Consider the following 114854-nt stretch of genomic DNA (forward strand, 5'->3'; position numbering starts at 1 on the left):
CATCATCATCATGACAGCCACGATCACGATCATCATCACGGTCATGACCACGAGGTTTGTTCGGATTGCGGGCATCGGCACGGTCCTACAGCGGAAGAAGTGGCGCAGATTGGGAATTGGAAAGAGGCTGCCCTGCTGATTGCGGGCATTGCTGCGCGTCCCTGCACTGGTGCGCTATTTGTGTTGATCCTGACGTGGCAGATGGGCATCGCGATGGTCGGAATCGCCGGTGCTTTTGCAATGGCACTGGGCACGGCGACAGTGACAACACTGGTCGGCTGGACCTCATTTGGTTTGCGCGGCGGGTTGCTGGCCTCGGCCTCGGCCACCCGCTTTGCGCAGGTTCTGGCGCCGACGATCGAACTCGTCGCGGGTCTGGTGATCGCCGTTATTGCCAGCGGGCTACTTCTACGCGCGCTTTAGCCGAATACCGGCTGAGGATATCCAACCCGCGCCAGATACAGACCTTGCGGCGGACAAACTGGCCCGCAGGCGGCGCGGTTCTGGGCCGCAAGCGCGTCTTGCACATCCTCAGGTGTCCAAGCGCCTGCGCCGACCCTTTCTAAAGTGCCAACAAAGCTGCGCACCTGATTGTGCAGAAAAGAGCGGGCGCGAACGTGGAAATGCACCTCTGGGCCCGAGAACCCGTCGGTTTGTTCCACCCGCAATTCATCCAGTGTTTTGACCGGGCTGGCCGCCTGACAGATCGAGGACCGGAACGTGGTAAAATCATGCCGCCCAATCAGCGTATCCGCACCGGCCTGCATCGCCGCCACGTCCAGTTGGTGATTGATCTGCCAGACCTGCCCAGCATCATGTGTGGCTGGCGCACGACGCATCAGGATACGGAACAGGTACTGCCGTTCGACCGCCGAAAAACGGGCGTGCCAGTCGTCATCGACCTGCGTCGCCTGCACAATCGCCACAGGGTGGGGTTTAAGGTGGTAATTCAATGCTTCGGACAGACGGAACGGATCCCAATCCTTGATCAGGTCACAATGGGCGACCTGTCCCAGTGCGTGAACGCCTGCATCGGTGCGGCCGGCAGCTGCGATGGTATGCGCGCCGGGTTGGATGCGCGACAGGGCCTCTTCGATCGCCCCTTGCACGGATGGCTGATCCTTTTGCCGCTGCCATCCGGCAAACGGCTCTCCTTGGTATTCAACTTTCAACGCGTATCTTGGCATGGGCCGCTGGTAGCGCGACGCGCCGCCACGGGCAAGAGCGGGAAAGCGCTGGCATGTCCGGCGGTGGCTACCTATCTTGAGCGAAACAATAAAAGCGGGGCGACGGTTTGGTCATCTCTTCCCTGGCAGATAGTGTGGTGCGCGGCGTCGAGTCCGTGGGCGATACCGTGTCAGAAGCCTTTTTTGAACCAGTGATCCGGCTGGGCGTGACCGGTTTGGCGCGGTCCGGCAAAACGGTATTCATCACATCACTGGTGGCAAACCTGCTGGACCGTGGGCGAATGCCCGGATTGGTAGCGCAGCAAGAGGGGCGGATCAATGCGGTTTACCTGCAGCCGCAGCCCGACGACACCGTACCTCGGTTCGATTATGAAAACCACCTTGCGGCGTTGACCGGGCCTCAGCCACACTGGCCAGACAGCACCCGCGCCGTGTCCGAGTTGCGCCTGTCCTTCAAAGCACGTCCGTCCGGGCTTTTGTCAGGATTGCAGGGGCCTCGCACTGTGCATCTGGATATTGTCGACTATCCGGGCGAATGGCTGCTGGATCTGGCTTTGTTGGACAAAACCTATGAGGCTTGGTCGGCAGAGACGCTCGAACGCATTACCACGCGTCCACAGGCTGCCACGTTTCTCACTCAGGCTAAAGCTGCCCATCCGGCGGACACGCATGACGAACCCACCGCTCAGGCGCTTGCGAAAGCGTTTGAAGAGTATCTGAACGCGGCTCGCGATGCGGGGTTCTATGATTGCACACCGGGGCGTTTTTTGTTGCCCGGTGACCTGGCTGGTTCCCCGGTGTTGACATTCGCGCCGCTGTCGGTTGATGGACCTGCGCCCCGGCGCAGCCTGCACCGCGAAATGGCGAGGCGGTTCGAGGCGTATAAGTCGCAGGTCGTTAAGCCGTTCTTTCGGGATCACTTTGCGCGGATCGACCGGCAGGTCGTTCTGGTGGATGCGCTGGGCGCGATTCATAAGGGTCCGCAAGCGGTCGAAGATATGCGCCGCGCGATGGCAGATATTCTGTCCGCATTCCGCCCGGGCCGAAACGCATGGCTAAGCCGTTTGCTGCTTGGAAAACGGGTCGAGCGTATTCTGTTTGCCGCCACCAAGGCCGACCACTTGCACCACCAACAACATCAACGTCTGACCCATATCATGGAGGCGCTAATCCGTGACGCCCGCGACAGGGCCAGCTTTGCCGGGGCGGACACGACGGCCTTATCGATGGCCTCATTGCGCGCGACAACCGAGGAAATGCGTTTGCATGATGGGCTAGAATTGCCCTGCGTTCGAGGAACGTTGATGGATGGCAAACAGGCGGCGTTTTACCCGGGCGAATTGCCGGATGACCCTTTGAAACTGTTGGGGGCGGCGCGCAATGGGGCCGAAGGTTGGCTTGACGCCGAATACGGCTTTATGTCCTTCGCACCTGCCAAACTGACCCTGCGCCCCGGAGATGGGCCGCCGCATATTAGGCTGGATCGCGCAGCGCAGTTTCTGATCGGAGATCGCCTGTGATCGCAACTCTGCGCCCGGCTCGCAGCACCGATGCCGGTGCGACCGGAGAGATTCTGCACGGTTTCGCGCGCGAAAACGACTGGATGCCAGAGCTACACACTCAGGCCGAGACCATCGCTTTCTGTGGCCGTATGATAGATCAGAATTGGGTCACCGTGGCTGAACTGGACACCCGCGTGGTGGGTTTTCTGGCTTTGAACGGGACAGAAATCCATTCCTTGTACCTGAAAGCCTCTGCCCGACGGCAAGGCATCGGACGACACCTGCTGGACCATGCCAAATCTCGGCGCACGCAGCTTTCGCTGTTCGCGTTTCAAGCCAATCTGCCCGCGCGGCGGTTCTACGAACATAACGGTTTTGTCGAAGTTGCGCGTAGCGATGGGGCCGATAACGATGAAAACCTGCCAGACATTAAATATGTCTGGATACGAGAGGGGGCAGAAAATGGCTAAAGGTCCCGTGCTGATCGACCTCGAAGCGGACGAGCCCACCGTGGACGTGGGGCAGGCGCCGCCGGTGCCTGAGATCGGGCAACCTCAAGGGCAGGCGGTGCAGGGCGTGGTCCGGCTTGCAGCTCGCAGGCCCTCGCGGCTGGCGCGTTGGTTCTGGGGGCTGGCCTTAGCTGCTGTTGGCGCAGTTGTGTCCATCGCGGCGTGGGACTTTGTGAATGGGCTTTTGCTGCGTGCGCCGGTTTTGGGTTGGGTCGTGACGGGGCTTTTTGCAGCGCTGGTGTTGGTCGCCCTGATCATCGCGCTGCGTGAATTGGCGGCGATCGCGCGTTTGTCTCGTGTTGACGGGATTAGGCAAGCGGCGGACACAGCGCTGGCCGAGGATGATCTGGCACAGGCACGCGCGGTTACGACCAAGCTTATTGCTTTTTACAAGGGTCGGGATGAAACCAAATGGGGTCGTGACAAGCTGACCGAACGTATGGGGGAACAGTTCGACGCCTCTGGGCTGCTGACCTTGGCCGAAGATGAATTGCTTGCCCCATTGGACGCCGCCGCCAGCCGCGAGGTCGAAGCGGCCGCCCGTCAGGTGGCCACTGTTACGGCCCTGGTGCCTTTGGCGTTGGCAGATGTCGCCACGGCTTTGGCTGCGTCGCTTCGGATGATCCGGCGCGTTGCTGAAATATATGGCGGTCGCGCCGGGTTTCTGGGGAGTTGGCGGCTGACCCGTGCGGTTTTTGTTCATCTGGTCGCAACCGGAGCAGTCGCGGTTGGCGATGACCTGCTGGAGCCCGTTTTGGGCGGCTCGGTTCTTAGCAAACTGTCCAGAAGATTCGGCGAAGGCCTTGTCAATGGGGCCCTTAGTGCCCGTGTCGGTGTGGCCGCGATGGAGGTGTGTCGACCTTTGCCCTTCTCTGATCGTCACAAACCCTCGACAAGGGGCATGATCAAGCGGGCCTTGGCGGGGTTGTTTTCCAAAACTTGACCTGCCGCAAGGTGCTGACGTCCACTGGATGGCATACCAGACCCGGAGCCAGCCATGACCGAGCACGGACACAGCCAGCAAGAAATAGCCCAACGTATCAACGCACCACCCGGCCGCGGCGTGCTGCGCGACGTCGTTTATGGGGGCATCGACGGATCAGTGACCACCTTTGCGATCGTGGCCGGGGTTGCTGGGGCCGGTCTGTCGCCGTTCATTATCGTTGCCTTGGGGCTGGCCAATGTTTTGGCAGATGGCTTTTCGATGGCGGCAGGCAATTACTCGGGCACCAAAGCCGAGTTGGACAACATTCGCCGCATCCGCGCGATCGAAGAGCGCCACATCCACCTCTACCCGGATGGTGAGCGCGACGAGGTCCGGGAAATCTTGTCGCAGAAGGGCCTGTCGGGGCGCGTTCTGGATGAGGCAACCGATGCGATCACCGCCAATCACGACAACTGGATCAACCTGATGATCGAGGGCGAATATGGTCTGGGCAGTGTGGACCCGCACCCGATGAAGGCCGCGATGGCGACGTTTCTGGCCTTTCTGGTCGCGGGCATGATCCCGCTTTTGCCGTTTCTGGCTGGAATGGAGCGGGCCTTTGTCATTTCTGCGTGGATGACGATGGGGGTTTTCTTTGCCATCGGTGCGCTCAAAAGCCGCTGGTCGCTGGCCCCTTGGTGGCGCTCGGGTGGCGAGACCTTGTTGATTGGCGGCGCTGCGGCATCAATCGCCTATCTGGTTGGATCGCTGTTTCATCCCTGACGGCTAGAATTGTCGCAGGCGGCACAGTCCCCATGGCGGATATGCCTCAGAAGGCTAGGGTGAAGGCATCAACGTGGTGGCGAGGTGTGCTCTGACACTCACTGGTAAAAATATCCTTGTTCTGGGCGCTTACGGCTTCATAGGCGCGGCGGTGGTCCGTGCCTTGCAAGGGCAGGGCGCGCAGATCACGGGGCTTGTTCGTAAGCCTGTGCAAGGGGCGTTACTACTGAACGGAATTAAGCTGGTTCAGGGCGATTTGCGCCGCTTTACGCACCCGCAGGATTGGGAGGGCGCACTCACTGGCATCGACTGCGTTGTGAACTGCGCAGGCGCATTGCAGGACGGCCCCTTGGATGATCTTGCGGCGGTGCATCATCACGCCATTGCGGCGCTGGGTCAGGCCTGCGCACAGCGGGGTGTTTCAGTCGTTCAGATATCGGCCATCGGGGCGACGCCCAATGCGGACACCGAGTTCATGCGCACCAAGGCCGCTGGTGATGCAGCGCTTGAACACAGCGGTGCGGACCTGTGGATTTTGCGCCCCGGACTGGTTATCGGGCAATCAGACTACGGTGGAACGGCATTGCTGCGGATGCTGGCAGCGGTTCCGCTGGTGCAACCGATTGCTTATCCCGCGACACCGGTGCAGTGCGTCGGGATGGAGGATTTGTGCCATGCCGTGGTTGCCTGCTGTGCCCATGAGGTACCGCAAGGCGCCTATGATCTGGTCGAGGACCAAACCCAGTCGCTAGAGGGTGTGCTGGCCGCCACGCGCCATTGGCTGGGTTTTCCGGCGGCCCGTTTTCGGCTTGTCATGCCCCCGGTCTTGACCAAGGCAGTTGCACGCTGTGCTGACGCGCTGGGCCACCTCGGGTGGCGCTCGCCTCTGCGCAGCACGGCGATGACGGTCATGGCTTCGGGCGTTGTGGGTGATCCAGCGCCTTATCGCACGGCGACAGGGCGGTCGCTCAGGTCGTTGCCCGAGATATACGGGTCAATGACCAGCGCGAGAGAACACCGGCTGACCGCGCGCATGTCCCTGCTGGCCCCGCTTGTCATCGCCGTACTGAGTCTCTTCTGGGTCCTGTCCGGCCTTTTCGGATTGGTCGGGCTGTCCGGGGCCGCCAGTGTTCTGACCGACGCCGGATGGGCGCGTGCCGGTGCCGTCAGCTCTGTTTTGTTCTGGTCTTTTGTCGATATCGCTTTGGGGCTGGCCGTTCTCTATCGTCCCTGGACCGGGCGCGTGTGTCTGGCGCAAGTTGCGGTGGCGGCGTTCTATGTTCTGGCGGCAACGGTCGTGACACCGGGCCTGTGGCTGGACCCGTTGGGCCCGCTGGTCAAAGTGCTGCCCGCGATGGTCCTGTCACTGGTTGCCTGGCCCATGGTGCAAAGCCGATGATGAATCCAGACCTGATCCTGCGATGGCTGCACGTCATCGGTGCAAGCGTTCTGCTGGGCACCGGCGCCGGGATCGCGTTTTTCATGCTGATGGCGCATCGGTCCGGCGACGCGCGGTTTATTGCGCAAACTGCCCGTGTGGTCATTCTGGCTGACCTGCTGTTCACGATGACCGCCGTAATCGTCCAACCCGTGACCGGGGCTCTGCTGGCTTGGCAGCTGGGTTGGTCTCTTGCCGAGGGGTGGATCGTGCTGTCGCTGGTGCTTTACGGCGTGACGGGCGTGTTCTGGCTGCCCGTGGTGTGGATACAGGTGCGCCTGCGGGATCTGGCACAGACGGCTGCTGCACAGGATGCACCACTGCCTGATACCTATCACCGCTTGTTCCGCATCTGGTTTCTATGCGGCATCCCGGCCTTTCTTTCGGTGCTGAGCATCCTCTGGCTGATGATCGCGCGCCCTGCAATCGAGCTGTTTTGAACCGCGCCATTCGCCGCAGGGGGCGGAAGCTCTGGACCATCCGCCATGGGCGTCTTATAAGCGCGGCCATGTATGACCGGATGGCCATCATTATTCGAATTATATCCCCGGCGCTCTGACATCCTGAGACGCCGGGCAAAGGTGTTTGAGACCTCGCACCGACCGCTTCGATCCACACGACCAGATCATCCAAAGGACGCCCCCAATGTGCGCCGAAACACCCGACTACAAAGACACGCTGAACCTGCCCAAAACCGATTTCCCCATGCGCGCCGGCCTGCCCAAGCGCGAACCCGCATGGCTGGAGCGTTGGGAAACCATCGGCGTCTATGACCGCCTGCGCGAGAAGGAAGGCCGCACGCCCTTTACTCTGCATGATGGGCCTCCGTACGCGAACGGTCACCTGCATATCGGCCACGCGCTGAACAAGACCATCAAGGACATGATCGTGCGCAGCCATCAGATGATGGGCCACGACGCGCGCTATGTGCCCGGCTGGGACTGCCACGGCCTGCCGATCGAATGGAAGATCGAGGAACAGTATCGCAAGAAGGGCAAGAACAAGGACGAGGTGAACATCGTCGACTTCCGTCAGGAGTGCCGCAAGTTCGCCGAGGGCTGGATCGACATCCAGCGTGAGGAGTTCAAGCGTCTTGGTATCACCGGCAACTGGCCCGATCCCTATATCACCATGGACTACCACGCCGAGGCCGTGATCGCCGATGAGTTCATGACTTTCCTGATGAACGGCACACTCTATCAGGGGTCCAAGCCCGTGATGTGGTCGCCCATTGAAAAGACCGCTCTGGCCGAGGCTGAGGTTGAATATCACGACAAGGAAAGCTTCACCATCTGGGTGAAGTTCAAGGTCGTGAATGCGGGTGATCTGGATGACGCGTTTGTCGTGATCTGGACGACGACGCCGTGGACCATGCCGTCGAACAAGGCGGTCGTGTACGGCAAGGACATCTCGTATGGCCTTTACGAAGTCACTGGCGCGCCCGAGGAATGCTGGGCCAATGTGGGTGACAAGTTCCTGCTGGCCGACAATCTGGCTGCTGATGTGCTGGGCCGTGCCCGTTTGAACGACGACCAGTGGACCCGCGTCCGCGACGTGACCACGGATGAGTTGGAGGGCGTGCAACTGACTCACCCGCTGGCCGGGGCCGAGGGCGGCAATGGCGAATGGGACGACATCCGCGATTTCCGCGCCGCTGACTTCGTGACCGACACCGAAGGCACCGGCTTTGTTCACTGTGCGCCCTCGCACGGGATGGAGGAATTCGAACTCTACCGCGATCTGGGGATGCTGGAACAAGTTATCACTTATAACGTGATGGACGATGGCTCTTTCCGTGCTGACCTGCCGTTCTTTGGCGGCAAGTACATCCTGTCCCGCAAGGGTGGTGAGGGTGACGCCAACAAAGCCGTCATCGACAAGCTGGCCGAGGTCGGCGGGCTGCTGGCGCGCGGCAAGATCAAGCACAGCTATCCGCATTCGTGGCGCTCAAAGGCTCCGATCATTTACCGCAACACGCCGCAGTGGTTTGCGTCCGTTGATCGCAAGCTGGACGACGGCATGGGCGAGATGGGCGACACCATCCGTGAACGCGCCCTGCGCTCGATTGATGAACTGGTGAAATGGACCCCGCAGACGGGCCGCAACCGCCTGTATTCGATGATCGAGGCGCGCCCGGACTGGGTTCTGTCGCGTCAGCGCGCCTGGGGTGTTCCTCTGACGTGTTTCACCAAGAAAGGCGCTTTGCCCACCGATGCGGATTACCTGCTGCGCAATGCCGATCTGAACGCGCGCATCAAGGCGGCGTTCGAGAAGGATGGCGCAGACGTTTGGTACACCGAGGGCTTCAAGGAAAAGATCCTCGACGGCATCGCCAACCCGGATGACTACGATCAGGTGTTCGACGTGCTGGATGTGTGGTTTGACTCGGGTTCGACCCACGCCTTTGTTCTGCGCGACCGTGAAGACGGGACCGAGGACGGCATCGCGGACGTTTACATGGAAGGCACCGACCAGCACCGCGGGTGGTTCCATTCGTCCATGCTGCAGGCTTGTGGCACCAAGGGCCGTGCGCCCTATCGCAACGTGGTGACTCATGGCTTTACGCTGGATGCCAAGGGCAACAAGATGTCCAAATCGCTGGGCAATACCATCGTGCCGGAAGAGGTCATCAAGCAATACGGTGCCGATATCCTGCGTCTTTGGGTGGCTCAGACCGATTACACCGCCGACCAGCGGATCGGGCCGGAAATCCTGAAGGGCACCGCCGACAGCTATCGCCGTCTGCGCAACACGATGCGGTTCATGCTGGGATCGCTGGCGGATTTCACCGAAGCCGACCGGGTTGAACCGCAAGACATGCCGCGTCTGGAGCGCTGGGTGCTGAGCCGTCTGGCCGATCTGGATGAACAGGTGCGCAAAGGCTATGCCGCCTTCGATTTCCAAGGTGTGTTCAGCGCCGTGTTCACTTTTGCCACGGTCGATTTGTCCTCGTTCTATTTCGACGTGCGCAAGGACGCGCTCTACTGTGACGGCGACAACCTGCGCCGCCGCGCCGCGCGCACTGTGCTGGATATCCTCTTCCACCGCCTGACCACATGGCTGGCCCCGGTTCTGGTCTTCACCATGGAAGAGGTCTGGCTGGAGCGGTTCCCCGGCGACGATAGCTCCGTTCATCTGGTGGATTTCCCGGACACGCCCGCCGACTGGCGTCATGCCGAGCTTGAGGCCGCCATGGCCAAGGTGCGCCGCGTGCGCCGTGCGGTCACCGCCGCGCTGGAGGTTCAGCGTCAGGAAAAGGTCATCGGGTCCAGCCTTGAGGCCGCTCCGATTGTGTATGTCGAGGATCAGGAAACCCGCGATCTGCTGGCCACCTTCGACGTGGACGATATGTGCATCACCTCGGGCCTGACCGTCACCGGCGACCCAGCTCCGGCCGAGGCTTTCCGTGTGCCCGAGATCGAGGGCGTTGCAGTGGTGTTCGAAAAGGCCGAGGGCGCGAAATGTCAGCGCTGCTGGAAAATCCTGCCGGATGTGGGGCGTCATGCGCATGACGGTGTCTGCGGGCGCTGTGACGAGGCCCTGGCGTAACGTCCGGGTTCGGAGTTTTGCGAGGCTCTGCCTCGCGCTCCGGGATATTTTTGGACAGATGAAGGGGCGGATCGCTCTGATTGGGGTTGCGGGTGTGGCGAAACATCTGCAACCCTTTTTCTATGCCGATGATTGCCGTTGATACTCAGTTTGGCCGCCTTGGGGTTGAGGAAACCGATGGGGCGCTGACGCGTCTGGTTTGGGACGGGGTGGATGACGGGCCGGTCACGCCTTTGTTGCGTGAGGCTGCGGCGCAATTGCGGGCCTATGACCGGGGGCAGTTGGACCGGTTTGATCTGCCATACCACATCGCAGGATCGAAGTTTCAGCGTCAGGTTTGCGACCTGATGTTTGCCATTCCGCTGGGTGAAACGCGGACCTATGGCGAGATCGCCAAAGAACTGGGCCAGCCGCCGCAACCCATAGGACAAGCCTGCGGGGCCAATCCAATTCCCGTTATCATCCCGTGCCATCGGGTGTTGGCGGCAAACGGGCTGGGCGGGTTCTCGGGCGAGGGCGGTGTGGAGACCAAGGTCGCCTTACTGCGACACGAACGGGCGGCGGGTTTGCTGATCTGAGGAATGGATTTCTGTTGCAATCCCGTTGCTTGAAGCTCAATTTATCTCATATTGAGAACTCAAGGGATCAAAGATCATGACTGCTCATACAGACCCTGCCGCTCGTAAGAAGGCCATTATTGACCGCCTGATGTCTTTGGAAGAACAGGAACTGGCAACCGCTCAGGCCCATTACGATGCGTTCATGAAAGAGTCGCAGCTGGATGATCGCGAAGGACATGACAAGGACGACATTGCGGCCTCTCGGGAAAGTGCGGATCTGGCGGCGGCGTTTGATGCGCCGGTTCACGCGCATCACGCCAAGATCGACGTGATCGAAAATACCGATTTCAGTGTGACCGATACGGTCAAGCCCGGCGCAGTGGTCAAGTTCAACAACCGGCGCTTTGTGGTCTGCGTCTCGACCACGCGGTTCGAGGTGGATGGCAAGACCTATATGGGCATCTCAACCCAAAGTCCGATTTTTCTGGCCATGTCGGGGCTGCAAGAGGGCGGCGTGTTCACTCATAACGGCACCGAGTTCGAGGTGCAGGAAGTTCTTTAACTCTTGCGCTGGGGGATCACCTGCTGGGCGATCCCTGCAAACACCAGATAGAGGCTGGTGATCACGAGCCCCCAGTGTGCCCAGCTTTCGGGGTGGAAATCGACCCAGGCGGCCCAGCCTGCGAAGAAGGTCCAGGCAAGCGCCATCGGCAGGGTCAAATTGCGCCAGCGCTCGGTGCGGACGGGGTGGACGAATTTCAGCGGTAGGAACATCGCCAGCGACAGCAGCGAGACCAGCAGCAGGATCACCCAGAAATTCGGCTCGAGCGCGAAGATCACGATGACGAACATGTTCCAGCAGCCGGGAAAGCCTGAGAACGAGTTATCCTTGGTTTTCATCCGCGTATCCGCGAAATACATGGCGCTGGCAAAGGTGATGACGATGATGGCGAACCAGCCGGTCCATCCATCCATTAGCCCTGACTTGAACAGGGCAAATGCGGGAATGAACACATAGGTCAGATAGTCGATGATCAGATCCAGCAGAACACCATCGAATTCAGGGGCATTATGCTTGACGTGGTAATGCCGCGCCAAAGGGCCGTCGATTCCATCCACGATGAAAGACACAACCAGCCACAGATACATCAGGCTCCACTTTTCCTCGACGGCGGCCAGCATGGCGAGCATGGCAAAAACTGCACCGGTTGCAGTGAAAAGATGAACGGATAGAGCTTTGAATCTGAGTGTCATTCGCGTGTCATGTACGAAGCGTGCCCAAGATGCAAAGCAAAAAGCCGGGACATGCGAAAATGCACTACGTCACGCCTTGGGATGGGTACGGTCGTACACCTCCATCAGACGGGTTGTGTCGACGGCGGTATAGGCCTGTGTGGTTGAAAGTGAGGCATGACCCAGCAATTCTTGTATCGCACGCAGGTCCCCTCCAGCAGACAAAAGGTGGGTCGCAAAGCTGTGCCGCATGGCGTGCGGGGTCGCCGTGGCCGGTAGCCCAAGTTGCTGCCGGGCTTTTGCCATAACCGCCTGAATGGCGCGAGGGTTCAGCGCGCCACCTCGCACGCCGCGAAAAAGAGGTTTGTCTTTGGCCAGCGGATGCGGGCACAAGGTCGTGTAACGATCGACGGCCGCCCGTGCGGCAGGCAAGACCGGCACGATCCGTTCTTTTTTGCCTTTGCCGACGATTCGCAGCGATTGGGGTAGAGGAGCGTCGGCACCAGTCAGGGAAAGGGCTTCGGAAATCCGTAGGCCGCAGCCATAAAGCAAGGTGACTACGGCCGTATCGCGGGCCGAAATCCATTCGCTGGTCGATTGCAGCTCGACAGTTTCTATCAAGGCACGGGCGGCGTCTTCGGCCACGGGGCGGGGTAGCTTTTGGGTGAATTTGGGGGCACGCGTTGACAAAACGGCTGTCGGCTCGAACCCTTCCCGTTCCGCCAGCCAGCGATAAAAGGTTTTGACTGCAGATAGCTTGCGCGCCAAGGACCTTGCGCCGACGCCGGAACTGCGCTGATCGGCCATCCAGGCGCGCATGTCGGATACTGTAATTCGCGCCAAAGCGGCCAGCCCCTGGCGTTCGCTGTGGTGCAAAGTCATGAACGACAAGAATTCGGCCACGTCGCTGCGATAGGCAGCCTGCGTATTTTCCGAGCGCCCGGACAGGGCCACAAGTCCCTCAAGCCAATGCTGCAACGCGTCGCGGCAGGCCGGAGAGATCAGGCTCATGACAGCCAGTTGCGCATGGAACGTTCGAACACGCCGGCGAAAAAGGTCAGCAGATCTGTTCCCAGTTGCGGAGTGAAATGGTTGGGATCCTTCGCGCTCATGATAATCATGCCCGGCAGGCGACCCTCGCCAAGATCCAGTCTCATGCACGCTTCAGACCGCAGGTGGTCGGCTTGCTCGCCGAATATGCGGTGGGTGGGATGAATGACTTCACGCAACACAACCTCACGTGCGGGGCCGCTGCGGTCGAATGTCAGGTAGTTATCGACAAAACCGGGTTCAACAACCGCCAGTGCGCCGCCCAGTTTCTCGATAGCCGGGTCTTGCTGCAGGGCAGTGGTTTCCAGCACCAGAGTGATGCGATCAACGCGCAATATCTCGGCCACATCCGTACCGAGCGTGCGCAGGAAATCTTCGAACCCTGTGGGATCCAGCAGGCGCAAGATTGCGCGGTGGACCTGATTGGTGCCTGCAAGGTTTTCGTAGGCGGCGGCGATCACCGAACGGTGCGTGTCTTCAAGCCGATCCAGTCGTGCTTCGAGACGTTGCATGGCAATGCCACGCAGGTCGATGATGTTGTCTCCGCGCGCTTGTTCATTGGCGGCGACGAGGGCCTGCATCAGGTCCTTGTCGTCGAGAACTGCGTCAGGCTCGGCCAGAATCGCCTCGCGGAGAGTGTCCTTGAGTTTGGTATTGCTGCTCATGTCCCGTCCGGTCTTTTTTATGTTTTGTCGCCTTATAACACGGCTGGACCGATTTGCCTTGGGAAAAGTGAGCCTTCGATGGGATTTCCCGCTGTTTACGATGCGGGGGGCTCCCGCCAGCAGAGCCACGATCAAAGATCGAGACTGTGCTGTTGGGCCGGGCGCGGCACCTGACGGCACCGCGCAGCAGTGTCAGGGATCAGAGGATTTTCTGACCGGTCTTGGCCCAGTCTGCCAGGAAGGTTTCAAGCCCCTTGTCGGTCAGCGGGTGATCGGCCAGTTTCTTGATCACGGCAGGCGGGGCGGTGATCACGTCGGCACCGATGCGGGCACTGTCGGTCACGTGGTTCACGGTGCGGATGGATGCGGCCAGAATTTCGGTCTCGAACCCGTAATTGTCATAGATCTGACGGATATCGGCGATCAGGTCCATGCCGTCGAGGTTGATATCGTCCAGACGGCCGATGAAGGGCGAGATGAAGGTTGCGCCCGCTTTGGCGGCCAGCAGGGCCTGATTGGCCGAGAAGCAGAGCGTCACGTTGACCATCTGGCCTTCGTCAGACAGGGTTTTACAGGTTTTCAGCCCTGCCCATGTCAGCGGCACTTTCACAGCGATATTCGGCGCGATCTGGGCCAACTTGCGGCCTTCGGCGATCATGTCGTCGGCCTCGGTGGCGACAACTTCGGCTGAGACGGGGCCGTCGACCAGTTCACAGATCTCTTTGGTCACTTCCAGAATATCGCGGCCCGATTTCAGGATCAGCGAAGGGTTGGTGGTCACGCCGTCTACCATGCCCAGATCGTTCAGTTCGGCGATGGCGTCGATCTCGGCTGTGTCTACGAAGAATTTCATGAGGGCAGTCCTTTGATGGGTTGGCCTTGGTCGCGGATGGCTTTACCTCAAAGAGACCCATGCTGAAACCCCTGACAAGGATATGCGGTGAGCACTCAGGAGTATTTCGACCACGGTGAACTGGTGGCGGTGCTGACCGCGCAACCGCTGGACCGGACGCTGGATTACAAAGCGCCCGAGGGCGGGTGTTTTCTGGGCGCGTTTGTCGAGGTTCCGCTGGGCCCGCGCAAGGTTCTGGGCGTGGTCTGGGGGCCGGGGCAGGGCGGTTTTGATCTGGCCAAGGCGCGCTCGGTGATCCGGGTGCTTGAGGTCGCGCCAATGCGCGAAGAGATGCGGTTGTTTCTGGGGAAAGTGGCCGATTACACGCTGACGCCGATGCCTGCGATGCTGCGTCTGGCAACCCGCGCGCCGGGATTGGGCGATCCGCCGTCAATGCGCAAAGTCTATCGCCTGGGGGATGCCGAACCCGACCGCATGACCGACGCGCGCACCCGCGTGCTTGAGGTGCTGCGCGACTACGGCGGGCTGGCGTTCACGTTGAAGGAACTGGCCGAGCAGGCGGGGGTGACGTCCTCGGTCGTCAAGGGCTTGGTCAAGCAAGGCGCGGTGCGCGAGGAAGACAGCCCGCGTGATCTGCCCTATCCCCGGCTGGACCCGGACTTGCCAGGCAAGACGCTGACCGGGGATCAGGCCGACGCTGTGGCGCGCTTGCAGGCCGGGCAACGGACCGGCGACTATGGCACGACATTGCTGAAGGGCGTCACCGGCTCGGGCAAGACCGAGGTTTATCTTGAGGCCGTCGCCGAAGCCTTGCGCATGGGGCGGCAGGCGTTGGTTTTGCTGCCCGAGATCGCGCTGACCGCCGAATTCCTGACACGGGTTGAGGCGCGGTTTGGTGCGCGCCCGGCGGAATGGCACTCGGGCGCCACCATGACCGAGCGCCGCCGGGTCTGGCGTATGGTCGGGCAGGGTGAGGCGCAGTTGGTTGTCGGCGCGCGCTCGGCGCTGTTCCTGCCGTTCCGTGATCTGGGGCTGGTGGTGGTCGATGAGGAGCACGACACCTCGTACAAGCAGGAAGACGGGGTGCATTACAGCGCCCGGGATATGGCGGTGCTGCGGGCCTCAATCTGCGGGGCGCGGGTGGTTCTGGCCAGCGCGACGCCCTCGCTGGAAAGCTGGGCCAATGCCGAGGCTGGCAAGTATGAGCGGCTGGACCTGACCTCGCGCTTTGGGGCGGCGGTTCTGCCCGAAATGAAGCCCATCGACATGCGGGCCGAACAGATGCAGCCGGGGACGTGGATATCGCCGTCACTGCGGCAGGCGGTGCGGCAACGGATCGAACGCGGGGAACAGTCACTGCTGTTCATCAACCGCCGCGGCTATGCGCCGGTGACGCTGTGCCGGGCGTGCGGCGAGCAGATTGCATGTGACCATTGTGATGCGCGGATGGTGGAGCACCGGTTTCTCAAACGCCTGATGTGCCATCAATGCGGCGAGACAAAGCCGATGCCCGACACGTGTCCCTCGTGCAAGGTCGAGGGCAAATTGGCCCCGGTCGGGCCGGGTATCGAACGGCTGGCCGAAGAGGCCGAGGCCACATTCCCCGAGGCCAAGATCGCGATGCTCAGTTCCGATCTGTTCGGCTCGGCCCGCGCTTTGAAGGCTAAGATCGAAGAGATCGCCGAGGGCGACGCGGATATCGTCATCGGCACGCAACTGGTGGCTAAGGGGCACAACTTTCCCAAACTGACGCTGGTGGGGGTGATTGATGCCGACCTCTCGCTGCATGGGGCTGACCTGCGGGCGGCGGAGCGGACGTTTCAACTGATGCGGCAAGTCGCGGGGCGCGCAGGGCGGGCCGATAAGCCGGGTCAGGCGCTGTTGCAGACGTTTCAGCCTGAACACCCGGTGATCCGCGCCATTCTGTCAGGCGATGAAGAAGGGTTCTGGAAGGCCGAGGCCGCCGGGCGTCAGGCCGCTGGCGTCCCGCCCTATGGGCGCATGGCCGGGATCGTGTTGTCCGGCCCCGAGGTTGGTCCGGTGTTCGACATCGGCAACGCGATGGCGCGCAACGATGCGCCGCTACGCGCCATAGATGCCCAAGTCTTCGGACCTGCGCCCGCGCCCATCGCACGGATCCGCGGGCGGCATCGCGTGCGCCTGCTGGTCAAAGCCCCCAAAGGCGCGCCGATTCAGGATGCCATCGCGCGCTGGATTGCGCCCCTGCGTCTGAAGGGCGATATCCGCCTGACCGTCGATATCGACCCGCAGAGTTTTTACTGACCTCTGCACCGGTGCAGACCGCCTGTGCGTCTGCCCCCTCGCCAAACCGAAAAAATGAGCGTAGAGCGGTGTCATGCTGAAACCCATGCCGCTCTCTGACGCGCAGAGCCTCCCGTTCTGGCGCCGTCCCATAACGCTCTTGTTCATGATGGCGTTGATGATGCCCATTGCGTTCAACGCATGGAGCGCGCTGCTGAACAATTTCGTTATCGAAGTGGCAAATTTCGACGGAGCGGATATTGGTCTGCTGCACACCGTTCGCGAAATTCCGGGCTTTCTGGCCGTTGGTGTGATTGCGGTGATCATCTTTATCCGCGAGCAAGTGCTGGCGATGATCTCGCTGATGATGCTGGGGGTCGCGACGGCGATCACGGCGTGGTTCCCCAGCCTCGGCGGGCTGTTGTTTGTGACCTTGTTCAGCTCGATCGGGTTTCACTATTACGAGACGGTAAACCAGTCGCTGCAGCTGCAATGGTTGCCCAAGGATCGCGCGCCGCAGGTGCTCGGCTGGCTGGTGGCGATGGGCTCAGCGGCGACAGCAGTGGTTTACGGTTTGATCGTACTGACATGGGACCGGTTCGATCTGTCCTATAACCTTGTCTTCATGGCGGCGGGCGGCGTGACGGCCCTGTTGGCGCTGTTCTGCCTGCTGGCCTATCCGCAATTCGAAGCGCCCACGCCGCAGACCAAAAAGCTGATCCTGCGCAAACGCTATTGGCTGTATTACGCGCTGCAATTCATGGCAGGTGCGCGGCGGCAGATCTTTGTCGTCTTCGCAGGCTTCATGATGGTCGAGAAATTCGGGTTCGAGGTGCATGAGCTAACGAGCCTCTATCTGATCAATCTGGTGATCAACATGGCCGCCGCCCCGATGCTGGGCAAAGCCGTATCCGTGTTCGGCGAGCGCCGTACGCTGATCTTTGAATATGCGGGTCTGGCCATCGTTTTCGCGGCCTATGGCGGCATCTATTGGTTTGGCTGGGGCGTGGTGCTGGCAGCGATCCTGTATGTGATTGACCATGTGCTGTTCGCGCTGGCATTGGCGCTGAAAACCTATTTCCAGAAAATAGCCGATCCGGCGGATATTGCACCCACGGCGGCCGTAGCCTTTACCATCAACCACATCGCCGCCGTGTTCCTGCCGGCGTTGCTTGGGCTGCTGTGGGTGGTCTCTCCGGGGGCCGTGTTTGCGCTGGCGGCGGCGATGGCGCTGATCTCGTTGGCGCTGTCCCTGCTGATCCCGCGCCACCCCGAGCCGGGCAATGAAACCATCCTGTCAAAATACGCCCCGGCCCCTGCGGAATAAGCCAGCGCTTGACCTTGCCTGCCCGGCGGCCTAGGCGCAGTGGAAACCCAAACAGGAGGCCCCCATGCCCACATTCACTGCGCTGACCACTCTGACGGGCAAGAAAGCTGCCGAAGGCTTGGGCGAAGCAATGGAGCGTCTGGAGCCCGAGCCCACCGGCGTTGGTGTGTTCGAGGTCGAGGACGGCTCGGGCCTTTGGGAAGTTGGCGGCTATTTCACCGAAACCCCGGATGAAACCGCGCTGGCCGTTCTGGCCGCCGCATTCGAGGCCAAGCCCTTTGTTGTCTCGGAACTGCCCGAAACCGATTGGGTCGCCCATGTGCGCCGCGAGCTGGCCCCGGTCGAGGCCGGGCGCTTCTTTGTCTACGGCAGCCACGACGCCGACAAACTGCCCGAAGGCCGCATTCCCCTGCTGATCGAGGCCGCGATGGCTTTTGGCACCGGGCATCACGGCACAACGCTGGGGTGCCTCAAGGCGCTGGATCATCTGCTGAACGATGGGTTCGAGGCGACGAAGGTGGCCGATATCGGCTGCGGCACCGCTGTTCTGGCCATGGCCGCAGCGCGGGTCTGGCAGGGCGATATCATCGCCAGCGATATTGATCAGGTGGCCGTCGATGTGGCCGAGGCGAACCTGAAAGCCAATGGCATGGCCGGACAGGTGGAATGCGTCGAGGCGGCAGGGTTCGACCATCCCGACCTGAAAGCGCATGCACCCTACGATCTGATTTTTGCCAACATCCTGAAAGGCCCTTTAGTCGCGTTGGCACCCGAGATCGGGGCGAATCTTAAAGCAGGCGGATACGCGATTCTATCCGGAATCCTGAACGAACAGGCCGATGATGTGGTGTTTGTTTATTCTCAAAACGGGTTCAATCTTACCCAAAGGGCCGAGATTGGCGAGTGGACGACGCTAATCTTAAGCAAACAGGGCTAAATTAGGGCCATTTACAGGAGTTTTATGGATTCCCGCCACTTTTTTGGCGCAATCTCTTTCTACCGTTCAAGCATGGATATCGGGGGCGGTTATTGGAGGCTGCCATGACTGGAAAACAACTGGAATTTGATCAGCGCATTCATCGCCTGAACAAAAAGCACGCCAAGCTTAGCCGGGGTTATCGCGCAACTATGCGCAAAGATGGCCTTGTGGTGATGAGGCCGCAGCGTGTGCAGTCTGCTGTGCCTGTCAAAGTTCTGCTGATGGCTTTTGTGGGCTTTATCGCGTTCAAAACTTTCTTGCTCACAAGTTTGGGGGCAGGTGGGTATCAGTATCGCGTGGACAGCCTTGCCGAAGGGACCGAGGTCGAAAAGGCCGGTGCTTGGATCATGCAGATCGACCCGCTTTCTTCGTTTCTCTCAACTCAGGTCGCCAAATATTTGCCCTGAGTTTCGTCTGCTCTGACGAAAAACGCCGCGCATAGATGAATGCGCGGCGTTCGTCTTTGCCCCCGAGGGAGAAAGGGGCTTGTGAGTGGTGGGGGTGTGCTAATCCCTACCGGCGGCCTTCTGCTACGACGTCGATGTCGCCCCGGCACAGACCGATATCTTCCAGTTCGCGATCTGTCAGACCGCTCAGCGCATTACGGGTCATGCGGGCGTCATTCCATTCGATAACGGCGTTTACGGCCGATGCGAAAATTCCGCCGATACGGCCAGCAGGGCCGAATGAGCCAGTGGTGGCGTGGGTGGTATCCAGTGCAGCCATATCCTGTTTCCTTCTGGTTAGAGTTCCATGAGTGTCATTCGATTTGACGGGCATTTAGGGGTGTCGTTCTGACACTGCAAGTGATGAAAACGCATGTGTCCTATGCGTTTTTTGCAAGTCTCGGAATTTGTGAAAACCCTTTAATATTATGGCCATTTTACGGTCATAAAACATGTCGAAAACAGGCTTTCCGCTGTCGTAAATTGACTGATTTGTCGGTGGCGAAACAGGTCTGTCGTTTTTAGCCCGCCCGTCAATTCGCTTGGAAAATGTTCACGCTTCGTGCTAACCCGTAAGAAAGATCACAAAAACCCGAGCAGGCTGGGGCACAACATGCGAATTTTGGGCATTGATCCGGGGCTACGAACCCTGGGATGGGGCGTCATCGAATCGCATGGCAGCCGCCTGAGCCATGTGGCCAACGGGCTGTGCAAATCGGATGGGGATGATTTGGGCGAGCGGCTGTTGTCGCTGCACAACCAGATTGTCGAGGTGATCGCCGAACACGCACCCGATCAAGCCGCGATCGAGCAGACTTTCGTGAACAAGGACGGTGCGGGCACGCTGAAACTGGGCCAGGCGCGCGGGGTTGCCCTGCTTACTTTGGCGCAGGCGGGGTTGCCGGTAGGGGAATACGCGCCGAACCGGGTCAAGAAAACGGTGGTAGGTGTCGGGCACGCCGAGAAAGAGCAGGTCTTGCACATGGTAAAGCTGCAGCTGCCCGGGTGTCAGCCCAAAGGCGCGGATGCGGCAGATGCGCTGGCGATTGCGATCTGTCATTCCTATTACGGCTCGGCGCCACAGGCGCGGATGAAAGAGGTGCGGGCATGATTGGCAAACTCACAGGCCGGCTGGATTATCGCGCGGCGGATCACGTCCTGATCGACGTGCGGGGGGTTGGGTACATCGTCTATTGCTCGGACCGGACCATGGCGGCCTTGCCGAGCGTGGGTGAGGCGGTCTCGATCTATACGGACATGGTCGTGCGGGAAGACCTGATGCAATTGTATGGGTTCTTGTCTCTGGTCGAGAAGGAATGGCATCGCCTGCTGTGTTCGGTGCAGGGGGTGGGGGCCAAAGTGTCTTTGGCGATCCTGTCGGCGCTGGGCCCGGATGGCGTCAGCCGGGCGATTGCGCTGGGTGACTGGGGCGCGGTCAAGGCGGCCAAGGGTGTGGGGCCGAAAACGGCGCAGCGCATTGTTCTGGACCTGAAAGACAAAGCGCCGGGCGTCATGGCCATGGGCGGCACCGTGACCGAAGCGATGGATGGTCCTGCGCTGGACGCCGTCGAACTGGTTGAGTCCGCGCCTGCGCCGAAACGGGCGGCGAATCCGGCCTCGGGCAATGCGGCCGCGTCAGCTGGGGCTTTGTCGGCGCTGTCCAATCTGGGGTACGGCCCGTCCGAGGCGGCCTCGGCCGTGGCCGAAGCGGCCGCCAGCCTGCCGGATGCGGGCGAGGCCGAGTTGATCCGGGCGGCGTTGAAACTGCTGGCTCCGAAAGGCTGAATGAATGACTGACGCGGATCCCACCCTGCGCCCGGACCCTCTGCCCGAGGATAACGATCGCGCCCTGCGCCCTCAGGGATTGGATGAATTCATCGGTCAGGCCGAAGCACGCGCCAACCTGCGCATCTTCATCCAATCGGCGCGTCAGCGGGGCGAAGCGATGGACCATACGCTGTTCCATGGTCCTCCGGGCCTTGGCAAGACAACGCTGGCGCAGATCATGGCGCGCGAGCTGGGGGTGAATTTCCGCATGACCTCTGGCCCCGTGCTGGCCAAGGCGGGTGATCTGGCGGCGATCCTGACCAATCTGGAATCACGCGACGTTCTATTTATCGACGAAATCCACCGCCTGAATCCCGCCGTCGAAGAGGTTCTGTACCCGGCGATGGAGGATTTTGAGCTGGATCTGGTGATCGGCGAAGGCCCCGCCGCGCGCACCGTTCGGATTGAGTTGCAACCCTTTACTCTGGTCGGAGCGACCACGCGAATGGGTCTGCTGACCACGCCCTTGCGTGACCGCTTTGGCATCCCGACAAGGCTGCAATTCTACACGGTCGATGAACTGCACGAGATCGTCACCCGTAATGCTCGCAAGCTGGGTGCGCCCGCTGACGACGCAGGCGCGCGTGAAATCGCGCGCCGGTCGCGCGGCACGCCGCGCATCGCGGGGCGGCTGCTGCGTCGGGTGGTGGATTTCGCCATCGTCGAAGGCGACGGGCGGATCACGCAGGAACTGGCCGATGGCGCGCTGACACGTTTGGGCGTGGACAATCTGGGGCTGGACGGTGCAGACCGGCGCTATCTGAAGCTGATTGCCGAAAATTACGCTGGGGGACCGGTGGGGATCGAAACGCTCTCGGCGGCGCTGTCGGAAAGTCGGGACTCGCTGGAAGAGGTGATCGAGCCCTATTTGCTGCAACAAGGCCTGATCCAGCGCACACCGCGCGGGCGGATGCTGGCGCAAAAGGCGTGGACGCATTTGGGTATGGCCGCGCCCAAGGGGCAAAGCGATCTGTTTGGTTGAAGCCTGAGACCAGAACTTTTATGGGTGCGCCATGGCAGCCACCCAGTGTCGAGGATTGCGTGTGACCCCTGAAGACATACAAACCCTGTTCACCCGCGAAAGCGGAGAGTTCCTGTTCGCCCGCTGGGGACGCCCAATCGTCCCGATCGTTTTTGGGGTGCAGGACGATACGCTCGCCACCGTCAAAGGCGCGTTTGAGGCGGTTGTAACCTTGGCCGGGCACAAGATGGCAGAAACCGACCCCGAGTTGGGCGCAAACTGCATGGTCTTCTTTTTCCGCGACTGGAAGGAGTTGCTGGAGGTTCCCGATCTGGACCGCCTCGTCCCCGACCTTGCGCCTTTAGTGGATCGACTGGTCGCGGCAGATGCCAATCAATACCGCGTTTTCCGGTTCGAAGAGGATGGTGCAATTCGGGCGGCGTTTGTCTTTCTTCGCATGGACGATGAGCTGTCGAAAGTTCCGGCTGAAACCCTGGCGCTTAGCCAGGTGGTGCAGACAATATTGCTTTGGTCTGACACCGCTTTTCGGGCGCAATCACCGTTGGCTGTGGCCGGTGAAACAACAGTGTTGCGCCCCGATGTCGCCGCGTTGATCCGGGCCGCTTACGACCCCGTGTTGCCAGGGGCAACGCAGGATTCTGCACATGCTTTACGATTGTTCGCGCGTCTGCAGGCAGGCCACTAGGTCGAACCTCAGGGGATTTTGCTGTGGAATGCTGACAGCAATGCGGTCTCGTCGGTGAAAAAGGCTTCCTCTCCGACCAGATCGGTGACGCCGTACCTGTCCAGTTCCGCGCGCACCTTTGGTGAGACAAGTAAGAAAACTAAACGAATGCCCTGTGCGTCCAGCATCCGGTACATGTCGCGCAACGTGAAACCGGCGGAGTAGTCCACGTCATCTACGGCCGATGCTTCAAGGCAGAACCAGCGTATATCGTTTTGTGGGTCCGACGTGATCGCCCGGATCTCATCTGCAAGCCGCTGCGTGTTTGCATAATACAGGCTGTGGGAAAAACGATAGATCACCAGTCCGGGGTCAAATTGGTTGGGTGGCGCGATGGATTTGGCGCGCCAGCCTTCGCCAGTTTTATTGCGCACGATCACGGTGTTTCTGGGGTGATAGCCGCGTCGCGTATGGTCGATCAGGGATAGGGCCATCGCCAGAATGATCCCTTGTTCGACTCCAACCAGCACAACAACTGCGGCGGTTGCCACTGCGATCCAGAATTCGGACCGCGCCTGGCGATAGATCGCGATCAGACCCTTTACGTCGATCAGTTTAAGTCCGATCAGAAACACGATGGCAGACAGGGCGGCGTTAGGCAGATACGCCAGTGGACCTGTCAGGAACAGAATGACAATAAGCACGATCAGCACGGTGGTCAGCTGCGCAATCTGACTGCGCCCACCCGCGCTGGCGACCATTTCGGTTTTTGTGGGGCTACCGTTAACCACAAAAGTCCCGCTGAACGCAGCGCCAATATTGGCCAGACTCAACCCGATCAAATCAGTGTTTTCGTTGAAGCGCTCATCATACCGGGCAGCGTACGCGCGCGAGGTTGCTGCGCTTTGTGCCAGGATGACAACAAAGATCGAAATGGCCGTCGGCAGCAATTGTTTGAACAGGTTCCAGCTCCAGCCGACGTTTGGAATGGACAGGGATGGCAAACCGCTGGGGACAGGGCCAAGCACTGCAATTCCTGATGCGCTGAGTTGGAACGCCCAACTGCACAGGATGACGCCGATAATGGCGATCAAAGGCCCCGGAATTTTGTTCGACAAGCGTTTGCAGCCGAAGACGATGACTAAAACAGCAGCGGACACCAGTAGCGTACCGGAACTGATCTGATCAATCTGTTGCGCGGTATCTGCCAGCTTTGCGATTGTGCCATGTCCGGAAGTCTCGATCCCCAATAAGCCGGGAAGTTCACCGCACGCGACCTGGATACCGACGCCGGTAAGGAACCCAACAAGCACCGTTCTGGACAAGAAATCCGCAAGAAAACCTAAGCCGATAACTCGGGCAACTATCAGCAATACCCCGGCCATCAACGCCAGGAGGGAGGCAAGGGCCAGATATTCGTTGGATCCCGAAACCGCCATGCCCGCCAGCGCTGAAGCTGTAATTGCCGCCGTCGCTGAATCTGCGCCCACCACCAAATGCCGCGAAGATCCGAAGATTGCGAACAGTGCCATTGGGATGAGGATAGTGTACAGGCCCGTCACGACCGGAGTGCCTGCGATTTTGGTGTATCCCATCACCTCAGGGATCGCGAGGCAGGCAAAAGTCAGGCCCGCCAGAATCTCGGTTGGCAGTCTGGACAGGTTCAGCGGCAGAATGCCCTGAAAAATCGGTAGCGCCCTGTTTTCTCGGCCTTTACCTGCCACGTTGCCCCCTATGCGATGTCGGTTTCCTGAGTGAAAGTGTATCGGGAGGAGCGTTGGAATACGAGCGTCTGTACCTGATCACGAAAATTAACAGGTCTAGGGGATTGCAGGTGGCACGGCGGACATGCATCTGTTTGGAATAGGGGATGCCCCGTTTGTTCAGAAGTCCTTATGTGGCCGGAATTCAGATCATGACCCAAGATTTAGACGCGTTGAAAAAGCACATTTTCCCAATCCGGGTTTATTATGAAGACACCGATATGGGCGGCGTGGTCTACCACGCGAACTATCTGAAATACATTGAACGTGCCCGGTCGGACTATGTACGCAATATTGGTAACGACCAGAACGCGATGCGGGATGCTGGCATTGTCTGGGTCGTGCGTAAAATCGAAGCTGAATACCTGGCCACAGCTAAATTCGATGATGAGCTGCAGATCGAAACCTGGATCACGGCGCTTTCGGGTGCCAGATTAACGATGGCACAGCGCGTGACGCGAGGGGAAACCGAAGTATTCACTGCCTCGGTCACGGCAGTTTGTATGAATGGACAGGGCAAACCGGTGCGTCTTCCGGCAGAGATTCGCGCATTGATGTAACAATTTCGGCCGCCCGGGTGGTTCTGTTGGCTTTTCATATCCAACTGCGTTAGCGTTTATCAAAACAAGGCCAAAGAAACGGCCGTCAGGCAAAAACTAAAGAGCAGGTTCATGGAAGCTGAAACGCTGGCGCTGGCGCAGGAGATCGACTTCTCCATGTGGGGGCTGTATGCCCGCGCGACCTTTATCGTCAAATTGGTGATGCTGATGCTGATCGGTGCGTCGGTTTGGTCTTGGGGGATTATCATTCAGAAAATCATTAACTATCGGGCCGCCCGGCGTGAGGCGCAGGTGTTTGATGAGGCGTTCTGGTCCGGAAACCCCCTGGATGAGTTGTTCGAACAGATCGGCACACAGCCTGACGGCAGTTCGGAAAAGATTTTCGCTGCGGGCATGATCGAATGGCGTCGCTCGCACCGTACGGATGGCGGGTTGATCGCCGGGGCAACGGCCCGGATCGACCGGTCGATGGATGTGGCCATCGCGAAAGAGGCTGAGACGCTGCAAAAGGGTCTGCCTGTCTTGGCAACGGTAGGTTCGACCGCACCCTTTATCGGCCTGTTCGGCACGGTTTGGGGCATCATGAACGCCTTTATCGAGATCGCTGAGCAGCAAAACACCAACCTGGCGGTTGTGGCCCCCGGTATCGCCGAGGCTTTGCTGGCGACCGGTCTGGGCTTGTTAGCCGCGATCCCGGCGGTGATTTTCTACAACAAACTCAGCGCGGATAGTGATCGGATCGTGGGCGGTTACGAGGCGTTTGCCGACGAGTTCGCCACCATCCTGTCGCGCCAGTTGGACAGCTAAGATGGGTGCGGCGGTTCAGCAAAGCTCGGGCGGGAATGGGCGCAGACGCGGACGGCGTCGCGGTCGTGCGCAGCCCATGGCCGAGATTAACGTGACCCCGTTTGTGGACGTCATGCTGGTGCTGCTGATCATCTTCATGGTGGCCGCACCTTTGTTGACGGTCGGGGTGCCGGTGGATCTGCCCAAGACGGCGGCAAGCGCATTGCCCGGTGACAATGAGGAACCCTTGACCGTGACGCTGACCGCTGATGGTCAGGTGCAGATTCAGACGACAGATGTTCAGCGTGAAGAATTGATTGGCAGGTTGCGCGCCATCGCGTCCGAGCGCAGCAGTGACCGCGTGTTCTTGCGGGCGGATGGCTCGATCCCTTATGCGCAGGTGATGCAGGTAATGGGTGCGTTGAATGCGGGCGGGTTTTCCAATGTCGGGCTTGTGACTGACACCGGCGGTCCGACGCTTGACGAAGGTGGAGAGTGAGGCGGCACGGTGGATACCGGCACCAAGATCTCGGCTATTGCCCATGTCAGTCTGATCGGATGGGCCTTGTTCGGCGGTACGTTCCGGTCCGAACCCTTGCCTATGGCCGTACAGGATGTCTCTGTGATTTCGGCTGAGCAATTTGCGGCAATGACCGCCCAACGGGACGCGCCCGAAGTGGCCACCCCGGCCGCGTTGCCGCAACCCGAAGCCCCGGTTGAAGATGCAACGCCCCCCGCACAGGTCGAAGAAGAGCAGCCGGTGCCAGAGGTATCGGAACCGACTGAGCCGGAGCCTGATACGGTTCCCGAAGCGGTTGAGCCACCACCTGAACCAGTTGTGATAGAACAACCCCCGACGCTTGAACCTCCCGAGCCGGACGTAGTTGCCTTGCCTGTGCCGCCGGGGCCCGAAGCACAGCCGCGCCCTGCGGACAGGGTTGCGCCCGAGCCCGTCGCGCCGCCTCCGCCCGAGGCCGCTCCGGATGATATCGAAACACCCGCTGTGTCTTTGGACGAAGGCGCCGAGGTTCAACAGGAACAGCAGGATCAAACCGCCCCCAAAGAGGCGACATATGAAATCGTGACCGAGGCCGAGGAAGCCAAGGAATACGCCCCGCGCAGCTCTCCGCGTCCGCAGGTTCGGCCAAACCGACCGACCCCTCCGGCGCAGCCCGAGGTGGCGGAAGCGCCTGAAGCCGAGTCCGAGACACCTGTGCCGCAGACTGCGGATGAAAGCGCCATCGAAGATGCGTTGGCCGAGGCGCTCGGGCAGGGCACAGAACCCTCTGGCCCGCCGCTGACCAGTGGTGAGAAAGATGCAATGCGTTTGGCAGTGTCCAAGTGCTGGAATGTAGGGTCGCTATCGACCGACGCGTTGCAGACTGTGGTCGTCGTCGGGTTTTCACTCACGCCGGATGGCAATGTGGTAGGCGGCAGCTTGCGGCTGATCGAGAGTTCCGGCGGATCTTCCGGCGCTTCAAGACAGGCCTACGAAGCCGCCCGGCGTGCAATCTTGCGCTGTGGAGCCAGAGGATATGACCTGCCTGCTGACAAGTATGAGCATTGGCAGGATATTGAGATTACATTCAATCCCGAGAGGATGCGGATCAAATGATAAGATTTCTGACCAGCCTGTTGCTTGGCCTGACGCTTTTGACAGCGCCGGTATATGCCCAGAACGGACCGCTGCGCTTGGAACTGGATCAGGGGATCATTGAGCCCTTGCCCTTCGCGGTGCCCAGTTTCGTGCCCGACGGTCCCGCTGCGGCTCAGTACGCGCAGGATATCACGCGAGTTGTCGCAGCGGACCTCACCGGTACCGGGCTGTTCCGCGAAATCTCGTCTGATGCCTTTATCAGCCGGGTCAGCAGCTTTGAGGCTCCGCTGCAATTTGCCGATTGGAAGGCCATCAATGCCGAGGCACTTGTGACCGGGGCAGTGAATGTCTCGGGCAATCGGCTGACGGTCCGCTTCCGGGTCTGGGACGTGTTTTCCGGGCAGGAGCTTGGCAACGGTTTGCAGTTCGCAGGCACTACGGATGGCTGGCGGCGCATGGCGCATAAGGTGGCCGATCAGGTCTATAGTCGCGTGACGGGTGAGGGCGGTTATTTCGACAGCCGCGTGGCCTTCGTGTCGGAAAGTGGCCCCAAGGATCAGCGCCTGAAACGTCTGGCGATCATGGATTACGACGGTGCGAATGTGCAGTACTTGACCGACAGTGCCGCCATCGTGCTGGCCCCGCGCTTTTCTCCGACGGGGGATCGGTTGCTCTATACCAGCTATGAGACCGGCCAGCCGCGTATCTATGTGCTGGACGTGGACCGCGTCCGCCGTAGCGAGTTGAGCACGCCCGGCGGCACCATGAGCTTTTCGCCCCGCTTCTCGCCGGATGGACGCTCGATCGTCTATTCGTCGATTCAAGGAGGGAATACCGATCTTTGGAAGATGGATCTGGCCTCGGGGCAAAGCACTCGTCTGACCAACACGCCAGCGATTGAGACCGCGCCCAGCTATTCGCCAGATGGCTCGCAGATTGTGTTCGAAAGCGACCGCTCGGGCACGCCGCAACTGTATATCATGCCCGCCAATGGCGGCGAGGCGACGCGGATCAGTTTTGGTGCAGGGCGCTATGGCACGCCGGTTTGGTCGCCGCGCGGGGATCTGATCGCCTTTACAAAGCAAAACAAGGGCCGGTTCCATATCGGCGTCATGCGGACGAACGGCGATGAGGAACGCCTGTTGACCTCGTCCTTCCTGGATGAAGGGCCAACCTGGTCGCCCAATGGTCGGGTGATCATGTTCACCCGTGAGACCCAAGGCGCAAGCGGTCGGGCGACGCTTTATTCGGTGGATATCTCGGGCCGAAACCTGCGCCCGGTGCGCACACCTGATGGCGGCAGCGATCCGTCCTGGGGGCCGCTGCAGAATTGATCGCGGGGGCGGTCGGAAAAGTTCACAAGAAACCCGCGCTGTGCTACACAGGCGGCAATAAACAGATAAAACAACGAGGCACTTGAAATGAACGTATTGGGCAAAGTGGTAGCAGTAGGCGCGCTTGGCATTCTGGCTGCCTGTACCAGCAACGATCCATCCGATCTGGGCGGAGGCTTTGGCAACGGGGCAAATGGCGGTGGACTGGCGGCAGGATCGCCCAGCGATCCGCGCTCACCGGCTTATTTCCAGCAGACCGTCGGCGACCGGGTTCTGTTTGCGGTCAATGATTCGAACCTGTCGCCGCAGGCGCAGACCGTTCTGCAAGGTCAGGCGGACTGGCTTCTGGCGAACCCGGATTTCGTGGCAACCATCGAGGGCCACGCAGACGAACAGGGCACCCGCGAATACAACCTTGCACTGGGCGCACGTCGGGCCAATGAAGCTCGCGAATACCTGATCTCGCGCGGGGTGGCGGGCAACCGTCTGACCACGGTCAGCTATGGCAAGGAACGCCCGATCGAGATTTGCAGCACCGAGGAATGCTATTCCAAGAACCGCCGTGCGGTTACTGTGCTGACCGGGTCAACACTGGGGTAAGGCGATGAAAGTTGCAGGATGGGTTCTGGCGGCGGTTCTGGCGACCGCCGGGGTGGCACAAGCACAGGATCAGCAGACCCTGGCCGATATCCGGCAGGAGCTGACCGTGTTGCATGTGGAAATCCAGCGTCTGAAGCGCGAGTTTTCGACGACGGGCTCTCCGGCGCCGAACCTGTCCGGCAGTTCCATTCTTGAACGTGTCGGTGCGATTGAGGCCGAGTTGCAGCGCCTGACCCGTCAGACCGAGCAGTTGAACCAGCGGGTGCAGAATATCGTCACCGATGGCACCAACCGCATTGGTGACCTAGAGTTCCGTCTGGTCGAACTGGAAGGTGGTGACCTGAGCGCGCTAGGAGAGACCTCGACCTTGGGCGGTGAAACCGAGATTGCTGCCGCAGCCCCGACCTCGCCCAGTGCACCGGCCACAATTGATCAGGGAGAGCTGGCAATCGGCGAACGGGCGGATTTTGATGCTGCGGCGCAAGCATTGGCTGAAGGTAATTTCCAAGCAGCGGCCGACCAATTTGCCAATTTTGACGTCTCTTACCCGGGTAGCCCGTTGGCGCCCGAAGCCAATCTGAAACGCGGGCAAGCGCTTGAGGGCCTCGGCGACACGCGCGAAGCTGCGCGTGCCTTCCTGGCTAGCTTTACCGGCGACTCCGAGGGCGCATTTGCACCCGAAGCGTTGTTTGAACTTGGCTCGGCCCTTGGGCGTCTTGGGCAGCGGGATCAGGCATGCATCACGCTTGGGGAAGTCGGAGTGCGGTTTCCCACCTCTCCTGCAGCGACTAGCGCAACGCAGGAAATGACCTCGCTGGGCTGTTCTTGAGCGCACTTGCCGACAGGTTACGATCCGAGCTTCGTGCCGGGCTGCCTGAACGGTTGCCTTCTCGATTAGGTGTTGCCGTATCGGGCGGAGGCGACTCGGTCGCCTTGTTGCATCTGATGAATGATCTCGCTCATGACGAAGGTATTGAACTGCGTGCGGCGACGGTAAACCACCATCTGCGCGCGGAAGCGGCGACCGAGGCGCTGTGGGTTTCGGACCACGCACAGTCTGTGGGTTTGTCGCATGACATTCTGGAGTGGCACGGTTGGAAAAACTCGGGAAACCTTCAGGATCAGGCGCGTCGCGCACGGTACGATTTGCTGGCGGACTGGGCGCGGCGAAACCAGATCGGTGCGGTTGCTTTGGGTCATACTGCAGATGATCAGGCCGAGACCTTTCTTATGCGTTTGGGTCGCGCGGCAGGTGTGACCGGTCTGTCCGGTATGTCGACTGTTCGCGATCGTGACGGGTTCGTCCTGTTGCGCCCGATGCTGAAGATCACCCGACAAACCCTGCGGGAATACCTGACCGAGATCGGGGTCGAGTGGATCGAAGACCCTTCGAATCAGGATCGCCGGTTTGATCGTGTCAAAGCCCGTGATGGGTTGGTCGGACTTGGTGAAATCGGTATAACGGTCGAGTCTTTGGCACGGGTTGCTGATAATCTTGCACAAGCCCGTGATGCCTTGGATCACTTTACGCAGGAATCCGCTGCCAAGGTGTTGGTTCCGGGGTCCGGTGATGTCTGTTTGGATCGCGAGGGCTTTGATGCTCTGCCCCAGGAGATTAGGCGTCGCTTGTTGATTGGCTGCATCCGATGGATTGCGGGCGGTGACTACCCGCCGCGCCAATCAGCGGTAGATGTCGCCCTGCATGCGATCAAACAGGGAAATGGGGCCACATTAGGGGGCTGCGCGCTTGTCGCAAAGGGGCAGAAAACATGGATTTGTCGAGAGCTAAGCGCGATTTCGGGCGAAACATGCGGCTCGGACCAGATTTGGGATAAACGCTGGATTCTGTCCGGCCCCTCCGGAAGCGATTTGCAAATAAAACCACTTGGTGAAGAGGGCATCGCGCAGGTTTCAGGTTGGCGTGATCTTGGAAAACCACGTGCGGCTTTAGTCGCCTCACCCGCAATTTGGAACAAAGATGTGTTAATTTCGGCCCCATTGGCCGGTTTTTGCAACGGATGGCGCGCAGAAATCGTGTCGAAATGGCCCGACTTTCACTCTTCGTTTTTATCGCATTGAACCTGCTTGAATCCTCTCTATTTTAAGAAGCAACCCGGCGGACATGCATCCGCCGAAATCTTTTGGGAGATTTTCCTTGGGCAACGCTCGTAACATCGCCTTCTGGGTCGTTCTGTTTTTGCTGATCCTTGCACTGTTCAATTTGTTCAGCGGACCGGGTGGAACGCTTCAGAGCAATGAAAGAACCTATTCCGATTTCGTGGCCGCCGCGCAGAGCGGTGAAGTCAAAAACGTTACGCTGGATGGTGAACAGATTCGCTATACCACGCAAAGCGGCGCGAATTATGTGACCATCAAGCCAGCTGACGCCGAAGTCACAAAACTGCTGATCGATGAAAACATCCCTGTGCAGGCGGTCAAACAGCAGCAGTCGGGTTTCCAGTCCTTCCTGATCACTCTGCTGCCGTTCCTGCTGTTGATCGGCGTCTGGGTCTATTTCATGAACCGGATGCAAGGCGGCGGCAAAGGCGGCGCGATGGGCTTTGGCAAGTCCAAGGCCAAGATGCTGACCGAAAAGCATGGCCGCGTGACCTTTGACGACGTCGCTGGTATCGACGAGGCCAAGGAAGAGCTGGAAGAGATCGTTGAATTCCTGCGCAACCCGCAGAAGTTCAGCCGTCTGGGTGGTAAGATCCCTAAGGGCGCACTGCTGGTCGGCCCTCCGGGTACTGGTAAAACGCTGCTGGCTCGTGCGATTGCGGGCGAGGCAGGCGTGCCCTTCTTCACCATCTCAGGCTCGGACTTTGTCGAGATGTTCGTGGGTGTTGGTGCATCCCGTGTGCGCGACATGTTCGAACAGGCCAAGAAAAACGCGCCCTGTATCGTGTTTATCGACGAGATTGACGCCGTGGGCCGTCATCGTGGTGCCGGTTATGGCGGCGGCAATGACGAGCGCGAACAAACCCTCAACCAGTTGCTGGTCGAGATGGACGGGTTCGAGGCCAATGAAGGCGTGATCATTCTGGCGGCTACCAACCGTAAGGATGTGCTGGACCCCGCGCTGTTGCGTCCGGGCCGCTTTGATCGGAACGTGACCGTTGGCAACCCTGACATCAAAGGTCGTGAGAAGATCCTGGGCGTTCACGCGCGCAAGACCCCCTTGGGCCCCGATGTCGATCTGCGCATTATCGCGCGCGGGACGCCGGGGTTTTCGGGTGCTGATCTGGCGAACCTCGTGAACGAGGCCGCGTTGATGGCCGCGCGTGTAGGCCGCCGCTTTGTCACCATGGAAGATTTCGAGAACGCCAAGGACAAGGTGATGATGGGGGCCGAGCGTCGCAGCATGGTGCTGACGCAGGATCAGAAGGAAAAGACGGCGTATCACGAATCCGGTCACGCTGTGGTTGGTCTGGAACTGCCGCTCTGCGATCCGGTCTATAAGGCGACGATCATTCCGCGCGGTGGTGCGCTGGGTATGGTGGTCTCGCTGCCGGAAATGGATCGCCTGAATTATCACCGCGATGAATGCGAGCAAAAGCTGGCCATGACTATGGCCGGTAAGGCTGCTGAGGTCATCAAGTATGGTGAAGATCACGTCTCGAACGGTCCTGCCGGCGACATCATGCAGGCCAGTCAATTGGCGCGCGCGATGGTGATGCGCTGGGGCATGTCGGACAAGGTTGGCAATATCGACTATGCCGAAGCGCATGAGGGCTATCAGGGTAACACCGCTGGCTTCTCGGTCTCGGCCCATACCAAAGAGCTGATCGAGGAAGAGGTAAAGCGCCTGATCCAGCAAGGGTATGAGCGCGCTCACCAAATCCTGACCGACAAGAACGAGGAATGGGAACGTCTGGCCCAAGGCCTGCTGGAGTATGAGACCCTCACCGGCGATGAGATCAAGCGCGTCATGAACGGTGACAAGCCAACCGAAGATGATGACGAAAGTGACAAGCCGGACGAAGGCAGCGCACCCAGTGTGACGGCTATCCCAAAGACCAAGGTCAAAAAATCTCCACCCGATGGCGGGATGGAGCCGGAACCGACGGCATAATTCAAAAACCCGGGCTAAGACCCGGGTTTTTCTTTTCTTTCCCGTGCGCCTGCATTCTAGTGGCGACTGGAGCAGAGCGAAGGAGAGAAGCCATGCCGGTCTTACGCAAAACGGAATTCACGGCCGAAGTTGTCTGGCTTGGTCAGGTGCCGGCTGGGGCTTCCATCAGGGCCGAGGCCGCGGCCTCATTGTCTCTTGGGTTCGCGGGGGTTGCAGGAGAACGACACGAGGGGGAAAACCGCGCGTCCTGTGTGCGCATGACAAACATCTATCCGAAGGGCACGGAAATCCGAAATGTACGGCAGCTCTCGGTGTTGTCCCAAGAGGAAATGCAGGAAACTGCGACCGAGATGGGGTTGGACACGCTCGATCCGTCCTATCTTGGGGTCAGTATCCTGTTGAAGGGCATCCCTGACTTCACCCATGTGCCCCCTTCATCGCGCCTGCAAGGGCCGGATGGAGTAACGATCACGATCGACATGGAGAACCGCCCCTGTGTGATACCGGGACGCGAGGTCGAAGCCGATCTGCCCGGTCACGGTGCCGCTTTCAAGCCTGCCGCGCAGGGACGGCGCGGTGTGACGGCTTGGGTCGAACGCCCCGGTGTTCTGAGCTTGGGTGATTCCCTGACGTTGTTTGTTCCCGATCAGCGCGCTTGGGCACCTTAAGACACAGGCTTTCCGATGCGAAACGATCAAAGTTACGTGACGCCACCCTGTAAGTGACGCTACGCCGTTTCAAGACATGATTATGTCGGAATCCACATCTATCGCCACGGTACACGACGGTATGGGTTGACCAGCGCCGACGCCCTGCGTCGGTTTTGCACGGCATTCAATCAGGGACCCTGCCCAATGAGCTACAAATCCGACATCGAAATCGCCCGCGAAGCGAATAAGAAGCCGATTCAGGAAATCGGTGCCAAGATTGGCATCGAATCCGGCGATCTGCTGCCTTACGGCCATGACAAGGCCAAGGTCAGCCAGGACTTCATCAACTCGGTTCAAGACCGCGAAGACGGCAAGCTGATCCTTGTCACCGCGATCAACCCGACCCCTGCGGGTGAAGGCAAGACCACCACCACCGTGGGTCTGGGCGACGGTCTGAACCGTATCGGCAAGAACGCGATGATCTGTATCCGCGAAGCCTCGCTGGGCCCGAACTTCGGCATGAAGGGCGGCGCTGCAGGTGGCGGTTACGCACAGGTTGTTCCGATGGAGGAAATGAACCTGCACTTCACCGGCGACTTCCATGCCATCACCTCGGCCCACTCGCTGTTGTCGGCGATGATCGACAACCACATCTATTGGGGCAACGAGTGCGACATCGACATCCGTCGCGTTGCATGGCGTCGTGTGGTCGACATGAACGACCGCGCGCTGCGTCAGATCACCGCCTCGCTGGGCGGCGTGTCGAACGGCTTCCCGCGTGAAGCAGGCTTTGACATCACCGTGGCATCGGAAGTCATGGCGATCCTGTGCCTGGCCAACGACCTGAAAGACCTTGAAAAACGTCTGGGTGACATTATCGTTGCTTACCGCCGCGACAAGACCCCGGTCTACTGCCGCGACATCAAGGCCGAAGGCGCAATGACCGTTCTGCTGAAAGACGCAATGCAGCCGAACCTGGTGCAGACACTGGAAAACAACCCGGCCTTCGTCCATGGCGGCCCCTTCGCGAACATCGCGCACGGCTGTAACTCGGTCATCGCGACCAAGACCGCGCTGAAAGTGGCGGACTATGTCGTCACCGAAGCAGGTTTTGGGGCCGACCTGGGCGCCGAGAAATTCATGAACATCAAGTGCCGCAAGGCGGGCATCGCTCCGTCGGCAGTGGTGTTGGTTGCCACCGTGCGCGCGATGAAGATGAACGGCGGCGTGGCCAAGGCTGATCTGGGTGCTGAAAACGTCGACGCGGTTCAGTCGGGCTGTGCCAATCTGGGTCGTCACATCGAGAACGTGAAGTCCTTTGGCGTGCCTGTTGTCGTCGCGATCAACCACTTTGTCACCGACACCGATGCCGAAGTTGATGCGGTCAAGAAATACTGCGCCGATCACGGAGTCGAAGCGGTTCTGTCGCGTCACTGGGAGCTTGGGTCCGAGGGGTCGGCCCCGCTGGCCGAGAAGGTTGTCGAAATCGTCGAAGGTGGCACCGCGAACTTCGCGCCGATCTACCCTGACGAGATGCCGCTGTTCGAGAAGATCGAAACCATCGCCAAGCGCATCTACCGCGCCGATGAGGTTCTGGCCGACAACAAAATCCGTAACCAGCTGCGCGAGTGGGAAGACGCGGGCTATGGTAACCTGCCGGTCTGCATGGCGAAAACCCAGTACTCGTTCTCGACCGATCCGACCCTGCGCGGCGCGCCCACCGGCCACTCGGTTCCGGTGCGTGAGGTCCGCCTGTCCGCAGGTGCCGGCTTCATCGTGGTTGTCTGCGGTGAGATCATGACCATGCCCGGTCTGCCCCGCAAACCGGCCGCGGAAACCATCTGCCTTAACGACGCAGGCGAGATCGAGGGCTTGTTCTAAGCCCGCAAATAAGACATCTCGTGGTCCGGGGATATCCCCCCGGGCCATGAGGAGACGAACATGCCCACTTTGACACCTCCGCAGGACTGTCATTCAATGCAGGAACTGCGGGTCCAGATCGACAAGCTGGACCGCCAACTGATCGAGATGTTGGTGATGCGTGCGGGATATATCGACCGCGCCTCGCAGTTGAAACCGGCCGAGGGGCTGCCCGCCCGCATCCCGGACCGTGTCGAGGAAGTGGTGCAGCGCGTGCGCGCAAGTTCGGACGATCTGGGTATGGACCCGGACCTGGCTGAACAGCTGTGGCGCATATTGATTGATTGGTCGATCGCACGCGAGGAACGTGTGCTCGGCACCGACTGATCGGGCGTTTCAGGCGCCTGATCCGTTTTTGATAGAAGGGATGACAGGATGGTAGCCGAGGTTATCGACGGTAAAGCTTTTGCGGCGAAAGTGCGCGCGCAGGTGGCGGATCAGGTTGCAAAGCTGAAAGAGCAAAGTGGTATCACGCCCGGTCTGGCCGTAGTTCTGGTTGGTGAAGACCCGGCCAGCCAGGTCTATGTGCGCTCGAAAGGCAAACAGACCGTCGAGGTCGGCATGAACTCGTACGAGCATAAGCTGGATGCCGAGACCTCGGAAGAAGACCTGCTGGCGCTGATCGACAAGCTGAACAACGACCCGGCCGTGCACGGTATTCTGGTGCAGCTGCCGCTGCCCAAGCATCTGAACGAAGATCTGGTGATCAACTCGATCGACCCGGCCAAGGATGTTGATGGCTTCCACATCTCGAACGTGGGTCTGCTGGGCACCGGCCAGAAGTCGATGGTGCCTTGCACCCCGCTGGGCTGCCTGATGATGCTGCGTGACTACCACGGGTCGCTGTCGGGGATGGACGCGGTGGTTATTGGCCGTTCGAATATCGTGGGCAAGCCGATGGCGCAGCTGCTGCTGGGTGACAGCTGTACCGTGACCATCGCGCATTCGCGCACCAAGGACTTGCCAGACGTTGTGCGCCGGGCCGACATCGTCGTCGCCGCCGTTGGCCGCCCCGAAATGGTGCCGGGCGACTGGATCAAAGAAGGCGCAACGGTAATCGACGTAGGCATCAACCGGATCGAGCGTGACGGCAAGAACAAGCTGGTCGGTGACGTGGACTATGCCAGCGCGGCCGAGCGCGCAGGCGCGATCACGCCGGTTCCGGGTGGTGTGGGTCCGATGACCATCGCCTGCCTGCTGGCCAACACCCTGACCGCCTGCTGCCGTGCAAACAGCCTGCCGGAACCTGAAGGGCTGACGGTCTAGCGCGTACGATCCGCGCGAACCAAAGAATACGACGGGCCGGGAGTGGAAACACTTACCGGCCCGATTGTTTCACGGAACAATCAACGAAACTTAATCTAGCAGGGTTTGAATATGGCGAGAACGATGATAAACCTATGATCTCAGCGAGTTAGACGTTTCAGTGTCATGCCCGACTGGAAACAGGAGAGAGTATCTGAGCTGTCATGCCGAATAAACTAAGCTCATTGTTTGCCGAGTTTACGATGCGCCGGGTGGTTGCCGGTGCGATTTTCCTGCCCTTAATGGCCATTGCATTTCAACCGTTCCAGAATATGGATCTGAGCTTTTCCTTGCGCCTGATATTTTGGACCGGGGTCACAGCCTTGGCTTTGGGGGTGACATGGGCGGCGCGACAACTGCTGAAGAAATGGTTCGCTGAAACCTCTTTCACGGGGTGGGATCTTGCTTTTACGTTTGTTGCTTTTGCGCTGTTCGTTCCTTCGCTGTGGTTGATGACATTGCTCGTCTTCTCGGCTGGTGGGCAGCAGGCACCAGACGTTCTGTCAGTGGTATCTTACGGAGCTTTGTTTACGACCGGGTTGTTGATCATCCGGCGGGCTCCGGTTCAGCCTCCTACGGATCATGACATCAACCGTTTTGCGCCACGACTTTACAGACGATTGCCGCAAGAGTTCACGGGGCAGGTTCTGCGTCTGGCAGTCCGGGATCATTCCGTTGACGTCGTCACCACCGAGGGACTTTTCACCATCCGATCAAGGTTTACCGATGCCATTGCCGAGATGGAGCCCGAGCGTGGGCATTGCACCCACCGCTCGCACTGGGTGGTCGACGCTGCTGTGACCGGGATTGAAAAGAGCCATGGAAAAACTTTTCTACGCCTGACAAATGGCGAACTGGTCCCAGTCAGTCGCAAGTACAAACCCATACTTGAAAAAGACGGCGTGATCTAAACGCCTCAGCGAGGCATCGGGATCATCTGCGGGGATTGGCCCGTTAGAATAGCCATAGCGCGGTCGCTCATTAGTCCTTTTAGCGCTTCGTCAGAGCTGTATAGACCGCCGGTGTATGTACCATACGCGGGCAACAGTAGGCGCGTTTCGTCGACCAGAAACGCAGCACGCGTGATTGTTCGTCCGCGCAGTCGGAACCGTACTTTGGGATGGTAGTGACCTGAAACCTCTGCTTGACCGTCCGGTAGGGCTATGTGCCGGAACACAAGCGATCGCAGCTTGTGCTCAGCCAGATGGGTGCCGCCCAATTCGACCGGGCCGGGGTCGTGGTTGCCTTCGATCCAAATCCAGGACCGACCGGCTTGCAACGCCGCGATTTGCAGCTTTTCCCGATTTCCAAGGGCCGAGGCCGCATCCAGATCGTCAAAGCTGTCACCAAGGCAAATCACTGTGGTTGCTTTGGTGTATTCCACATCGTTTGCTAACCGTACCAGCGTGTCCAGCGTGTCGTAGGGCGGTAGTGAAGCGCCTCCTCGCCGTGCGATGCGTTCTGCCTTTCCCAGATGCAAGTCCGACACGCATAGAAGGCTTTCTTCCGGCCACCACAAAGCCCCGGATCCAAGTGCGCGCAGGTCATGGCCAGCGAAGGAAAACGACAATTCGTTCATGATACGTTCTTTGCTTGTTTACGCGCCCGAGGCAAGTGATTCCAAGCCCGCCTCTTGCAGCAAACGCGCGCTCTCTTCGGCCAGCAGGCGCTCTTCGGCTGATCCTTTGACTGGGACCTTTCCAACCTCAAGAAACAGAGGTGCCGCAAGGGGCGACACCCGGTTCAGCCGTTTCAAGTCGATCTGGTCGCCGATACGCGCAATCATGGCTTCGATCCGTCCGAAGTCGACCAGACCCCGCATGGCTTCTTCACGGGTAATTTGCATCAGCAGGTGATCGGGGTCGTATTTCAGCAATGTGTCGTACAAAATATCTGAAGAAAACGTTGCCTGACGACCGTTTTTGCGTTGTCCGCCTGTGTTGCGCTCGATTAGCCCGGCAATGGTGGCCGAGGCGCGGAAGGTCCGCTTCATCACCGCGTTCCCGGCCAACCAAGTCTCAAGCCCATTGCGTAGTGCCTCTAGTTGAAACAGTGGGCGGGGGTCCGTTACGGCATCCAACCCCCAAATCAACGTTGCGTAGTCGGTCGCGACAAAGCCCAAGGGGGCAAGGCCGGTTTCTTCCATCCGTTTCGTCAGCAACAAGCCCAGTGTTTGCTGCGCGTTGCGACCCGCAAAACCGTAGACGCACAGATGTTCGCGCCCATTATCGGGAAAGCTTTCGATTAGCAGCCTGTCGCGGTTGGGCAGGCGCGAGACCTGCCGCTGGAGCGTCAGCCATTCGGCCGTATGCGCGGGCAGTTGCGGCCAATTGGGTTGCGCGAACATGCGCAGAATACGATCGCTCAACTGGGTTGAGGTGGCAAATTTGGTGCCCGAGAAGGTGGCGATCTTGGGCTTTTTGTCTGCGCGGCGGCTGACCTCGACCGTCATCTCGCGCAGCCCTTCATAGCGCACGATCTGACCGCCGATCAGGAAGGTGTCGCCGGGGGTGAGCGAGGCGGCAAAGGCCTCTTCAACCTCGCCCAGAGGTTTGCCGCCCCGGCTGCGTTTCAGGCGCACTTTCAGCGTGTCTGTGTCCTGAATCGTGCCAAGGTTCATGCGGATACGCTGTGCGGCACGGGGGTCACGCAGTTGCCATAGACCGTCAGGGCGCTGTTGCAGCCGCTGCCAGCGGTCATAGGCGCGCAGGGCGTAGCCGCCGGTGGCGCAAAACTCCAGACAATCATCGAACTGCATGCGGCTGAGATCGGCAAAAGGCCCGGCGGTTGTCATTTCGGAATAGAGCTTATCCGCATCAAACGGCCCCGCCGCCGCCGCGATCAGGATATGTTGGCACAGCACGTCACGGGGGCCTGCGCCGCGTGGCTCTCCGTCCAGATCATGCGCGCGAGCGGCCTCAAGCGCGGCGACGCATTCTACCACCTCGAACCGGTTGGCCGGCACCAGCAGGGCCTTGGAGGGCGCGTTGTAACGGTGATTGGCTCGCCCGATCCGCTGGACCAGCCGTTTGACGTTCTTCGGTGCGCCGATCTGGATCACAAGGTCGACGTCGCCCCAGTCGATGCCCAGATCAAGACTGCCGGTGCAGACGATGGCGCGCAGATCGCCGCGCACCATGGCGGCCTCGACCCGTTCGCGCTGTTGCCGATCCAGGCTGCCGTGATGGATACCGATGGGCAACGCATCGTCATTGGCCAGCCAGAGATTGTGAAAGAAAATCTCGGCTTGCGCGCGGGTGTTGTGAAAGATCAGCGTGGTATTGTGCTGTTTGATCTGCTCCAGCACAGCGGGGATGGCATATGCGGCACCGCCCCCGGCCCAAGGCGGCAGCTCCTGCGTTTCCAGCATCCGAATGTCGGGGTCCGGATCTGGATCGGCCTGCACGATCTGGCAGGGGTCGGGATGGCGTGCCAGAAAGCGCGCGATGGCCTGCGGGTCTTCGACCGTGGCCGACAGACCCACCCGGCGCAGATCAGGGCACAATGATTGCAAACGCGCAAGCGCCAGCATCAACTGATCACCGCGCTTGCTTTCGGCCAGCGCGTGAATTTCGTCGATGATCACCCGCTGCACCCCCGCAAACATGCGTGGTGCGTCCTCATACGAGGTCAGCAGAGCAAGGCTCTCCGGCGTCGTCAGCAGGATATGCGGCGGGTCCACCCGCTGCCGTTTCTTCTGCGTGGCCGAGGTGTCGCCAGTGCGGTCCTCGATCCGGATGGGCAGGCCCATTTCGTCAGCAGGGCCGCGCAGGTTGCGGCGGATATCGGCAGCCAGCGCTTTCAGGGGCGAGACATAAATCGTGTGCAGACCGCTATGCGCGCCATCGGCCAGCTGCGCCAGAGTCGGCAGAAATCCGGCCATGGTCTTACCCCCACCCGTCGGCGCAATCAGCAGCGTCGCCGGATCGGCAGCCCGGTCGAACATCTGTTGCTGATGAGGGTGGATCGACCAACCTTTGGCGGTGAACCAGTCGGTGATCCGGGCGGGAATCTGCGTCATGGGCGCAGACTACCTGCCCGGCATCGAAATGACAGTGGCTTAGTGAACGATCTTTTCTTCGCGCACGAACATGTTGGCCCAGGCGCGGTCGATCAGGTCGGGGCTCATCTGATAGGGGATGCCCTCGAATTCGCAGATCGAGATCATCTGGTCGATCAGGAAGATCGGCTGATAGTTCGCATAGATATTGTTGATGGTCGGATACTTGACCTTCAGCAGATGCACCAGCGCGGCCTCATCCAGAGGCATCCCGCGTTTGCGCGCCACCATGGCAAAGATTTTCAGGAAGTTTTCCTGGTTCGGGCCGTCGATCTTGATCTTGAAGAAAATCCGGCGCAGGGCCGCTTGGTCGAAGATCTCATTCGGGTGGAAGTTGGTCGAGAAGATCACCAGCGTGTCAAAAGGCACCTCGAACTTTTCACCCGATTGCAGGCCAAGGATGTCTTTGCTTTCTTCCAGTGGAACAATCCAGCGGTTGATCAGCGCTTGCGGAGGCTCGGCCTGGCGCCCAAGGTCGTCCACGATAAAGATGCCGCCCGTGGATTTCAGCTGCAGCGGGGCCTGATAGGTCCGCGCGGTGGGGTTGTAGACCAAGTCCAGCATGCTGAGCGACAGTTCACCCCCGGTCACAACGGTGGGGCGCTCGCATTGTACATAGCGTGAATCGAACCGTTTGCGGCGGCGAAGGCTGTTGGGGTCGTCGGCCTCTTGTTCGATGGCTGTATGAACGATCGGATCATAAACTGTAATCACCTGACCGGCATACTCAATTGCACGCGGGACATAGACATTGTCGCCAAGCGCGTCACGAATACCGTTTGAGATGGACGACTTACCGTTGCCCGGAGGACCATACATCAGAATCGAACGGCCTGCGCTTACCGCAGGTCCAAGGTGATCCAAAAGACTGTCGGGCAGAACCAGATGCCCCATTGCCCCGGTTAGCTGGTCGCGGGTGACCTGAATGTTTCGGATGGATTGGCGTTTGACCTGTTCGCGGTAGACATCCAGTGGAACCGGCATGGCACCGAAATATTCCGACTGGCTGAGCGCGTCCAATGCACGGGCTTTACCTGCATCTGTCAGCTGATAGCCCATCTCGTTGCCACTGTTGGCGTTCAGGGTACCTGTCGCCTCGATCAGTTTCTGTTCGCGCGAGATATCGATCAGTTCTTGGGTCACCGAGCCCGGCAGGCAGATCGCTTCCGCCACTTCCGAGACCGTATCAACGTTCTTGCGAAAAATGGTTTTCAACAAAATGTCCCGCATCATCACGATGGGCAATTGCATTTCGCCCAAGCCTTTTGGGGCAGGGGGGGCCATTACCGAGGTCGTCTGCATATTCATGAGGGGTGCTCATCCATCCAGTATTCACGCCATTGGCCCACTCGGGCCGCTTGCGAAAAATCTGGTCCCGCTTTGTGGCATCACCAAGGCGGGGACAAGGCGGAGTAATGATAGTTTACGAGCCGTAAACAGTCCCAAGGATCAGGTAGATGGCGAGGCTGCCGCCAAGTGCAAATCCCATGGGAAACTGTTTGTCGCGGGACCAACTTTCCCAATTAGGTGCGATAGCGCGCAAAGCAGTGTTTTTGGCCAGCCTGTGCGTTACAAACGCAGCAAGCGTTGTGGACATCAGAATGAACAACATCGTCACATAGTCACCGCCCCAAACGAACGCGGAGGCAGCCGCAATGAATTTGGCGTCGCCTGCTCCCATGACCCCGGCGGCGTTGGCAAGAATGCCTATTACTAAAGCGACGAGAATGTGCAGCAACTGCCAAAGGTAGGGCGGAAGCGTTACCGCAAAGGGGCCGATCCAGCCTTCTGACCATTCGGTTCCCCAAGGCGGAACAACGATCAGGCCCACAATGACAAAGACCATGGCCAAAGCAACGACAGCGTGGTTCTTGATCAACATGTCGCGCATATCGGTGAACGCGACATAGAAGCAGATCGGCAGAACGAAAGGCAAAAACCACCCTGCCGCGGCTGCCGGAATTTGCATCAATTTAGGCTTCCTCGAGCGCGCGCAACGAGCGGACGGCTTCTTCGAAATGCTGCGGATGCGTTGCGATTGCTTCGCGGAACAGGTTCTTGGCGGTTGTTACATCGCCCTGTTTGACTGCGGAAATGCCCATAGTATTCAACAGCATAGCCCGTTCGACCTGAGTCAGCGGCACGACCGGCATGCTGTAATTACCCTGCGCCGCGCGCGCAAGAACGAGGTTGTTTTTGGCTGTGAACAGAGACTTGTCCTGTCGAATGGCTTCAGCGAACAAGCGCTCGGCTTCTTCATATTGACCGCGTGTCAGTTTGGAATAGCCCCAGTTGTTCATCACGCCGCCAGGCCGCGTGGTCAGGCCAATCGCCGTTTCATAGAATTGATCCGCCCGTTTCCAATCCTGGTTTGAGTCGGCGACAACAGCCTCCAACCGATACCTTTTGAAGGTCTCGAAAGTCGGCGGAACGGAATCCAGTACTTTTTTCGCCTCGGTCCAGTTTCCTGCGCGAACCAGTGCGTCGGCGTATTCGACCCGATCAACACTGGCCGAGCCCTTCATGGTGGTCACTTTTTTCCAGGCGGCTGCTGCCTCGGTGGTGCGCTTTGCCCGTGCCAGTGAAATCGCCAGCCCTCTTTGCAGGTCTATGCGACCGGGATTTTTGGCTGCAGCACCCTGAAAATAGGTGACGGCCTCGTTTGGATCGGCAGCCGTTAGCAACACTTCGTTCAGGTTGGTTTCGTCGATGACGTTCACTTCCTGAAACGTCTTTTCGACTTTTTCTTCTTCGGTCTCTTTCGCGCAGGCAGATAGGATCAACCCAAATGTCAGCACTGCCGGAATCAAGAATTGTTGGCGCATTTTGCGTCCCTTACTGCTCTTGCCTGTTTTCCCGGAGCTTCCGAAGCTTGAATTGCCCGTCGCCTTGTTGCTCCAGCGTGTATTCTTGTTCTTCGATCTCAGTATTATCAGAATTTTCCATTTTTGCGAGTGCTAAGCGCAGATTGTCCCGAATTGCGTCACTTTCGCCATTGTCTAACGCAAAAGCCCGTCGAAACACCTGAGCCGCCTCTGGATACTCGCCTTTCTCCATCAGAATGACGCCCAGATTGTTCCATGCAACCGGCCAGTCGGGTTCCTCGGAAACGGCGCGACGCAGCAGAGTTTCGGCGGGCTTCAACTGGCGTAATCCCAGGTTGGCAGTACCCATGGCAGCCATGATTTCGGCGGTCATGCCCTGGTTCAGCGCGGCGCGGGCAAAGGAATCCAATGCCAAGTCATATTCACCGGCCCGCAGCAGTCGGTTCCCGACCACCAAAGGATCTTGACCTTGGCCTTGTGGATCAATGCCCGGAGCATCCAAATCACCAGGCAGGGTTTCTGTGCAAGAGGCCACCATAGCAAATACCATGGCGGCCCCGATCACGTGGCGAATCCTAGGCCGGACACACCTGAGTGTTGAAATCATAAGGCTATCAGCCCCCTGGATTACCGCCTGCAAACTCTGCGATACCTTTTGCCGAAGGTCCAACCAGAATGACCAGCAACGGCGGCACCGTCAGCATCATTGTGGCAAGTGTCATTTTCGTTGGCAACTTGTTAGCAGCTTCTTCTGCACGCATCACGCGTTTGTCACGCATTTCGCCGGCATAAACACGCAGGGCTTCGGCAATCGAAGTACCGAATGTGGCCGATTGGATCATAACGGTCACAAATGAACTGACGTCCTGAACGCCGCAACGTGTTCCGAAATCCCGAAGAACAGTGTCCTTGTCCTTACCAGCTTTCATTTCGTGGGCTACAACCTCGAATTCCTGCGCAATGTCAGGATAGGAAGCCTTCATCTCAGCCGCGACGCGCACGATAGCCTGATCCAAAGACTGGCCTGCCTCAACACAGACAAGCATCAGGTCAAGGGTATCAGGAAAACCGGCAACGATAGCTTCTTCGCGCTCTGCCACACGGCGCGTGATCCAATACCGTGGAAGGAAGTATAAGGCGATGGCGGGGAAACCAATGCGGATCGCCATCTGTTGGCCGGTAAATTCGTTGTCGCCAGCCAAGACGGTTACCAACATCACTCCGATTAGAATACCAATCATCCCCAATGCGAACTGAGCGAAATGAAAGAACCGTACTGCGTCCTTGGAATGATACCCCGCCTGCCGCAGTTTGAGCTGCATTGCTGACAGTTCTTCCTGGTTTTGCGGCTCCAGAAACGTAGAAAACTTTTCAAGCTGTTCGTTACGACCGGCGTTGCGAAGGCGATCCTGCTTGCCTTTTTTCGTTTTTTTCGGAGCGGCTGTCGAACGCTGCAGCTTTTTCAGCGGATCTTCTGGTTGGTTCATCATCAAAGGAACCGCGACCAGGATCATGATCAGGCCGAGGACACCGACGACGATAAGTGGACCGAACTGCCCAAGATTTTCAGTCAGTAAGGTGTTGATTTGGGTCAAAATTTCCATGGTGCTGCCCTCAGACCTTAATGTTTGTCAAAATGCGCATGACGATAAGGTTCAACGTCAGCATGATGCCGACAAAGAAGCAGGCCGGAATGAACCACGGATGGTCAATCACCTCGTCATAATAACCGGGGTCTTTTACAAGGATGAAGACAAGGCAGAAGACAGGGAAACCGGACAGGAACTTGCCCGACCATTTGGCCTCGGCGGTGATGGCTTTGACCCTGCGAAACAGGCGGAAACGTGCGCGGATCACCTGCGCCAGACCGGCGAGAATTTCTGCAAGGTTACCACCGGATTGCTGTTGAATACCGACCGCAACAGACAAAAAGCGAAGGTCCTGCATGTCCAGCCGCTGCGCCAGGTCTTTCAGCGCTTCGCCGACGTCACGGCCATAGGCGCACTCATCTGCGATGACGCCAAACTCGGTTGCCAGGGGATCTTGGACTTCATTTGCAACAATCTGGATCGAGGATACAAACGGATTGCCCACCCGCAAAGAACGAACCATCAGCTCTACTGCGTCGGGCAGTTGTTCCTCTAGCAAAGCCATCCTTTTCGAAGCTTTATGATTGACCCAAGCATAGACGCCACCGACACCGATAGCGATCGAGATGGCTATCCTCAGAAATGTTGCAGTGGCGGTGCCGATGCTGAGCCCGACAAAGGCGAAAGCAGAAACCAGCACCATTATCATGATCAATTGGCGCGGCGAGAACGCAATCGCAGCCTTCTGCGCCTTATCCGCGAGCAGTGAATAAAGCGGGATGGACTGCGTTTGCATGTGCTGCTGCATCTCTTTTCGCAGCTGCTCAAGCACTTGTTCTCGACCGACGCCTTTGTCCAACATGTCCAAACGCCGGTTTACGCGGCTGTTCAGACTGATGGATTTGCCGAATGCGACCAGATAAATACCTTCGACCAGAGCCAGAACGGCGACGAAGATCACGACATATATGAGAGCCTCAATAGGCAGTTGCATCTCAGGTTCTCCTTACATCGTAGTTGGATCATAGATGGCGGCGGGCAGGTCAAAGCCCCACAACCGGAAGCGTTCGGAATAGTGGCTGCGCACGCCGGTGGCCGTGAAATGGCCTATAATCTTGTTGTCGGGCGTAAGGCCAACACGCTGAAACCTAAAGATTTCCTGCATTGAGATAACATCACCTTCCATGCCCGTGATCTCGGTGATCGAGGTCATTCGGCGTGAACCATCCTGCAGACGGCTGGCCTGTACAATCAGGTTCACAGCGCTTGAGATCTGGCTGCGGACCGCCTTGATCGGCATTTCGATACCGGCCATTGCGATCATGTTTTCCAATCGCGAAATGCCATCACGGGCCGAGTTGGCGTGGATTGTCGTCATCGAACCATCGTGGCCGGTGTTCATGGCCTGCAACATGTCGATCACCTCGGCGCCACGCGTCTCACCCACGATGATGCGGTCGGGACGCATACGCAGGGCGTTCTTCAGACAGTCGCGCGGGCTGACTTCGCCCTTGCCTTCCACATTTGGTGGGCGGCTTTCCATCCGGCCCACATGGGTCTGTTGCAACTGAAGTTCCGCCGTATCCTCGATGGTCAGGATGCGTTCGGCATCGTCGATAAAGCTGGACAGAGCATTCAGCGTGGTCGTTTTACCAGAACCCGTACCGCCCGAAACGATCACGTTCAGGCGTGTCGACACCGCAGCTTGCAAATAGGCGGCCATTTCTTCGGTGAACGCACCAAAATTGACCAAGTCGTCGATGCCCAGTTTGTCTTTTTTGAACTTACGAATGGACACCAACGAGCCATCAACCGCAATCGGCGGCACCATGGCGTTGAAACGCGACCCATCTGCCAAGCGGGCGTCAACATAAGGGTTGGATTCATCAACGCGACGACCCACAGCGGAAACGATCTTGTCGATGATCCGCATCAGGTGCTTTTCGTCCTTGAAGGTGATGTCGCTGATTTCCAGCTTACCGGCACGTTCCACAAAAATCTGCTGCGGACCGTTCACCAGGATATCGTTGACCGTGTCGTCTTGCAGTAAGGTCTCTAGCGGGCCAAGACCCGTGACCTCGTCATACAGCTCCTTGTTCAGTTGGAAGCGATCGTCTCGATTCAGAACAATGTTCTTGGTCTCAAGAACTTCGCTGGCAATCGCACTGATTTCGGCGCGCAGGTCAGACTCGGTTGCGTTTTCAAGGGCTGCAAGATTCAGGTTCTCAAGCAGTTCCTGGTGCAATTCAATCTTGATTGCACCCAAACGTTCCTTGCGCTTGCGCTCACGGTCGGATGCCGTTGGTTCGGCGGCCTTTTTCTTTGCAGGCTTGCGGATTACCGCATTTTCTGTAGACGCCTGTTGTGCAACAGGTGACGGCGTTTTTGCCTTAACCTCAGCCTGTACCGGCTGCGCTTCTGGCTGTTTCTTATATCTTGAAAACACGACGTTTCCCCTTTCGGACCTGTCTTACGCGGCTTCCGCGTCGCTGCTGCCAAGGCTGTGGAGCGATTTTGCCAGCTTTGCGATTTCACGGCGCAGCGGGTTTTTGGCGGCTGAACTTGCCAGCGGTAAACCATGGTCACCACTTTGCATGACGGGTTTTCCCCCGTCCGGCAGCTGCAGGTCGATGGATATTCCAAGGCTTTCGCCCATCCGCTTGACGCGGCTTTTCCCATTCAGATCGGTAAACTTCGGAGCTCGGTTCAACGCGAAACGCAGTTTGTTGAACGGTAGCTCTTCCGCTTGAAGAGCGCGCTTCAGACGCAGGGCATTTTGTGCCGAGCGCATGTCGAGTTCGATGACTGCAAAATACACATGGGCCGCTTGCAGGATGGTCTCGGACCATTGCACCAAGGTCGACGGCATGTCGACAATCACATAGTCAAAATGCTTGCGCGCGGTGTCGATAACACGCTGGATATCTTCCGGAGTGATCAGATCCAACGGCACCATGTCAGACGGCGCGGTCAGCACCTCCATCTTGTCCTCGTAGGACTGCAGCGCCTGAGAGAACATGTCGTCATCCATGGACGCCGTGTCAGACAGCATTTCGAACACTGTTTCTCGGCGTGGCAGATCCAGGTAAGTCGAGACCGTACCAAACTGTAGATCCAGGTCGATCAGGCATACCTTGGGAGAAGCCTTGTCGGACGTGGTCGCAAGTTCCCAAGCCAGGTTCACGGCCATGGTGGTCGATCCGACTCCACCAGCCAATCCGTGAACCACAAACAAGGCACCTTCCTTTGATGCCCCTTGGGGCAGAGATACGGCCGTTTCCTGCGTAACAACCGCGGGATCAGGTTTGTTCATACGCGCAATGGCTTCCTGCAACTCACCTTCCGGAAGTGGGTAGGGGACGAATTCGTCAGCGCCTTTCCGCAAGAGTTGGTGCAACGCTGCAGGAGTCACGTCCTCGGCGATCAGGACCACTTTGATCCTCTTTTCCTTCGCGCGAGAGATGATTTCACCCATCATGGTCAGGTCATCTTCGTCCTCACCATCAATAGCTAGGGCCACGAATTCTAAACTTTCGGCTTCAGGTTGGCCGAAAAACGCAAGAGCTTCTGCGAATCCCAGATCGCCCCAACGCTCACCCAGTGCCGCTTCCATATCTTCAATCAGCAGATCAAAGTTCTGGACGTCACGACTGATCGTGCAGGCCAGAATGGCGTTGTTGTCTTCGTTTGTCGTGGCGTTCGTCATTAACAAAATCCTCGTCCAGAGGGCAGCAAACCGCGACGAACCGTTCAGGTTTGCCTCGGCGAGCTGATGCCCGGTTGCGGCTTTTTCTGCCGCACTACACCCAATTGTTGAGAATTTGGCTTGGAACTTAGGCGAGAATGGGGCGCAAAAGAACCAATTGTTGGGAATTGGGCGACGATGTCGCCCAATTCGCGTTATTATTGTTCAGATGCCTCAGCAGCATCCGCATCTTGAATCGAGCTTTCGGTTGTCGCGCTCTCAACGTATTCGCGGTAGATGACTTCCGCGTACTTGCCGTCAAGCAACTGAGGTTTGCGATCTACAAAGCCAGACACTTCTGTAATCGTACGGCGGTTGCGGCGATCCCTGTTCGGCGTATCGATCAGAGGCTGCGTTTTGCCAAAGGAAACAACAGCTTCTAGCCGCGACCGCGAAATACCCTGCCGCGTCAGGAACGCGACCGCTGCATTGGCGCGACGCTGGCCCAGGCTTTGGTTGTACGACTGAGAGCCGACTCGGTCCGTGTGGCCGTACACGCGGAAGCGCGCTTCGGGGAACTGCTTGATCCAATCGGCTTGCCGTAACAGTACACGCTGTGCGTTTGCATCAAGCTGTGCGCTGTCGAACGCAAAGTTGATCTGCGTTGGCACTTCCGCCGCGAACCTGCGACCCAGGATCTGAGCATAGGTGAGTTCACCTGTCAGAACCTGCTGGTTGTTCAGAGTTGCGTTTCCGAAGGCACCTTGGTCGACTTCATATCCGGCCTCACGCGTACAAGCGGCGACAGCGACCGAAAGACCCAGTGCTATAATCCACTTCTGCATTGGTCCTATCCTCCTAATCATTCCAGGATGTAGCCGTATGAGCTACCAAAGTCCTGCTTGGCGACTTCAGATGCACCACCCGAGCCAACACGCTCGGTACGCGCGGTTTTGCCATTGATGAACAGATCAAACTCGCTAGGAGGTTTCACCCGGTCCGTCGGCAGAGCCAGCGCTTCACCACGTGTGGGCGAAACCAGATGGGCGGTCACGATCACAACAAGCTCGGTTTGCTGACGCTGATACTCGGCGCTGCGGAACAACGCACCCAGCACCGGAACATCTCCGAGCCACGGAACCTGGTTGTTCAGGTCAGTAAAGTCATCCTGAATAAGACCAGCAATCGCAAAGCTTTCACCATCCCGCAGCTCAACTGTGGTTCTGGTTCGGCGAGTGATGAAGGATGGTACGTTGTTCCCCGCAATCGTGAAGTCCGAGCTGTTGTCGATGGCCGACACTGACGTACCCATTTCCAGGTTGATCAAGTCGCCGTCCACAACGCGCGGAACAAACAGGATCTGAACACCAAATGCGCGGTATTCAATTGCGATGTTGCCGTCATCCGCGGGAACCGGGATCGGAACTTCGCCACCAGCAAGGAATTCTGCTTCCTGACCCGACAGCGCGGACAGGTTCGGTTCCGCAAGGCTACGCGCCAAACCTTTGGCTTCGAGCGCCTCCAGCAACAAGCGAACCTGTGTGGAGCCTGCGCCAAACCCGAACAGAATCGCACCTGTGTTGGTTTGTTGCAGAGGAATGTTATTATTCAACGCGTTAGCCAAAGCACCGGCAGAGTTAAGTGTGTTGAAACCCCCGGTTACGTCGCTTCCAGCAAAGCCCAGCGACGCCGTCAGGCTTTTTGCCACTGATCGGCTCATTTCGGCAAAGCGCACTTTCAGCATAACTTGCTGGACGCCGCCGACTGACATCAGGTTGGAAACACGCTCGGGCGCGTAGCGCTCGGCCAGTTCCAATGCCCGCGCCAGTTTAGCTGAGCTAGAGATGGTGCCCGACAGTACAATACCATCATTTGCGGTCCGCACTTCGATCGGCTCATTCGGCAGGATCTGCCGCAGCCGCTCTTTGAATTCGGATACATCCGGGGAAACCCGAACGCGCACGTTTGCCAGCAAATTGCCAGCACCGTCGAACAATGTCAGAGTGGTCAGACCGGGCGCCTTGCCCAATACATAAATGGTACGGTCCGAAAGCGACGAAATATCAGCGATTCCCGCGTTGGCAATGCTGAGTTCGGCAAACGGTTCCTCACTCTCAACAACAATTGCGCGGTTCATCGGGACGTCGAGCGTTTCCGCTGTGCCCTTCTTTACCACACGAAGATTTTGAGCCCAGGCGGCATCGCCGATGGAACTCACTACAAGCGTCAACCCCAGAAGGGTTGCGCTAATCCAAGAATGTATTTTCATGTGACCTGCCTCTCCGATCACGCCTCGTTTTAGGGCTAATGCCTTATGTGCAATAACACTGCGTCAATTGCTAATTTATTGCAATAATCAATGGTTTCTGGAATTTTCCTTATGTGGACAATTCGCAACAACCAAAATGAAACAAGCCGCGCTGGGTGCGCGGCTTGTGCCAGTAAATCCCTGATTTAACGTTAGTTTGTGCAGGGAATTTGACTCTGAACTATTTCTGCACCACGCCGGATATTTGTGTAGCACTTGCGCTCTTCCACCTTTGCCTCGACAGGCGCGGCTTCCTTGATTCCCAATAGCTTCCGCTGATCAACCTCAATCGCGCTGGCGACCGTTTCGTCCTGAACACCCACCAAGGCCAGAGACATCCGTCCGGTGTTTTGTGCCTGCGCCAGAGACGCAATCTGTTCAGGCGTTGCGGCCACGGTCACCGTACGCGCGATGCTTGCGCCCGTCAGATCAGACCCTGCCGTTTGGTCGACGGCAATCAGTTCGACGTTGGTTTGGATCAGACGCGTAATTTCACCACCTTCACCCGTAAGGGCCCCTGAAACTGAACCTGTCCAATAAACATCGACATTGTCACCTGGCCGCAAAAAGCCGGATACTCCTGATGCAACATCGACTCTGATAGCAAAGGCCCGCATTCCCTTTTGAAGGCGCGAGGTCAATCCAGCAGATTCTCCGGGTTTGGTGACCTTGACTTCCAGCAGAGCCTCATTTTTCTCCATGGCTCTCAGAATATACCTGTCGCCTTTTGCGTCTTCGGGAAACAATGTGGCCAAGTCCTGGAAGGTACCTTCTGGAAGTGCGTCTTCAGGCCATTTGACAAGTCGGACATCCTCTTGAACCAGGCGCTCTCCGTATTTCAACGCGCGGTTCGATACAAAAACGTCCACAGTGGCGATGTTGGTGGCATTTGCCATCGCGTCTTGCGCGGCTTTTTTCTCTCGTTCAAGCTGGGCTTGAGTTTGTGCGATGTAGTCTTGCGCCAGATAAACAGCGCCACCGGCCAAAGCGACCCCGACAATCAGGACAAGTCCAAATACTGCGCGCATTTGCGTACCCTCGTATTTTTCTGTTTTGGTTTTGCTGCCGTCATGCGCAGCTAATCTCAATCACAGCTATCGACGAATTGTGTCGAAAAGGGGGACAATCTTTGATTTTTTTTTCGTCCAAGCCAAATCACGGATTTGGTCACCGACTGATGAGTCAGTAGCTGATATTGAATTCAGGTTGATGAACTTCCATCGAAGAAAGCGCAGTTCCTGTTTCCGAATCAACGTGTTGAATCGGATCTGAAAGGTTCAGAAAAATGATTGATCCAAAACCAACCAAGCCGGCCGTTAGAACCACCCAATCAACGGTAACGGCCCCATCTTCGTGTGCAGCAAAGTTTGCAAGTCTGTGCATCATGAGAGACCTAACATATAAAGAATGTTTATAAAAAAAGGGCCACGCTCTGAAACCGTGGCCCCCTTCAAGTACGTTAAGTACTAAACTTAGCTTGCCGGCGCGATGGTGGTCACCGGAGTCGAAACTTGAGTACCCGACAGCGCGCCTTCGACGGTGTCTGCCAGCTGGTTGGTACCTTCACCAACCTGGGTGTAAGCAACTGCTGCCAGGCCAACGATGGCTGCGGTCAGAACAACCCAGTCAACTGTTACTGCGCCGTCTTCGTCTTTGCGGAAGTTCTTGATGAACTTGATCATGTTACGTCCCTCCTAAAGGATCAAAAAAGTCAATTAAACCTTGGCGTCTTTCAGAGCTTTCTCTCTCAGTCCGCTCTCGACCGTCTCGGTATGGCATTATGTTTGACGGTCAGGCGTGGCAGGAATTGGGCCAAATCACATTTTTTTCCGCGGAAGTTTAACTTTTTCGCAGGAGTTTGGGTAACGCATTGAAAATAAATAAATAAAAAAACGAAAAACGTGTGTCGACCTCACTGCTCCGATGTAATTTTACGGCAAATGAGGCGAAAATGCCCCAATTCACGTTGTTTTTATGGCTTTGAACGCAGAATCTTGGTTCAAATCAGTCAAAAGATAAAATCTATGAGGCGGGCGAAATGAATCTGCGGGACGCAATACTCTGCGCCGGTGCGGTGGCGATGCTGTTAACGGGGCCGGGCTCTGTTGTTGCTCAGACAATTGAACCACGCGGCGTCTATAAAAGGGTGAAGCCGCCGAAACCTGGGTCGCGGCCCAAGATCACCGTGCAGATATCGCCAGAGGAACACGCAGCCCGACCTTCGGCGCCCAGCACTGGTGCGGACCTGCAAGAATCCGAGATTATTACACGTACACGAGTCGCGCCGCCGAGTTTGCCGGGCGGGGCCGACAAACCCGCCGGGTCCTATACGGCTTTTTGGGAAGAAGTGTCGCCCGCGCTAGAGCAAGCCGGCGCAGGACGTCTTGATCAAGCGATACAGGCATTGGCGGCCGTCAACGTGTCCTCTCCGCGATTGCAGACTTTGCAGAACATCGCTCAGCAGCAAGGGGTCGATATCCTGCGTTCGACAGTTGGTACGAACGTTTCGCCTGCGCTGGTGTTGGCCGTGATATCGGTTGAGTCTGCTGGCCGGGCTGACGCGGTCAGCCACGCGGGTGCTCAGGGGTTGATGCAATTGATGCCAGCAACGGCAAGGCGGTTTGGCGTTGAGGACAGCTTCCATCCCGGTCAGAACATCTCGGGCGGGGTGAAGTATTTAAACTGGTTGATGGAAGAGTTCGGAAACGACCCGATCCTTGTATTGGCTGGTTACAATGCAGGTGAAGGGGCCGTGCGCAAACATGGCGGCGTACCGCCCTATAAAGAGACTCGCGATTACGTGCCCAAAGTACTTGCTGCGTTTCAGGTCGCGCGGGCTTTGTGTCTGACCCCTCCGCAGCTCATCTCGGACGGGTGCGTTTTCCAAACGGCAAACTAAAAAAGGCCCACGCAGGTTGGTGGGCCTTCTTTGGTTCAGGCGACGATTGTCGCTTCAGTCGCAGCGCGCATCTCGTCTTCGCTGACGCCATCGGCCAGTTCGACGATCCGCAGGCCGCCTTCAACCACGTCCAACACGCCCAGATTGGTGATGATGCGATCGACCACACCCTGACCGGTCAGGGGCAGGGTGCATTCTTTCAGCACTTTCGAGTCGCCGTGTTTGTTGGTGTGATCCATAACGATGATCACGCGGCCTACGCCAGCCACCAGATCCATCGCGCCGCCCATGCCTTTGACCAGCTTGCCGGGGATCATCCAGTTGGCCAGATCGCCTTTCTCGTCCACCTCCATCGCGCCCAGAATGGCCGCTGCGATCTTGCCGCCGCGGATCATGGCGAATGAGGTCGCACTGTCGAAATAAGCGGTGCGGGACAGTTCGGTGATCGTCTGCTTACCCGCATTGATCAGGTCGGGGTCTTCCTCGCCTTCAAAAGGGAAGGGGCCCATGCCCAGCATCCCGTTCTCGGATTGCAGGGTAATGTCCTTGTCACCCACATAGTTTGCCACCAGCGTCGGGATACCGATGCCGAGGTTCACATACATGCCGTCTTCCAGCTCGTCCGCCGCGCGGGCGGCCATCTGATTACGATCCCAAGGCATTATGCGTCCTCCTTCTTGCGGGTGGTGCGCTGTTCGATGCGCTTTTCGTGGCTGCCCTGAATGATGCGGTGCACATAGATGCCGGGCAGGTGGATGCTGTCGGGGTCCAACGACCCGGTGGGCACGATCTCTTCGACTTCGACCACACAGACTTTGCCACAGGTGGCCGCTGGCACGTTGAAATTACGCGCTGTCTTGCGGAACACCAGATTGCCGGTTTCGTCCGCCTTCCACGCTTTGACGATGGCGAGGTCGGCGAAAATGCCTTCCTCCATGATATAAGTCTCGCCGTTGAAGTCCTTATGCTCTTTGCCCTCGGCGATCACGGTGCCTACGCCTGTCTTGGTGTAGAAACCGGGAATACCTGCGCCACCTGCGCGCATCCGCTCGGCCAGTGTGCCCTGCGGGTTGAACTCCAGCTCCAACTCGCCATTCAGGTACTGACGCATGAACTCGGCGTTTTCGCCGACATACGAGCTGATCATCTTCTTGACCTGACGGGTCTGCAGCAGAATGCCGATACCGAAATCGTCGACGCCCGCATTGTTCGAGGCAAAGGTCAGGTTCTGAGCACCCGAGTCCTTGATCGCCTCAAGCAGCAGTTCGGGAATACCGCACAGGCCAAACCCGCCCGCCGCGATCAACATGCCATCCGAGATCACTCCGTCGAGCGCCTCAGAGGCATTGGCATAGATTTTCTTCATGGAAAACTCCCCCAATGACATGGTGTTGGGCGAGTTGTGCCGCCACGTCACGGGGAAGTCAATGAAACCAAGGGGGTGGTGGTATTTCTACCTATTCCGCCTTGTTGGCCGTCTTTTTGGCAGCTGCGGTTTTCTTTGGCGCGGCTTTTTTCTTGGGGGCAGCCTTCTTTTTGGTGCCTTTCTTGGCCGCGCGTTCGTTGACCAGTTCGATGGCCATTTCCTGCGTCACGTCTTCGGGCTTGATGTCCTTGGGAATGGTCGCGTTGACCTTTTCCCATTTTACATACGGCCCGTACCGCCCGTCCAGCACCTGCATTGCGCCCCCATCGGGGTGATCGCCCAGCTCTTTCAGCGGCTTGGCCGCCGCCCGCCGTCCACGCCCCGGATTGGCGCGCTTTTCGGCCAGCATTTCGACCGCGCGGTTCATGCCGATTTCAAAGACGTCATTGGGGTCTTTGACATTGACGTAGACGGGCTTCGCCTCTTCCGGCATCTGGTGCATGATATACGGCCCGAACCGCCCGAAATTCGAGCTGATCATGCCGCCCTCGGGGTGTTCACCGATCTGGCGGGGCAGGGACAGCAGGGTCAGGGCCTTGTCCAGATCCATGTCGTCCTTGCTCCACCCACGGGGCAGAGAGGCGCGCGGCGGCTTCTTGTTCTCGGGCGTGGGTTCGCCACGCTGCACATAAGGCCCGAACCGACCGGATTTCAGCCAGATCTCATCGCCCGCATCTTCGCCCAGCAGACGTTCGTCGCCTTCGGCCCCTTCGCCCGCGATGGGGCGGGTATAGGTGCATTCGGGGTAGTTGCCACAGCCCACAAACCCGCCGGTGCGCGAGGTTTTCAAGTGCAATTGCCCCACACCGCATTTCGGGCAGACGCGCGGGTCTGACCCGTCTTCGCGTGGGGGGTACAACTGAGGCGCAAGCGCCTCGTCCAGCTTGTCCAGCACTTCGGAAATCCGCAGCTCGGACGTCTCACCAATCGCGGCTGAGAAATCGCGCCAGAATTTGCCCAGCAGGTCTTTGTAATCGCGGTCGCCGGCGCTCACATCGTCCAGCTCGCCTTCCAGATTGGCGGTGAACTCATAGCCCACATACTGACGGAAGAAATTGAGCAAAAAGATCGTAACAATCCGGCCTTTTTCCTCGGGAATCAGCCGGTTCTTGTCCTTGCGCACATATTCGCGGTCCTGAATCGTGGTCACGATGCTGGCATAAGTGGACGGGCGCCCGATCCCCAGCTCTTCCATCCGTTTGACCAGAGTGGCCTCGGTATAGCGTGGCGGCGGTTGGGTGTGGTGCTGCAGGGCCAGAACGGCCTCATTCTCGGACAGCACCGCCGGTTTGTCGTCACTGGTGGCCTTGACGAATTGATCCTTGAGCGAGGTTTTGGCGAACCGCGCCGGATCGCCCTGCATAATCTGCGGCAGGCGCTTGTCGTCGTCATCGGCCACGTCATCGCGGCCTTCCTCATAGACGCGCATGAACCCGTCGAACATCACGACCTGACCGGTGGCACGCAGGCCGACCTGACCGTCATCGCTGCCGATCTCGACCGTGGTGCGTTCAAGCCGTGCGGCGGCCATCTGACAGGCAATGGTGCGTTTCCAGATCAGATCATAAAGCTTGCGCTGATCCTCATCCGTGACCTTCAGGTCGCTGGCATCGCAGGTCATATCCGTGGGGCGGATACATTCGTGCGCTTCCTGCGCGTTCTTAGCCTTATTCTTGTAGATACGTGGGCTGTCCGGCACGTATTCCGCGCCATAGCGGTCCGAAATCGTGTCGCGGGTCGCGGCCACGGCCTCGGGTGCCATGTCGATGCCGTCGGTCCGCATATAAGTAATGTAGCCCGCCTCATACAGGCGCTGTGCCACCTGCATTGCGTGGCGCGCGCCCATGCCGAACTTGCGGCTGGCCTCTTGCTGCAGGGTCGATGTCATGAACGGCGCGCTGGGGTTGCGCGCCGCTGGTTTCGCCTCGACCGAGGTCACGCTGAGCGCGCGGCTGGTGATCGCCTGAACGGCCAGTTCGGCCTGCGTGGCGTTCTTCAGGTCATGCTTGTCCAGCTTGTTTCCGGCCAGAGTAACCAGACGCGCCTCATAAGTTTGGCCGCGTGGGGTTTCGAACAGCGCTTTGACTGACCAGTATTCGACCGGTTTGAACGCCTCAATCTCCATCTCGCGCTCGACGATCAGGCGCAGGCAGACAGATTGCACGCGGCCGGCCGATTTCGCGCCGGGCAGTTTACGCCACAGGACGGGGGACAGGTTGAAGCCCACCAGATAATCCAGCGCGCGGCGGGCCAGATAAGCCTCGACCAGAGGCATATCGACCTGACGCGGGTTCTGCATCGCTTCGGTCACGGCGTCCTTGGTGATGGCGTTGAAGGTCACGCGACTGACCGGCGTGTCCTTCTTGATCGAACGGCGCTTGGTCAGCGCTTCTTGCAGGTGCCAGCTGATCGCCTCGCCCTCGCGATCGGGGTCAGTGGCGAGGATCAGGGCGTTGTCTTCTTTCAGCGCGTCGGCGATGGCTTTGACATGCTTGCGGCTGTCGTTGCCGACCTCCCATTTCATCTCGAATTCATGTTCGGGATCGACGGATCCATCCTTGGGTGGAAGGTCGCGCACATGGCCATAAGACGCCAGAACCGTGTAGTCGGGGCCAAGATATTTATTGATCGTTTTGGCCTTGGCAGGGGATTCTACAACAACTACAGGCATTTAAGGTGAAACCTCGCTCGACGGATTATGCGCCTTCTATGATGGTGCAAAATGTGGAGGGCAAGAGCGAATTGTCAATGCGTTCCTTGAGGCATAGGAATTTAGCGGGAATTTCAAATTGATACGCACAGAATAACGGTACGTCCGGCAGGTCAGGCCGAGAGGGACAACAACCCGCCGGGTTGTCTTTGTATGCGTCCATCCAACTCCAGATCGACAAGCGCGGGGCCGATCTCTCCCGCCGTCGCGGCGATATCGCGGATAAGTTGATCTTCGGCCATGGGCGAGGGGCCAAGGCATGTTAGAATCGCCTCGTGCAACGCTGCAACCGTCGTGGGGGTTGTCGATTGAACAGGCGGTTCTTTGGGTTGGTGGTCGGAAAGAAGATCGCGTTTTGGCAGAGCTTCTATCACATCCTCAGCCGATCGCACCAAAGTTGCGCCATCACGGATCAACAGGTTGCAACCGCCCGCGCGGGCATCAAACGGGTGGCCGGGGACGGCCAGAACCTCGCGCCCCTGATCCAGTGCGTCGCGCGCGGTGATCAGGCTGCCGGATTTTGCGGCGGCTTCGACCACCACAACCGCTTGCGCGAGACCCGAGATGATCCGGTTGCGACGCGGAAAATGCCGGGCTTGCGGTGTCACGCCCATGGGCTGCTCCGATACACGCAACCCGGATTCGGCGATTTTATGGGCGAGATCAGTATTCTCGGCGGGATAGATCACATCGACGCCACCGGCCATAACAGCAACAGTACCTGTATCCAAAGTGGCCATGTGCGCTGCAGTGTCGATCCCGCGTGCCAAGCCAGATACGATGACATGTCCCTGTTTGCCCAGATCGGTCGCCAACCCGCGCGCCATCCGCGCGCCCAGTGACGAACAGTTGCGCGCCCCTACCATGGCAATCGAGGGGCGGTGCAAGATCGACACGTCGCCAATTGCCCACAGCATCGGCGGGGCGTCATTGAGATCGTTCAAAGCGTCAGGAAAATCAGCGGACCCAAGGCACAAAAGCTGCGCTTTGGCAGCTTTTGCGGCCTTGAGTTCCGCCTCAATCACGCCGGGCGGGCACGTTTCATACCCTTCAATACCGGCAGCGCGTGCCATTTCCGGCAGCGCGGCCAGCGCATTCTGCGCTGAGCCATGTTCCCGCAGCAGCCGACGAAACGTCGCCGGACCAACCTTGCGAGAGCGCAACAGACGAAGCCAGGAAAACCGATCCTCTTCCGTGGTGGGTGGGAGTGTGGGGTGATAGGAAGAAAGCTGCTCTTCGGTCATCCGTTGCTCCGCCTGATTGCAGAACTGGTTTACGACTGCAGGAGTTAACAGCTTCTGAATCGCTTCAAATTTTCCCAATATTTTTTCGAATTGAGTCGTGAAGATGCTATAGTGCTATGAAAAGAATGGGAAAATTTCGAGGCGCTGCGCGAAAAACCAAAGTGTTTCTGGAGCCGATAGGCGGCCATCGGGGCGCAGTGTTAACCCTCCACCCCGAAAAAACCGTTTTGATTCTGACCTATGCCGCTGATCCGCCGACCGTTAGCCCATCCATCAAAACGGTCGGCTGGCCCACGCCCACCGGCACCCATTGCCCATCCTTGCCGCATGTACCCATGCCGGGGTCCAATTCCATATCATTGCCCAACCCTCGAATGCGGTTCAGCGCGGATGGTCCATCCCCGATCAGGGTTGCGCCCTTTACCGGCGCTCCGATTTTGCCGTTTTCCACCCGATACGCCTCGGTGCAGGAAAACACGAATTTACCATTGGTGATGTCGACCTGACCACCACCAAAACCGACGGCCCAGATGCCGTCTTTGATTTCGGCCACCAGTGATGCAGGGTCGGCATTTCCGCCCAGCATCACAGTATTGGTCATACGTGGCATGGGTTTATGTGCATAGCTTTGGCGGCGGCCATTGCCGGTTGGCGAAACCCCCATCAGGCGCGCGTTCTGGCGGTCTTGCATGTAGCCGGTCAGGACGCCGTCCTCGATGAGGACGGTACGCGAACTGGGCGTGCCCTCATCATCAACCGAGATCGAGCCGCGCCGATCCACCATCGTGCCGTCATCCACAACCGTGACCCCTTTTGAGGCGATTTGCTGCCCCATCAGCCCGGCAAAAGCCGAGCTGCCCTTGCGGTTGAAATCGCCCTCTAGTCCATGGCCGATCGCCTCGTGTAACAGGATGCCTGGCCAGCCAGGGCCGAGCGCGACTTCCATTACACCTGCCGGGGCAGGGACGGCGTCCAGATTGACCAATGCGATCCGCAGCGCTTCGCGTGCTTTGTCCTGCCAGTCGGCGGGGTCTATCAGACCGTCCAGGCCCACGCGACCTCCTCCGCCCGCCGAGCCGCTTTCGCGCCGTCCGTTCTGTTCCACGATGACCGAGACATTCAGACGGGTCATAGGGCGCACGTCCCGAACGATCACGCCGTCGGGGCGTAGAATCTCGACTTCCTGTACTGACGCGGCGATAGTGGCGCTGACCTGTACGACCCGCGTGTCCAAATCACGGGAAAAAGCATCAATCTCGCGCAGCGTTTCGATCTTGACCGGAAAGCTGGCGGATTCGATCGGGTCTTCGTCCGTATAAAGCCGGGTGTTGGTGGCCCGAGGCGCATCGGCCAGGGTGCCGCCGCCATCGCCAACCGCCAGGCGCGCCGTTTCTGCGGCCCGTTTCAACGCACCAATCGAGACATCAGTCGAATGGGCGTAACCGGCCACTTCACCCTGCACGGCGCGCAGGCCGAATCCTTCGGAGGCGTCGTAGGATGCCGTTTTCAAACGCCCGTCGTCAAAGACCAGCGACTCGGATTTCCTGCGTTCGACAAACAATTCTCCGTCCTCGGCGCCGGCAGTGGCAGAGCGCAAAACCGCAAGCGCTTCGTCGTGTGGTAAAGCGCTTTCAAATGGTCGAAACGGGTCGTTGGGCATGGGTTGGGACCTTTCGGGTTTGATCCAGATCAAAAATAGCGTCTGTTTGACGCAAGCATTTTGCTTTATCTACCCACCGGAATATGGTTTTTAACGCGGCTAAAGACAACGGGAGAGGTGCGACTGATTCACACCTTTTCGCCAGGGACGCAAAGATCAAACGATCAGGACAGAATATGAAGAATGCTTTGATGCTTTCGGGCTTTATGACAGCCCTATCCAGCCTGCCCGCCATGGCTCAGGAGCTTGAGATTATTGGCAAACCGGTCGCAGGCGGTGTTGGCTTCCAGCCCGCTGTGACGGATTTGGCAACAGGAATCCAAAGGCTGGACGGGATGATTCTGGTGATCATCACCGCAATCTGTATTTTTGTTGCGGGCCTGCTGGTTTACTGCATCGTGCGCTACAATCAACGTGCCAACCCGACTCCGGCGCGGTTCTCGCATTATACTCCGGTCGAGATCGCCTGGACGCTTGGCCCGATCCTGATTCTTGTTTTCATCGGTGCGTTTTCACTGCCGGTTCTGTTCAAACAACAGGAAATTCCCGAAGGCGATGTGGTCATCAAGGTCGTAGGTAACCAGTGGTACTGGACCTATGAGTATGTCGATCACGACTTCGCCTTCGACAGCTACCTGTTGGGCCATCCTGCGACACTGGATGAAGGTGCGCGCCCAGCTGATGCTGACGTGACGCCGTTCGTTCTGGATGATGCCATGCGCGCCAAACTGGCTGACGCGGGTTACAGCGATGACGAGTGGCTGCTGGCAACCGACACAGCCGTTGTCGTCCCGGTCGGCAAGGTGATCGTGATGCAGGTTACGGCCTCAGATGTGATTCACTCGTGGACCATTCCCTCGTTCGGTGTGAAGCAGGACGGTGTACCGGGTCGTCTGGCCGAGCTGTGGTTCCAGGCCGACAAAGAAGGCATCTATTTCGGTCAGTGTTCCGAACTGTGTGGCAAGGATCACGCCTATATGCCGATCACTGTCAAAGTGGTCAGCGAAGAAGCGTATGAGGAATGGCTGCAAGGTGCTCTGGAAGAGTATGCTGGCCAGCCTGTCTCGTACCAAGTTGCCTCGAACTAAGCCCTTTGCGGCCTAGGTTGAAACACGCAGGCTGCGCGGGGAGCGCGCAGCTTCTGCCCCAGAAGGACCCGAAATGAGCGACGCAAGCATCAATGCCAGCCAAGTGACCGCCTCGGCGCACGCGGATGAGGCCAGCTTTGGCGATTACTTCGCCCTGCTGAAGCCGCGCGTGATGTCACTGGTCGTGTTCACGGCCTTGGTGGGTCTGCTGGCGGCACCAGTACCGGTGCATCCTTTTGTCGGGTTCTGTGCCATTCTGTTCATCGCTATCGGCGGCGGTGCGTCCGGCGCGCTGAACATGTGGTGGGATGCGGATATCGACCGGGTGATGAAACGCACCAAGGGGCGTCCGATCCCATCTGGCAAGGTTCAGGAAGGCGAGGCGCTGTCGCTGGGTCTTGCCCTGTCTGGCCTGTCGGTGATCATGCTGGGGCTGGCGACAAACTGGTTTGCCGGTGCATTTCTGGCGTTCACCATCTTCTTTTACGTTGTCGTCTACACGATGTGGCTGAAACGCTCGACGCCGCAGAACATCGTGATCGGCGGTGCCGCAGGGGCCTTCCCTCCGGTGATCGGTTGGGTCGCGGCCACTGGGACGATGTCGATCGAGCCCTGGCTGATGTTCGCCCTGACCTTCATGTGGACCCCGCCGCATTTCTGGGCGCTGGCGCTGTTCATGCGCTCAGACTATGACGATGCGGGTGTGCCGATGCTGACCGTCACCCATGGCCGCCGCGCGACGCGCTGGCATATTCTGGTCTACACGGCTCTGCTTGCCACGTTGGCCGTGGGCACCGCATTCTCGGGCATTGGTGGTCCGATTTACCTGACTGTCGCCGTTGTGATGAATGCATTGTTCCTGCGCGGCGCGTGGCAGATCTCGCGCCGGACCGAGGAAGATTCCGAAGTGGACAACTTCAAGGTTGAGCGGAGCTTTTTCAAACTGTCGCTGCTGTATCTGTTCCTGCATTTTGGCGCGATTCTGGTTGAGGCTTTGCTGAAACCCTACGGGCTGGGAGGCTGGTCATGAGCTTGCGCAAAAGCCATGAACTGCACGAACGCCGCTTTAGCCGCAATCTGGGCGTGGGCCTGACGCTGGCTGCGTTCATCGTAATCATTTTCGGCCTGACGATCGTTAAAGTCTCGGGCACGGATTTCAACATGGCGCCGCAGGAGGTGCAGAACTGATGGCTCTGTCCGGTCCTCAAAAGACGGTTGCGCAGACCGTGGGCGTCGTGGTGCTGATGGGCAGCCTCGCCTGGGCGGCTGTGCCGTTTTACGATTGGTTCTGCCGCGTCACCGGATTCGGCGGCACGACTGGCGTGGCCGAAACTGCGCCCGAGGATATTCTGGACCGCACTGTCACCGTCCGCTTTGACGCGTCAAAAGCCAAGGATATGGCGTGGGAGTTCAAACCGGTCGAGCGCGAAATGGAAGTGCGCATCGGCGAAACTGGCTTGGCTTTCTACGAGGCATTCAACCCGACCGACCGCCCGATTGCCGGGCAGGCGTCGTACAATGTCGCGCCTTATTCGGCGGGTGGGTATTTCCAGAAAATTGCCTGTTTCTGCTTTGAAGAACAGGTTCTGCAACCCGGTGAACGGATTCAGATGCCGGTAAGCTTTTTCGTCGACCCTGAAATGGTCGAGGATCTGGAAGCGAAATATGTGCATACGATCACTCTGTCGTATACATTCTACGAAATTGACCTGCCCGAGGGCTATGCCGCCCTTGATGCGCAGGCTGATACAAACACGAACTAATGCCTTTAGGTGAGGGACGCTGATGGCACACGCTAAAAACCACGATTATCACATTCTGGCCCCGTCGATCTGGCCGCTGATCGGCGCCGTTGGCGGCTTTGTGATGCTGTTCGGAGCCGTCCTGTGGATGCACGGCGTCACGTCGTTCATGTTCTGGATGGGTCTGGTCGCCGTTCTTTACACCATGTTCGCCTGGTGGTCCGAAGTGGTGGCCGAAAGCCGCGCGGGCGACCACACGCCGGTGGTGCGCATCGGCCTGCGCTATGGCTTCATCCTGTTCGTGATGTCCGAGGTGATGTTCTTCTTTGCCTGGTTCTGGTCATTCTTCAAACATCGCATGTACCCGATGTACGACTATGCCGGAACCGAGTACATCCAGCCTGATATCCACGCGGTTGACCCGTTCCACCTGCCGCTGATCAACACTCTGGTCCTGTTGCTGTCGGGCTGCGCGATTACATGGGCGCACCACGCGCTGGTGCACGACAACGACCGCAAGGCACTGATCAACGGTCTGGCCATCGGTATCGTTCTGGGTATCCTTTTCACTGCGCTGCAGGGCTACGAATATTACGAACTGCTGGCCCATGAAGGTTGGGAATTTGGTGGCGACCAGTTCTATTCGAACTTCTTCATGGCAACCGGTTTCCATGGTGCGCATGTGATCATCGGAACGATCTTCCTGACGGTCTGCCTGATCCGAGCGCTGAAGGGCGACTTCACGCCTGAGAAACACGTAGGTTTTGAGGCGGCTGCATGGTACTGGCACTTCGTCGACGTTGTCTGGCTGTTCCTGTTCTTCGCAGTTTACATCTGGGGGCAGGCTCCGCTGTTCTGATCCGCTCAGATAGGTAAATTGCAAAAGCCGCCCCAAGGGGCGGCTTTTTCTCGATCAGGGGCGCAAGATTGCGCCCCGTACAATTGCGTGGTTGCAATCGGGATCACGCTGCCCTTAACAAGACGCCGGTTTCTGTAACAAGGTTTCACCTGAACTATGCGCCGCATTTTGTTCCTGCTGATCTTCGGGCTTGCCGGTCTGGGCGTGCTGCTGTCGCTGGGCGTCTGGCAGGTGCAGCGTTTGGCCTGGAAAGAGGCCGTTCTGGCCGAGATCGACTCGCGCATTGCAGCAGACCCCGTGGGCCTGCCGCCGAGCGTATCCGAAGACACCGACAAATACCTGCCGGTGACAATCTCGGGGGATATGGAGCCGGGGGAGATCCACGTTCTGGTCTCGGTCAAGCAGGTCGGGGCGGGCTATCGGATCATCCAGTCGTTCAGCACTGAGGACCGCACCATTCTTGTCGATCGCGGCTTTGTACCGACCACGGCAAAACAGGCCGAGCGACTGACCGGGCCAATGACCGTAACCGGCAACCTGCATTGGCCGGATGAGATCGACAGCTACACGCCAGAACCCGATATTGACGACAACATCTGGTTTGCCCGCGATGTGCCCAATCTGGCCGCCGCGCTTGGAGCCGAACCGATCCTTCTTATCGCGCGGTCGGAAACCGACCCCGGCATCACGCCTCTGCCGGTCGATACAGCGGGAATTCCCAACGATCACCTGCAATATGCAATCACATGGTTTGGTCTGGCTCTGGTCTGGGCCGCGATGACCGGTTATTTCCTGTGGCGCAACCGCGCCCCTGCACAGAGTGAAGAGCAATGAAATATATCTCGACCCGTGGCCAAGCGCCGGAACTGACCTTTGAAGAGGCGATGCTGACCGGCCTGGCCCGCGATGGCGGCTTGTACCTACCCGCCGAGATCCCGGTGATGAGCCATGATGAGATCGCCGCTCTGGCCGGTCTGCCCTATGAAGAGATCGCGTTCCGTGTGATGTGGCCCTATGTCAGCGGCTCGTTCTCGGAGCAGGAATTCAAAGATATCATCGAGCGTGCCTATGAAGGCTTCGGCCATGACGCCCGCGCGCCGTTGAAGCAACTGAACGAGAACCATTTCCTGCTGGAACTGTTCCACGGCCCCACGCTGGCCTTCAAGGACTTTGCCATGCAGCTGATCGGCCAGCTGTTCCAAGTGGCGCTGAAACGGCGCAATGATCGTGTGACCATCGTGGGAGCGACCAGTGGTGATACCGGCTCAGCCGCTATTGAGGCGTTTCGCGGGCTGGACGCGGTGGATGTGTTCATCCTGTTCCCCCATGGCCGTGTCTCTGAGGTGCAGCGCCGCCAGATGACGACGCCCGCCGACAGCAACGTGCATGCGCTGGCCGTGGATGGCGATTTCGACGATTGTCAGGCCGCGCTGAAGGATATGTTCAACGATTTCGACTTCCGCGACGGGGTGAAGCTGGCCGGCGTGAACTCGATCAACTTTGCACGCGTGCTGGCTCAGATCGTCTATTACTTCTCGGCGGCGGTTAGCCTCGGCGCGCCGCATCGCAAGGTCAGCTTTACCGTGCCCACCGGCAACTTTGGCGACATCTTCGCGGGCTATCTGGCCAAGCGTATGGGGCTGCCCATCGACCGTCTGGTCGTCGCGACAAACCAGAACGACATCCTGCACCGCTGCCTGTCGGGCGAGGGGTATTTCAAGGGCGACACCATCCCTTCGATCAGCCCATCGATGGATATTCAGGTCAGTTCAAACTTTGAGCGAGCTCTGTACTACGCCTATGGTGAAGATGGCAGCGCTGTGGCGCAGTTGATGGATGAGCTGAAAAGCGGTGGCTTCAACGTCAGTCAGGGCGCGATGGAAGCCCTGCGCGAAAGCTTCGACTCGGGTCGTGTCTCCGAGGATGAAACGCTGGCGACGATCAAACACACGCTGGCCCACAGCGCCGAACTGGTCTGCCCGCACTCGGCCATCGGGATCAAGGTCGGTGAAGATCACCGCTCCACAGACGTGCCGATGATCACTCTGGCCACCGCGCATCCGGCGAAATTCCCGGCGGCGGTCGAGAAGGCAAGCGGGGAACATCCGCCTCTTCCATCCCGCATGTCTGATCTGTATGAACGTCCGGAACGGGTGACGCGGATTGCCAATGATCTGGGCGCCCTCGAGGATCATATCAAAGGGCATATCGCCGAGTGACTGTCAGACAAGACCAACTGAAGAACGGATTTCGGATCGTCAGTGAGAACATGCCGGGGCTGCAATCTGCGGCCATCGGCATCTGGGTGACCGCGGGTGCGCGGAACGAGCGGATCGAGCAGAACGGGATTGCGCATTTCCTTGAGCATATGGCGTTCAAGGGAACCGAGCGGCGGTCTGCGCTGCAAATCGCCGAGGCGATCGAGGATGTGGGCGGCTATATCAACGCCTATACCTCGCGCGAGGTGACGGCCTATTACGCCCGCGTTCTGAAAGACGACGTCGCGCTGGCGATGGACGTGATCGGCGACATCGTTCTGAACCCGATTTTCGACCCGCGTGAGATCGAGGTCGAGCGCGGCGTGATCCTGCAGGAAATCGGTCAGGCCTATGACACGCCCGACGATGTGATTTTCGACTGGCTACAAGAGCAGAGCTATCACGATCAACCCCTGGGCCGCACCATTCTGGGGCCGACCGAGCGGGTCAGCGCGTTTTCGCGCGAAGACCTGTCGGGTTTCGTGTCCGAACATTACGGGCCGGAACAGATGATCCTGTCGGCGGCAGGGGCCGTTGATCACGATGCGCTGATGAAAATGGCCGAAGAGATGTTCGGTCATCTGCAACCGCGCAAAGGGTTGATTGCCGAGGCCGCGAAGTTCACCGGTGGCGAAGCGCGGCAGGAAAAGAATTTGGAGCAAGCGCATTTCGCGCTGGCAATCGAAAGCCCGGGCTATCGTGATGATGCGATCTATACGGCGCAGATTTATTCCACGGCTTTGGGCGGCGGCATGTCCTCGCGTCTCTTCCAGGAAGTGCGGGAAAGTCGGGGGTTATGTTATACCATATTCGCCCAAACCGGGGCCTATGCGGATACCGGCACGACGACGATCTACGCAGGAACCTCGGCCGATCAGGTGGGCGAGCTGGCAACGATCACCATCGACGAGATGAAGCGCGCAGCCGAGGATATGAGCCCGGAAGAAGTCGCCCGCGCCCGTGCCCAGATGAAAGCCGGGATGCTGATGGGGCTGGAAAGCCCATCGAACCGGGCCGAACGTCTGGCGCGGCTGGTGCAGATTTGGGGCTCGGTGCCTTCGCTTGAGGATACGGTCGCCAAGATTGACGCGGTCAGCACCGAGGACGTGCGCGCCTTTGCCGAAACCATGGCGGTGCAGGCCCCGGCGGCGCTGGCGCTTTATGGTCCGGTCTCGGGCGCGCCCACTTTGGTGGAATTGCAGGAGAGGCGCGCGGCGTGATGCTTCTGGGCCGACGCAAGCTGAAACTTGAAACAGCGCGCCTCAGCCTGCGCCCGCCGGTGCATTCGGATTTCAACGATTGGGCGGCGCTGCGGCGGGCCTCGAAAGAGTACCTGACCCCCTGGGAGCCGATCTGGGCCAAGGATCACCTGAGCCGCAAGTCATTCACCAACCGGGTCTATTGGGCGCAGAGGTCGGTGGCCAGCGGTACGGCGATCCCGCTGTTTTTGTTTCGCCGGGAAGATGACACGCTTGTTGGCGCGATCACTCTGGACAATGTTCGACGTGGCCCGGCACAAGCTGGGACACTGGGGTACTGGACCGGTCAGGCCTATGCCCGCAACGGGTATATGCGGGAAGCGATCGGGGCGGTTGTTCACCACGCCTTTACCCGGCTGGACCTGAGCCGGATCGAAGCGGCGTGTCTGCCCGAGAACAAAGCGTCGCGGGGATTGCTGGAGCGGTCCGCATTCAAATACGAGGGCGTGGCGCAGTCCTATTTGCAGATCAACGGGCGATGGCGGACGCATGTTTTGTATGCCTGTCTGCGATCCGACCGGCGGGGCAAGACAGACGCGGGGTAGGGGGCTCTGCCCCCGTCGCGGCAGGCCGCGCCTCCCCCGAGATATTTATGGCCAGATGAACAAGGGGCATGACTTGGGGCGCAACTGCGCTAATATCGGGTCATGCGTTGGGTGGTTGCAGCAGTGTTGGTGATGGCAGGCGGGGCAGTCGCGCAGGAGCGTCGGCCGAGCCATTGCATTGCTATTGCTGATGCAGCGCCCGGCATTGAATATGTTCACAAGGCGGCTTGGACGGATCCGGTGCCTGAGTTCTCGGTCCGGATCAGCTATGTCGCTCATGCTTCGTTTCTGATTCAGACGCAGGGGGGGCTGAACGCGGTCACGGATTTCACGGGTTTCATTGGCGGTGCGGACCTGATCCCGGATGTGGTTACGATGAACCATGCACACAGCACCCATTGGACCGCGAACCCGGATCCGGCGATTCCCCATGTGTTGCCAGGCTGGGGAGAGTTCGGGCAGGGGATCGAGCATCATCTGGATCTGGGAGAGATGTTGGTGCGAAATGTCTCGACCGATATCCGATCTGTCTATGGCGGGGTCGAAGAGCGCGGGAATTCGATTTTTGTGTTCGAGATTGAAGGGCTGTGTATCGGCCATCTGGGGCATTTGCACCATATCCCATCAGATGCGCAGTTTGCGGCCTTGGGACGGTTGGATGTGGTCATGGCAGCCGTGGATGGGGGGACGACCATGCCTTTGCCCGAGATGGTGCAGGTGCTGAAACGGTTGAAAAGTTCGGTCATTATTCCGATGCATTGGTTTTCAGGCTTTTCGTTGGATCGGTTTCTCGTCGATATCCGGGACGAATTTCCAGTCGAGCGGGAAGGTGTTTCTGAGTTGGTCGTTTCGCTTCGCACCCTTCCGGACCGGCCAACGGTCGTGGTTTTGGAGCCTCAATACCTGATTGACATCGAATAAAGCTTGTCGGGTCTGCCGGACTTGGGCAAGGAAAGCCTATGACTTTGAATCCCGCTGATGACGCCTTTGCCCAATCCGTCCGTGACGCCCTTGGCGACGAGGTCCTGCGCAAGCCTGAACCGCGCTATTCTGAGGAGCCCCGTCGCAGGTTTTCAGGGCAGGTCGGTCTATTGGCGGCCCCACGCAGAACAGAAGAGGTCGCGGCCCTGGTGCAACTGGCTTCTGCCGCGTCGGTGCCTGTTGTTCCCTACGGAGGCGGGACTGGATTGGTTGGAGGACAAGTCATGTCCGCCGGACCTGCGCCCCTTTTGATATCGCTAGAGCGGATGACCGCGATCCGCGCTGTTCATCCGACGGAGAATATCCTGATTGCCGAAGCAGGCGCTGTCCTTGCTGATGTGCAGGCCGCCGCCCAGAGTAACAACCGCCTGTTTCCTTTGTCCTTGGCTGCAGAAGGATCGTGCCGGATAGGCGGCAATCTTGCGACCAATGCGGGCGGGGTCAATGTGCTGCGCTATGGCAATGCGCGCGATTTGTGCCTGGGGCTTGAGGCAGTCTTGCCGAATGGTGAGGTCTGGCACGGGCTCAGCCGGTTGCGCAAGGACAATACCGGCTATGATCTGCGCAATCTGTTGATCGGGTCCGAAGGGACGTTGGGCATCATCACGGCGGCGTCTCTCAAGCTGTCCCCGCGTCCGGCTGGGGTCGGAACGGCGATGGTACAGGTTACATCGCCCGAGGCGGCCATAGATCTGCTGGCTCTGGCGCGGGATCAGTTGGGCGATGGTGTCAGCACGTTCGAACTGATCCACAGGCAGGGGTTGCAGTTTTTGTCCGAGGTATTGCCTGACGTTCGCCAGCCTTTCGCGGTTTCACCCGAATGGTCGGTGCTGATCGAGGTTGGTTTGTTCGGCGGATTGGACCCTCAGGCAGCGCTAGAGACGCTGTACGCTGCTGCGGACACACGGGGTCTTGTGATGGATGCCGTGATCGCGCAAAGCGAGGCCCAGCGGGCGGACTTATGGGCAGTACGCGAGCGCATCCCCGAGGCGAACCGGTTGATCGGCTCGGTGTCTAGTCATGATATTTCAGTGCCGATTTCGGATATTCCCGAGTTCATCCGGCAGGGTCCGGGCGAAATTGCGCGGATTGGACCGTTCCGTATCAATTGCTTTGGCCATCTGGGTGATGGGAATCTGCACTACAACGTGTTCCCTCCGGCCGGGCGCCAACGGTCGGACTATGATGCGCAGCGCGGACAAATAAAAAACGCTATCCACGATCTGGTGGATAAGTTCGGCGGGTCAGTTAGCGCCGAGCATGGGGTTGGCCGCCTGAAAACGGATGATCTTGAAAGGTATGGGGATCCGGCCAAACTGACCGCCATGCGGGCAATCAAGTCCGCGCTTGATCCAAAGGGTATTATGAACCCCGGGGCCGTTCTGAAGTCATAGATGCGGCTCGGGTGTCCCCGAGCCGCTTGTGGCCGTTTTACGAGGTCGGCAGAATTACTTTGTCGATGACGTGGATAACGCCATTCGTTGTTTCGATATCTGCCTGAACGACAGACGCGTCGTTGACCATCACGCCATTGTCCAGATCAATCGTCACTTCGCCGCCTTGAACGGTTGCAGCCGTCATGTCATCGGACAGATCGCCCGACATTACCTTGCCCGGTACCACATGATAGGTCAGAACGGCGATCAACTGATCTTTGTTCTCGGGCTTCAGTAGTGTCTCGACGGTACCTTCGGGCAGTGCTGCGAAGGCTTCGTCGGTCGGGGCGAAGACAGTGAACGGTCCATCGCCTTTCAGCGTATCAACCAGCTCGGCGGCCTGAACGGCGGCGACCAGAGTTTCAAAGCTGCCCGCGCCAACAGCAGTGTCCACGATGTCTTTCTTGGCTCCGGCGAATGCAGCCGATGCGATCAGAGCGCCGGACACACCGGCAATAGCGAGTTTGCGAAACATGGTAACAGATTCCCTTGTTGGAATGCCGTCAGTGGCATCGACAAGGGGTACGGCGTCCAGTCAAAACAAGATCACTGAATATATCGATAAATTGTTATTGAATATGCGATGACCCGCGCTAAGCCGACGCGGGTTGGAATTTCCACTCACGTTTTTGTGATCGAAGGGACGTCAAAGACCTTCGAATTCACACAAAACATGCACATCCATGTCCAGATCTTCCAGAACTTTACGGCCACCTAGCTCGGGCAGGTCAATGATGAACGAGCAGGACACGATCTCTCCTCCCAATCGTTCGATCAGTTTGATGCCGGCCGCCGCGGTGCCACCTGTGGCCAGCAAGTCATCAACGACCAGAATCTTCTCGCCGGGCTGGATCGCGTCGTCGTGGATTTCGACGATGGCCTCACCATATTCCAGTTTGTAGTCTTGGCTGATCGTGGTGCCGGGCAGCTTGCCCTTCTTGCGGATTGGAACGAAGCCAACGCTCAGCTGATGAGCAATCGCGCCACCCAGAATAAAACCACGTGCCTCTAGGCCCACGACCTTGTCGATGCGTTCGCCTGCATATGGATGCAGCATCTGATCAATCGCCATGCGAAACCCACGCGGGTCTGCGAATAGGGTGGTCACATCGCGGAACATGATCCCTTCATGCGGGAAATCGACGATGGTGCGGATGTAATCCTTGACCGACTTGTTTCTGGACATGGCGGACCCCTTTGGCGTCAGAATACGCTGGGCTGTTTGGCCCATTGGGGTCAGTCATGCAAGGATTGATTGTGTGATCTTATTTGCGGCGTTTCAAAAGAACGTTCGGCAAGCTCTTGTATCGGTACAGAGACGAAGGCAGCCACGACAAATGGGGTTTGCGCCAATTGCGTTGGTCTCGCAAAAGAAATGCCTGAGCAGCATGCAGATTCATTGCCATAATCCTTTTTTATTGTTAGGTGCTCGATAACTACAATTTCTATGCTATGTATATACATTGCATCGCACAGAGAATCAAGGGTCTGTCAGGGATAGGGCGCGTGGCTAAGAAAGACGGTAAAGGTTCTACCAAGAAAAACAGTCAATTGGTTCTGCGTTTAGACAAAGACGAGCGTGATGCTTTCGTTGAACTGTGCAAAGAATTGGATACCTCGGCCGCACGGGAAATCCGGCGGTTCATCCGCGGTTTCATGAAGGAAAACGCCGAGGATTAGGCCGGGCGTCGCAGGACTGCGGTCGCCACGCCCATTCCGATCAGGGTCAACCCTCCGAATTTTGTCATGGCATTCAGGACGCCTGCGCGTCCGATCATCATGCGCAACCTGTCAGCCATCAACGCATAGGCCAGAGCGTTCAGCCATGCGAGGCCGACAAATGTCGCGATAAGGATGGCGAATTGCGGGCCCAGGGGATCTGTTGGACGAATGAACTGTGGGACAAATGCAATGAAGAACGCAATGGATTTCGGGTTCAGGGCCGTGACAGCCGCAGCGTGCCCAAAGACACTGCGCGTTGTAACATCGCGGCCGGTCTCTACCGTCTCTACGCCGCCCACGGGCGCGCTGCGTAACAGCTTTACTCCAAGCCAGATCAGATAAGCCGCGCCTACCCATTTCAGCACCGAAAACAAGGTTGCTGATGCCAGCACCAACGCCCCCAATCCAAGCAATGACGCTGTCATCGCGACCAGATCGCCTAAAGCGACCCCCGTGGCCGAGGCGACAGCAACGCTGCGCCCTTTCGACAACGCATAGCTGAGAACCAGCAGAACGGTCGGGCCGGGGATCAACAGCAAAGCGGTCGAAGCAGCCACAAAGGCAAGCCAGAGATCAAGGGACATAGGGCATCCTGTTAAACGTTTCGCACCACAAAGCCCGTGTGCTGGCGTCAGGTCAAGCCCTCGAACGATCCGTCACGAAGCGCATCAAAGCTTCAAGCGGACCGCGATGGAAACGCCGACGCCAAACCAGTGCAAATCCAGAGGATGCGACACAGAATCCAACGCCATACCCTAAAATCTGAGCCGCGCTCAGAGAACCGTTCAGCAATCCGGCTTCGTCCAGAATACCCATGCCAATCAGAATATGCGCCACATACAGCGTCAGGCTGATGCGTCCCGGTGCTGTCAGGGCTGCAGCAATTCCCAGTCGCTGAATGCGTGGCCAAAGCTTCAGCAGCAACCCGATTACGACGCAGGATGATCCGGTTCCTGCCAGGATATAGAACGGGCCGGGTGGTATCGACGCGGTCCCAAGGTAGGGGTCCGAGACCAGTATCCTGGGAAACAGGGCCAACACTGCGGCTCCAAATCCCCACATGATCAGGCGGTGTTGAATGCAGATCGTATGCAGTTGCGACCGCCCGATGGCCATGCCGATCAAAAGGAAAGCAGCCCATGGCAACACTGGGTGCCAGCCATTGAAAACAGCGTTGCGCAGAAAGCCGGGCAGGGTCCAAAGGTCGGTGTAGGTCAGTGTGCTCCAATCCCAACCCCGATCATAATCGAAGATCAGGTGCGCCAGAACAGATAGCCCAACGATTCCCAGTGCCCCAAGCCACAAACCGCGTGGAGAGGATGCCAGAAATGTGGCTCCAATCAGGAAATACAACGCGTAGAAATGCAGGATGTCGGCGTCAAATACCGTCATGTTGACTAGGCCGAGCACAAACAGAAACGCCGCGCGTCGAAGCAACACGCTGACCGAGAGCCGGGCCAACCCGATCCCAATGCCTGCCAAAATGACAAATAAGGCCGCCGCGCGCCCTTCCAGTGCGTCTACAACACCAGAGGCCCAATCCTGACCCGGAACGACCTGTGCCGCGATGCGGAAGTTCACCAACACCATGCCGCAATAGGCCAGAAACCTGGCTGCGTCCAAAGCCTCAAATCTTTGCATACTGCCCTCTGATGCGGTCTCGACTGCGGTTTGACACGCCATTGTGGCGCAACTGCGGCTTAAATTCCCAGCCGGGATAAACAAATCGCGAGCGCGGGCAATGGTTCATTTTCGTTGCGGTACACAAGAGGTGACCTGCCCCACCGCCGCAGATAAAGATTGGATTAAACCCGCGAGTTGCGCCTTGAAACGTGGCACGTGATGCATGACCTCAGACGAAACCACGTGCTGCGCAAAGGAGTTGATAATGGTGATCGAGACGACCGATACGAACGCGCACGCAAATTCTGCGCGGTCCGGGTTCGGGCGGCTGAAGCTGTGCCTTGTAGTGGCGTTTCTGTTGGTCGGAGTGCTCTATTCAGGCGTGCTTGGGTACATCTATTTCAACCAGCAATCATTGGTTTTCAAACCCGATGGTGAATTGCCGAAACCATCAGAAGTCGGGTTGGCGGACATGGAGGTTGTGTCACTGCCCATGGCTGATGGCACTTTGCTCACAGCATGGTCAGCCCCTGCGGTGCGAGAAGGTGCGCCGACGGTACTGTTCTTTCATGGTCAAAGCGGGAACCTAAGCGACCGATCCGACAGGTTGCGCGAAATTCTCAACAGTGGGTTTGGCCTGTTCGCCCCAAGTTACCGTGGTTTTCCCGGTAGTGCCGGCGAACCTTCAGAAGAGGCGCTGATCGCGGATGCGATTTTGATGTATGACCGGCTAGGGGCCGATGGTGCCGCGGTCATTTTGCATGGTCAAAGCCTGGGAACAGGAATTGCAGCCGCCGTAGCAGCCGAACGCCCGAATGCCCGAATGCTGGTGCTTGAGGCTCCTTACACAGCGACAGTGGACATCGCGGCCGAGCGCTATCCCTTTCTGCCTGTCTCTGCCCTGATGAAGGACCAGTTTAGAACTCGGGACCTGATTGAGAGTGTTAAAGTGCCGACTCTGATCTTCCACGGAACTCTGGATGAGACCATTCCGGTTGCGCACGGTCAGGCTTTGGCCGCACTGGCAGGCGAGACCGTTCAGTTGTTCGTCATCCCAGGCGGAACGCATAACGACCTATGGTCACATGGCCTGTGGGATGAGGTGCAAACAGCCCTTTCGCGGTAGGCCGGATTACAATACCCGACCAGCCACAGCATCCAATTTGGCCAGCAGGGCCGGATCGCGTTTTTCAGGCGCGGTCAGGATCGCATATTCCAGCGCCCGGTCGCAGCCATGCGGACAAGGCGCACGGTCCGGCCCAAGCAGATCGGGCAGTCCCTTGACCAGTGCGCGCCCTTTCTCGGCATTCCCGGTCAGAGTTGCAATGATTGCGGTCACGTCGACTTCGCCATGGTCCGGGTGCCAGCTGTCGTAGTCGGTGACCATCGCGATCGAGGCGTAACACAGCTCGGCCTCACGGGCGAGCTTGGCCTCGGGCATGTTGGTCATTCCGATTACGTCACAGCCCCAGTGTTCGCGGTACATTTTGGATTCCGCCAGCGTCGAGAATTGCGGTCCCTCCATCGCCAGATAGGTTCCGCCCCGGTGGATATTTATCCCTGCCGCCTTGCCAGCGGTTTCGCATGCGTCCGACAGGCGGGGGCACGTCGGGTGGGCGACGCTGACATGGGCTACACAGCCAGTACCGAAAAAGCTTTTGTCGCGGGCAAAAGTCCGGTCGATGAATTGATCCACGATCACGAAATCACCCGGCGCCATATGCTCGCGAAATGACCCGCAGGCCGAGACCGAGATGATATCGCTCACGCCCAGCCGTTTCAGCGCATCAATATTTGCGCGATATGGAACCTCGGTCGGGGAATGCACATGGCCGCGCCCGTGACGCGGCAGGAACGCCATCTCGACCCCGTTCAGTGATCCCGTCAGGATTTGATCTGACGGGTCGCCCCATGGTGTTTCAACCGTAACCCATTCAGCGTTCTCTAGCCCGTCAATGTCGTAGATGCCTGATCCGCCGATAACCGCAATCTTGGTCTGGGTCACTTGTTCTCTCCGGGTTGTGGTGCCTGATCCGGGATTTGTGCGCCGCAGTTTTGGGTTTGACAAGGGTCAATATGAGTTACTGCAGCGTCAAAAGGTTACGGGTTTGCGCCTGCTGCTGAAAATCGCTCCACGCTGCATCAAATTGCTGCAATGGCCATGTCAGGTCCTGCGGCTGTCCATGGCGGTCACGGAAAACAAAGCGATAAGCGTCTCCGTCCAACATGGCAGCGATGATCTCATCCGCGCCACTTCCGTCGAAGGTGCAACCAAGGCCGGTCAGGCATCCAGGGCTGCGGGTGCGCCAGACAACGCCGTCGCTGCCGTCAATGCGGAAGCCGGACGGCCAGAACAAGGTGCCGGGTTCTATTCCGAATTCGACCTGAACGCCGGTCGGGGCAGGGGTAATAAAGACGTATTGTGCGCCGAATTTGGGGCGGTACGAGAAGACCTCGGCCCGGCGAATATAGCAGCGCTGCTTCAGCGCGCCGTATTCCTCGCGCTCGTCGCAGATAGAGTTCCACACGCCGAACGATTCATAATGGGTCACGCGCCAATTGCTGGCCGTGTCATTACCCTGCAGGTCCTGCGCGAACGCAGCCATCGGGGCTAGTAGGAAAAGGATCAACCATCGCATGGCCAATAGGTGCGTACCCGTGACGCCCGGTTCAACTCACGACTCTGCGATCGCTCGGTATGCGCTTTTTGCATAGCAGCCTCCCACCTGATGCGGTGGCTCCAAGGTTCATTGACGGGTAGAAAGCCCCTTTCGCGCGCGCACCAACCGACAGGACATCTTATGCCCCGAGCCATGCTGGCAAGCTTTGCCAACCGTATCGCCAAACCCGACCTGCGTTGGGTGCCGGATGAGGGGTTGACCGCCTCGCGCCTGCGGATCGAGCTTTTGTCCGGCCTGACCGTGGCCCTTGCGCTGGTGCCCGAGGCTGTGGCCTTTGCTTTTGTTGCGGGGGTTCATCCGCTGGTGGGCTTGTACGCGGCTTTCATGGTCGGTTTGATCACGGCGCTGATCGGGGGGCGTCCGGGTATGATCTCTGGCGCGACCGGGGCGCTTGCGGTGGTCATGGTGGCGTTGGTCGCAGAACATGGGGTCGAGTACCTGTTTGCGACCGTCGTTCTTATGGGAATTTTGCAGGTGATCGCAGGGGCGATGCATTGGGGGCGGTTCATCCGTCTGGTGCCGCACCCGGTGATGCTGGGCTTTGTGAACGGTCTGGCCATCGTTATCTTTCTGGCGCAGCTGGGCCAGTTCAAGGTGCCCGGCACCATGGAGAACACCGGCCACGGCATGGGCGGAGGTGAGTGGCTCTCGGGTCTGCAACTCTATACCATGCTGGGTCTGGTGGCGCTGACCATGGCGGTGATCTGGGTTATGCCGCGCATCACGCGGGTTGTTCCGGCCCCGCTGGCCGGGATTGTCGTCGTTGCCGCATTGGTAATCGGTTTTGGTCTGGACGTGCCGCGCGTCGGTGATCTGGCCTCGATCGAAGGTGGCCTGCCGCCCTTCCACATCCCGATGGTGCCGCTGACCTGGGAAACCTTTGAAATCATCCTGCCCTACGCCGTCATTCTGGCTGCTATCGGCCTGATTGAATCACTGCTGACCCTGAACCTTGTGGGTGAGATCACGGGCAAACGCGGCGGTGCATCGCAGGAATGTATCGCGCAGGGCGTATCCAACGTCGCAACCGGTTTCTTCGGCGGCATGGGTGGCTGTGCGATGATCGGACAGTCGATGATCAACGTGAAATCAGGGGGGCGGACTCGCATCGCCGGGATCGCCGCTGCGCTGTTTCTGCTTATCTTCATCCTTTTTGCCTCACCACTGATCGAACAGATTCCTCTGGCTGCACTCGTCGGAGTGATGTTCATGGTGGTGATCGGCACATTCGCCTGGAATTCGTTTAACATCATGCGAAAAGTGCCCCTGATGGACGCGTTCGTCATTGTGCTGGTGACAGTTGTGACGGTGATGGAGGACCTCGCGGTCGCTGTCGTAGTTGGCGTGATCGTCTCGGCGCTGGCTTACGCATGGAACAACGCAAAACGCATCCACGCGATCACTCGGGACTCGGCGACCGAGAAAGGTGCCAAGGTATATGAAATCCAAGGCCCTCTGTTCTTCGGGTCGTCCGACGGGTTTGTGGAACTCTTCGATGTCTCGAACGATCCTGAAACCGTCATTGTGGATTTCGCCGAAAGCCGCGTTGTCGATCAATCAGCACTTCAGGCCATCGAGAACATCGCTGGAAAATACGAAGCCGCAGGTAAACGGGTTATGCTGCGCCACCTGAGCCGCGATTGCCACAAACTGCTGAACAAGGCGGGCCATCTGATGGTCGATAGTGATGATGACCCGGATTATGAAATCGCAGTGGACTACTCGGTCCGAACCGGCATTCTGGGTGGCCACTAAGCCTATAGCGAGGCTCTGCCTCGCGCTCCGGGATGCTTGGGGCCAGATGAATGAAGGATCCCCTGCTTCATCTGGCTAAAAATATCTCGGGGGAGTCGCCCAATGGGCGACGGGGGCAGAGCCCCTTTTGCGATCAGTCATCCGGACGGTTGAGGGAAAACAGTTCCGTGACCACGGAGTAGTCGCGGTACCCAAGCCGTGCGAGCGGCTGGAATGTGGTGACGTCGAATTTACCGTCTTTCAAACAGTCGTCTCTTAAATGCACGCCGGTTACTTCTCCGAATACAACGCGGTTTGCTTCTCCGGGCAACTTCACGATCTGGGTTAGCTTGCATTCAAGGGCGGCCGGCGCCCCTTTAATCCTGGCGCAAGGAATGGTTTCACACTCTATTGCAGTCAAACCTGCATGGTCGAATTCATCTACGTGTTTCGGCAATCCCGCAGAACTTGCGTTCATTGCATCCCGATGCGCATGCGCCACGACATTCACACAAAAAACACCTGTGGCTTCGATGTTGGCGATACTGTCTTTTCCACCGTCCTGATCTGGTTTCGTGCCCGTCGTGGCGAACATAACCTGCGGAGGAGTGTATGCGACGCCGTTAAAAAACGAATACGGGGCCAGATTGTTCACTCCATCCATGTCGCGGGACGATATCCAGCCGATTGGGCGTGGCGTGATGATAGCGTTGAAAGGGTTATGCGGCAGACCGTGGCCGTCTTCGGGGCGATAGAACATATGTACTCCAAGCGTTTGCCCAAGGCGTAACGAAGTGCTAGGGCGAATTCCAGCAAGGAAAAGAGGGCAGGGGTGCAGCAATTCGCGATCAAGCCGGAGGAACCGGACGATTGGTGGGAGGTCGAGGCTTTGTACGACCTGTGTTTCGCGCCGGGGCGCGAGGCATTGTCCTCGTACCGTTTGCGTGATGATGTGCCACCTGTTTCCGGGCTTTCATTGGTTGCACGGGATGGGCAGGGGATTTTGGCAGGTGCGATCCGGTTCTGGCCCGTGCATGTCGGGGGTCATGATGCCCTGCTTTTAGGACCTGTCGCCGTGCACCCAACACACCAGGGCGAGGGTTTGGGCGGATTCCTCATTCACGAAGGCCTGCAAGCGGGGCGCGAAAAGGGGTGGCAGCGCGTAATGCTGGTTGGTGATGCGCCTTACTACGCAAGGTTCGGGTTCTCACGTTTGGAACACATCAAGATGCCTCCGCCAACCAACCCAGATAGGGTTTTGGGCGCGGAGCTGAGTGAAGCGGCATGGTTTGGAGTCACGGGCTCGGTGACCCGATGGTCGCGCTGAGCTATTGAAAATCAGTCAACAAGTTCCGATGTTTCTGTCAGGAGGATTTCATGCAGGACATCGCTCTTGTAGAAAAGCTGGATACAGAGGCCGAGTTGGATCGGCTTGCCGCGCATTACAAATCTGCGGGGGGCGCGGGGGTCAAACTGCTCAACAGTCTTGGCGGATCGGCTGAAACTTTGCTGGAACAGCTGCCAGACCCGGTCAGGCGGGGGCTGACAGGCGCGACTGAACAGGCACTATGGGCTGCTATGCACGCGGCAGAAGGTTCGCGCCGTGCGGTGCCGGATCAAAAGCCCTGGGTAAACACAGCGGTGACCACCGCAATGGGCGCGGCAGGTGGGATGGGCGGTGTGTCGTCCGCATTGATGGAGCTGCCAGCGACCACAACAATGCTGCTTCGTGCGATACAGGGTGCCGCCGCGTATGAGGGGTTCAATCCTTCAGAGGACGGAGTGAAGTTCGATTGTGTTCGCGTTCTTTCTGCTGCAGGGCCACTTGCATACGATGACGGCGCCGATCTGGGCTTTTTCTCGGTCCGCCTGACTCTGACAGGGCCGGCCATGCAAAAGCTGATTGCTGCGGTCGCGCCGAAACTGTCAGTGGTTCTGGGGCAAAAGCTTGCGGCGCAATCTATTCCCGTCCTTGGGGCGTTGGCTGGCGGCGGGACGAATTTCGTGTACAGCCGGTATTACCAACAAATCGCCCGGGTCCATTTTGGCTTGCGCCGCCTTGCTGTTGACGCGGACATTCCTCACGATCAGCTTTTAAGTAAGCTCTCTGCGCGAATGTAGGCTATTGGACAGCGCATCGCTTAACCGTGATGCGACAGCGGTGCCCTTACGGTTACCTGCAGCCATAGGGGTATTGATATTGCGCTGATGGGCGGTATCTATTCCGCATCTGAAGTCTGGACGGATCATGATTCAATACGCGTTGAAATGCAGTAACGGTCACAGTTTTGACAGTTGGTTTCAATCGGCTGCAGCTTACGACAAGCTGGCAGCTGCAGGGATGGTGTGCTGTGCTGTTTGTGGCAACAGCGAGGTCGAAAAAGCGATTATGACGCCGCGTGTCCGGCCAGCCCGAACCATTGAGGCGCGCTCGGAACCCACTGAACGTTCGGAAAAGTCGGTGGATATGGCGACGCCTACACCGGATGGTAAGCAGGCGCTGGCCGATCTACGTCGCAAGGTCGAAGAGAACTCGGATTATGTCGGCAAGGACTTTGCCAGTGAGGCTCGCAAAATTCATTTGGGTGATGCGCCCGAGCGGGCGATCTATGGCGAGGCCAAACCCGAAGAGGCAAAGGCCCTGATAGATGACGGTGTTCCGGTGGCGCCTTTGCCTTTTGTTCCAACGCGAAAGACCAACTGACCCATGCATATTGTGATCACCGGAGCAGGGCGTGGAATCGGACGCACTCTGGCGGATCGTTATCGGGCGCAGGGGCATAGTGTGACCGGAACCGCTCGTGATGGCAGTGCCGAGGTCGTTTTGGATGTCACAAATCCCGACCAGCAGCGCGCGATGGCGTCGCAGCTTGGAGACACTGCCGTCGATCTGCTGATCTGCAATGCTGGTGTATATCTGGATAAATCGGAAAGCATCGCGGGTTACCCAGCCGAAATGTGGGCTCAGACATTTGCGTCCAATGTGACCGGAGTATTTCTGACAGTTCAGGCGCTTTTACCCAATCTGCGCAAGGCCAAGGGGAAAATCGCCATCTTGTCTTCGCAAATGGCCTCGCACACGCGGGCTCCGGGTGGCAGCTATATTTACCGCTCTTCAAAGGCGGCTGTGTTGAATTTGGGTCGCAACCTGTCAACGGACCTTCGTCAGGACGGCATTGCTGTCGGAATCTATCATCCGGGTTGGGTTCAGACAGATATGGGCGGGCCCGCAGCTGAGATCACCGTAGATCAGGCCGTGGATGGCCTGATGGCTCGGTTCAAAGACCTTTCTTTAGAAAATACGGGCTGCTTTGATACCTTTGACGGCCAGGCCCATGCTTACTGAGCGGCCAGTGCAGCCGTCGGGATCTCATAAACTTCGCCGGGATCAACGAAGATCACCATGACATTGCCTTGCGTCTCATAGCTAAGACGCGCGGCTGAATTTGTTGAATCCGGCACGCCATCGGTAAAATAGATGTTGCGGACCTCGCCGTTGCCCATTCCAACAGCCAAAGTTATTTGCCCATCGTCATGGCGGCGCAGCTCGGCATTGCAACTGCGCAGCGGCTCTCCGGCATTTGTTGCGCAAGGGACAGTTCCCAAAGCATTTTTCCCGTCTGTTCCGGCCAGTGTTGAAACCTGGGCCAGCGCTGGCGTGGACAAAAGAGCAAAGACAAGAGCAAGACGGGGCATGTTGGATTTCCTGAAATAACGGATGAGAGCAAGCTGACACCGCTAGGAGCGGTTGTAAAGCGACCGTACGACGCGACCGAACAGGTTTTGAACACTTGCCCTTAACGCCCCCCTGACTTAAGACGCACGGGATCTGAATTCCAAGGCGCGGAGACGACTGCCCCCATGCCCTTACTCGTGATGAAATTCGGCGGCACATCCGTCGCCAACCTGGACCGTATCCGCCGCGCGGCCAAGCGTATCGGCGTTGAAGTGGCAAAAGGCTATGACGTGATCGTCATCGTCTCGGCCATGTCCGGCAAAACCAACGAGCTGGTGGGCTGGGTGAACGAAACCTCTCCGTTGTTTGATGCACGCGAATATGATGCTGTTGTGTCCTCGGGCGAGAATGTGACCGCTGGTCTGATGGCGTTGACGCTGCAAGAGATGGATATACCCGCGCGCAGCTGGCAGGGCTGGCAGGTGCCGCTGATGACCACCAGCGCCCACAGCCAGGCCCGGATTGAGGAAATCCCGACCGACAATCTGAACCAGAAATTCGGAGAAGGCATGCGAGTGGCCGTGGTCGCCGGGTTCCAGGGCATCAGCCCCGAAGGCCGCATCACCACGCTGGGTCGCGGTGGATCGGACACGACGGCGGTGGCCTTTGCTGCGGCCTTTGGTGCCGAGCGGTGCGACATCTATACGGATGTGGATGGCGTCTATACCACCGACCCGCGCATCTGTGAAAAGGCGCGCAAGCTGGACAAGATTTCGTTCGAGGAAATGCTCGAACTTGCCTCGCTGGGGGCCAAGGTTCTGCAGACCCGCTCGGTCGAGCTGGCGATGCGCTACAAGGTGAAACTGCGCGTTCTCTCAAGTTTCGAAGAACAATCCGACGAGGCCGGTACGCTGGTCGTCGATGAGGAGGATATCATGGAATCCAATGTTGTGGCCGGTGTGGCCTATTCCCGCGACGAAGCCAAGATGACCGTCGTGTCCGTGGCCGACCGCCCCGGTATCGCTTCGATCATCTTTACCGCCCTCAGCGAAGAGGGCGTGAATGTGGACATGATCGTTCAGAACATCTCGGACGAGGGTCGCACGGATATGACCTTTTCCTGCCCGACCGATCAGGTGGCACGCGCCGAGAAAGCGCTGTTGGCGATCAAGGATGCTGGTGAGCTGAACTATGCCGAATTGGTCGCTGACGAAGACGTCTGCAAGGTTTCGGTGGTTGGCATCGGCATGCGGTCGCAATCGGGTGTTGCAGCCAAGATGTTCAAAATTCTCTCGGATGAGGGGATCAACATTAAGGTCATCACAACTTCCGAGATCAAAATTTCCGTGCTTGTGGACAGGAAATACATGGAACTTGCGGTTCAGGCACTGCATGATGCCTTTGAACTGGACAAGGCGGCCTGAGCGTTTCAGCCAAGGGTCTTGCCTGACGCACTAATTTGGGTGGCCATGGCGGACGGTACCGAAACAGAATCTCGTAAGCTGCTGGGGCGGCTGCGCGAAGAGATGGCGAGCGAGGCCGCCGGTCAGGAACGTCTTGACCGGATCACCAGCCTGATTGCGGATAGCATCAGGGCCGAGGTGTGCTCGATTTACCTGTTCCGCGACGAAGATACGCTTGAACTGTGCGCGACCGAGGGGTTGGCACCCGAAGCTGTTCACCAGACCCGGATGCGCATGGGCGAGGGGCTGGTTGGGCGGGTCGCCAAATCCGGCCAGATCGTCAATACGGCGGATGCACCTTCGGCCAAAGGCTTTCGGTACATGCCCGAGACGGGCGAAGAGCGGTTTTCCTCTTTCCTGGGTGTCCCGATCCAGCGCCTGGGCGAAAAGCTGGGCGTTTTGGTGGTTCAGTCGCGGGACGCGCGGGAATACTCAGCCGATGAGGTCTACGCGCTGGAAGTGGTCGCCATGGTTCTGGCCGAAATGGCCGAGCTTGGCGCCTTTGTGGGCGAAGGCGCGGCCTTGTCGCCCCGTCATCAGCAATCTGTACAGTTGACCGGGGGGCCGGCGCAGGAAGGATCTGCCGAGGGTCATGTCTGGTTGCATGAGCCTCGTGTCGTTGTCACCAACCCGATCGCCGAAGATCCACACCGCGAACGCGAACGCCTGATCGAAGCGGTGGATGAATTGCGGGTGGGCGTCGATAAGATGCTCGAGATTTCCAAGGATGGCGACACCGAGCAGTTGCAGGTTCTGGAAGCCTATCGGATGTTTGCCAATTCCAAAGGCTGGATGCGCCGGATGGAGGAAGACATCGCGCGTGGCCTCAGCGCCGAGGCCGCCGTGGAGAAAGAGCAGTCTCAGGCCCGCGCCCGCATGGGCCAGGTGACGGACCCGTATTTGCGCGAACGGCTGGCCGATCTGGATGACCTGTCGAACCGTCTGCTGCGTATTCTGACGGGGCAGGGCAATACCAATGGGGCAGATCTGCCCCCTGATCCGATTTTGATCGCCCGCAATATCGGCCCCGGTGATCTGTTGGAATATGGCAGGTCGCTGAAAGGCATCGTGCTCGAGGAAGGCTCGGTCGGCAGCCACGCCACCATCGTGGCCCGCGCGCTGGCGATTCCGCTGGTGGTGCATGTGGGCCGCATCACGACCGAGGCGTTGAACGGCGATCATATTCTGGTAGATGGCGACAACGGCACCGTGCATCTGCGCCCCGAGGATACGGTGGTCTCGGCCTTCCGCGATAAGATCGCGATGCAGGCGAAGGCGCAGGAACGCTATGCCTCGATCCGCGAAACCCCGTGCGTGACCCGCGATGGTGAGCGGATCAATCTGGTGATGAACGCCGGTCTTATGGCCGATTTGCCGTCGTTGAACAATTCCGGGGCCGAGGGTGTGGGCCTGTTCCGGACCGAGCTGCAATTCCTGATCCGCACGCAGATGCCCAAACGCTCGGAATTGGTGACGCAGTATCAGCGCGTACTGGATGCGGCGGGTGACAAGCGCGTGGTGTTCCGAACGCTGGATATCGGCTCTGACAAGGTACTACCTTACATGAAACATGTGGCCGAGCCCAACCCCGCGCTGGGCTGGCGTGCGATCCGGGTCGGGCTGGACAAGCGCGGCGTGATGCGGATGCAGTTGCAGGCCCTGATGCGCGCAGCCAATGGCCGCCCGCTGTCGATCATGTTCCCCTTCGTGGCGCAGGCTGATGAATTCCGTGAGGCGCGGCGGGAAGTCGACAAGATCATCGAGCGCGAAAAACGACTGGGTCACGCCTTGCCCGAAACCATCGAGGTCGGCGCGATGCTGGAAACGCCCTCGTTGGCTTTTGCCCCGCAGAAATTCTTTGACGAGGTGGATTTTGTTTCGATCGGGGGCAACGACCTGAAACAGTTCTTCTTTGCCGCCGACCGCGAAAACGAGCTGGTGCGCCGCCGCTATGATACTCTGAACGTCAGTTTCCTCAGCTTCATCGAGCGTATTGTTGAGCGCTGTAACATCTCGAACACGCCACTTTCGTTTTGCGGTGAGGATGCCGGTCGCCCGGTCGAGGCTTTGTGCCTGGCCGCTATGGGCATCAGGTCATTGTCGATGCGCCCGGCCTCGATTGGTCCGGTCAAAAGCGTGTTGTTGCGTGCCGATCTGCAATCGCTGCGCAAGATCATCGCGGATGCCCGGCACCGTGGTGAACAATCCGTGCGACCCGCAGTGATGGAATGGCTACGTAATCAGGGGTGATCGCAGCGCTGCAGGGGACATAATTCAAATCTGGTGTTGATTTTAGCGCTGGTTTTGACTAGTTCCACGGTAAATGTTAGCGATAACATATCTGGCGATGCCATTGAATCTGAAGGAGCCCGTCGATGGTTTCACGCGTTATTCCCGTTAACCCCTTTGATCTGGTGCTTTTTGGCGCGACCGGGGATTTGGCGCAGCGCAAGATTCTGCCCGGACTTTACCATCGATTCGAGGTTGGCCAGATGCCGCCTGACGCACGGGTGATTGGTACAGCGCGGTCTGACATGGACAGTGACGGGTTCCGCGAACAGCTTCGAGCGTCGATGCAGGAATTCGCACCCGGGTTCAAAAAGGATGTTCTGGATCGATTTTTGGCACAGGTCGAATATGTGCCGGTGGATGCGTTGGGTGATGCGGGGTGGTCGGATTTGGCCAAGACCTTGCGCCCTGATGTGGTGCGCGCGTTCTACCTGTCCGTCGGGCCCAGCTTGTTTTCCGGGATTGCGCAACGCCTGAACGATCACGGACTTGCGACGCCGGACAGCCGTATCGTGGTCGAGAAGCCGTTTGGGCATGATTTGGCCTCGGCCAGGGCGCTGAACGAAGGGTTGCGGGCTTGCTTTGAAGAGCATCAGATTTACCGGATCGATCACTATCTGGGCAAGGAGACCGTGCAGAACCTGATGGCTTTGCGTTTCGCCAATTCCCTGTTCGAGCCGCTGTGGAATGCCACCCATGTCGACCACGTCCAGATCACCGTGGCCGAAACCGTGGGGGTCGAGGGGCGGGGGGCCTATTACGACCAGTCTGGTGCAATGCGGGACATGGTCCAGAACCATCTGGTTCAGCTGTTGTGTCTGACCGCGATGGAGCCACCCTCGAAATTCGCGCCCAACGCGGTGCGCGACGAAAAGGTCAAGGTGATCGAGGCGCTGGAACCGGTCGAGCCCAAGGACATCGCCCGCGGTCAGTACCGCGCCTCGGATGGAAAAGACGGCTATGTCGATCATGTGGGTGATCCGGCCAGCCGCACCGAAAGCTATATCGCGTTGAAGGTTCATATCGGCAACTGGCGCTGGGCCGGTGTGCCGTTTTACCTGCGCACGGGCAAACGCCTGCGCGCCCGCGAATCCGAGATCGCGGTGTTCTTCCGCGACCCGCCCCATACGATTTTCCCGAATGTTGGCCCTCTGCACGGCAATGTGCTGGTGATCCGCCTGCAACCGGACGAAGGCATCACCCTGCGCACTACGATCAAAGACCCGGGTCCGGGTGGGTTCCGTCTGTCCGACGTGGCGCTGGACATGAGCTTTGCCGAGGCGCTGGGCGCGGATGCACGGGCACAGGACGCCTATGAACGGCTTGTCATGGACGTCATTCGCGGCGACCAGACCCTGTTCATGCGTGGGGACGAGGCCGAGGCCGCCTGGGCTTGGGTTGATCCCATTATTCAGGGTTGGGAAGACCGCGGCGACCGGCCCGCACGCTATGATCAGGGCAGTTCCGGCCCCGAAGAAGCCTTGATGCTAATGCATCGCGACGGGCGCCGTTGGCGTCAGATCGGAGGATAAACATGGTTCATTCTGTCATCACCGACGTCACCCAACGTATCATTGACCGCAGCGCCGATCTGCGCGGCCCTCACTTGGAGCGGATGGAACAGGCCAAGTCCAAAGGCCCGGCCCGCGCGCACCTGTCCTGTAGCGGCCAGGCCCACGCCTATGCGGGCGCGGGCGAAGACCAACAATCAATGGCCATCGGAACAGCGGGCAATCTAGGGATCGTCACCGCTTACAATGACATGCTCTCGGCCCACCAGCCGTTCGAGCGCTACCCGGCCCTGATCCGCGATGCGATCCGCGCAGCGGGCGGTACGGCGCAGGTCGCGGGCGGCGTTCCCGCCATGTGCGATGGCGTCACCCAGGGTGAGGCGGGGATGGAACTGTCGCTGTTCTCGCGCGATGTGATCGCGCTGGCCACCGGCGTGGCACTCAGCCACAACACCTATGACGCGGCGGTTTTCCTCGGGGTCTGCGACAAGATCGTCCCCGGCCTGATCATCGGGGCGCAGGCGTTTGGCCATCTTCCCGCTGTTTTCCTGCCCGCAGGCCCCATGACCAGCGGTCTGCCGAATGATGAAAAGGCCAAGGTTCGCCAAAAATTCGCGACCGGAGAAGTCGGCCGCGACGAACTGATGAAAGCCGAAATGGCTGCCTATCACGGCCCCGGCACCTGCACCTTCTATGGCACCGCAAATACCAATCAGATGCTGATGGAGTTCATGGGCCTGCACCTGCCGGGCTCTAGCTTCGTCAATCCCAACACCCCCCTGCGCGATGCGCTGACCGAGGAAGGCGCGCGCCGCGCCCTGTCGCTCAGTGCGCTGGGCAATCACTATACGCCTGTGTGCCAGATCCTCGACGAACGCGCTTTTGTGAACGGGATTGTCGGCCTGATGGCCACAGGGGGGTCTACCAACCTGCTGATCCACCTGATCGCCATGGCGCGTGCGGGAGGAATTGTGCTGGATTGGGAAGATTTCTCAGATATCTCAGCCGTGGTGCCTTTGGTCGCGCGGGTCTATCCCAACGGTCTGGCCGATGTGAACCATTTCCACGCCGCAGGCGGGCTTGGCTATTGCATAGGTACATTGCTCGAAGACGGGCTGCTGCACCCCGACACGCTGACAGTCGCAGGGCAGGGGCTGCACAACTACACCAAGGAACCCAAGCTGAAAGATGGCGAGTTGGTCTGGGAAGAAGGCGCGGGCCAAAGTCTGAACGAAAAAATTCTCCGTCCGGCCAGCGACCCGTTTCAACCCACCGGTGGCCTGTCACGCCTGACGGGCAATCTGGGAACGGGCGTCATGAAGGTCTCGGCTGTCGCGCCTGAACATCAGGTGGTTGAGGCCCCGGTCCGCGTGTTCCACGACCAAGACGCGGTCAAAGCCGCGTTCAAGGCCGGAGAGTTCACTGGCGATGTCATCGTAGCCGTCCGCTTTCAAGGGCCAAAGGCCAACGGAATGCCTGAACTGCATTCTCTGACGCCCATGCTGTCGATCCTGCAGGGCAGGGGCCACAAGGTTGCGTTGGTCACAGATGGTCGCATGTCGGGCGCATCCGGCAAGGTCCCGGCTGCGATCCATGTGGTTCCCGAGGCGCTGGACGGTGGCCCCATCGCTTGCCTGCAAGACGGTGATATCTTGCGCGTTGATGCGGTAAAAGGCGATTTGGAAATCCTGACGCCCGGCGTGCTGGATCGCACGCCTGCAACCGCCGACCTCAGCGCCAATCAGCACGGTGTCGGGCGCGACCTGTTCGGAGCCTTCCGCCAGAATGTCGGGTCCGCTGACACTGGCGCCAGCATTTTCGGAGTGTAAGACATGTCCAAAACCCAACGCACCCGCGAGATTTGCGCACTGGCCCCAATCGTGCCGGTTCTGGTGGTCGATGACGCGGCTCAAGCACGGCCTCTGGCCGAGGCGCTTGTCGCAGGTGGCCTTCCTGCGCTTGAGGTCACATTGCGCACCCCCTCGGCGCTCAGTGCGATCCGCGCCATGGCGCAGGTGCCGGGCGGTGTAGTCGGCGCAGGCACGCTGATCACCCCCGAAGACGTCCGCGCCGCGAAAGAGGCGGGTGCGCAGTTTGGTGTCTCACCGGGCGCTACCGATGCTTTGATCGCAACATGTGAGGCCGAGGGCTTGCCGTTACTGCCCGGTGCTGCCACTGCCTCCGAGGCGATGCGTCTGCTGGAACAGGGCTACGACATGCTTAAATTCTTCCCGGCCGAAGCGTCCGGGGGCGCCCCGGCGCTTAAGGCTATTGGCGCGCCCCTGCCGCAAATCACATTCTGCCCAACAGGTGGCGTGTCGCCGTCAAATGCAAGGGACTACCTGTCTTTGCCGAATGTTGCCTGCGCAGGCGGTAGCTGGGTCGCACCCAAACAGATGGTCATGGATGGTGACTGGACCGGCATCGAAAAACTTGCACGTGAAGCGTCGCAGCTGATGGATTGACGCCGCGCCGGGCGTCACTAAATTGGGCGTCAATTCAGACAGGTTGACCCCATGACAAACCACATCTCTCTCGCGCAGGGGCGCGAGTATCTGGCCATTCCGGGCCCCTCAGTAATGCCCGACGCAGTGTTGCAAGCTATGCATCGGCCTTCGCCCAATATCTATGATGGCGAACTGATCGAGATGATGCCCGCCCTGACCGCCGACCTTAAACGTGTGGCCCGAACCGACCACCATGTGGCGATTTATATCGCCAACGGTCACGGCACATGGGAGGCAGCCTTGTCCAACGTGATCGCCCCCGGGGAAACGGTGCTGGCCCCTGCATCGGGTCGGTTCACCTATGGCTGGGCAGAAATGGCCGAAGGGATCGGGGCCACGGCGCAGGTGATCAATTTCGGCACATCCTCGGCGTGGGATTTTGACTTGATCGCGGATGCTTTGCGCGCCGACAAAGCGCATGAGATCAAGGCCGTACTGGCGGTGCATGTGGATACGTCCAGCTCGATCCGCAATGATATCCCGGCTCTGCGGGCCCTATTGGATGACCTGAACCACCCGGCGCTGCTGATGGCTGACTGCATCGCTTCACTGGGTTGCGACCGGTTCGAGATGGACGCCTGGGGCGTCGATGTCATGGTCACCGCCTGCCAGAAAGGGCTGATGACTCCGGCTGGTATCGGCTTTGTCTATTTCAACGAAAAAGCCGCCGCCAAACGCGCCGCCATGCCCCGTGTTTCGCAATATTGGGACTGGATACCCCGCACCCAGCCCGAACTGTTCTACCAGTATTTCAATGGCACCGCGCCGACGCATCATTTGTATGGGCTGAGGGCTGCGCTCGACCTGATCCACGCCGAAGGGATCGAACATGTCTGGGCCCGCCACGAACGTCTCGCCACAGCCATTTGGGCGGCCTGCGAGACATGGGCCGATTGTGGAGCCCTCCACCTCAACGTCGCCGACCGTACTCACCGCAGCCATGCCGTCACCGCCCTGCGCCTGACCGACGGGCAGGGAACCCCGCTGCGCCGCTTCACCGAAACCCAACTTGGCCTCACCCTTGGAATTGGGCTTGGGATGGAGGATTGGGACGGCTGTTTCCGCCTTGGCCATATGGGTCACGTAAATGGCCAAATGGTGATGGCGATGCTTGGCGGGATGGAAACGGCCATGGCAGCCCTCAACATACCTCGCGGCACAGGCGCGCTGGAGGCCGCTGCCGCGATCTTGGCCGAGTGAACAGAGGGTCCGCTCTTCATCTGGCCAAAAATATCCTCGGGGGGAATCGCGCATCTGCGCGATGGGGGGCGGACAGCCCCCCTTTGCAATCAGCCGCCCCGTGCTACGGCCAATGCCTCTGGCAGCGCGGCTGCAAACAAATCCAGATCAGAAACGGCGCCACAGCTGACCCGAATGCAACGGTTCTGGGGCGCCACAAATGGCATTCGAACAAAAATACCCCGAGCGACCAGTGCCTCCAGCACAGCTTTGGCAAAAGCCCCGTCCCGGCCACAATCGATTGCTACGAAATTCGTGGCCGAGGGCAAGGCTTCCAACCCATTGTCCCGTGCGATCTGTCCAATCCGATCGCGCGCGTCGGTGATCTTCGCCTGAACTTGCTCCAACCATTCGGCATCCTGCAGTGCCGCCAGCGCACCGGCTTGCGCCGCGCGATTCATCCCGAAATGGTTGCGAACCTTGTTGAATGCCGAAATTAAACCGGGCGCAGCAATCGCATATCCCACCCGCGCACCCGCCATGCCATAGACTTTGGAAAACGTGCGCATTCTGATCACCCTAGGATCACCGGCATCAATCGGCGCAGCAGTACCTTCTGGCGCGCATTCTACGTAGGCTTCATCCAGCACCAATAAACATCCTGCGGGAAGTTTTTCCATTGCAGAAACGATGTCTGCGCCCATGTGCCAACTGCCCATCGGGTTATCTGGATTGGCCAAATAAACCAACTTGGCGTCAACCTCTGCCGCCTTAGCAAACAACGCGTCAAGGTCTTCATGGTCACCACGATAGGGTACCTTGTGAAGGATCCCTCCGAACCCGGCCACGTGATAGTTAAAAGTCGGATAGGCCCCGTCCGAGGTCACCACCGCATCGCCGTGATCAACGAACAAGCGCACAAGATATCCAAGAAGACCGTCAATTCCTTCCCCCACGACGATATTCTCAGGCGCGACGTCGTGATGGTCGGCCAAGGCGTTACGCAGATCATAGTTCTCAGGATCGCCGTACATCCAGATGCCGGTGTCGGCCATCGCTTCGATCGCCCGTGGTGAGGGGCCGAAAACGCTTTCATTCGCTCCCAATCGGGCCACAAATGGTGCGCCCTGCTGCCGCTCCTGCGTTTCGGGGCCGACGAACGGCACTGTGGCAGGCAAAGACAGGGCAAGAGGAGTGTATCGAGGTTGGGTCATCTGGGCAGATAAACGTAAGGTTACCCGTCAGGCAAGCTTGTGTTCCAAGCTGTCGCCGCGCAGTCTGCTTGCAAGGCAGCGGGAGGAACATTCATGCGCATCGTATTCGGCCTGATTCTGATCGGGCTTGCCTATCTGGTATTCTGGCCGGTTGATGTTGATCCCGTTGCATGGGAGCCCCCAAAAGCCCCGGAATTTTCCGGCGAATTTGCGGAAAATAACGCGCTGGATAAGCTGGAGCTGATCCGCCTGCCCGAAGATGCAGAGGGCCCTGAAGACCTTGCAATCACGGCAGATGGGGCGATCTACACGACTGCGTTGTCCGGTGCGCTGTACCGAATTGATGGGGATGCGCCGGAAAAAGTGGATGATCTTGGCGGTCGCCCGCTGGGGCTGAAGGCCGGACCGGATGGGGCGCTTTACATTGCCGACAGTTTCCGTGGCCTGATGCGCTGGACCGGCCCCGGTACGCTGGAAACGTTGGTTTCCGAGATTGCGGGTGCGCCGGTGGTTTATGCCAATCAGCTGGATGTGGCGCAGGACGGCACGGTCTATTTCTCGAATTCATCCGATCGATTCGACCCCGAGACAATGGGCGGCACCAAGCCAACCTCGGTGCTGACCATCTGGGAGCAGTCGGATACAGGCTATGTGGCCCGACGCAATCCTGACGGCAGCACCGAGAAAGTGGCTGAGGGGTTTGTCTATACCAACGGGGTCGCCTTGTCCCCGGAAGAAGACTTTCTGTTGATCGCCGAAACCGGTCGCGCGCGCGTCCACAAGCTGTGGCTAAAGGGTCCAAAATCCGGCCAGCGCGAGGTTCTGTTGGATAACCTGCCGGGCTATCCGGACAATATCGAGGCGCAGGGCGACGGGACTTACTGGATGGCGTTCGCCAGTCCGCGCGTGCCAACCGAGGCGCTTATGCCTTATCCATTTCTGCGCAAGGTGATCTGGCGACTTGGGCCAATGGTAAGGCCGGCACCGATTCACAGGGGAATGCTGATTCAGTTCGACGGTGAAGGAAACATCCTTCAGAACCTGCAAGATCCGGGCGGGCGGCTGGGTATCACGACCGGTGGCCGGGTCGTGGGGGAAGATTTTTATGTCATGACGCTGGATTCGCCGTGGTTTGGTCGGATGTCTGCATCAGACCTGCCCCCACGTTGATCTGGAACTTTACGGTCCTTCGGGGCATTGTTGTGCAAACCTGTTTTGAGAGGCCCGCATGTCACGCGTATCCGTCGAATACAAAGATCATATCGCCCACGTCACGCTGACACGCGGCGACAAGATGAACGCGTTGGATGATGCGATGATCAAAGCCATCCTGAACGCGGGTCAGGAAGTGGCCGCCTCGGACGCGAGGGCGGTAGTCCTGTCGGGTGAAGGCAAAAGCTTTTGCTCGGGGTTGGACATGGCAAGTTTTGCCAAGATGGCGCATATGGATCCGTCGGAATGGTTGATGACACGCAGCCATGAAGACGCGAATGAGATGCAGGAACTCGCTTTGATCTGGCGGCGTTTGCCCATGCCGGTGATCTGTGCGGTCCAGGGCGTGGCCTATGGTGGTGGTTTGCAGATCGCGCTGGGCGCAGATATCCGGATTGCCCATCCCGACACCAAATTGGCGGTGATGGAGATGAAATGGGGCATTATTCCCGACATGGGGGGGATGGTGTTGCTGCCCAAACTGGTGCGCACGGATGTGCTGCGCCTGCTGACCTATACTGCGCGACCCATCGGCGCGGCGCAGGCGGAGGAATGGGGACTGGTAACCAAGCTTTCAGATGACCCGCTGACCGAAGCGATTGCGCTGGCTGAAAACATAGCCGGGCAAAGCCCCTCAGCCGTGCGCGCGGCAAAGCGCCTGATCGACTTGGCCGAAACTCAACCACGTGCCGAGGTGCTTTTGGCCGAATCCTCAGAACAGGTGGAGTTGATCGGCAAGCCCGAGCAGATGGAGGTCATCGCAGCCCAGATGCAAGGCCGCAAGCCGGTCTTCAAGTGATCACCGCATGAAGGTGCGTCGCGCATCGCGGGCCATGTTATAGCGCATTTCCAGATCAGCGATGCGCGCCATCGCCCGCTTGCGGGCCTTCGGATCGGTCAGCTTGGCATAGTCGTTACGGGCGGTGTCGAGGTCTTTCTTGATCGCAAATTCCTCGGGCAGAACACCCGCCTGTGCCATAATCCTGTGACCAGCTGCGATGGCTGGATCGCACAGCGCCTCGGACGAACGATCAGGCAGAGGTTTGCCTTCCCCCTCAAGGCCCTTCAATTGCCCTTCGGCTTGCGCCTTCCTGATCTGGCGTTCAATGAGTTTTCCAAACGATCCAAACATAGGCCGATTATAGGTGAGAGTAAGGCTAAGCGCTAGCGGATGCGGTTCGACACCAGATAGGCGAGCCCCCCGGCCAGCAAGCCCCAAACCGCTGCCCCCAGACCAAAGACCGAGATACCCGAGGCCGTGATCGCAAAGGTCAGAATAGCGGCCTCGCGCTCGGCCGGAACCTCCAGTGCGGCGGCGGTGGCATTGGCCAGCACTCCGATCAGTGCAATTCCGGTCAGGGTGCCCATCAGCAGCGGATCAGCGTGTAAAGCAAAGCCGGTTATGGCCACGGCGAAAATGCCGAAGATGCAATAGAACACGCCCGCCATCACCGCGGACCAGTAGCGCTGGGCAGGGTCGGGGTGGCTGTCCTCGTTCGAACACATTGCAGCGGTGATCGCTGCCAGACATGTGGCCGGAGCGCCAAACGGGGCCGACAGGATGCTGGACGCGCCAACGGACGAAAACAACCGACCCGATGCGGGGTCATAGCCAAAGCTGCGCATCACCGCGATACCGGGGATGTTCTGGGTGGCCATGGTGACGATGAACAGCGGGATGCCGATTCCGATGACCGAGGCCAATGAGACTGTGGGCATCGTCCAGACCGGGGCCGACATCCACTGCGCCGGGGCCACCGATGCCTCACCCGCGTTCAGGATGACCACGATGGCGGCGGCCACGACGGCTGCGGGCACGGCAAACAGGCGGTTGATCCGACCGGCGATGAACCATGTCAGGATCACGGGTAGGGCCTGCCACGGCAACTCGACAGCGGCTTTGAAAGGGACGATGCACAATGGCAGCAATACGCCGCCCAGCATCGCCTGCGCCAGTGTTGTGGGGATCGCGGCGGCGAGCCGGCCCAAGGGCCTCCAAAGCCCTGCCAGCACCGTCAATGCACCTGCACACAGAAAGGCCCCCGTGGCCTCGGCAAACCCGGCGGCAGGCATGGCGGATACGGCCAGCAGCGCAGCGCCCGGCGTGGACCAGGCTACGCTGATCGGCTGCCGGTACCACAGGCTTAACCCGATTGCCGTCAGCCCCATCGCAATCGCCGCCATCATCAAACCGGACGCGGATTGCGCCGCCGATGCCCCCATCGCGGCCAGCCCTTGCAGCACGATTGGGAAGGAACTGAAAAAGCCGACAATCGCGACGACCAACCCGGTCGAGACGGTCTGGAACGGAGGGGCTGCGCGTGTCATCTGGGCCTCGGGCGTTGTCCTGTGCCAGAGCTAACAAGCCTTTGAACCACACGACAAGCCCTTTGATGGCAAAAGAAAACCCCGCCACAGGGGCGGGGTCTGCTTTAGCGTATATGCCTGAAGATCAGGCGATCTCGGCCAGACGGGCGAGGGCTTCGTTCAGCTTGGCCTCTTCTTCCTCGCGGGCGGCGAGGTTGGCCTTGGCTTCCTCAACCACCTCTTCCGGGGCCGAGGCCACGAATTTGGGGTTGTTCAGACGCCCGCGCAGACCGCCCAACTCCTTGGCCAGTTTACCCTTGGCTTTTTCAAGTCGTTCCTTTTCGGCGCTGATGTCGATGATATCGGCCAGCGGCAGGCCGAAGCTTGCACCGGGGGCGGCGATTGAGATCGTGCCCTTTGGCAACTCATCGGCCTTGGTCAGGCTGTCGATGCGCGCCAATCGTTTGATCAGCGCCTCGTTGCGGTCCCAGGCGGCTTGGCCGTGATCGTCGATCTCTGTCACCAGCATCGGCACGTAAAGCCCCGCCGGAACCCGCATCTGCGCGCGAGCCGAGCGGGTGTTTTCGATCACCGAGATCACCCAGTTCATCTCACGATCCGCATCGGCATCGACCAGTTCGGTGCCATAGGTCGGCCAGTCGGCGTGGACGACCATTTTCGCGCGGTCGCCGGTCAGGCCCCACAGTTCCTCGGTGATGAACGGCATGATCGGGTGCAGCAGGACCATGCACTGATCCAGAACCCAGCGCATGGTGGCGCGGGTCTCGGCCTGCGCCTCGGCGTCATCGCCCTGCAACAGCGGCTTCGACAGTTCTACGTACCAGTCGCAGACCTTGCCCCAGACAAAGGCATAAAGCCCGTTGGCCGCGTCGTTGAAGCGATAGCTTTCCAGCGCCGCGTCAACCTCTTCCCGCACACGGGCGGTTTCGCCGATGATCCAGCGGTTCACGGCGGCCTTGGGTTTCAGGTCGGCCACGTCCAGTTGCGGGACGGCGTCGGTGAAAACCTCGTTCATTTCGGCAAAGCGGACGGCGTTCCACAGCTTGGTGCCGAAGTTGCGATAGCCTGTGATGCGGTCACGGGACAGTTTCAGTACGCCGCCAATCGCCGCCATCGAGGCGTTGGTGAACCGCAGCGCGTCAGCGCCGAATTCGTCCACGATCTCTAGCGGGTCGATGACGTTGCCCGTGGTCTTGGACATCTTCTTGCCCTTCTCGTCGCGGACGAGCGAGTGCAGGTAGACGGTGTGAAACGGGATTTCGTTTACCACGGCCAGTTGCATCATCATCATCCGGGCAACCCAGAAGAACAGAATATCCGCGCCGGTGATCAGCACGTCGGTGGGGAAATAGCGTTCCAGTTCTTCGGTCTGCTCGGGCCAGCCCAGCGTGCCGATGGGCCAGAGGCCGGAGGAGAACCACGTGTCGAGGACGTCGGGGTCGCGCCACACCGGATAGAGTAGTGGTCCACGACCTTCTGCACGGTCCGCGAGACCTTTCACAAAGAGAGTTAGTGCATGGTCGTAGTTTTCTGCTTCCACGATCTGCGCGCTATCAAGAGGGGAGGGAAGTGATCCCAATTGAGCAGAAAACTTCTGTGAAACAGCCGCAAAATCTTCGGCGCATTCCCATTTAGGAGATGCAACGAATAATTCATTCCGTAGTTCCGTGTTCCCGATATCTACGGTGGTCAAATCCCAAAGTTCTGGACCTGCTGTGTTCTGGGTTAAGTCCAAGCCATACCAAACCGGAATCTGATGCCCCCACCACAGCTGGCGCGAGATGCACCAGGGCTCGATGTTTTCCAGCCAGTGGTAATAGGTCTTCTCGCCCGACTCGGGGATGATCTTGACCGTGCCGTCTTTGACCGCATCCAGCGCGGGGCCGACGACCTTTTCGGCATCTACGAACCACTGATCGGTGAACATCGGCTCGATCACCACTTTTGATCGGTCGCCGAAGGGCTGCATAATGGGTTTGCTCTCGACCAGCGGGACCAGCGCCGCCGGGTCGTCGTCCTCGCCCAGCTTGGTGCCCAGACGCGCATCATCCGCGCGGGTCATCACGGCCAGACCGTCGGCGGTGATTTCCTCAACAACCTTGGCGCGCGCTTCGAACCGGTCGAGGCCGCGCAGGTGATCGGGGATCAGGTTGATCGCGTCGATCTCGTTCTCGGTAAAGTCTTTGCCGCGCGCGTATTCCTGCGCTAAACCCGCCGCTTCGGCGTAAGGCGCGCCATCGGCCCGCATCGCGCCTTTGGTGTCCATCAGGCGGTACATCGGAATGCCGCCGCGCTTGGCGACCAAGTTGTCGTTGAAGTCATGCGCGCCAGTGATCTTCACCGCGCCCGAGCCGAAATCTGGATCGGGATACTCATCGGTGATGATCGGAATCTGACGGCGATGCTCTTTCGGGCCAACCGGGATTTCGCAGAGTTTCCCGACGATTGGCGCATAGCGTTCATCCGACGGATGAACCGCAACCGCGCCGTCGCCCAGCATGGTTTCGGGGCGGGTCGTGGCGATCGAGATATAGTCGCGCTCTTCCTCAAGCACGACGTTCCCGTCCTCGTCCTTTTCGACATAGGTATAGGTCTCGCCCCCCGCCAGCGGGTATTTGAAGTGCCACATGTGGCCGGGCGTTTCGATATTCTCGACTTCCAAATCCGAGATCGCAGTCTCAAAATGCGGGTCCCAGTTGACCAGTCGCTTGCCGCGATAGATCAGGCCCTTTTCGTACATATCGACGAAAACCTTGATGACCGCGTCGTGAAAATTCGCAGAATTTTCGTGGCCTGTGCGCGGATCACGCGGTGCGCCCGCCATGGTGAAGGCGTTGCGCGACCAGTCGCAGGAGGAGCCCAGCCGCTTCAGCTGTTCAATGATGGTGCCACCATATTCGCCTTTCCATTCCCAGACCTTGTCCAGAAACGCCTCGCGCCCCAACTCGCGGCGGCCGGGTTGGCCGGTCGCGGCCAGCATCTTTTCCACCTGCATCTGGGTGGCGATACCGGCGTGGTCCTGTCCGGGCTGCCACAGCGTGTCGAAGCCGCGCATCCGGTGCCAGCGGGTCAGGATATCCTGCAGCGTGTTGTTGAACGCATGACCCACATGCAGCGCGCCCGTCACGTTGGGCGGGGGGATCATGATGGTAAAGCTCTCGTCGCGCGAGCGGTTCGCGCCTGCCTTAAAGGCTCCGGCCTGTTCCCAGGCCTCGTAGATGCGGGCCTCGGCCTCGGCCGCGTTGAATGTCTTTTCCATCGCCATGGGGTGCGTCCTGCGTCATCAATATCGGGTCAGCGATTGCAATAGCGAATGGAGGCGGGAAGGGGAAGGGTGCGTGTGCTATCCAGCCTGTGCAAATCGGGCACGGAAGTAATCCTGCACCCTCTGATAGGCCGGTTCGTGGAAATCCAACGTCAGCAGAGAGTGATCCTTGCCCTCATATTCCTGCGTTTCAAGGTCGTCACCAAAGGCGTCTTGTAGCGCGCGCATCAGCCGTTTCGGGGCCAGTTTGTCATCCGCATAACGCATTGCAAGCCCCGGGCCTTTGGCAGCCATGCCCGCGCGGGCTTGTGCGACATCATCGGGGCTCATGTGCAGTTCATCGCCGCCAAAGATCGGCAGGGCGGGCTGACTGGAAACGCCGCCCAGAACCGCGTCTTCTGCCATCAGGGTCAGGGCAAAGCTTCCGGTCAGGCACATACCGATGACACCCACGCCTGCTGCGTTGTCGCGGGACTTTATCTCGGCCGCCAGCGATCGCATCCAGCCTGCGATGGGGCTTTGGCGACCTTTGAGGAACATGTTGAACTCGCGCCGGACGCAGAACAGGCGGGCCATGTTGCGGCCCATCGTGACCTTGCCAAAGGTGCCGAACATATGTGGCAGGTAGACGCGAAACCCCGCCCCGTTCAGACGTTTGGCCAGATCCAGCGTTTCCGGCCCGATCCCGGGCAATTCCTGCAGGATCAGGATGGGTGGGCCCTCACCGCCAGCATAAACGTCATGGGTTGCGGTCTTGCCGTTGGTCATCGTGGCGGAGAAGGCGAAAACGGTATCATGGGTCCATGTCATGGGGTCTGAGGCTATCGGAATCCTGCGGAACTTAAAGTCCAAACCCCTGTCTTTTTCTGGACATCGCCCACACGCGGGCTAGGGTCGCTTTCGGAACCGCGCAGGAGGGTCGCCCCATGGAAAAATTCGGCAAAAGCCAGCCCGTCAAACGGATCGAGGATCAAAGGTTTCTGACCGGGCAGGGGCACTACATGGATGATGTTGTACCACAAGGCGCCCTGCATGCCGTGTTTGTTCGCTCGCAGGTGGCGCATGGGGTGATCACGGCGCTTGATCTGGACGCGGCGCGCGCGGCTGATGGGGTTCGGCTGGTGATGACGCTGGAGGATCTGAAAGAGGCCGGGATTGACACCGTGATCAATGCGGCGACGGTCAAGAACCGGGACGGCTCGCCCGCAGCAGCGCCTGCGCGTCACATGCTGTCGACCGACCGCGTGCGCTTTGTTGGCGAACCGATCGCGGTGGTCATCGCTGACACCCAAGCTCAGGCCCGCGATGCTGCCGAACTGGTCTTGGTCGAGATTGACGAACGCCCCGCCAAGCTGGACGTGGATGCGGGCGGAGAGACCTTGCACCCCGAAGCGCCGGACAATCGCGCCTTTGACTGGGGTCTGGGCGACGAGGCTGCGACCGAGGCCGCGTTTCAGGCTGCGGCGCATACTGTATCGCTCAACGTGGTGGATAATCGGGTCATCATTGCCTCGATCGAGCCGCGCGGCTGTCAGGCCAACTGGGTCGATGGTCGCCTGCATTTTGCCTATGGCGGGCAGGGCGTCTGGGCCATGCGGGCTCAACTGGCGCAAAAGCTGCGGGTCGAGCCTGAAGACATCCGCGTCACCACTCCGGATGTCGGTGGCGGCTTTGGTATGAAGGTGATGCCCTACCCGGAATATTTCTGCACGGCCGTTGCAGCGAAGAAGCTGGGTAAACCCGTGCACTGGATGTCGGACCGGTCCGAGGCAATGCTGTCCGACCATCATGGCCGCGACCTGACCTCTCTGGCCGAACTGGCCTTTGATGCCGACCATCGGATCACGGCCTATCGCGTTCACAGCAAAATCAATCTGGGGGCCTATAACAGCCATTTCGGGCAGGCGATTCAGACCAGCTTGTTCAGCAAGGTTTTGATGGGCGTCTACGACGTCCAGACAACCTATCTGCGGGTCGAAGGGTTTTTTACCAACACCACACAGGTCGATGCCTATCGCGGTGCGGGCCGCCCCGAGGCGATTTATGTGCTAGAGCGCGTCATGGACCGTGCCGCGCGCGAGTTGGGCATCGACCCATGGGAGTTGCGCCGCAAGAATTTCGTCCGCCCCGAGGCGTTTCCCTACACCTCGGCCACCGGCGAGACCTATGATGTGGGCGACTTCAACATGATCCTGTCCCGCGCGGGCGAACAGACTGCGGGGTTTGCTTCCCGCAAGGCCGCCGATGCCGAACGCGGCCTGATCCGGGGGCAGGGCCTGTGTTACTATATCGAAAGTATTTTGGGCGATCCTTCCGAAAACGCGAAAGTGGAGTTCTGCGAGGATGGCACCGTGAACCTATATGTCGGCACCCAATCGAACGGGCAGGGGCATGAGACGGTTTATGCCCATTTCCTGTCCGATCAGACCGGAATTCCGGTGGACCGGATCAATGTTGTGCAGGGCGACAGCGATCAACTTCCTCATGGTGGCGGTACTGGTGGGTCTCGGTCCGTTACGGTGCAAAGCACAGCCACACTGGCGACAATCGACGTCATGATCGCCGCATTCACGCCCTATCTGGCCGATAAGATGGGGGTGGAGGAAAACGATGTGAGCTTCGATCACGAAACCTTCCGCGCGCCGGGGTCGAACCTGACGCCCACCCTGACCGAGGCGGCGGATATGGCGCGCGCCGATGGCCGCACTGATCTGCTGCAACATCACGCCCGCGCCAACCTGGACTCGCGCAGCTATCCCAATGGCGCACATGTTGCCGAAATCGTTATTGATTCTTACACCGGAGAAACCTGGGTTGATCGCTATACAGTGGTCGATGATTTTGGTAACCTTATCAACCCGATGCTGGCCGAAGGGCAGGTGCATGGTGGCGTCGTCCAAGGAATTGGACAGGCGCTGACCGAACGTGTTGTGCATGATGCGCAGGGGCAACTGCTCACGGCTTCGTTGATGGACTATGCCTTGCCGCGCGCCGCCGAGATACCCATGATTAAGTTTACCTCGGCGCCGGTTCCGTCAACTTCAAACCCGATGGGGATGAAGGGATGCGGTGAGGCTGGCACCGTGGGCGCGCTGGCTGCAGTGGCAAATGCGGTTCAGGATGCGCTCTGGGATCACGGGGTGCGACAGGCGGATATGCCTTTCACACCTCAAAGAGTATGGGAGTTGCTGACGCATGGGTCTGTCGCGGCTGAGTAGAAAGGTACTGGGATGGCTCGGACGGCCTCTGCGGTCCGAACACTCGGCCGAGTCGCGCCACCGTGAACCGATCAGCCATGTGATTATCCTCGACGGGACCATGTCGACGCTGGAACCGGGGTATGAGACCCACGCGGGCCAGACCCTGCGCCTGTGCTGCGAGATGGGCAGCAAGGTTTCTGTCTTTTACGAAGCCGGGGTGCAGTGGGACAGCTGGAAATCCTCGCTAGACGTGATGATGGGGCGGGGGATTAACCGCCAGATCAGGCGCGCTTATGGCTATCTGGCCTCGCGCTATAAACCCGGCGACCGGATTTACTTCATCGGCTACTCGCGCGGGGCCTACGGCGTACGCAGCCTTGCCGGGGTGATCGATTTGATCGGGTTGCTCAAGGCCGAGCATGCGACCGAGCGGAACATCAAACAGGCCTATCGTCATTATGAGTGCAACGCCAACGGCAAGGCGGCGGCTGAATTCCGGCAAGCCTTCTGCCACGAGGATGTGGCGATCGAAATGGTCGGCGTCTGGGACACGGTCAAAGCGCTGGGCCTGCGTCTTCCGCTGCTGTGGCGCTGGGCCGAGGAACGTCACGCCTTCCACAACCACCAGCTTGGCCCGGCCACGCGCCACGGCTATCACGCCATGGCACTGGACGAGACCCGCGAGGTTTTCGAACCGGTTTTGTGGAAATGTACCCCCGAGTTCAAAGGTCATGTGGAACAAGTCTGGTTCCGCGGCACCCATGGCGATGTCGGAGGCCAGTTGAACGGGTTCGAAGAGGCCCGCCCGCTCAGCAACATCTCTCTGATCTGGATGCTGGACAAGGCCGAGATGCACGGCCTGCCCCTGCCTGACGGATGGCGCGACCGCTTCCCGACCGACACATCCGCGCGCTCGGTCGGCACATGGCGCGGCTGGGGCAAGATTTTCCTGCTGCGCAAGCACCGGAAGGTGGGGCGTGACCGGTCCGAGAGGCTGCATGTCTCAGTCTCACCTGATGATCTGCCGGGCTGGGTACCGATGCCGGACCTGCCGTCGCATCCGGCGCAGTGAAAGTTTGAAGTTGGGCCAGTGCCTCCAAGATTACCGGAACCTCAATGTCGGGGTTTGTCCCAATCTTACTTCGCCTTGCTCGTAAGCTACTGTACTGATATCCTCACTATGCGCTTAGCACATAAGCTGGGCAGTGGAGAATTCATGTTTACGATTGCGGGAAACCGCTGAGTCCTGAATGCAGGACGACCAAGCCAAATAGTGCCTGCACGAAAGTGTTAGGCTTTCATTTTCGCATGGCTCATGAACGCTCAAACTAACATCACCGATGCATGAGCTTTGCGTCCGTCACATCATGCGTATTTGCTTGATTGACGGCACGAAGAAAGACGGAAAATCAATGAAAATTCGACTAACAAAGCAAAATGATATCGCTGCCTTGCAGGAGGTGCTTAACGGCACAGAGCTTTTCCCCAGTGAAATGCTCCCTGACATGGTGGATGGATTTCTATCCGACGGTCAAAGCCTCGAGATTTGGCTGACATGTGAAACAAACAGTAAGGCTGTTGGGTTTTGCTATGCTGTCCCCGAGGAACTTGCCGAAGGTGCATGGAACATGCTTGCCATCGCAATTCTGCCAACCGAGCAGGGTAAAGGTTTTGGCGGCGCCATCGTTAACCATCTAGAAGTCGAACTCAAGAAGCGTGGACAACGCATTTTGATAGCCGACACTTCGGGTTCAGACGAGTTCGCAAAGACACGCGCGTTCTATCGCAAAAACGGCTACAGCGAGGAAGCTCGTATCAGGGATTTCTGGGCGGCGGGGGATGACAAAGTCGTTTTCTGGAAGTCGCTGATCTAATCCCCAGGTGTCGTTTTTGACCTGTCCTCGGACAGGTCAGTTTCACGTGTTTGCCCAACTTGGTAACGGCAGTTACGTCATGCACGTTCGACGCCTTGACTTGAAACACCCTCGCGGCTTTCTGCGAGGGTGTCTTCCCCGAAAGGGTCCGTGATTTTGCAAAACTGCCTATAAGAGGGTCTGAGAAACGGCTAAAACCTTTCCACATCCCACAATATAGATTTGGGTTCTGGCGTTCCCAATCACCGCCGCCGGTCGCGACGCGAGCTCATGGGTTGGAAGGCCACGCCCACATGCGCCTCGCAATAGGGTTTGCCCGCCTCAACCGGCAGGCCGCAGAACCAGAAATCCTCGGTTGCGGGGTCGCCGACGGGCCATTTGCAGGTTTTCTCGGTCAGTTCCATCAGCGTCAGCTTTTTGGCCTTTTTCTCGACCTCGTTGACCTTGGCCAGTGCCTCGGGGCTGATTTCGTTGGCCGAGGGCTGTGGCGGCAGCGGCTGACCGGCCGGGATGATCTGGCGGCGGGCGGGCACGGCGGGCTTCGCCTCGGCGGCCGGAGCAGGTGCGGGGCGCGCGGGCTCGGTCTTGGGCGCGGGTTTCGGTTTGGCCTCGGCCTTGGGCGCAGCGGGGGCCGGTTTTTCCTTGGGTTCGGCCTTGGCCGGGGTCGCGCCAGTTGCGCGGTTCGACAGGCCCAGACGGTGCACCTTGCCGATCACCGCGTTGCGGGTCACGCCGCCCAGTTCCTTGGCGATCTGGCTGGCCGACTGGCCCTCGCCCCACATCTTTTTCAGCAGCTCTACACGCTCGTCAGTCCAGGACATCATTTGCCTTTCAAAAGCGGAAAGCGGCCCCGGATTCGGGCCGCCTTGGGAAATCGTCTCAGCCCCCTATTTTAATCACTGCCGCCCGAGTTACAAGCGGTCTTCGAATCAGGTCAGAGGCAGAGCATGCAGATTCCCGCAGAACACACCGAACGTCGCTTTGGCAGGGTCAACTGGATGGGCCTTTACACGCTGTCCAGACGTGAGACCCTGAGGTTCATGTCCGTTTGGACCCAGACTTTACTTGCCCCGTTGGTCACTGCCGGGTTGTTTCTGCTGATCTTCAATATTGCCATCGGCCCCAGTCGATCAGCAGTGATGGGGGTTCCGTTTTTAACTTTTCTGGCACCAGGGATCATGATGATGACAGTGATCCAGAACGCGTTTGCCAATACGTCCTCTTCGATGATGGTTGCTAAAGTACAGGGCAACATCGTTGACACCCTCATGCCGCCGCTGTCGCCGTTGGAAATCCTTCTGGGCTATCTGGCCGGAGCCATCGTGCGCGGGGTACTTATCGCATCGGTCGTGGCCGTCGCGCTGGCTTTGGTGTTGGGAATCGTGCCGAAATATCCCCTGATCGCGCTGGTATTTGTTGTCTTCGGTGGAGCATTGATGGGGGCTTTGGGCTTATTGGCTGGGATTTTTGCCAACAAGTTCGACCAGATGGCCGCGATTACCAACTTCATCGTGACGCCCTTGGCCTTCCTGTCAGGCACGTTTTACTCGGTTCAGGCATTGCCACCAGTGCTGAATGTCCTCAGCCATGCAAACCCGATTTTCTACCTGATCGACGGATTGCGCTTTGGAATGATCGGGGTTTCTGACAGCCCAGTATGGGTAGGGGTGGTGATCTGCGGTGTGGCTACGCTCGTGATTGGCGGTTCGGCGTGGACAATGCTGCGGACAGGCTACAGATTGAAATCGTAGAAGCGGAAAAATCTTTAAAGTGAGAAAATTTGGTTAAATGTTAACGGCTTGTGTGTTAGACGGTCGTTGCAGATAACAGGGCGCGGTCTGAAAGGCTGAACATGCAGGAATTGATTGTTGGGGGCGACTTTGAAAGCCCCGGTATTTCGGATGCCAGCAATTTCCAGATTTTCGGATCCTATGGGTCATGGACAGGCACGGAAATTGAGATTGGCCGCGAAAACCTGTTTCTGAACACAGGCGATACGACGAACTTGGTTCTGGAACTGGATGGTAACCGAAACGAAACCTCTGTCGCGGAACAAACCTTTACAGTCACTGGTGACAACAAATCCGCAACACTCAGCTTCGATATCGCAGCTCGTCAAACCGGCAGCGGTGGTCCTTTTGATGATCCTGTGTTGGTCGAAGTTCTCGATTCCGATAACAACGTCATTTTTACGCAGACCGTGACGCCCACTTCTGACGGGTCATTCACACGGGTAGAGTTCAATTTCGATTTTGGTGCCGAAGGCGACTATACTTTGCGATTTACCGAAGGGGGGGATGACAACAGCCTTGGCAGCATCCTCGATAATATTTCGCTTATGGTCTGTTTTGCTGCCGGCACGCGGATCAAAACGCCGCACGGTGATGTAAGGGTCGAAGATTTGCGGGTCGGTGATCTTGTGTCGACGTTGGAAGGTGAAGCAAAACCGATCCGGTGGATTGGCTCCAGAACCCTGGATCGGTTTGATCTTTTGGCCAATCCGAACATGCGTCCGGTTCTGATCCGCCAGGGCGCTCTGGGGCAGGGGATGCCCAATCATGATCTGAAGGTGTCACCACAGCACCGGTTGATGTTGCGATCCAAGGTGGCTCAACGGGTTTTGGGCGACGCGGAAGCACTGGTTCCTGCCAAAAAGCTAACTCACCTGCCCGATATCGACGTTCAGGCGGACTGCACTGAAGTCCAATACTTTCATTTTGTCCTGGAAGAGCATTCGATCGTCATTGCTGAACACGCCTACACCGAGTCGCTGTACACCGGAAGCGAAGCGCTAAAGATGCTGGGTCCTGACGCTTTGGAAGAGCTGGCATTCCTTTTCCCGGAACTGACCGTTACCCAACCGACACCTGCACGCCCATTGCACTCGCGCGGCAAGCTAATCGAAAAGATGTGCCTGCGGCTTGTGCAAAACCAGAAACCGGCGGTGGAGCCTGCGCGATGACCACATCGTCTCTTGTCGAAGGCGGCACCACCATAACGCTTGAGACGGACCGGACGCTGCTGACCTTGGCTGCCAAACTCGCTGAGAAACAAAGGATGTCGGCGCAGGACGCCATTGGCGAAATCGAGCAGGCCTATACACGTGCGGCCGAGGCCGAGCACGGCCCCGAGTATCTGTTCTGGGCAAAGATTGGAAAAGATGGTGCGATTTCTGTCGCTCAAGTCCTGAAAATTGTTGAGGTCTTGACTGACCAATACCGCGAAGTTGCTCTTTCAGACGCAAGAAACAATTTCCCGGATGCGCAGATTGGCCAGTTTGTTGTCAATGCAATTGACCCGGTCCACCCACCTAAGGTCGCGCATTGGCTCAGCCCGCGCGCCACGGATATCAGCGGTTTGGATCTTTCCTTGAAGTGATTGGGGGGGCGTTACGCGCCTCGCGCCAGACCAGCACCAGTCCACCGGACAGGATGATGGCAGAACCCGTCAGGCTGATATGATCCGGCACTACGTGAAACACGGTAAAATCGTAAAGCGCAGCGAACACCAGGGTGGCATAGCTGATCGGCGCCACAAACGACGCATCGGCGCGTGCCATGCCATTGACAAAGCACGCTTGCGCGCAGGCCATCAACACGCCGATTCCCGCCAATGCTGCCCATTGTTCTGATGTAGGCGTTCGGAAAGCGAAACTGACTGCGACTGAGGCGATCGCTAGTCCCATTGCGTTGTTGATCAGCAGGATCTGCAATGGCACCTCGCGACCCGCAAGTTTTTTAATAAAGATTAATTCCATCCCGATTGATGCCGCAGCTGCCAGCGCCAGCAATGCCGCAGGTTGAAAGCTGTCGGGCGTGGGGCGCAGCAGAACGAGAGCCCCCGCCAGAGCGACGGCGGCGGCGAGCCAGCGCCAGGGGCCAATGCTCTCTTTTAGGAGCGGAATGGCCAGGATCATCGCAAAAACCGGGTTCAGGAACGAGATCGCCGTGGCATCCGAGATTGGTATATAAGCAACGGAAGCAAACATCAGCGTGATGCCGACCCACCCAAAGCTGGTGCGCCCGATATGTAGACCCCAATGTGGACGACTGAGGCGCGGACGCAAAACGCCAACTGTGCAGGCGATCACCAGAAATGCGAACAGAAAGCGCCCGTGGCTGATCTGCATCGGGTGCAGGGGCGGGCCAAGCTCGTCGGTTCCAAGGGCTTTGGCCAGCAGGGTTGTTCCTGCCAACAGCGCACTGGCGGCAAGGATCAGAAGGGCCGCAAGGGGCGGGTTGTGGCGCGCAGGTGTCATGGTCAAGCGGTGGGGCACTCTTGGTTAAATGACAAGTGTCAATTTCACACAACAATCGCATTTTGAGTCGTGCGCAATTTTGGGGTTCCCTGACCGGGCGCGCCCCGCTATACGACGGGCATGATCAAACACACGCATATACTGCAACTCCGACGCCGACGCATCGCTGCGTAACCGGCCCGTTTGATCTATTGCGCTGTAAATCCGCGCAAACCTCACCAAATCAGTTGACGACTAGGGCCTTCGTGTATCACTCACGGGGCTTAACATATCGAAAAGGATGATCCGATGATCCCGTCCGTTCTGCCGACCTATAACCGCGCGCCCCTGACCTTTGTGAAGGGTGAAGGTGCTTGGCTGACCGAGGCGGATGGCCGACGTTTTCTGGACCTGGGCGCCGGGATCGCGGTGAACGCGCTGGGGCACGCGCATCCGGCGCTGGTCAATGCGTTGACGGAACAGGCGCACGCGCTGTGGCATGTTTCGAACCTTTATAACATCCCGCAACAGCAGGCGCTGGCCGACAAGCTGGTGGAACATACCTTTGCCGATACGGTGTTCTTCACCAATTCCGGCACCGAATCCTGCGAGTTGGCCGTGAAGATGGCGCGCAAGCATTTCTACGACAAAGGCCAGCCCGAGCGGGTCGAGATCATCACCTTTGACGGCTCGTTCCACGGTCGGTCTTCTGCCGGGATCGCAGCGGCCGGGTCCGAGAAGATGACCAAGGGCTTTGGCCCTCTGCTGCCCGGTTTCGTACATGTCACGTTCGGCGATCTCGACGGTGTGGCCAACGCAATTACCGACCAAACCGCCGCGGTCATGATCGAGCCGGTGCAGGGCGAGGGCGGCATTCGTCCCGTGCCAGATGCAGAACTCAAAGCCCTGCGCCAGATTTGCAACGACAACGGCCTGTTGCTGATCTTTGACGAAGTGCAATGCGGCGTTGGCCGCACCGGCAAGCTGTTCGCCCATGAATGGGCAGGAGTGACGCCCGATATCATGATGGTCGCCAAGGGCATTGGCGGAGGCTTCCCCTTGGGCGCGGTTCTGGCCACCGAGGATGCCGCCAATGGCATGACGGCAGGCACACATGGGTCGACCTATGGCGGTAACCCGCTGGGCTGTGCCGTGGGGTGCGCGGTGATTGATCAGGTGGCGACCCCTGCGTTTCTCGAGGGCGTGAACCGCAAGGCGGGCCTGCTGCGGCAAAAGCTGGAAGGGCTGATCGCCGATCATCCTGATGTATTCGAAGAGGTGCGTGGCGCCGGCCTGATGTTGGGTCTGAAGTGTAAGCCCACCAATATCGACGTGGTGAACGCAGGTTATGACAACGAAGTTATCACTGTGCCTGCCGCCGACAACGTGATCCGCCTGTTGCCACCGCTGACCCTGACCGAGGACGACATCGCGCAGGCCGTGATCCGTCTGGAAAAAGCGGCCGCGCAGGTTGCTGCAAACATGGCCTCGGCCTGAGAGATACTTGAATAAAAAGTGACATGATATGAACCACTTCCTTGATATCCACAAAACCGACGCCGCCGCGCTGCGTGGCATGATTGATCAGGCCAGCGCGATGAAACAGGCGCGCCTTGGGCAGCCCAAGGCGGCGCTGGATGATGAGCAACCGCTCAAAGACCGGATGGTTGCGCTGATCTTTGAAAAACCTTCGACCCGGACACGTGTGTCCTTTGATGTGGGCGTGCGCCAGATGGGTGGGCAGACAATGGTGCTGTCCGGAAAGGATATGCAGCTGGGCCATGGCGAAACCATAGCCGACACCGCCCGCGTGTTGTCGCGCTATGTGGACATGATCATGATCCGTACATTTGACGAGACGATCCTGACCGAAATGGCCGAATATTCGGACGTGCCCGTTATCAACGGCCTGACCGATCGTACCCACCCCTGCCAGATCATGGCCGACGTTCTGACGTTTGAGGAACACCGTGGCCCCATTGCGGGTAAAAAAGTGGTCTGGACCGGCGATGGCAATAACGTCTGCGCATCGTTCCTGCACGCGGCGGGTCAATTCGGCTTCAACCTGACCTTCACTGGCCCTGCGCAGTTTGATCCCGAGGAAGAATTTATGGGATTTGCCCGTCAGAAGGGGTCGCGGATCGTTGTGGAACGTGATCCGTTCAAAGCGGTTGAAGGGGCTGACTTGGTGGTAGCTGACACTTGGGTCTCGATGCATGACAGCCAATCCGCCAAGGAGCGTCGCCACAATCTTCTGCGCCCCTATCAAGTCAATCCCGAACTGATGGCCCATGCCAAGCCGGATGCGCTTTTCATGCACTGCCTGCCGGCCCACCGTGAGGAAGAAGCCACGTCCGAGGTCATGGACGGCCCGAATTCGGTGATTTTCGACGAGGCCGAGAATCGCCTGCACGCGCAAAAGGCAGTCATGCGCTGGTGTCTGGGCGTTTAGCGCCGGGCAACATCCCAGACACGTAACTTGGCGAGCGTTCTAGCGCTCGCCAGAAAGATCAAAACGCATAGTATGATCTTGCTCATGATTTCCATCGTGCCTTCGATCAGCAGCGCGTGGATGATGCTGCCTGCGATTGTTACTGATGCCAGCGTGGTGTGCGTCAATCGCCAGACCCGAAATCGAAGGGCTGTGCGCTGACGCAATATCCCCAACGCAGCGGCCGCGAATGCCGTCCACATCGCGATCACGCCCCAAGCCGAGAATGGCGTGGGCGACGTGAAGGTGAGGGCATCAACGACGTCCGGCGGGCTGGTGATCCATAACCCTCCGACGTGGATCACAATCGCGCCCACCAATGCCATCCCAACCCAGCGATGCAGATGGCGGCTGAACACAGGCGTAAGACCGGGCAAGTCCTTTGCGGCCAATAGCGGCTGCAACAACAAAAGGCTCAGGCAGGCGACACCTGCAAAACCCGCCGCGATATAGACCGGATCCCGCCACGCGAGGTATGGGCTGAACCCAGCGGCAATGACCGGGATCAATACGACGGCGATCAGAACCGCCCAAATCGCCGTGATCTGACGCATGTATCAGGCAGGTTGAAGTACGAAATGTGCTGCAAGTGTTTTGTCCCTCGCACTGGACATCACCGGGCGCAGGAACACCGTTTTGAATTCACCGCTGTCATAGGCAAGATGGCCATGCGGTTGGCCAAATGCAGGCACAATCTGCGGCATCTCCAGCCGAAACTCTCCGTTGGCATCTGTCAACGTGGCCCCATGGCTTTGAGGGTCACGTTCATGGCCTTCGGTTGTGTGGGCCCAGATCTGGATGCGCTGACCGGGCAGGGGCGCGCCATCGCCGGCGCGGCGTACAGTTCCGGTCATCCAGAACCCGCCTCCTCCGATCCGTTCAACGATTGGCGCGCCCGCGCGATAGTTGTTGGACCCGCCCCGCATGGATGGTGTTGCCGCCAAGCCCTTTGCCCGAGCAGGCACAAACAGACCCGAGGCCAACACGGCCCCTCCGCCCGCGATCAGAAAGCGACGGTTGAGTGATGAACGGGTCATGGAAACCTCCTGCAGCCTGCAACCGTATAATAGATAGCACGCTTGCCATCCATTCCGAGGGGTGTTTGCGAATTGTGAATTCCTTTGACGGATGGCCAGTCGGCTGCAATCCTGACCTACAGGACGTTGTTGCCCATGAGGCCCGCCACATGACCCAAACAGATCGCATCACCCCCGACGAAATTGCCGCCTTTCAGCGCGACGGGGCAGTTGTTCTAAGATCCAAGTTCTCGACCAATTGGCTTGATCTTTTGCGCGCCGGGATCGATGCCGATCTGGCAAGCCCGACTGATAATTTTACTAGGCATACCAAAGACCTGCGCGCACCTGCGTATTTCGAGGATTACTGGGCTTGGAACAAAATTCCTCAGTTCCGGGATTTCGTCCATAACTCGCCCTGTGCGTCGCTTGCTGCACAGCTTTTGGACGCCGAAGCGATCAATCTGGTCATGGACAACTGGTTCCTGCGAGAGGCGGGATCCACCTCGCGCCCACCGTTTCATCAGGATTTGTCCTATTTCGATTTCGAAGGGACAATGTGCGTTTTGTGGCTGCCGCTTGAACCTGTCACCAAGGAAAACGGTATTGCCTTCGTCAAAGGCTCGCATTTATGGGACAAACTGTTCATGCGCGTTCGTTTTGCTGACGGCCACCCAAGTTATGAACCGACCGAAGTTGCCGGGCGTACATATCATCCACCGCCCGACGTAAACGCGGACCCAGATGCTTTTGAACTGTTGCAATGGGATATGGCGCTTGGGGATTGTATCTTTTTTGACATGCGAACTCTGCATGGCGGGTTGTCCTCGGTCACACCAACCCAGACGGTTCGGCGGTTTACTCTGCGCATGACGGCACCGGACGGGGTGATCCGGTATCGTGGGGACTGGGCCAAGGGCGAACGCGCACAGTTCGAGGCCGCAGGATATCGCGAGGGTGATCGCATCGCGGGGCCGTTTTTTCCGCAGTTATGGCCTCGTCAAGTTAGCTGATCTCATCAACTGGGGTGGGGGCAGCGCACTGGCAATGTGCGCATATGATGATATCATTGCCGGTTAACGCGACATACATTGCAAAAATGCACGAAACTCAGATCGCAGGAGCATAGCAATGAGTTGGAACCCGACCCACAGCCCCGAATGCCTGTCCGAAAACACCTCTCTTGAGACGTTGATCATTCCTCGCGCGCGTGATCTGGGCGGGTTCGAGGTGCGCCGGGCTTTGCCCTCAGTCAAGCGGCAGCTTGTGGGGCCATTCATATTCTTCGATCAGATGGGCCCGGCTGAATTCATAACCGATGGCGGCATCGATGTACGTCCGCACCCTCATATCGGTTTGGGCACCGTGACCTATCTGTATCAGGGCGAATTTGAACATCGCGACAGTCTGGGCACCCATCAGATGATCTATCCCGGTGAGGTCAACTGGATGGTGGCTGGGCGCGGCGTGACCCATTCCGAGCGGACAAGCGACCAGACTCGCGGTACACGTCACAGCCTGTTCGGCATCCAGACCTGGATCGCCTTGCCTGAACAACACGAGGATATGGCCCCGGATTTTGAACATCACAAGCAAGGCGCGCTGCCCCATATCCAGGATCACGGCGTGTCCGCCCGCTTGATTCTGGGTTCGGCCTATGGCGAGACCAGCCCTGTGACGATGCTGTCCGAAACGTTTTATCTGGATGTGCAGCTTGATCCTGGCGCGTC

The 114854-nt window shown here is 58.8% G+C and carries 113 protein-coding genes (2 of these 113 running past the window's edge); 69 read left to right on the forward strand and 44 right to left on the reverse strand.

The window, feature by feature from the left end; all coding sequences use genetic code 11:
• On the forward strand, positions 1 to 423 hold the end of the coding sequence (locus tag J7380_RS00555; protein ID WP_209194017.1) for a hypothetical protein. 525 nt of this gene lie to the left of the window's left edge; the window shows 423 of its 948 coding nt (coding positions 526-948); the start codon falls outside the window, past its left edge; the stop codon is at positions 421 to 423.
• On the opposite strand, the gene truA is transcribed toward J7380_RS00555, so the two are convergent.
• Positions 420 to 1187 carry a tRNA pseudouridine(38-40) synthase TruA gene (gene truA / locus J7380_RS00560; RefSeq protein ID WP_209194018.1) on the reverse strand — a complete coding sequence of 256 codons (768 nt, stop codon included), beginning with the start codon at positions 1185 to 1187 and terminating at the stop codon, positions 420 to 422. The two genes, J7380_RS00555 and truA, sit on opposite strands and share 4 nt — an antisense overlap.
• A gap of 107 nt (positions 1188 to 1294) precedes the next feature.
• Here truA and J7380_RS00565 point away from each other — a divergent pair, with 107 nt between their 5' ends.
• The 9 genes from J7380_RS00565 to J7380_RS00605 all read left to right on the forward strand — a co-directional run bounded on the left by J7380_RS00565 (position 1295) and on the right by J7380_RS00605 (position 11015).
• The gene (locus J7380_RS00565) at positions 1295 to 2707 is read left to right on the forward strand and encodes a YcjX family protein (RefSeq protein WP_209194019.1); all 1413 of its coding nucleotides are present in this window, start codon (positions 1295 to 1297) and stop codon (positions 2705 to 2707) included.
• The gene (locus J7380_RS00570; protein WP_209194020.1) at positions 2704 to 3159 is read left to right on the forward strand and encodes a GNAT family N-acetyltransferase; all 456 of its coding nucleotides are present in this window, start codon (positions 2704 to 2706) and stop codon (positions 3157 to 3159) included. The genes J7380_RS00565 and J7380_RS00570 overlap by 4 nt, the downstream gene beginning before the upstream one ends.
• A complete protein-coding gene (locus tag J7380_RS00575) occupies positions 3152 to 4141 on the forward strand; it encodes a TIGR01620 family protein (protein ID WP_209194021.1) in 990 nt (329 codons plus the stop codon). The genes J7380_RS00570 and J7380_RS00575 overlap by 8 nt, the downstream gene beginning before the upstream one ends.
• 54 nt (positions 4142 to 4195) lie before the next feature.
• Positions 4196 to 4906 carry a VIT1/CCC1 transporter family protein gene (locus J7380_RS00580; protein WP_209194022.1) on the forward strand — a complete coding sequence of 237 codons (711 nt, stop codon included), beginning with the start codon at positions 4196 to 4198 and terminating at the stop codon, positions 4904 to 4906.
• A 76-nt stretch (positions 4907 to 4982) separates the two neighbouring features.
• On the forward strand, positions 4983 to 6305 hold the full coding sequence (locus tag J7380_RS00585; protein WP_348539063.1) for an SDR family oxidoreductase: 1323 nt from the start codon (positions 4983 to 4985) through the stop codon (positions 6303 to 6305).
• Positions 6305 to 6784 carry a DUF2269 domain-containing protein gene (locus J7380_RS00590; protein ID WP_209194603.1) on the forward strand — a complete coding sequence of 160 codons (480 nt, stop codon included), beginning with the start codon at positions 6305 to 6307 and terminating at the stop codon, positions 6782 to 6784. The genes J7380_RS00585 and J7380_RS00590 overlap by 1 nt, the downstream gene beginning before the upstream one ends.
• A 205-nt stretch (positions 6785 to 6989) precedes the next feature.
• Positions 6990 to 9893: an isoleucine--tRNA ligase gene (gene ileS / locus J7380_RS00595; protein ID WP_209194023.1), complete on the forward strand. Its 2904-nt coding sequence runs from the start codon at positions 6990 to 6992 to the stop codon at positions 9891 to 9893.
• A gap of 122 nt (positions 9894 to 10015) precedes the next feature.
• Positions 10016 to 10471, forward strand: a complete 456-nt coding sequence (locus J7380_RS00600; RefSeq protein ID WP_209194024.1) for a methylated-DNA--[protein]-cysteine S-methyltransferase — start codon at positions 10016 to 10018, stop codon at positions 10469 to 10471.
• Positions 10472 to 10547: 76 nt separating this feature from the next.
• Positions 10548 to 11015, forward strand: coding sequence for a hypothetical protein (locus J7380_RS00605; protein ID WP_209194025.1), 468 nt, complete (start codon positions 10548 to 10550; stop codon positions 11013 to 11015).
• On the opposite strand, the gene J7380_RS00610 is transcribed toward J7380_RS00605, so the two are convergent.
• From J7380_RS00610 to fsa, 4 genes are all read right to left on the reverse strand, one after another.
• Positions 11012 to 11707: a CDP-alcohol phosphatidyltransferase family protein gene (locus J7380_RS00610; protein WP_170354902.1), complete on the reverse strand. Its 696-nt coding sequence runs from the start codon at positions 11705 to 11707 to the stop codon at positions 11012 to 11014. The genes J7380_RS00605 and J7380_RS00610 overlap by 4 nt on opposite strands.
• 69 nt (positions 11708 to 11776) lie before the next feature.
• Entirely contained in the window at positions 11777 to 12697 is a 921-nt protein-coding gene (locus tag J7380_RS00615; RefSeq protein ID WP_209194026.1) for a tyrosine recombinase XerC, read from the reverse strand.
• Positions 12694 to 13401 (reverse strand): DUF484 family protein, encoded by a 708-nt coding sequence (locus J7380_RS00620; protein ID WP_209194027.1) that lies wholly within the window; start codon positions 13399 to 13401, stop codon positions 12694 to 12696. The genes J7380_RS00615 and J7380_RS00620 overlap by 4 nt, the downstream gene beginning before the upstream one ends.
• Positions 13402 to 13600: 199 nt before the next feature.
• A complete protein-coding gene (gene fsa / locus J7380_RS00625) occupies positions 13601 to 14254 on the reverse strand; it encodes a fructose-6-phosphate aldolase (protein WP_209194028.1) in 654 nt (217 codons plus the stop codon).
• A gap of 87 nt (positions 14255 to 14341) precedes the next feature.
• Between fsa and J7380_RS00630 the strand changes: the two genes are divergently transcribed.
• The 4 genes from J7380_RS00630 (at position 14342) to J7380_RS00645 (ending at position 19229) form a co-directional block, all read left to right on the forward strand.
• Positions 14342 to 16537, forward strand: coding sequence for a primosomal protein N' (locus J7380_RS00630; protein ID WP_209194029.1), 2196 nt, complete (start codon positions 14342 to 14344; stop codon positions 16535 to 16537).
• A gap of 73 nt (positions 16538 to 16610) precedes the next feature.
• Positions 16611 to 17843, forward strand: a complete 1233-nt coding sequence (locus J7380_RS00635) for an MFS transporter (protein WP_209194030.1) — start codon at positions 16611 to 16613, stop codon at positions 17841 to 17843.
• A gap of 64 nt (positions 17844 to 17907) precedes the next feature.
• The gene (locus J7380_RS00640) at positions 17908 to 18780 is read left to right on the forward strand and encodes a 50S ribosomal protein L11 methyltransferase (RefSeq protein ID WP_209194031.1); all 873 of its coding nucleotides are present in this window, start codon (positions 17908 to 17910) and stop codon (positions 18778 to 18780) included.
• A 104-nt stretch (positions 18781 to 18884) separates the two neighbouring features.
• A complete protein-coding gene (locus J7380_RS00645) occupies positions 18885 to 19229 on the forward strand; it encodes a hypothetical protein (RefSeq protein WP_209194032.1) in 345 nt (114 codons plus the stop codon).
• 106 nt (positions 19230 to 19335) lie between these two features.
• On the opposite strand, the gene J7380_RS00650 is transcribed toward J7380_RS00645, so the two are convergent.
• Positions 19336 to 19548 carry a DUF1127 domain-containing protein gene (locus J7380_RS00650; RefSeq protein ID WP_209194033.1) on the reverse strand — a complete coding sequence of 71 codons (213 nt, stop codon included), beginning with the start codon at positions 19546 to 19548 and terminating at the stop codon, positions 19336 to 19338.
• 333 nt (positions 19549 to 19881) lie between these two features.
• Here J7380_RS00650 and ruvC point away from each other — a divergent pair, with 333 nt between their 5' ends.
• Genes ruvC through J7380_RS00670 form a run of 4 tightly spaced genes read left to right on the forward strand, consistent with a single transcriptional unit; the run spans position 19882 to position 22762 of the window.
• Complete coding sequence (gene ruvC, locus J7380_RS00655) at positions 19882 to 20379, forward strand: crossover junction endodeoxyribonuclease RuvC (protein WP_209194034.1); 498 nt, start codon at positions 19882 to 19884, stop codon at positions 20377 to 20379.
• A complete protein-coding gene (gene ruvA / locus J7380_RS00660; RefSeq protein ID WP_209194035.1) occupies positions 20376 to 21053 on the forward strand; it encodes a Holliday junction branch migration protein RuvA in 678 nt (225 codons plus the stop codon). Before ruvC ends, ruvA begins: the two co-directional genes overlap by 4 nt.
• A 4-nt stretch (positions 21054 to 21057) precedes the next feature.
• Positions 21058 to 22077, forward strand: coding sequence for a Holliday junction branch migration DNA helicase RuvB (gene ruvB / locus J7380_RS00665; protein ID WP_170354911.1), 1020 nt, complete (start codon positions 21058 to 21060; stop codon positions 22075 to 22077).
• A 31-nt stretch (positions 22078 to 22108) separates the two neighbouring features.
• Positions 22109 to 22762: a hypothetical protein gene (locus J7380_RS00670; protein ID WP_247742346.1), complete on the forward strand. Its 654-nt coding sequence runs from the start codon at positions 22109 to 22111 to the stop codon at positions 22760 to 22762.
• Positions 22763 to 22770: 8 nt separating this feature from the next.
• Here the strand turns inward: J7380_RS00670 and J7380_RS00675 are convergent, their stop codons facing one another.
• Positions 22771 to 24465 carry a SulP family inorganic anion transporter gene (locus tag J7380_RS00675; RefSeq protein WP_209194036.1) on the reverse strand — a complete coding sequence of 565 codons (1695 nt, stop codon included), beginning with the start codon at positions 24463 to 24465 and terminating at the stop codon, positions 22771 to 22773.
• 191 nt (positions 24466 to 24656) lie between these two features.
• Here J7380_RS00675 and ybgC point away from each other — a divergent pair, with 191 nt between their 5' ends.
• From ybgC to J7380_RS00745, 14 genes are all read left to right on the forward strand, one after another.
• A complete protein-coding gene (gene ybgC, locus J7380_RS00680) occupies positions 24657 to 25064 on the forward strand; it encodes a tol-pal system-associated acyl-CoA thioesterase (RefSeq protein WP_209194037.1) in 408 nt (135 codons plus the stop codon).
• A gap of 111 nt (positions 25065 to 25175) precedes the next feature.
• Positions 25176 to 25871, forward strand: a complete 696-nt coding sequence (gene tolQ / locus J7380_RS00685; protein WP_209194038.1) for a protein TolQ — start codon at positions 25176 to 25178, stop codon at positions 25869 to 25871.
• A 1-nt stretch (position 25872) separates the two neighbouring features.
• Entirely contained in the window at positions 25873 to 26349 is a 477-nt protein-coding gene (gene tolR / locus J7380_RS00690; protein ID WP_209194039.1) for a protein TolR, read from the forward strand.
• A 9-nt stretch (positions 26350 to 26358) separates the two neighbouring features.
• A complete protein-coding gene (locus tag J7380_RS00695) occupies positions 26359 to 27465 on the forward strand; it encodes an energy transducer TonB (protein ID WP_209194040.1) in 1107 nt (368 codons plus the stop codon).
• The gene (tolB, locus tag J7380_RS00700) at positions 27462 to 28781 is read left to right on the forward strand and encodes a Tol-Pal system beta propeller repeat protein TolB (RefSeq protein WP_209194041.1); all 1320 of its coding nucleotides are present in this window, start codon (positions 27462 to 27464) and stop codon (positions 28779 to 28781) included. The genes J7380_RS00695 and tolB overlap by 4 nt, the downstream gene beginning before the upstream one ends.
• An 87-nt stretch (positions 28782 to 28868) precedes the next feature.
• Positions 28869 to 29381 (forward strand): peptidoglycan-associated lipoprotein Pal, encoded by a 513-nt coding sequence (pal, locus tag J7380_RS00705; protein ID WP_209194042.1) that lies wholly within the window; start codon positions 28869 to 28871, stop codon positions 29379 to 29381.
• Positions 29382 to 29385: 4 nt separating this feature from the next.
• Complete coding sequence (ybgF, locus tag J7380_RS00710; protein ID WP_209194043.1) at positions 29386 to 30210, forward strand: tol-pal system protein YbgF; 825 nt, start codon at positions 29386 to 29388, stop codon at positions 30208 to 30210.
• Entirely contained in the window at positions 30207 to 31460 is a 1254-nt protein-coding gene (gene tilS, locus J7380_RS00715; protein WP_209194044.1) for a tRNA lysidine(34) synthetase TilS, read from the forward strand. The genes ybgF and tilS overlap by 4 nt, the downstream gene beginning before the upstream one ends.
• A 76-nt stretch (positions 31461 to 31536) precedes the next feature.
• Positions 31537 to 33453 carry an ATP-dependent zinc metalloprotease FtsH gene (gene ftsH / locus J7380_RS00720; RefSeq protein WP_170354920.1) on the forward strand — a complete coding sequence of 639 codons (1917 nt, stop codon included), beginning with the start codon at positions 31537 to 31539 and terminating at the stop codon, positions 33451 to 33453.
• A 92-nt stretch (positions 33454 to 33545) separates the two neighbouring features.
• Positions 33546 to 34121 (forward strand): sulfurase, encoded by a 576-nt coding sequence (locus J7380_RS00725; RefSeq protein WP_209194045.1) that lies wholly within the window; start codon positions 33546 to 33548, stop codon positions 34119 to 34121.
• Positions 34122 to 34307: 186 nt separating this feature from the next.
• A complete protein-coding gene (locus tag J7380_RS00730; protein WP_209194046.1) occupies positions 34308 to 35984 on the forward strand; it encodes a formate--tetrahydrofolate ligase in 1677 nt (558 codons plus the stop codon).
• Between the two features lie 60 nt (positions 35985 to 36044).
• On the forward strand, positions 36045 to 36350 hold the full coding sequence (locus J7380_RS00735) for a chorismate mutase (protein ID WP_209194047.1): 306 nt from the start codon (positions 36045 to 36047) through the stop codon (positions 36348 to 36350).
• Positions 36351 to 36398: 48 nt separating this feature from the next.
• Entirely contained in the window at positions 36399 to 37289 is an 891-nt protein-coding gene (folD, locus tag J7380_RS00740; protein WP_170753741.1) for a bifunctional methylenetetrahydrofolate dehydrogenase/methenyltetrahydrofolate cyclohydrolase FolD, read from the forward strand.
• 203 nt (positions 37290 to 37492) lie between these two features.
• A complete protein-coding gene (locus J7380_RS00745) occupies positions 37493 to 38239 on the forward strand; it encodes a LytTR family DNA-binding domain-containing protein (protein WP_209194048.1) in 747 nt (248 codons plus the stop codon).
• Between the two features lie 5 nt (positions 38240 to 38244).
• Here the strand turns inward: J7380_RS00745 and pdeM are convergent, their stop codons facing one another.
• From pdeM to J7380_RS00820, 15 genes are all read right to left on the reverse strand, one after another.
• The gene (gene pdeM / locus J7380_RS00750) at positions 38245 to 38907 is read right to left on the reverse strand and encodes a ligase-associated DNA damage response endonuclease PdeM (RefSeq protein WP_209194049.1); all 663 of its coding nucleotides are present in this window, start codon (positions 38905 to 38907) and stop codon (positions 38245 to 38247) included.
• 18 nt (positions 38908 to 38925) lie between these two features.
• Entirely contained in the window at positions 38926 to 41349 is a 2424-nt protein-coding gene (locus J7380_RS00755) for a ligase-associated DNA damage response DEXH box helicase (protein ID WP_209194050.1), read from the reverse strand.
• 39 nt (positions 41350 to 41388) lie between these two features.
• Positions 41389 to 42696, reverse strand: coding sequence for an ATPase (locus J7380_RS00760; protein WP_170724506.1), 1308 nt, complete (start codon positions 42694 to 42696; stop codon positions 41389 to 41391).
• 115 nt (positions 42697 to 42811) lie between these two features.
• Complete coding sequence (locus tag J7380_RS00765; protein ID WP_209194051.1) at positions 42812 to 43357, reverse strand: prepilin peptidase; 546 nt, start codon at positions 43355 to 43357, stop codon at positions 42812 to 42814.
• Positions 43358 to 43361: 4 nt separating this feature from the next.
• A complete protein-coding gene (locus J7380_RS00770; protein WP_209194052.1) occupies positions 43362 to 44213 on the reverse strand; it encodes a tetratricopeptide repeat protein in 852 nt (283 codons plus the stop codon).
• Between the two features lie 10 nt (positions 44214 to 44223).
• Positions 44224 to 44763 (reverse strand): tetratricopeptide repeat protein, encoded by a 540-nt coding sequence (locus J7380_RS00775; RefSeq protein ID WP_209194053.1) that lies wholly within the window; start codon positions 44761 to 44763, stop codon positions 44224 to 44226.
• A 64-nt stretch (positions 44764 to 44827) separates the two neighbouring features.
• Positions 44828 to 45817: a type II secretion system F family protein gene (locus J7380_RS00780; RefSeq protein ID WP_209194054.1), complete on the reverse strand. Its 990-nt coding sequence runs from the start codon at positions 45815 to 45817 to the stop codon at positions 44828 to 44830.
• A gap of 10 nt (positions 45818 to 45827) precedes the next feature.
• A complete protein-coding gene (locus J7380_RS00785; RefSeq protein WP_170354932.1) occupies positions 45828 to 46796 on the reverse strand; it encodes a type II secretion system F family protein in 969 nt (322 codons plus the stop codon).
• Between the two features lie 12 nt (positions 46797 to 46808).
• Positions 46809 to 48248 (reverse strand): CpaF family protein, encoded by a 1440-nt coding sequence (locus J7380_RS00790; protein WP_209194055.1) that lies wholly within the window; start codon positions 48246 to 48248, stop codon positions 46809 to 46811.
• A gap of 24 nt (positions 48249 to 48272) precedes the next feature.
• Complete coding sequence (locus tag J7380_RS00795; protein WP_209194056.1) at positions 48273 to 49508, reverse strand: AAA family ATPase; 1236 nt, start codon at positions 49506 to 49508, stop codon at positions 48273 to 48275.
• A gap of 197 nt (positions 49509 to 49705) precedes the next feature.
• Complete coding sequence (locus J7380_RS00800; RefSeq protein WP_209194057.1) at positions 49706 to 50332, reverse strand: OmpA family protein; 627 nt, start codon at positions 50330 to 50332, stop codon at positions 49706 to 49708.
• Between the two features lie 17 nt (positions 50333 to 50349).
• Positions 50350 to 51756, reverse strand: a complete 1407-nt coding sequence (locus tag J7380_RS00805) for a type II and III secretion system protein family protein (RefSeq protein ID WP_209194058.1) — start codon at positions 51754 to 51756, stop codon at positions 50350 to 50352.
• Between the two features lie 191 nt (positions 51757 to 51947).
• Complete coding sequence (cpaB, locus tag J7380_RS00810; RefSeq protein ID WP_209194059.1) at positions 51948 to 52823, reverse strand: Flp pilus assembly protein CpaB; 876 nt, start codon at positions 52821 to 52823, stop codon at positions 51948 to 51950.
• 154 nt (positions 52824 to 52977) lie between these two features.
• The gene (locus J7380_RS00815) at positions 52978 to 53178 is read right to left on the reverse strand and encodes a hypothetical protein (protein ID WP_247742347.1); all 201 of its coding nucleotides are present in this window, start codon (positions 53176 to 53178) and stop codon (positions 52978 to 52980) included.
• An 89-nt stretch (positions 53179 to 53267) separates the two neighbouring features.
• Positions 53268 to 53477, reverse strand: a complete 210-nt coding sequence (locus J7380_RS00820) for a hypothetical protein (RefSeq protein ID WP_209194061.1) — start codon at positions 53475 to 53477, stop codon at positions 53268 to 53270.
• Between the two features lie 398 nt (positions 53478 to 53875).
• Between J7380_RS00820 and J7380_RS00825 the strand changes: the two genes are divergently transcribed.
• On the forward strand, positions 53876 to 54694 hold the full coding sequence (locus J7380_RS00825; protein ID WP_247742374.1) for a lytic transglycosylase domain-containing protein: 819 nt from the start codon (positions 53876 to 53878) through the stop codon (positions 54692 to 54694).
• Positions 54695 to 54729: 35 nt separating this feature from the next.
• Here J7380_RS00825 and J7380_RS00830 read toward each other — a convergent pair whose 3' ends face one another.
• The 5 genes from J7380_RS00830 to tldD all read right to left on the reverse strand — a co-directional run bounded on the left by J7380_RS00830 (position 54730) and on the right by tldD (position 61734).
• Positions 54730 to 55356, reverse strand: a complete 627-nt coding sequence (locus J7380_RS00830) for a 3-oxoacid CoA-transferase subunit B (protein WP_209194063.1) — start codon at positions 55354 to 55356, stop codon at positions 54730 to 54732.
• Positions 55356 to 56060 (reverse strand): CoA transferase subunit A, encoded by a 705-nt coding sequence (locus tag J7380_RS00835; protein WP_209194064.1) that lies wholly within the window; start codon positions 56058 to 56060, stop codon positions 55356 to 55358. The genes J7380_RS00830 and J7380_RS00835 overlap by 1 nt, the downstream gene beginning before the upstream one ends.
• 91 nt (positions 56061 to 56151) lie before the next feature.
• Entirely contained in the window at positions 56152 to 58791 is a 2640-nt protein-coding gene (gene topA, locus J7380_RS00840) for a type I DNA topoisomerase (RefSeq protein WP_209194065.1), read from the reverse strand.
• A 152-nt stretch (positions 58792 to 58943) separates the two neighbouring features.
• Entirely contained in the window at positions 58944 to 60074 is a 1131-nt protein-coding gene (gene dprA / locus J7380_RS00845; protein ID WP_209194066.1) for a DNA-processing protein DprA, read from the reverse strand.
• A 238-nt stretch (positions 60075 to 60312) separates the two neighbouring features.
• A complete protein-coding gene (gene tldD / locus J7380_RS00850; protein WP_209194067.1) occupies positions 60313 to 61734 on the reverse strand; it encodes a metalloprotease TldD in 1422 nt (473 codons plus the stop codon).
• A 176-nt stretch (positions 61735 to 61910) separates the two neighbouring features.
• On the opposite strand from tldD, the gene coxB reads away from it, so the two are divergent.
• The 11 genes from coxB to J7380_RS00905 all read left to right on the forward strand — a co-directional run bounded on the left by coxB (position 61911) and on the right by J7380_RS00905 (position 71860).
• Entirely contained in the window at positions 61911 to 62822 is a 912-nt protein-coding gene (gene coxB / locus J7380_RS00855; protein WP_170354946.1) for a cytochrome c oxidase subunit II, read from the forward strand.
• Positions 62823 to 62895: 73 nt separating this feature from the next.
• Positions 62896 to 63852: a heme o synthase gene (gene cyoE, locus J7380_RS00860; RefSeq protein WP_209194068.1), complete on the forward strand. Its 957-nt coding sequence runs from the start codon at positions 62896 to 62898 to the stop codon at positions 63850 to 63852.
• Positions 63849 to 64010, forward strand: coding sequence for a hypothetical protein (locus J7380_RS00865; protein WP_209194069.1), 162 nt, complete (start codon positions 63849 to 63851; stop codon positions 64008 to 64010). Before cyoE ends, J7380_RS00865 begins: the two co-directional genes overlap by 4 nt.
• Positions 64010 to 64585 (forward strand): cytochrome c oxidase assembly protein, encoded by a 576-nt coding sequence (locus J7380_RS00870; RefSeq protein WP_209194070.1) that lies wholly within the window; start codon positions 64010 to 64012, stop codon positions 64583 to 64585. Before J7380_RS00865 ends, J7380_RS00870 begins: the two co-directional genes overlap by 1 nt.
• Positions 64586 to 64607: 22 nt before the next feature.
• A complete protein-coding gene (locus J7380_RS00875; protein ID WP_209194071.1) occupies positions 64608 to 65423 on the forward strand; it encodes a cytochrome c oxidase subunit 3 in 816 nt (271 codons plus the stop codon).
• A gap of 156 nt (positions 65424 to 65579) precedes the next feature.
• The gene (locus tag J7380_RS00880; protein WP_209194072.1) at positions 65580 to 66257 is read left to right on the forward strand and encodes an SURF1 family protein; all 678 of its coding nucleotides are present in this window, start codon (positions 65580 to 65582) and stop codon (positions 66255 to 66257) included.
• Positions 66254 to 67642: a threonine synthase gene (gene thrC, locus J7380_RS00885; protein ID WP_209194073.1), complete on the forward strand. Its 1389-nt coding sequence runs from the start codon at positions 66254 to 66256 to the stop codon at positions 67640 to 67642. Before J7380_RS00880 ends, thrC begins: the two co-directional genes overlap by 4 nt.
• On the forward strand, positions 67639 to 68901 hold the full coding sequence (locus J7380_RS00890) for a pitrilysin family protein (RefSeq protein WP_209194074.1): 1263 nt from the start codon (positions 67639 to 67641) through the stop codon (positions 68899 to 68901). The genes thrC and J7380_RS00890 overlap by 4 nt, the downstream gene beginning before the upstream one ends.
• Positions 68901 to 69485 carry a GNAT family protein gene (locus J7380_RS00895; RefSeq protein WP_170354954.1) on the forward strand — a complete coding sequence of 195 codons (585 nt, stop codon included), beginning with the start codon at positions 68901 to 68903 and terminating at the stop codon, positions 69483 to 69485. The genes J7380_RS00890 and J7380_RS00895 overlap by 1 nt, the downstream gene beginning before the upstream one ends.
• A 102-nt stretch (positions 69486 to 69587) precedes the next feature.
• The gene (locus tag J7380_RS00900) at positions 69588 to 70406 is read left to right on the forward strand and encodes an MBL fold metallo-hydrolase (RefSeq protein WP_209194075.1); all 819 of its coding nucleotides are present in this window, start codon (positions 69588 to 69590) and stop codon (positions 70404 to 70406) included.
• Positions 70407 to 70444: 38 nt separating this feature from the next.
• Positions 70445 to 71860 carry an FAD-binding oxidoreductase gene (locus J7380_RS00905; protein ID WP_209194076.1) on the forward strand — a complete coding sequence of 472 codons (1416 nt, stop codon included), beginning with the start codon at positions 70445 to 70447 and terminating at the stop codon, positions 71858 to 71860.
• Between the two features lie 37 nt (positions 71861 to 71897).
• Here the strand turns inward: J7380_RS00905 and J7380_RS00910 are convergent, their stop codons facing one another.
• Entirely contained in the window at positions 71898 to 72377 is a 480-nt protein-coding gene (locus tag J7380_RS00910; RefSeq protein WP_209194077.1) for a fasciclin domain-containing protein, read from the reverse strand.
• A 171-nt stretch (positions 72378 to 72548) separates the two neighbouring features.
• Positions 72549 to 73088 (reverse strand): adenine phosphoribosyltransferase, encoded by a 540-nt coding sequence (locus J7380_RS00915; RefSeq protein WP_170354959.1) that lies wholly within the window; start codon positions 73086 to 73088, stop codon positions 72549 to 72551.
• Between the two features lie 320 nt (positions 73089 to 73408).
• Between J7380_RS00915 and J7380_RS00920 the strand changes: the two genes are divergently transcribed.
• Entirely contained in the window at positions 73409 to 73582 is a 174-nt protein-coding gene (locus tag J7380_RS00920) for a hypothetical protein (RefSeq protein WP_170354960.1), read from the forward strand.
• On the opposite strand, the gene J7380_RS00925 is transcribed toward J7380_RS00920, so the two are convergent.
• The gene (locus J7380_RS00925; RefSeq protein ID WP_209194078.1) at positions 73579 to 74208 is read right to left on the reverse strand and encodes a LysE family translocator; all 630 of its coding nucleotides are present in this window, start codon (positions 74206 to 74208) and stop codon (positions 73579 to 73581) included. The two genes, J7380_RS00920 and J7380_RS00925, sit on opposite strands and share 4 nt — an antisense overlap.
• A 52-nt stretch (positions 74209 to 74260) precedes the next feature.
• A complete protein-coding gene (locus J7380_RS00930; RefSeq protein ID WP_209194079.1) occupies positions 74261 to 75265 on the reverse strand; it encodes a DUF418 domain-containing protein in 1005 nt (334 codons plus the stop codon).
• Between the two features lie 247 nt (positions 75266 to 75512).
• Here J7380_RS00930 and J7380_RS00935 point away from each other — a divergent pair, with 247 nt between their 5' ends.
• Positions 75513 to 76373, forward strand: a complete 861-nt coding sequence (locus tag J7380_RS00935) for an alpha/beta fold hydrolase (protein WP_209194080.1) — start codon at positions 75513 to 75515, stop codon at positions 76371 to 76373.
• Between the two features lie 6 nt (positions 76374 to 76379).
• Here the strand turns inward: J7380_RS00935 and J7380_RS00940 are convergent, their stop codons facing one another.
• Complete coding sequence (locus J7380_RS00940) at positions 76380 to 77252, reverse strand: S-methyl-5'-thioadenosine phosphorylase (protein WP_209194081.1); 873 nt, start codon at positions 77250 to 77252, stop codon at positions 76380 to 76382.
• A gap of 76 nt (positions 77253 to 77328) precedes the next feature.
• A complete protein-coding gene (locus J7380_RS00945; RefSeq protein ID WP_209194082.1) occupies positions 77329 to 77886 on the reverse strand; it encodes a hypothetical protein in 558 nt (185 codons plus the stop codon).
• 162 nt (positions 77887 to 78048) lie between these two features.
• Between J7380_RS00945 and J7380_RS00950 the strand changes: the two genes are divergently transcribed.
• The gene (locus J7380_RS00950) at positions 78049 to 79683 is read left to right on the forward strand and encodes a SulP family inorganic anion transporter (RefSeq protein WP_170354966.1); all 1635 of its coding nucleotides are present in this window, start codon (positions 78049 to 78051) and stop codon (positions 79681 to 79683) included.
• Between the two features lie 133 nt (positions 79684 to 79816).
• Here J7380_RS00950 and J7380_RS00955 read toward each other — a convergent pair whose 3' ends face one another.
• On the reverse strand, positions 79817 to 80422 hold the full coding sequence (locus J7380_RS00955) for a flavin reductase family protein (RefSeq protein ID WP_209194083.1): 606 nt from the start codon (positions 80420 to 80422) through the stop codon (positions 79817 to 79819).
• Between the two features lie 72 nt (positions 80423 to 80494).
• Between J7380_RS00955 and J7380_RS00960 the strand changes: the two genes are divergently transcribed.
• The 4 genes from J7380_RS00960 to J7380_RS00975 all read left to right on the forward strand — a co-directional run bounded on the left by J7380_RS00960 (position 80495) and on the right by J7380_RS00975 (position 83008).
• Positions 80495 to 80989, forward strand: a complete 495-nt coding sequence (locus J7380_RS00960; protein ID WP_209194084.1) for an N-acetyltransferase — start codon at positions 80495 to 80497, stop codon at positions 80987 to 80989.
• Between the two features lie 50 nt (positions 80990 to 81039).
• Positions 81040 to 81783: an EcsC family protein gene (locus J7380_RS00965; protein ID WP_209194085.1), complete on the forward strand. Its 744-nt coding sequence runs from the start codon at positions 81040 to 81042 to the stop codon at positions 81781 to 81783.
• A 127-nt stretch (positions 81784 to 81910) separates the two neighbouring features.
• Positions 81911 to 82366, forward strand: a complete 456-nt coding sequence (locus J7380_RS00970) for a DUF1178 family protein (RefSeq protein WP_209194086.1) — start codon at positions 81911 to 81913, stop codon at positions 82364 to 82366.
• A 3-nt stretch (positions 82367 to 82369) separates the two neighbouring features.
• On the forward strand, positions 82370 to 83008 hold the full coding sequence (locus J7380_RS00975) for an SDR family NAD(P)-dependent oxidoreductase (RefSeq protein ID WP_209194087.1): 639 nt from the start codon (positions 82370 to 82372) through the stop codon (positions 83006 to 83008).
• On the opposite strand, the gene J7380_RS00980 is transcribed toward J7380_RS00975, so the two are convergent.
• On the reverse strand, positions 83002 to 83358 hold the full coding sequence (locus J7380_RS00980; protein ID WP_209194088.1) for a hypothetical protein: 357 nt from the start codon (positions 83356 to 83358) through the stop codon (positions 83002 to 83004). The two genes, J7380_RS00975 and J7380_RS00980, sit on opposite strands and share 7 nt — an antisense overlap.
• A 165-nt stretch (positions 83359 to 83523) precedes the next feature.
• Here J7380_RS00980 and J7380_RS00985 point away from each other — a divergent pair, with 165 nt between their 5' ends.
• From J7380_RS00985 to J7380_RS01010, 6 genes are all read left to right on the forward strand, one after another.
• A complete protein-coding gene (locus tag J7380_RS00985; RefSeq protein WP_209194089.1) occupies positions 83524 to 84762 on the forward strand; it encodes an aspartate kinase in 1239 nt (412 codons plus the stop codon).
• Between the two features lie 45 nt (positions 84763 to 84807).
• Positions 84808 to 87051 (forward strand): phosphoenolpyruvate--protein phosphotransferase, encoded by a 2244-nt coding sequence (gene ptsP / locus J7380_RS00990; RefSeq protein ID WP_209194090.1) that lies wholly within the window; start codon positions 84808 to 84810, stop codon positions 87049 to 87051.
• Positions 87052 to 87176: 125 nt separating this feature from the next.
• Positions 87177 to 88622: a glucose-6-phosphate dehydrogenase gene (zwf, locus tag J7380_RS00995; protein ID WP_209194091.1), complete on the forward strand. Its 1446-nt coding sequence runs from the start codon at positions 87177 to 87179 to the stop codon at positions 88620 to 88622.
• A gap of 2 nt (positions 88623 to 88624) precedes the next feature.
• Positions 88625 to 90430 carry a phosphogluconate dehydratase gene (gene edd / locus J7380_RS01000; RefSeq protein WP_209194092.1) on the forward strand — a complete coding sequence of 602 codons (1806 nt, stop codon included), beginning with the start codon at positions 88625 to 88627 and terminating at the stop codon, positions 90428 to 90430.
• 3 nt (positions 90431 to 90433) lie between these two features.
• Positions 90434 to 91066: a bifunctional 4-hydroxy-2-oxoglutarate aldolase/2-dehydro-3-deoxy-phosphogluconate aldolase gene (locus J7380_RS01005; protein ID WP_209194093.1), complete on the forward strand. Its 633-nt coding sequence runs from the start codon at positions 90434 to 90436 to the stop codon at positions 91064 to 91066.
• Positions 91067 to 91117: 51 nt separating this feature from the next.
• On the forward strand, positions 91118 to 92308 hold the full coding sequence (locus J7380_RS01010; protein ID WP_209194094.1) for an aminotransferase class V-fold PLP-dependent enzyme: 1191 nt from the start codon (positions 91118 to 91120) through the stop codon (positions 92306 to 92308).
• Positions 92309 to 92397: 89 nt separating this feature from the next.
• On the opposite strand, the gene J7380_RS01015 is transcribed toward J7380_RS01010, so the two are convergent.
• Complete coding sequence (locus J7380_RS01015; RefSeq protein ID WP_209194095.1) at positions 92398 to 93501, reverse strand: pyridoxal phosphate-dependent aminotransferase; 1104 nt, start codon at positions 93499 to 93501, stop codon at positions 92398 to 92400.
• Between the two features lie 93 nt (positions 93502 to 93594).
• On the opposite strand from J7380_RS01015, the gene J7380_RS01020 reads away from it, so the two are divergent.
• Entirely contained in the window at positions 93595 to 94671 is a 1077-nt protein-coding gene (locus tag J7380_RS01020) for an SMP-30/gluconolactonase/LRE family protein (RefSeq protein ID WP_209194096.1), read from the forward strand.
• Between the two features lie 58 nt (positions 94672 to 94729).
• A complete protein-coding gene (locus J7380_RS01025) occupies positions 94730 to 95512 on the forward strand; it encodes a crotonase/enoyl-CoA hydratase family protein (RefSeq protein WP_209194097.1) in 783 nt (260 codons plus the stop codon).
• On the opposite strand, the gene J7380_RS01030 is transcribed toward J7380_RS01025, so the two are convergent.
• From J7380_RS01030 to J7380_RS01045, 4 genes are all read right to left on the reverse strand, one after another.
• Positions 95513 to 95845 (reverse strand): DUF1992 domain-containing protein, encoded by a 333-nt coding sequence (locus J7380_RS01030; RefSeq protein WP_209194098.1) that lies wholly within the window; start codon positions 95843 to 95845, stop codon positions 95513 to 95515.
• A 32-nt stretch (positions 95846 to 95877) separates the two neighbouring features.
• Entirely contained in the window at positions 95878 to 97041 is a 1164-nt protein-coding gene (locus tag J7380_RS01035) for a benzoate/H(+) symporter BenE family transporter (RefSeq protein WP_209194099.1), read from the reverse strand.
• A 124-nt stretch (positions 97042 to 97165) separates the two neighbouring features.
• On the reverse strand, positions 97166 to 100306 hold the full coding sequence (locus tag J7380_RS01040; RefSeq protein ID WP_209194100.1) for a valine--tRNA ligase: 3141 nt from the start codon (positions 100304 to 100306) through the stop codon (positions 97166 to 97168).
• A gap of 78 nt (positions 100307 to 100384) precedes the next feature.
• Positions 100385 to 101116: a dienelactone hydrolase family protein gene (locus tag J7380_RS01045; protein ID WP_209194101.1), complete on the reverse strand. Its 732-nt coding sequence runs from the start codon at positions 101114 to 101116 to the stop codon at positions 100385 to 100387.
• A 116-nt stretch (positions 101117 to 101232) separates the two neighbouring features.
• Here J7380_RS01045 and J7380_RS01050 point away from each other — a divergent pair, with 116 nt between their 5' ends.
• The 3 genes from J7380_RS01050 to J7380_RS01060 all read left to right on the forward strand — a co-directional run bounded on the left by J7380_RS01050 (position 101233) and on the right by J7380_RS01060 (position 105380).
• Positions 101233 to 103524, forward strand: coding sequence for a xanthine dehydrogenase family protein molybdopterin-binding subunit (locus tag J7380_RS01050; RefSeq protein ID WP_209194102.1), 2292 nt, complete (start codon positions 101233 to 101235; stop codon positions 103522 to 103524).
• A complete protein-coding gene (locus J7380_RS01055; RefSeq protein ID WP_209194103.1) occupies positions 103502 to 104578 on the forward strand; it encodes a DUF2235 domain-containing protein in 1077 nt (358 codons plus the stop codon). The genes J7380_RS01050 and J7380_RS01055 overlap by 23 nt, the downstream gene beginning before the upstream one ends.
• A 307-nt stretch (positions 104579 to 104885) precedes the next feature.
• Complete coding sequence (locus J7380_RS01060) at positions 104886 to 105380, forward strand: GNAT family N-acetyltransferase (protein ID WP_247742348.1); 495 nt, start codon at positions 104886 to 104888, stop codon at positions 105378 to 105380.
• A 242-nt stretch (positions 105381 to 105622) separates the two neighbouring features.
• On the opposite strand, the gene J7380_RS01065 is transcribed toward J7380_RS01060, so the two are convergent.
• Positions 105623 to 106201: a GcrA family cell cycle regulator gene (locus J7380_RS01065; RefSeq protein WP_170354987.1), complete on the reverse strand. Its 579-nt coding sequence runs from the start codon at positions 106199 to 106201 to the stop codon at positions 105623 to 105625.
• Between the two features lie 126 nt (positions 106202 to 106327).
• Between J7380_RS01065 and J7380_RS01070 the strand changes: the two genes are divergently transcribed.
• The 3 genes from J7380_RS01070 (at position 106328) to J7380_RS01080 (ending at position 108758) form a co-directional block, all read left to right on the forward strand.
• On the forward strand, positions 106328 to 107131 hold the full coding sequence (locus J7380_RS01070) for an ABC transporter permease (protein ID WP_209194104.1): 804 nt from the start codon (positions 106328 to 106330) through the stop codon (positions 107129 to 107131).
• A gap of 101 nt (positions 107132 to 107232) precedes the next feature.
• Positions 107233 to 108342 carry a Hint domain-containing protein gene (locus tag J7380_RS20315; RefSeq protein ID WP_247742349.1) on the forward strand — a complete coding sequence of 370 codons (1110 nt, stop codon included), beginning with the start codon at positions 107233 to 107235 and terminating at the stop codon, positions 108340 to 108342.
• Entirely contained in the window at positions 108339 to 108758 is a 420-nt protein-coding gene (locus J7380_RS01080; RefSeq protein WP_209194105.1) for a NusA N-terminal domain-containing protein, read from the forward strand. Before J7380_RS20315 ends, J7380_RS01080 begins: the two co-directional genes overlap by 4 nt.
• On the opposite strand, the gene J7380_RS01085 is transcribed toward J7380_RS01080, so the two are convergent.
• Positions 108730 to 109638 carry a DMT family transporter gene (locus J7380_RS01085; RefSeq protein WP_209194607.1) on the reverse strand — a complete coding sequence of 303 codons (909 nt, stop codon included), beginning with the start codon at positions 109636 to 109638 and terminating at the stop codon, positions 108730 to 108732. The two genes, J7380_RS01080 and J7380_RS01085, sit on opposite strands and share 29 nt — an antisense overlap.
• A gap of 288 nt (positions 109639 to 109926) precedes the next feature.
• On the opposite strand from J7380_RS01085, the gene J7380_RS01090 reads away from it, so the two are divergent.
• A complete protein-coding gene (locus J7380_RS01090) occupies positions 109927 to 111114 on the forward strand; it encodes an aspartate aminotransferase family protein (RefSeq protein WP_209194106.1) in 1188 nt (395 codons plus the stop codon).
• Positions 111115 to 111142: 28 nt separating this feature from the next.
• The gene (gene argF, locus J7380_RS01095) at positions 111143 to 112069 is read left to right on the forward strand and encodes an ornithine carbamoyltransferase (protein ID WP_209194107.1); all 927 of its coding nucleotides are present in this window, start codon (positions 111143 to 111145) and stop codon (positions 112067 to 112069) included.
• On the opposite strand, the gene J7380_RS01100 is transcribed toward argF, so the two are convergent.
• Together J7380_RS01100 and J7380_RS01105 are read right to left on the reverse strand one after the other, a co-directional pair.
• Positions 112066 to 112662, reverse strand: a complete 597-nt coding sequence (locus J7380_RS01100; protein WP_209194108.1) for a ferric reductase-like transmembrane domain-containing protein — start codon at positions 112660 to 112662, stop codon at positions 112066 to 112068. The genes argF and J7380_RS01100 overlap by 4 nt on opposite strands.
• A gap of 3 nt (positions 112663 to 112665) precedes the next feature.
• Positions 112666 to 113145: a twin-arginine translocation pathway signal gene (locus J7380_RS01105; RefSeq protein WP_209194109.1), complete on the reverse strand. Its 480-nt coding sequence runs from the start codon at positions 113143 to 113145 to the stop codon at positions 112666 to 112668.
• Between the two features lie 149 nt (positions 113146 to 113294).
• On the opposite strand from J7380_RS01105, the gene J7380_RS01110 reads away from it, so the two are divergent.
• Complete coding sequence (locus tag J7380_RS01110; RefSeq protein ID WP_209194110.1) at positions 113295 to 114137, forward strand: phytanoyl-CoA dioxygenase family protein; 843 nt, start codon at positions 113295 to 113297, stop codon at positions 114135 to 114137.
• A gap of 118 nt (positions 114138 to 114255) precedes the next feature.
• Positions 114256 to 114854, forward strand: partial view of a pirin family protein gene (locus J7380_RS01115; RefSeq protein ID WP_209194111.1) — the 5' portion only. 364 nt of this gene lie beyond the right edge of the window; 599 of the gene's 963 nt are visible here — the first part of the coding sequence; the start codon lies at positions 114256 to 114258; the stop codon falls past the right edge of the window.

Origin of the sequence: Ruegeria sp. R8_1 (genome assembly GCF_017743815.1) — a bacterium.
Lineage (GTDB): Bacteria > Pseudomonadota > Alphaproteobacteria > Rhodobacterales > Rhodobacteraceae > Ruegeria > Ruegeria lacuscaerulensis_A.

Coding starts and splice junctions, on each gene's coding strand:
- truA (WP_209194018.1), bottom strand. CDS start 1,187: ATGCCAAGATACGCGTTGAAAGTTGAATACCAAGGAGAGCCGTTTGCC.
- J7380_RS00575 (WP_209194021.1), top strand. CDS start 3,152: ATGGCTAAAGGTCCCGTGCTGATCGACCTCGAAGCGGACGAGCCCACC.
- J7380_RS00580 (WP_209194022.1), top strand. CDS start 4,196: ATGACCGAGCACGGACACAGCCAGCAAGAAATAGCCCAACGTATCAAC.
- J7380_RS00590 (WP_209194603.1), top strand. CDS start 6,305: ATGAATCCAGACCTGATCCTGCGATGGCTGCACGTCATCGGTGCAAGC.
- ileS (WP_209194023.1), top strand. CDS start 6,990: ATGTGCGCCGAAACACCCGACTACAAAGACACGCTGAACCTGCCCAAA.
- J7380_RS00600 (WP_209194024.1), top strand. CDS start 10,016: ATGCCGATGATTGCCGTTGATACTCAGTTTGGCCGCCTTGGGGTTGAG.
- J7380_RS00605 (WP_209194025.1), top strand. CDS start 10,548: ATGACTGCTCATACAGACCCTGCCGCTCGTAAGAAGGCCATTATTGAC.
- J7380_RS00610 (WP_170354902.1), bottom strand. CDS start 11,707: ATGACACTCAGATTCAAAGCTCTATCCGTTCATCTTTTCACTGCAACC.
- J7380_RS00615 (WP_209194026.1), bottom strand. CDS start 12,697: ATGAGCCTGATCTCTCCGGCCTGCCGCGACGCGTTGCAGCATTGGCTT.
- J7380_RS00620 (WP_209194027.1), bottom strand. CDS start 13,401: ATGAGCAGCAATACCAAACTCAAGGACACTCTCCGCGAGGCGATTCTG.
- fsa (WP_209194028.1), bottom strand. CDS start 14,254: ATGAAATTCTTCGTAGACACAGCCGAGATCGACGCCATCGCCGAACTG.
- J7380_RS00635 (WP_209194030.1), top strand. CDS start 16,611: ATGCTGAAACCCATGCCGCTCTCTGACGCGCAGAGCCTCCCGTTCTGG.
- J7380_RS00640 (WP_209194031.1), top strand. CDS start 17,908: ATGCCCACATTCACTGCGCTGACCACTCTGACGGGCAAGAAAGCTGCC.
- J7380_RS00645 (WP_209194032.1), top strand. CDS start 18,885: ATGACTGGAAAACAACTGGAATTTGATCAGCGCATTCATCGCCTGAAC.
- J7380_RS00650 (WP_209194033.1), bottom strand. CDS start 19,548: ATGGCTGCACTGGATACCACCCACGCCACCACTGGCTCATTCGGCCCT.
- ruvC (WP_209194034.1), top strand. CDS start 19,882: ATGCGAATTTTGGGCATTGATCCGGGGCTACGAACCCTGGGATGGGGC.
- ruvA (WP_209194035.1), top strand. CDS start 20,376: ATGATTGGCAAACTCACAGGCCGGCTGGATTATCGCGCGGCGGATCAC.
- ruvB (WP_170354911.1), top strand. CDS start 21,058: ATGACTGACGCGGATCCCACCCTGCGCCCGGACCCTCTGCCCGAGGAT.
- J7380_RS00670 (WP_247742346.1), top strand. CDS start 22,109: ATGGCAGCCACCCAGTGTCGAGGATTGCGTGTGACCCCTGAAGACATA.
- ybgC (WP_209194037.1), top strand. CDS start 24,657: ATGACCCAAGATTTAGACGCGTTGAAAAAGCACATTTTCCCAATCCGG.
- tolQ (WP_209194038.1), top strand. CDS start 25,176: ATGGAAGCTGAAACGCTGGCGCTGGCGCAGGAGATCGACTTCTCCATG.
- tolR (WP_209194039.1), top strand. CDS start 25,873: ATGGGTGCGGCGGTTCAGCAAAGCTCGGGCGGGAATGGGCGCAGACGC.
- tolB (WP_209194041.1), top strand. CDS start 27,462: ATGATAAGATTTCTGACCAGCCTGTTGCTTGGCCTGACGCTTTTGACA.
- pal (WP_209194042.1), top strand. CDS start 28,869: ATGAACGTATTGGGCAAAGTGGTAGCAGTAGGCGCGCTTGGCATTCTG.
- ybgF (WP_209194043.1), top strand. CDS start 29,386: ATGAAAGTTGCAGGATGGGTTCTGGCGGCGGTTCTGGCGACCGCCGGG.
- J7380_RS00725 (WP_209194045.1), top strand. CDS start 33,546: ATGCCGGTCTTACGCAAAACGGAATTCACGGCCGAAGTTGTCTGGCTT.
- J7380_RS00730 (WP_209194046.1), top strand. CDS start 34,308: ATGAGCTACAAATCCGACATCGAAATCGCCCGCGAAGCGAATAAGAAG.
- J7380_RS00735 (WP_209194047.1), top strand. CDS start 36,045: ATGCCCACTTTGACACCTCCGCAGGACTGTCATTCAATGCAGGAACTG.
- folD (WP_170753741.1), top strand. CDS start 36,399: ATGGTAGCCGAGGTTATCGACGGTAAAGCTTTTGCGGCGAAAGTGCGC.
- J7380_RS00745 (WP_209194048.1), top strand. CDS start 37,493: ATGCCGAATAAACTAAGCTCATTGTTTGCCGAGTTTACGATGCGCCGG.
- pdeM (WP_209194049.1), bottom strand. CDS start 38,907: ATGAACGAATTGTCGTTTTCCTTCGCTGGCCATGACCTGCGCGCACTT.
- J7380_RS00755 (WP_209194050.1), bottom strand. CDS start 41,349: ATGACGCAGATTCCCGCCCGGATCACCGACTGGTTCACCGCCAAAGGT.
- J7380_RS00760 (WP_170724506.1), bottom strand. CDS start 42,696: ATGAATATGCAGACGACCTCGGTAATGGCCCCCCCTGCCCCAAAAGGC.
- J7380_RS00765 (WP_209194051.1), bottom strand. CDS start 43,357: ATGCAAATTCCGGCAGCCGCGGCAGGGTGGTTTTTGCCTTTCGTTCTG.
- J7380_RS00770 (WP_209194052.1), bottom strand. CDS start 44,213: ATGCGCCAACAATTCTTGATTCCGGCAGTGCTGACATTTGGGTTGATC.
- J7380_RS00775 (WP_209194053.1), bottom strand. CDS start 44,763: ATGGTATTTGCTATGGTGGCCTCTTGCACAGAAACCCTGCCTGGTGAT.
- J7380_RS00780 (WP_209194054.1), bottom strand. CDS start 45,817: ATGGAAATTTTGACCCAAATCAACACCTTACTGACTGAAAATCTTGGG.
- J7380_RS00785 (WP_170354932.1), bottom strand. CDS start 46,796: ATGCAACTGCCTATTGAGGCTCTCATATATGTCGTGATCTTCGTCGCC.
- J7380_RS00795 (WP_209194056.1), bottom strand. CDS start 49,508: ATGACGAACGCCACGACAAACGAAGACAACAACGCCATTCTGGCCTGC.
- J7380_RS00800 (WP_209194057.1), bottom strand. CDS start 50,332: ATGCAGAAGTGGATTATAGCACTGGGTCTTTCGGTCGCTGTCGCCGCT.
- J7380_RS00805 (WP_209194058.1), bottom strand. CDS start 51,756: ATGAAAATACATTCTTGGATTAGCGCAACCCTTCTGGGGTTGACGCTT.
- cpaB (WP_209194059.1), bottom strand. CDS start 52,823: ATGCGCGCAGTATTTGGACTTGTCCTGATTGTCGGGGTCGCTTTGGCC.
- J7380_RS00815 (WP_247742347.1), bottom strand. CDS start 53,178: ATGCACAGACTTGCAAACTTTGCTGCACACGAAGATGGGGCCGTTACC.
- J7380_RS00820 (WP_209194061.1), bottom strand. CDS start 53,477: ATGATCAAGTTCATCAAGAACTTCCGCAAAGACGAAGACGGCGCAGTA.
- J7380_RS00825 (WP_247742374.1), top strand. CDS start 53,876: ATGCTGTTAACGGGGCCGGGCTCTGTTGTTGCTCAGACAATTGAACCA.
- J7380_RS00830 (WP_209194063.1), bottom strand. CDS start 55,356: ATGCCTTGGGATCGTAATCAGATGGCCGCCCGCGCGGCGGACGAGCTG.
- J7380_RS00835 (WP_209194064.1), bottom strand. CDS start 56,060: ATGAAGAAAATCTATGCCAATGCCTCTGAGGCGCTCGACGGAGTGATC.
- topA (WP_209194065.1), bottom strand. CDS start 58,791: ATGCCTGTAGTTGTTGTAGAATCCCCTGCCAAGGCCAAAACGATCAAT.
- dprA (WP_209194066.1), bottom strand. CDS start 60,074: ATGACCGAAGAGCAGCTTTCTTCCTATCACCCCACACTCCCACCCACC.
- tldD (WP_209194067.1), bottom strand. CDS start 61,734: ATGCCCAACGACCCGTTTCGACCATTTGAAAGCGCTTTACCACACGAC.
- coxB (WP_170354946.1), top strand. CDS start 61,911: ATGAAGAATGCTTTGATGCTTTCGGGCTTTATGACAGCCCTATCCAGC.
- cyoE (WP_209194068.1), top strand. CDS start 62,896: ATGAGCGACGCAAGCATCAATGCCAGCCAAGTGACCGCCTCGGCGCAC.
- J7380_RS00865 (WP_209194069.1), top strand. CDS start 63,849: ATGAGCTTGCGCAAAAGCCATGAACTGCACGAACGCCGCTTTAGCCGC.
- J7380_RS00870 (WP_209194070.1), top strand. CDS start 64,010: ATGGCTCTGTCCGGTCCTCAAAAGACGGTTGCGCAGACCGTGGGCGTC.
- J7380_RS00875 (WP_209194071.1), top strand. CDS start 64,608: ATGGCACACGCTAAAAACCACGATTATCACATTCTGGCCCCGTCGATC.
- J7380_RS00880 (WP_209194072.1), top strand. CDS start 65,580: ATGCGCCGCATTTTGTTCCTGCTGATCTTCGGGCTTGCCGGTCTGGGC.
- thrC (WP_209194073.1), top strand. CDS start 66,254: ATGAAATATATCTCGACCCGTGGCCAAGCGCCGGAACTGACCTTTGAA.
- J7380_RS00895 (WP_170354954.1), top strand. CDS start 68,901: ATGCTTCTGGGCCGACGCAAGCTGAAACTTGAAACAGCGCGCCTCAGC.
- J7380_RS00900 (WP_209194075.1), top strand. CDS start 69,588: ATGCGTTGGGTGGTTGCAGCAGTGTTGGTGATGGCAGGCGGGGCAGTC.
- J7380_RS00905 (WP_209194076.1), top strand. CDS start 70,445: ATGACTTTGAATCCCGCTGATGACGCCTTTGCCCAATCCGTCCGTGAC.
- J7380_RS00910 (WP_209194077.1), bottom strand. CDS start 72,377: ATGTTTCGCAAACTCGCTATTGCCGGTGTGTCCGGCGCTCTGATCGCA.
- J7380_RS00915 (WP_170354959.1), bottom strand. CDS start 73,088: ATGTCCAGAAACAAGTCGGTCAAGGATTACATCCGCACCATCGTCGAT.
- J7380_RS00925 (WP_209194078.1), bottom strand. CDS start 74,208: ATGTCCCTTGATCTCTGGCTTGCCTTTGTGGCTGCTTCGACCGCTTTG.
- J7380_RS00930 (WP_209194079.1), bottom strand. CDS start 75,265: ATGCAAAGATTTGAGGCTTTGGACGCAGCCAGGTTTCTGGCCTATTGC.
- J7380_RS00935 (WP_209194080.1), top strand. CDS start 75,513: ATGGTGATCGAGACGACCGATACGAACGCGCACGCAAATTCTGCGCGG.
- J7380_RS00945 (WP_209194082.1), bottom strand. CDS start 77,886: ATGCGATGGTTGATCCTTTTCCTACTAGCCCCGATGGCTGCGTTCGCG.
- J7380_RS00950 (WP_170354966.1), top strand. CDS start 78,049: ATGCCCCGAGCCATGCTGGCAAGCTTTGCCAACCGTATCGCCAAACCC.
- J7380_RS00955 (WP_209194083.1), bottom strand. CDS start 80,422: ATGTTCTATCGCCCCGAAGACGGCCACGGTCTGCCGCATAACCCTTTC.
- J7380_RS00965 (WP_209194085.1), top strand. CDS start 81,040: ATGCAGGACATCGCTCTTGTAGAAAAGCTGGATACAGAGGCCGAGTTG.
- J7380_RS00970 (WP_209194086.1), top strand. CDS start 81,911: ATGATTCAATACGCGTTGAAATGCAGTAACGGTCACAGTTTTGACAGT.
- J7380_RS00975 (WP_209194087.1), top strand. CDS start 82,370: ATGCATATTGTGATCACCGGAGCAGGGCGTGGAATCGGACGCACTCTG.
- J7380_RS00980 (WP_209194088.1), bottom strand. CDS start 83,358: ATGCCCCGTCTTGCTCTTGTCTTTGCTCTTTTGTCCACGCCAGCGCTG.
- J7380_RS00985 (WP_209194089.1), top strand. CDS start 83,524: ATGCCCTTACTCGTGATGAAATTCGGCGGCACATCCGTCGCCAACCTG.
- ptsP (WP_209194090.1), top strand. CDS start 84,808: ATGGCGGACGGTACCGAAACAGAATCTCGTAAGCTGCTGGGGCGGCTG.
- zwf (WP_209194091.1), top strand. CDS start 87,177: ATGGTTTCACGCGTTATTCCCGTTAACCCCTTTGATCTGGTGCTTTTT.
- edd (WP_209194092.1), top strand. CDS start 88,625: ATGGTTCATTCTGTCATCACCGACGTCACCCAACGTATCATTGACCGC.
- J7380_RS01005 (WP_209194093.1), top strand. CDS start 90,434: ATGTCCAAAACCCAACGCACCCGCGAGATTTGCGCACTGGCCCCAATC.
- J7380_RS01010 (WP_209194094.1), top strand. CDS start 91,118: ATGACAAACCACATCTCTCTCGCGCAGGGGCGCGAGTATCTGGCCATT.
- J7380_RS01015 (WP_209194095.1), bottom strand. CDS start 93,501: ATGACCCAACCTCGATACACTCCTCTTGCCCTGTCTTTGCCTGCCACA.
- J7380_RS01020 (WP_209194096.1), top strand. CDS start 93,595: ATGCGCATCGTATTCGGCCTGATTCTGATCGGGCTTGCCTATCTGGTA.
- J7380_RS01025 (WP_209194097.1), top strand. CDS start 94,730: ATGTCACGCGTATCCGTCGAATACAAAGATCATATCGCCCACGTCACG.
- J7380_RS01030 (WP_209194098.1), bottom strand. CDS start 95,845: ATGTTTGGATCGTTTGGAAAACTCATTGAACGCCAGATCAGGAAGGCG.
- J7380_RS01035 (WP_209194099.1), bottom strand. CDS start 97,041: ATGACACGCGCAGCCCCTCCGTTCCAGACCGTCTCGACCGGGTTGGTC.
- J7380_RS01040 (WP_209194100.1), bottom strand. CDS start 100,306: ATGGCGATGGAAAAGACATTCAACGCGGCCGAGGCCGAGGCCCGCATC.
- J7380_RS01045 (WP_209194101.1), bottom strand. CDS start 101,116: ATGACATGGACCCATGATACCGTTTTCGCCTTCTCCGCCACGATGACC.
- J7380_RS01050 (WP_209194102.1), top strand. CDS start 101,233: ATGGAAAAATTCGGCAAAAGCCAGCCCGTCAAACGGATCGAGGATCAA.
- J7380_RS01055 (WP_209194103.1), top strand. CDS start 103,502: ATGGGTCTGTCGCGGCTGAGTAGAAAGGTACTGGGATGGCTCGGACGG.
- J7380_RS01065 (WP_170354987.1), bottom strand. CDS start 106,201: ATGTCCTGGACTGACGAGCGTGTAGAGCTGCTGAAAAAGATGTGGGGC.
- J7380_RS01070 (WP_209194104.1), top strand. CDS start 106,328: ATGCAGATTCCCGCAGAACACACCGAACGTCGCTTTGGCAGGGTCAAC.
- J7380_RS20315 (WP_247742349.1), top strand. CDS start 107,233: ATGCAGGAATTGATTGTTGGGGGCGACTTTGAAAGCCCCGGTATTTCG.
- J7380_RS01080 (WP_209194105.1), top strand. CDS start 108,339: ATGACCACATCGTCTCTTGTCGAAGGCGGCACCACCATAACGCTTGAG.
- J7380_RS01085 (WP_209194607.1), bottom strand. CDS start 109,638: ATGACACCTGCGCGCCACAACCCGCCCCTTGCGGCCCTTCTGATCCTT.
- J7380_RS01090 (WP_209194106.1), top strand. CDS start 109,927: ATGATCCCGTCCGTTCTGCCGACCTATAACCGCGCGCCCCTGACCTTT.
- argF (WP_209194107.1), top strand. CDS start 111,143: ATGAACCACTTCCTTGATATCCACAAAACCGACGCCGCCGCGCTGCGT.
- J7380_RS01100 (WP_209194108.1), bottom strand. CDS start 112,662: ATGCGTCAGATCACGGCGATTTGGGCGGTTCTGATCGCCGTCGTATTG.
- J7380_RS01105 (WP_209194109.1), bottom strand. CDS start 113,145: ATGACCCGTTCATCACTCAACCGTCGCTTTCTGATCGCGGGCGGAGGG.
- J7380_RS01110 (WP_209194110.1), top strand. CDS start 113,295: ATGACCCAAACAGATCGCATCACCCCCGACGAAATTGCCGCCTTTCAG.